General features: G+C 42.5%; 93 protein-coding genes, 12 tRNA genes and 1 riboswitch (2 of these 106 only partly in view). Of the genes, 50 read left to right on the plus strand and 55 right to left on the minus strand.

Features of this window, described 5'->3' with window-relative positions:
* From recB to FM038_RS10705, 4 genes are all read right to left on the minus strand, one after another.
* Positions 1–601 carry the 5' end (the start) of an exodeoxyribonuclease V subunit beta gene (gene recB, locus FM038_RS10690; RefSeq protein ID WP_142870870.1) on the minus strand. Its footprint begins 3,107 nt before the window's first position, so the window shows 601 of its 3,708 coding nt (coding positions 1–601); its start codon is at positions 599–601; the stop codon falls past the left edge of the window.
* Between the two features lie 50 nt (positions 602–651).
* The gene (gene recC / locus FM038_RS10695; protein WP_142870689.1) at positions 652–4,224 is read right to left on the minus strand and encodes an exodeoxyribonuclease V subunit gamma; all 3,573 of its coding nucleotides are present in this window, start codon (positions 4,222–4,224) and stop codon (positions 652–654) included.
* Between the two features lie 375 nt (positions 4,225–4,599).
* Complete coding sequence (locus FM038_RS10700) at positions 4,600–5,007, minus strand: bactofilin family protein (protein WP_077755565.1); 408 nt, start codon at positions 5,005–5,007, stop codon at positions 4,600–4,602.
* Positions 4,917–5,861, minus strand: coding sequence for a M23 family metallopeptidase (locus tag FM038_RS10705; protein WP_142870688.1), 945 nt, complete (start codon positions 5,859–5,861; stop codon positions 4,917–4,919). The genes FM038_RS10700 and FM038_RS10705 overlap by 91 nt, the downstream gene beginning before the upstream one ends.
* 351 nt (positions 5,862–6,212) lie before the next feature.
* Here FM038_RS10705 and FM038_RS10710 point away from each other — a divergent pair, with 351 nt between their 5' ends.
* The 6 genes from FM038_RS10710 to FM038_RS10735 all read left to right on the plus strand — a co-directional run bounded on the left by FM038_RS10710 (position 6,213) and on the right by FM038_RS10735 (position 11,293).
* Positions 6,213–6,680, plus strand: a complete 468-nt coding sequence (locus tag FM038_RS10710) for a hypothetical protein (RefSeq protein ID WP_142870687.1) — start codon at positions 6,213–6,215, stop codon at positions 6,678–6,680.
* A gap of 207 nt (positions 6,681–6,887) precedes the next feature.
* A complete protein-coding gene (locus tag FM038_RS10715) occupies positions 6,888–8,801 on the plus strand; it encodes a copper resistance system multicopper oxidase (protein ID WP_223293049.1) in 1,914 nt (637 codons plus the stop codon).
* 62 nt (positions 8,802–8,863) lie between these two features.
* Positions 8,864–9,592 (plus strand): copper resistance protein B, encoded by a 729-nt coding sequence (locus FM038_RS10720; RefSeq protein ID WP_223293050.1) that lies wholly within the window; start codon positions 8,864–8,866, stop codon positions 9,590–9,592.
* 126 nt (positions 9,593–9,718) lie between these two features.
* On the plus strand, positions 9,719–10,117 hold the full coding sequence (locus FM038_RS10725; protein WP_142870685.1) for a copper resistance CopC family protein: 399 nt from the start codon (positions 9,719–9,721) through the stop codon (positions 10,115–10,117).
* Positions 10,089–11,087, plus strand: coding sequence for a copper resistance D family protein (locus tag FM038_RS10730; RefSeq protein ID WP_195873250.1), 999 nt, complete (start codon positions 10,089–10,091; stop codon positions 11,085–11,087). The genes FM038_RS10725 and FM038_RS10730 overlap by 29 nt, the downstream gene beginning before the upstream one ends.
* 47 nt (positions 11,088–11,134) lie before the next feature.
* Positions 11,135–11,293 (plus strand): hypothetical protein, encoded by a 159-nt coding sequence (locus FM038_RS10735; RefSeq protein ID WP_185965672.1) that lies wholly within the window; start codon positions 11,135–11,137, stop codon positions 11,291–11,293.
* A 253-nt stretch (positions 11,294–11,546) separates the two neighbouring features.
* On the opposite strand, the gene FM038_RS10740 is transcribed toward FM038_RS10735, so the two are convergent.
* The 6 genes from FM038_RS10740 to rmuC form a co-directional block, all read right to left on the minus strand.
* The gene (locus FM038_RS10740) at positions 11,547–13,556 is read right to left on the minus strand and encodes a transglutaminase TgpA family protein (RefSeq protein WP_185965671.1); all 2,010 of its coding nucleotides are present in this window, start codon (positions 13,554–13,556) and stop codon (positions 11,547–11,549) included.
* Between the two features lie 2 nt (positions 13,557–13,558).
* Positions 13,559–14,545, minus strand: coding sequence for a DUF58 domain-containing protein (locus FM038_RS10745; protein ID WP_185965670.1), 987 nt, complete (start codon positions 14,543–14,545; stop codon positions 13,559–13,561).
* 9 nt (positions 14,546–14,554) lie between these two features.
* Positions 14,555–15,466, minus strand: coding sequence for an AAA family ATPase (locus FM038_RS10750; protein ID WP_142870682.1), 912 nt, complete (start codon positions 15,464–15,466; stop codon positions 14,555–14,557).
* An 82-nt stretch (positions 15,467–15,548) separates the two neighbouring features.
* Positions 15,549–16,316 carry an EAL domain-containing protein gene (locus FM038_RS10755; protein ID WP_142870681.1) on the minus strand — a complete coding sequence of 256 codons (768 nt, stop codon included), beginning with the start codon at positions 16,314–16,316 and terminating at the stop codon, positions 15,549–15,551.
* Positions 16,317–16,482: 166 nt separating this feature from the next.
* Entirely contained in the window at positions 16,483–18,501 is a 2,019-nt protein-coding gene (locus FM038_RS10760) for a transglycosylase SLT domain-containing protein (protein WP_142870680.1), read from the minus strand.
* 50 nt (positions 18,502–18,551) lie between these two features.
* Positions 18,552–20,048, minus strand: coding sequence for a DNA recombination protein RmuC (rmuC, locus tag FM038_RS10765; protein ID WP_142870679.1), 1,497 nt, complete (start codon positions 20,046–20,048; stop codon positions 18,552–18,554).
* A gap of 280 nt (positions 20,049–20,328) precedes the next feature.
* Between rmuC and msrP the strand changes: the two genes are divergently transcribed.
* The 6 genes from msrP to FM038_RS10795 all read left to right on the plus strand — a co-directional run bounded on the left by msrP (position 20,329) and on the right by FM038_RS10795 (position 27,039).
* Positions 20,329–21,354, plus strand: a complete 1,026-nt coding sequence (gene msrP / locus FM038_RS10770; protein ID WP_142870678.1) for a protein-methionine-sulfoxide reductase catalytic subunit MsrP — start codon at positions 20,329–20,331, stop codon at positions 21,352–21,354.
* Positions 21,355–21,418: 64 nt separating this feature from the next.
* Positions 21,419–22,051, plus strand: a complete 633-nt coding sequence (gene msrQ, locus FM038_RS10775) for a protein-methionine-sulfoxide reductase heme-binding subunit MsrQ (protein ID WP_419555627.1) — start codon at positions 21,419–21,421, stop codon at positions 22,049–22,051.
* A gap of 194 nt (positions 22,052–22,245) precedes the next feature.
* Positions 22,246–23,892 (plus strand): methyl-accepting chemotaxis protein, encoded by a 1,647-nt coding sequence (locus FM038_RS10780; RefSeq protein WP_142870676.1) that lies wholly within the window; start codon positions 22,246–22,248, stop codon positions 23,890–23,892.
* A 212-nt stretch (positions 23,893–24,104) separates the two neighbouring features.
* Complete coding sequence (locus FM038_RS10785; protein WP_142870675.1) at positions 24,105–24,599, plus strand: putative 4-hydroxy-4-methyl-2-oxoglutarate aldolase; 495 nt, start codon at positions 24,105–24,107, stop codon at positions 24,597–24,599.
* A gap of 29 nt (positions 24,600–24,628) precedes the next feature.
* Entirely contained in the window at positions 24,629–26,458 is a 1,830-nt protein-coding gene (locus tag FM038_RS10790; protein WP_223293051.1) for an AsmA family protein, read from the plus strand.
* Positions 26,458–27,039 carry a BsuPI-related putative proteinase inhibitor gene (locus tag FM038_RS10795; RefSeq protein WP_142870673.1) on the plus strand — a complete coding sequence of 194 codons (582 nt, stop codon included), beginning with the start codon at positions 26,458–26,460 and terminating at the stop codon, positions 27,037–27,039. The genes FM038_RS10790 and FM038_RS10795 overlap by 1 nt, the downstream gene beginning before the upstream one ends.
* Positions 27,040–27,142: 103 nt before the next feature.
* Here the strand turns inward: FM038_RS10795 and FM038_RS10800 are convergent, their stop codons facing one another.
* From FM038_RS10800 to gloB, 3 genes are all read right to left on the minus strand, one after another.
* Complete coding sequence (locus FM038_RS10800; RefSeq protein ID WP_142870672.1) at positions 27,143–28,705, minus strand: methyl-accepting chemotaxis protein; 1,563 nt, start codon at positions 28,703–28,705, stop codon at positions 27,143–27,145.
* Positions 28,706–28,939: 234 nt separating this feature from the next.
* Positions 28,940–30,493, minus strand: coding sequence for a LysM peptidoglycan-binding domain-containing protein (locus FM038_RS10805; RefSeq protein ID WP_142870671.1), 1,554 nt, complete (start codon positions 30,491–30,493; stop codon positions 28,940–28,942).
* A gap of 83 nt (positions 30,494–30,576) precedes the next feature.
* Positions 30,577–31,374 (minus strand): hydroxyacylglutathione hydrolase, encoded by a 798-nt coding sequence (gene gloB / locus FM038_RS10810; protein ID WP_142870670.1) that lies wholly within the window; start codon positions 31,372–31,374, stop codon positions 30,577–30,579.
* 554 nt (positions 31,375–31,928) lie between these two features.
* On the opposite strand from gloB, the gene FM038_RS10815 reads away from it, so the two are divergent.
* Both FM038_RS10815 and FM038_RS10820 read left to right on the plus strand, forming a co-directional pair.
* On the plus strand, positions 31,929–32,621 hold the full coding sequence (locus FM038_RS10815) for a class I SAM-dependent methyltransferase (protein WP_142870868.1): 693 nt from the start codon (positions 31,929–31,931) through the stop codon (positions 32,619–32,621).
* 3 nt (positions 32,622–32,624) lie between these two features.
* Positions 32,625–33,521 (plus strand): LysR substrate-binding domain-containing protein, encoded by an 897-nt coding sequence (locus FM038_RS10820; RefSeq protein WP_142870669.1) that lies wholly within the window; start codon positions 32,625–32,627, stop codon positions 33,519–33,521.
* Positions 33,522–33,582: 61 nt separating this feature from the next.
* On the opposite strand, the gene rnhA is transcribed toward FM038_RS10820, so the two are convergent.
* Positions 33,583–34,047, minus strand: a complete 465-nt coding sequence (rnhA, locus tag FM038_RS10825; protein ID WP_142870668.1) for a ribonuclease HI — start codon at positions 34,045–34,047, stop codon at positions 33,583–33,585.
* 67 nt (positions 34,048–34,114) lie between these two features.
* On the opposite strand from rnhA, the gene dnaQ reads away from it, so the two are divergent.
* The 5 genes from dnaQ (at position 34,115) to FM038_RS10850 (ending at position 39,309) form a co-directional block, all read left to right on the plus strand.
* The gene (gene dnaQ / locus FM038_RS10830; RefSeq protein ID WP_142870667.1) at positions 34,115–34,840 is read left to right on the plus strand and encodes a DNA polymerase III subunit epsilon; all 726 of its coding nucleotides are present in this window, start codon (positions 34,115–34,117) and stop codon (positions 34,838–34,840) included.
* 116 nt (positions 34,841–34,956) lie between these two features.
* A complete protein-coding gene (locus tag FM038_RS10835; RefSeq protein WP_142870666.1) occupies positions 34,957–36,306 on the plus strand; it encodes a TIGR03503 family protein in 1,350 nt (449 codons plus the stop codon).
* A 126-nt stretch (positions 36,307–36,432) separates the two neighbouring features.
* Positions 36,433–36,509, plus strand: a tRNA-Asp gene (locus tag FM038_RS10840).
* A gap of 68 nt (positions 36,510–36,577) precedes the next feature.
* Positions 36,578–36,654 (plus strand) — tRNA-Asp (locus tag FM038_RS10845).
* Positions 36,655–37,467: 813 nt separating this feature from the next.
* The gene (locus FM038_RS10850; RefSeq protein ID WP_142870665.1) at positions 37,468–39,309 is read left to right on the plus strand and encodes a cation:proton antiporter; all 1,842 of its coding nucleotides are present in this window, start codon (positions 37,468–37,470) and stop codon (positions 39,307–39,309) included.
* A gap of 79 nt (positions 39,310–39,388) precedes the next feature.
* Here the strand turns inward: FM038_RS10850 and fadE are convergent, their stop codons facing one another.
* Positions 39,389–41,836: an acyl-CoA dehydrogenase FadE gene (fadE, locus tag FM038_RS10855; protein WP_142870664.1), complete on the minus strand. Its 2,448-nt coding sequence runs from the start codon at positions 41,834–41,836 to the stop codon at positions 39,389–39,391.
* Positions 41,837–42,081: 245 nt separating this feature from the next.
* Here fadE and FM038_RS10860 point away from each other — a divergent pair, with 245 nt between their 5' ends.
* The gene (locus FM038_RS10860; RefSeq protein WP_142870663.1) at positions 42,082–42,867 is read left to right on the plus strand and encodes a class II glutamine amidotransferase; all 786 of its coding nucleotides are present in this window, start codon (positions 42,082–42,084) and stop codon (positions 42,865–42,867) included.
* Between the two features lie 70 nt (positions 42,868–42,937).
* Here the strand turns inward: FM038_RS10860 and FM038_RS10865 are convergent, their stop codons facing one another.
* Both FM038_RS10865 and FM038_RS10870 read right to left on the minus strand, forming a co-directional pair.
* Positions 42,938–43,705 carry a DUF3108 domain-containing protein gene (locus FM038_RS10865; protein ID WP_142870662.1) on the minus strand — a complete coding sequence of 256 codons (768 nt, stop codon included), beginning with the start codon at positions 43,703–43,705 and terminating at the stop codon, positions 42,938–42,940.
* A 227-nt stretch (positions 43,706–43,932) separates the two neighbouring features.
* The gene (locus FM038_RS10870) at positions 43,933–44,337 is read right to left on the minus strand and encodes an MGMT family protein (RefSeq protein WP_142870661.1); all 405 of its coding nucleotides are present in this window, start codon (positions 44,335–44,337) and stop codon (positions 43,933–43,935) included.
* Positions 44,338–44,554: 217 nt separating this feature from the next.
* Between FM038_RS10870 and FM038_RS10875 the strand changes: the two genes are divergently transcribed.
* Positions 44,555–45,265 carry a hypothetical protein gene (locus FM038_RS10875; RefSeq protein ID WP_142870660.1) on the plus strand — a complete coding sequence of 237 codons (711 nt, stop codon included), beginning with the start codon at positions 44,555–44,557 and terminating at the stop codon, positions 45,263–45,265.
* Between the two features lie 137 nt (positions 45,266–45,402).
* Here the strand turns inward: FM038_RS10875 and FM038_RS10880 are convergent, their stop codons facing one another.
* On the minus strand, positions 45,403–47,124 hold the full coding sequence (locus tag FM038_RS10880) for an MFS transporter (RefSeq protein WP_195873251.1): 1,722 nt from the start codon (positions 47,122–47,124) through the stop codon (positions 45,403–45,405).
* 183 nt (positions 47,125–47,307) lie between these two features.
* Here FM038_RS10880 and def point away from each other — a divergent pair, with 183 nt between their 5' ends.
* Positions 47,308–47,799, plus strand: a complete 492-nt coding sequence (gene def / locus FM038_RS10885; RefSeq protein WP_142870659.1) for a peptide deformylase — start codon at positions 47,308–47,310, stop codon at positions 47,797–47,799.
* 16 nt (positions 47,800–47,815) lie between these two features.
* Here def and FM038_RS10890 read toward each other — a convergent pair whose 3' ends face one another.
* The gene (locus tag FM038_RS10890) at positions 47,816–49,243 is read right to left on the minus strand and encodes a sensor histidine kinase (protein ID WP_195873252.1); all 1,428 of its coding nucleotides are present in this window, start codon (positions 49,241–49,243) and stop codon (positions 47,816–47,818) included.
* Positions 49,244–49,514: 271 nt separating this feature from the next.
* Here FM038_RS10890 and FM038_RS10895 point away from each other — a divergent pair, with 271 nt between their 5' ends.
* Positions 49,515–50,033 carry a tRNA-uridine aminocarboxypropyltransferase gene (locus tag FM038_RS10895; RefSeq protein ID WP_336512798.1) on the plus strand — a complete coding sequence of 173 codons (519 nt, stop codon included), beginning with the start codon at positions 49,515–49,517 and terminating at the stop codon, positions 50,031–50,033.
* Between the two features lie 14 nt (positions 50,034–50,047).
* Here FM038_RS10895 and trhA read toward each other — a convergent pair whose 3' ends face one another.
* Positions 50,048–50,728, minus strand: a complete 681-nt coding sequence (trhA, locus tag FM038_RS10900) for a PAQR family membrane homeostasis protein TrhA (protein WP_142870657.1) — start codon at positions 50,726–50,728, stop codon at positions 50,048–50,050.
* Between the two features lie 359 nt (positions 50,729–51,087).
* Here trhA and FM038_RS10905 point away from each other — a divergent pair, with 359 nt between their 5' ends.
* From FM038_RS10905 to FM038_RS10945, 9 genes are all read left to right on the plus strand, one after another.
* Complete coding sequence (locus tag FM038_RS10905) at positions 51,088–52,053, plus strand: hypothetical protein (RefSeq protein WP_142870656.1); 966 nt, start codon at positions 51,088–51,090, stop codon at positions 52,051–52,053.
* Positions 52,054–52,229: 176 nt separating this feature from the next.
* Positions 52,230–52,328: riboswitch (TPP riboswitch) on the plus strand.
* Between the two features lie 235 nt (positions 52,329–52,563).
* Positions 52,564–54,516, plus strand: coding sequence for a phosphomethylpyrimidine synthase ThiC (gene thiC / locus FM038_RS10910; RefSeq protein WP_223293052.1), 1,953 nt, complete (start codon positions 52,564–52,566; stop codon positions 54,514–54,516).
* 3 nt (positions 54,517–54,519) lie between these two features.
* Entirely contained in the window at positions 54,520–56,094 is a 1,575-nt protein-coding gene (gene thiE / locus FM038_RS10915) for a thiamine phosphate synthase (RefSeq protein ID WP_142870655.1), read from the plus strand.
* Positions 56,084–56,860, plus strand: coding sequence for a HesA/MoeB/ThiF family protein (locus FM038_RS10920; RefSeq protein ID WP_142870654.1), 777 nt, complete (start codon positions 56,084–56,086; stop codon positions 56,858–56,860). Before thiE ends, FM038_RS10920 begins: the two co-directional genes overlap by 11 nt.
* 14 nt (positions 56,861–56,874) lie before the next feature.
* Positions 56,875–57,114 (plus strand): sulfur carrier protein ThiS, encoded by a 240-nt coding sequence (gene thiS / locus FM038_RS10925; RefSeq protein ID WP_142870653.1) that lies wholly within the window; start codon positions 56,875–56,877, stop codon positions 57,112–57,114.
* Position 57,115: 1 nt separating this feature from the next.
* Positions 57,116–57,880, plus strand: a complete 765-nt coding sequence (locus FM038_RS10930; RefSeq protein ID WP_142870652.1) for a thiazole synthase — start codon at positions 57,116–57,118, stop codon at positions 57,878–57,880.
* A gap of 18 nt (positions 57,881–57,898) precedes the next feature.
* The gene (gene thiH / locus FM038_RS10935) at positions 57,899–59,014 is read left to right on the plus strand and encodes a 2-iminoacetate synthase ThiH (RefSeq protein WP_142870651.1); all 1,116 of its coding nucleotides are present in this window, start codon (positions 57,899–57,901) and stop codon (positions 59,012–59,014) included.
* Positions 59,015–59,174: 160 nt separating this feature from the next.
* Positions 59,175–59,432: a chemotaxis protein gene (locus tag FM038_RS10940; RefSeq protein ID WP_142870650.1), complete on the plus strand. Its 258-nt coding sequence runs from the start codon at positions 59,175–59,177 to the stop codon at positions 59,430–59,432.
* Positions 59,433–59,437: 5 nt separating this feature from the next.
* The gene (locus tag FM038_RS10945) at positions 59,438–60,652 is read left to right on the plus strand and encodes a putative metalloprotease CJM1_0395 family protein (RefSeq protein WP_142870649.1); all 1,215 of its coding nucleotides are present in this window, start codon (positions 59,438–59,440) and stop codon (positions 60,650–60,652) included.
* A 21-nt stretch (positions 60,653–60,673) separates the two neighbouring features.
* Here FM038_RS10945 and FM038_RS10950 read toward each other — a convergent pair whose 3' ends face one another.
* The 8 genes from FM038_RS10950 to cmoA all read right to left on the minus strand — a co-directional run bounded on the left by FM038_RS10950 (position 60,674) and on the right by cmoA (position 69,504).
* Positions 60,674–61,561: a LysR family transcriptional regulator gene (locus FM038_RS10950; protein ID WP_142870648.1), complete on the minus strand. Its 888-nt coding sequence runs from the start codon at positions 61,559–61,561 to the stop codon at positions 60,674–60,676.
* 73 nt (positions 61,562–61,634) lie between these two features.
* The gene (locus FM038_RS10955) at positions 61,635–62,732 is read right to left on the minus strand and encodes a DUF3541 domain-containing protein (RefSeq protein ID WP_142870647.1); all 1,098 of its coding nucleotides are present in this window, start codon (positions 62,730–62,732) and stop codon (positions 61,635–61,637) included.
* Positions 62,671–64,476, minus strand: a complete 1,806-nt coding sequence (locus tag FM038_RS10960; RefSeq protein WP_223293053.1) for a M3 family metallopeptidase — start codon at positions 64,474–64,476, stop codon at positions 62,671–62,673. The genes FM038_RS10955 and FM038_RS10960 overlap by 62 nt, the downstream gene beginning before the upstream one ends.
* Positions 64,424–65,386 (minus strand): alpha-L-glutamate ligase-like protein, encoded by a 963-nt coding sequence (locus tag FM038_RS10965; protein WP_142870646.1) that lies wholly within the window; start codon positions 65,384–65,386, stop codon positions 64,424–64,426. The genes FM038_RS10960 and FM038_RS10965 overlap by 53 nt, the downstream gene beginning before the upstream one ends.
* A 2-nt stretch (positions 65,387–65,388) precedes the next feature.
* Positions 65,389–66,894, minus strand: a complete 1,506-nt coding sequence (locus tag FM038_RS10970) for an inactive transglutaminase family protein (RefSeq protein ID WP_142870645.1) — start codon at positions 66,892–66,894, stop codon at positions 65,389–65,391.
* Positions 66,895–66,905: 11 nt separating this feature from the next.
* Positions 66,906–67,652, minus strand: a complete 747-nt coding sequence (locus FM038_RS10975; protein ID WP_142870644.1) for an ATP-dependent zinc protease family protein — start codon at positions 67,650–67,652, stop codon at positions 66,906–66,908.
* 78 nt (positions 67,653–67,730) lie between these two features.
* Positions 67,731–68,723: a tRNA 5-methoxyuridine(34)/uridine 5-oxyacetic acid(34) synthase CmoB gene (cmoB, locus tag FM038_RS10980; RefSeq protein ID WP_142870643.1), complete on the minus strand. Its 993-nt coding sequence runs from the start codon at positions 68,721–68,723 to the stop codon at positions 67,731–67,733.
* A 49-nt stretch (positions 68,724–68,772) separates the two neighbouring features.
* Positions 68,773–69,504 carry a carboxy-S-adenosyl-L-methionine synthase CmoA gene (gene cmoA, locus FM038_RS10985; RefSeq protein ID WP_142870642.1) on the minus strand — a complete coding sequence of 244 codons (732 nt, stop codon included), beginning with the start codon at positions 69,502–69,504 and terminating at the stop codon, positions 68,773–68,775.
* A gap of 149 nt (positions 69,505–69,653) precedes the next feature.
* On the opposite strand from cmoA, the gene FM038_RS10990 reads away from it, so the two are divergent.
* From FM038_RS10990 to ruvB, 6 genes are all read left to right on the plus strand, one after another.
* Positions 69,654–72,452: a transporter substrate-binding domain-containing protein gene (locus FM038_RS10990; protein ID WP_223293054.1), complete on the plus strand. Its 2,799-nt coding sequence runs from the start codon at positions 69,654–69,656 to the stop codon at positions 72,450–72,452.
* Between the two features lie 170 nt (positions 72,453–72,622).
* Positions 72,623–74,404 (plus strand): aspartate--tRNA ligase, encoded by a 1,782-nt coding sequence (gene aspS / locus FM038_RS10995; RefSeq protein ID WP_142870641.1) that lies wholly within the window; start codon positions 72,623–72,625, stop codon positions 74,402–74,404.
* Between the two features lie 129 nt (positions 74,405–74,533).
* A complete protein-coding gene (locus FM038_RS11000; RefSeq protein WP_142870640.1) occupies positions 74,534–75,280 on the plus strand; it encodes a YebC/PmpR family DNA-binding transcriptional regulator in 747 nt (248 codons plus the stop codon).
* A 3-nt stretch (positions 75,281–75,283) separates the two neighbouring features.
* Positions 75,284–75,805, plus strand: coding sequence for a crossover junction endodeoxyribonuclease RuvC (gene ruvC, locus FM038_RS11005; RefSeq protein WP_142870639.1), 522 nt, complete (start codon positions 75,284–75,286; stop codon positions 75,803–75,805).
* Complete coding sequence (ruvA, locus tag FM038_RS11010; RefSeq protein WP_142870638.1) at positions 75,802–76,419, plus strand: Holliday junction branch migration protein RuvA; 618 nt, start codon at positions 75,802–75,804, stop codon at positions 76,417–76,419. Before ruvC ends, ruvA begins: the two co-directional genes overlap by 4 nt.
* 36 nt (positions 76,420–76,455) lie before the next feature.
* A complete protein-coding gene (gene ruvB, locus FM038_RS11015) occupies positions 76,456–77,472 on the plus strand; it encodes a Holliday junction branch migration DNA helicase RuvB (protein WP_142870637.1) in 1,017 nt (338 codons plus the stop codon).
* 40 nt (positions 77,473–77,512) lie between these two features.
* Here the strand turns inward: ruvB and FM038_RS11020 are convergent, their stop codons facing one another.
* Entirely contained in the window at positions 77,513–77,863 is a 351-nt protein-coding gene (locus FM038_RS11020) for a hypothetical protein (protein WP_142870636.1), read from the minus strand.
* A 572-nt stretch (positions 77,864–78,435) separates the two neighbouring features.
* Here FM038_RS11020 and FM038_RS11025 point away from each other — a divergent pair.
* From FM038_RS11025 to FM038_RS11045, 5 genes are all read left to right on the plus strand, one after another.
* Positions 78,436–78,903, plus strand: a complete 468-nt coding sequence (locus tag FM038_RS11025; RefSeq protein ID WP_142870635.1) for a DUF4402 domain-containing protein — start codon at positions 78,436–78,438, stop codon at positions 78,901–78,903.
* Between the two features lie 144 nt (positions 78,904–79,047).
* On the plus strand, positions 79,048–79,848 hold the full coding sequence (locus FM038_RS11030) for a fimbrial biogenesis chaperone (RefSeq protein WP_142870634.1): 801 nt from the start codon (positions 79,048–79,050) through the stop codon (positions 79,846–79,848).
* Positions 79,849–79,870: 22 nt separating this feature from the next.
* Positions 79,871–82,942 (plus strand): carboxypeptidase regulatory-like domain-containing protein, encoded by a 3,072-nt coding sequence (locus FM038_RS11035; RefSeq protein ID WP_195873253.1) that lies wholly within the window; start codon positions 79,871–79,873, stop codon positions 82,940–82,942.
* Between the two features lie 107 nt (positions 82,943–83,049).
* Entirely contained in the window at positions 83,050–83,469 is a 420-nt protein-coding gene (locus FM038_RS11040) for a hypothetical protein (RefSeq protein ID WP_142871218.1), read from the plus strand.
* Positions 83,470–84,141: 672 nt separating this feature from the next.
* Positions 84,142–86,673: a TonB-dependent receptor gene (locus tag FM038_RS11045; protein WP_195873254.1), complete on the plus strand. Its 2,532-nt coding sequence runs from the start codon at positions 84,142–84,144 to the stop codon at positions 86,671–86,673.
* Positions 86,674–86,747: 74 nt separating this feature from the next.
* Here FM038_RS11045 and gloA read toward each other — a convergent pair whose 3' ends face one another.
* From gloA to FM038_RS11120, 15 genes are all read right to left on the minus strand, one after another.
* Positions 86,748–87,158, minus strand: coding sequence for a lactoylglutathione lyase (gloA, locus tag FM038_RS11050; RefSeq protein ID WP_142871217.1), 411 nt, complete (start codon positions 87,156–87,158; stop codon positions 86,748–86,750).
* A 425-nt stretch (positions 87,159–87,583) separates the two neighbouring features.
* On the minus strand, positions 87,584–88,225 hold the full coding sequence (nth, locus tag FM038_RS11055) for an endonuclease III (protein ID WP_142871216.1): 642 nt from the start codon (positions 88,223–88,225) through the stop codon (positions 87,584–87,586).
* Positions 88,226–88,296: 71 nt separating this feature from the next.
* Entirely contained in the window at positions 88,297–88,995 is a 699-nt protein-coding gene (locus FM038_RS11060) for an electron transport complex subunit E (RefSeq protein WP_142871227.1), read from the minus strand.
* Positions 88,996–89,051: 56 nt separating this feature from the next.
* Positions 89,052–89,690 (minus strand): electron transport complex subunit RsxG, encoded by a 639-nt coding sequence (gene rsxG, locus FM038_RS11065; protein WP_142871215.1) that lies wholly within the window; start codon positions 89,688–89,690, stop codon positions 89,052–89,054.
* 15 nt (positions 89,691–89,705) lie between these two features.
* The gene (gene rsxD, locus FM038_RS11070) at positions 89,706–90,758 is read right to left on the minus strand and encodes an electron transport complex subunit RsxD (RefSeq protein ID WP_142871214.1); all 1,053 of its coding nucleotides are present in this window, start codon (positions 90,756–90,758) and stop codon (positions 89,706–89,708) included.
* Positions 90,759–90,761: 3 nt separating this feature from the next.
* Complete coding sequence (gene rsxC, locus FM038_RS11075) at positions 90,762–93,299, minus strand: electron transport complex subunit RsxC (protein ID WP_142871213.1); 2,538 nt, start codon at positions 93,297–93,299, stop codon at positions 90,762–90,764.
* A complete protein-coding gene (rsxB, locus tag FM038_RS11080) occupies positions 93,293–93,862 on the minus strand; it encodes an electron transport complex subunit RsxB (protein ID WP_142871212.1) in 570 nt (189 codons plus the stop codon). The genes rsxC and rsxB overlap by 7 nt, the downstream gene beginning before the upstream one ends.
* A gap of 2 nt (positions 93,863–93,864) precedes the next feature.
* The gene (rsxA, locus tag FM038_RS11085) at positions 93,865–94,443 is read right to left on the minus strand and encodes an electron transport complex subunit RsxA (protein ID WP_142871211.1); all 579 of its coding nucleotides are present in this window, start codon (positions 94,441–94,443) and stop codon (positions 93,865–93,867) included.
* Positions 94,444–94,554: 111 nt separating this feature from the next.
* Positions 94,555–96,459: an EAL domain-containing protein gene (locus tag FM038_RS11090; RefSeq protein ID WP_142871210.1), complete on the minus strand. Its 1,905-nt coding sequence runs from the start codon at positions 96,457–96,459 to the stop codon at positions 94,555–94,557.
* Between the two features lie 115 nt (positions 96,460–96,574).
* A tRNA-Asn gene (locus tag FM038_RS11095) sits at positions 96,575–96,650 on the minus strand.
* Positions 96,651–96,679: 29 nt separating this feature from the next.
* Positions 96,680–96,755: transfer RNA gene (locus FM038_RS11100), tRNA-Asn, on the minus strand.
* Positions 96,756–96,791: 36 nt separating this feature from the next.
* Positions 96,792–96,867: transfer RNA gene (locus tag FM038_RS11105), tRNA-Asn, on the minus strand.
* Positions 96,868–96,892: 25 nt separating this feature from the next.
* A tRNA-Asn gene (locus FM038_RS11110) sits at positions 96,893–96,968 on the minus strand.
* Positions 96,969–97,000: 32 nt separating this feature from the next.
* Positions 97,001–97,076: transfer RNA gene (locus FM038_RS11115), tRNA-Asn, on the minus strand.
* A 50-nt stretch (positions 97,077–97,126) separates the two neighbouring features.
* Positions 97,127–97,202, minus strand: a tRNA-Asn gene (locus FM038_RS11120).
* Between the two features lie 1,042 nt (positions 97,203–98,244).
* Here FM038_RS11120 and uvrB point away from each other — a divergent pair.
* Positions 98,245–100,260, plus strand: coding sequence for an excinuclease ABC subunit UvrB (uvrB, locus tag FM038_RS11125; RefSeq protein ID WP_195873255.1), 2,016 nt, complete (start codon positions 98,245–98,247; stop codon positions 100,258–100,260).
* 54 nt (positions 100,261–100,314) lie between these two features.
* Here the strand turns inward: uvrB and rrtA are convergent, their stop codons facing one another.
* Together rrtA and queC are read right to left on the minus strand one after the other, a co-directional pair.
* Entirely contained in the window at positions 100,315–100,926 is a 612-nt protein-coding gene (gene rrtA, locus FM038_RS11130; protein ID WP_142871209.1) for a rhombosortase, read from the minus strand.
* Positions 100,923–101,618: a 7-cyano-7-deazaguanine synthase QueC gene (gene queC, locus FM038_RS11135; protein WP_142871208.1), complete on the minus strand. Its 696-nt coding sequence runs from the start codon at positions 101,616–101,618 to the stop codon at positions 100,923–100,925. Before queC ends, rrtA begins: the two co-directional genes overlap by 4 nt.
* A gap of 169 nt (positions 101,619–101,787) precedes the next feature.
* Between queC and queE the strand changes: the two genes are divergently transcribed.
* A complete protein-coding gene (gene queE / locus FM038_RS11140; protein ID WP_142871207.1) occupies positions 101,788–102,456 on the plus strand; it encodes a 7-carboxy-7-deazaguanine synthase QueE in 669 nt (222 codons plus the stop codon).
* Positions 102,457–102,514: 58 nt separating this feature from the next.
* On the opposite strand, the gene FM038_RS11145 is transcribed toward queE, so the two are convergent.
* From FM038_RS11145 to FM038_RS11165, 5 genes are all read right to left on the minus strand, one after another.
* A complete protein-coding gene (locus FM038_RS11145; protein ID WP_142871206.1) occupies positions 102,515–103,579 on the minus strand; it encodes a PLP-dependent cysteine synthase family protein in 1,065 nt (354 codons plus the stop codon).
* Between the two features lie 197 nt (positions 103,580–103,776).
* Positions 103,777–103,861 (minus strand) — tRNA-Tyr (locus tag FM038_RS11150).
* Between the two features lie 85 nt (positions 103,862–103,946).
* Positions 103,947–104,031: transfer RNA gene (locus tag FM038_RS11155), tRNA-Tyr, on the minus strand.
* 148 nt (positions 104,032–104,179) lie between these two features.
* A tRNA-Tyr gene (locus FM038_RS11160) sits at positions 104,180–104,264 on the minus strand.
* A gap of 83 nt (positions 104,265–104,347) precedes the next feature.
* Positions 104,348–104,432: transfer RNA gene (locus FM038_RS11165), tRNA-Tyr, on the minus strand.
* Positions 104,433–104,556: 124 nt separating this feature from the next.
* Between FM038_RS11165 and FM038_RS11170 the strand changes: the two genes are divergently transcribed.
* The 3 genes from FM038_RS11170 to FM038_RS11180 all read left to right on the plus strand — a co-directional run bounded on the left by FM038_RS11170 (position 104,557) and on the right by FM038_RS11180 (position 107,896).
* The gene (locus tag FM038_RS11170) at positions 104,557–105,075 is read left to right on the plus strand and encodes a VC2046/SO_2500 family protein (protein WP_142871205.1); all 519 of its coding nucleotides are present in this window, start codon (positions 104,557–104,559) and stop codon (positions 105,073–105,075) included.
* A 171-nt stretch (positions 105,076–105,246) separates the two neighbouring features.
* Positions 105,247–105,534, plus strand: a complete 288-nt coding sequence (locus FM038_RS11175; RefSeq protein WP_142871204.1) for a DUF406 family protein — start codon at positions 105,247–105,249, stop codon at positions 105,532–105,534.
* A gap of 193 nt (positions 105,535–105,727) precedes the next feature.
* Positions 105,728–107,896: a sensor domain-containing phosphodiesterase gene (locus FM038_RS11180; protein WP_142871203.1), complete on the plus strand. Its 2,169-nt coding sequence runs from the start codon at positions 105,728–105,730 to the stop codon at positions 107,894–107,896.
* A 14-nt stretch (positions 107,897–107,910) separates the two neighbouring features.
* Here the strand turns inward: FM038_RS11180 and FM038_RS11185 are convergent, their stop codons facing one another.
* From FM038_RS11185 to FM038_RS11195, 3 genes are all read right to left on the minus strand, one after another.
* Positions 107,911–108,396, minus strand: coding sequence for a YchJ family protein (locus FM038_RS11185; RefSeq protein WP_142871202.1), 486 nt, complete (start codon positions 108,394–108,396; stop codon positions 107,911–107,913).
* Positions 108,386–108,955, minus strand: a complete 570-nt coding sequence (locus FM038_RS11190) for a YybH family protein (RefSeq protein WP_142871201.1) — start codon at positions 108,953–108,955, stop codon at positions 108,386–108,388. The genes FM038_RS11185 and FM038_RS11190 overlap by 11 nt, the downstream gene beginning before the upstream one ends.
* 240 nt (positions 108,956–109,195) lie before the next feature.
* On the minus strand, positions 109,196–111,034 hold the full coding sequence (locus FM038_RS11195) for a M2 family metallopeptidase (RefSeq protein ID WP_142871200.1): 1,839 nt from the start codon (positions 111,032–111,034) through the stop codon (positions 109,196–109,198).
* Positions 111,035–111,230: 196 nt separating this feature from the next.
* Here FM038_RS11195 and psrA point away from each other — a divergent pair, with 196 nt between their 5' ends.
* Both psrA and FM038_RS11205 read left to right on the plus strand, forming a co-directional pair.
* Positions 111,231–111,869 carry a TetR family transcriptional repressor PsrA gene (gene psrA, locus FM038_RS11200; protein ID WP_142871199.1) on the plus strand — a complete coding sequence of 213 codons (639 nt, stop codon included), beginning with the start codon at positions 111,231–111,233 and terminating at the stop codon, positions 111,867–111,869.
* A gap of 45 nt (positions 111,870–111,914) precedes the next feature.
* Entirely contained in the window at positions 111,915–114,191 is a 2,277-nt protein-coding gene (locus FM038_RS11205; protein ID WP_195873256.1) for an acyl-CoA dehydrogenase, read from the plus strand.
* 280 nt (positions 114,192–114,471) lie between these two features.
* On the opposite strand, the gene pyk is transcribed toward FM038_RS11205, so the two are convergent.
* Positions 114,472–115,343, minus strand: the 3' portion of a protein-coding gene (gene pyk / locus FM038_RS11210; RefSeq protein WP_142871198.1) for a pyruvate kinase. Its footprint extends 568 nt past the window's final position; 872 of the gene's 1,440 nt are visible here — the last part of the coding sequence; its start codon lies beyond the right edge, outside the window; the stop codon is at positions 114,472–114,474.

Consider the following 115,343-nt stretch of genomic DNA (forward strand, 5'->3'; position numbering starts at 1 on the left):
CAAGAAGAGGTCTAAGTTGTTTAGACAGGGCGTCGGGATCGGTAAACTTTTTCTGAATGATCTCTGCAAGGCACTCAGGCAGTGGATAACAGTGTTCACGCCAAAAATCGCGCACTGCATGGTGCAGAAACTCGCTGTCATCTAGCGTAAATTCTGATTCGAACAGCAGAGATGACTCAAAAGCCATGTCGGCCAATATTCGCTGACAAAATCCATGAATAGTAAAAATGGAGGCTTCATCCAGAGACTTAAGTGCCAAGTCCAGACGTTTAAGGGCCAAGGGTCGCATCGACTCTGGCGTGGCGCTGTGCAGAGACGCGAGCAGTTCATCACCGGTATCTATGCCAACAAAGTGGCGGTAAGCCAGTTGGATCTTGTTGCGAATACGATCCCTGAGCTCGCCGGTGGCCGCATTGGTGAAGGTCACGACCAATATCTGCTGACACGTGAGGGGTTTGTCGATGCCGTGACCGAGCAATAGGCGCACATACAGGCCGGCTATGGTGTAGGTTTTGCCTGTGCCCGCACTGGCTTCGATAAGGCGACTGCCCCCGAAAGGTAAGGTGAGGGTATCTAAGGGCTGAGACTGTTTATTTTTCATCGTCGTGACAGCTGGGATAGTCGGACTGCTTGTTGAAGGCGTTGATGGCATTACTTCTCTCCTTGGCTTGAGTTGATCCCGCCTTCGACAAAGCTGGCTAGCTCACCAAGTTTATCTTTGTGATATAGGCTAAGCATGGGACTAAGTAGCGTCATGGCAATGTGTCCGAATTCTTCTTCTGTAAAATCATCAGGGAAACTAAACAAGCGTTGATAGTGAGGCTCCATGGCTTCACCTAACTGACTCTGCTCATCGAGCCACTGACTCTGAGCTTCGAGTAATTTGTCTTGATGATCGCCTTCGGCTTCAACATAGGCGAGTGCGGTTCTCGGCATAAACATCAAGGGGTGAACCTGTCCCGACTGGAAGTAAGCTAACCACAGGCTAAGTTGAGCCTTAGCTTGCTCATGTGCCACGGGATGAAAAGCATGGAAATGACCGATGTCTAACAGGTAGCTAATGTGTGGCAGCTTGTTAGTCGCCTTATTTGAGCCCATGGCGCAAATACACAGATGTCTGATGTAGAGGCGGATAAGGTCTCGTCCATTGGCGGTGCCAGGCCGATAGTTCACCAGACCTTTTGCACAGAGATCATCGATGCGTCCGACTAAGTTCATCGGCTCACTTAAGCCATCGGCTTGGGTGAAGTTAAGTGCTATATCCATGGAGCGCTGGTTATCCCCCTGAAGATAGACGGCGCGGCCAATTAAAGGCTGAATGTCATGTAGATATTGATTGAGCAAGAGATCATCGAAGGGCTGAAGCGGCAACTCGCCGCTGGCCTTTAATCGCTGCAGTAGCACCTCATCCGGGGCCTCTAGTTTCTGAGATATGGCGTTGTCCAGTAAACTTGCCTGAAGCTTGTAGCGCTCAAGAGGATTGAGGCTAAATGGCTCATCGTTATCGTCGGCCTGAATATTCAGGCTTAAATCGACCTTGAGGGTTCGATTGAAGAAGTACTGTGCCGGGTTTCTGAAGAAACGGATAAGGGCCGAGACTTCAAGCTCATTATCATCTAAGACATCGGTTAGCTGACTGACATCTATGGCTTGGGTTATCTTGAGCCCGGCATCGATAAAGCGCTTTGCCTGCTTAACCCCATCATCTTCCGTTTGACTTGGACACCACTGCGCCGAGTAACTCTGCTTTAGTCGATGATCTGCAGTGTCTTCTCGCGCTTGGCTGAGATAGAGACGCTCATCGAAAGGTTGCAGGGGTTGCTCGGTCAACAATTGCTGGTGGATGGCCTTCTCAATGGCGGGGATATCTGGTTCATCAGCAGATCCTTGATTGAGCGAATCTGGCCCAAAGCCTTCTGGCAGATAACAGAGCTGACAGTATTCGACTAACTCAGACACTAGCATAGAGGGAATGCGTTCAGAATTGTCTCGTTCGCTGTGGCCGATATAACTGATGTAGAGCTGCTCTCTGGCCGAGAGAATCGCCTCGAGAAACAGGTATCTGTCATCCAGGCGGCGGGAGCGATCGCCTTTTCGTGGTCCAAACTGAGCCACAAGGTCGAAGCCTACCGGGTGCTGAACTCTAGGGTAGACGCCATCATTCATGCCGACCAGACACACCACTTTAAAAGGAATGGAACGCATGGGCATCAGGGTGCAGAAATTGACGCTACCGGCCAAGTATCTTTGGCCGACGCGGGATTCACTCAAGGTGCTATTAAACCAATTCTGCAGCACTTGGGTATTGAGCGGCGTCACCTGTCCGGCTTCGATGAGCTCAGTTTTTAATTTGTTTATCGCTTCGCGTATGGCTTGTAATTGAGGTAACTCCTCATCATCGACCTCATAAAAATCATCAACAAGCTGGGCGAGTTGCCCCATGCGATCTTCTATTGAGCAGGTTTGTCCGAGTATCTCTTGATAGTCATCTAAGGTCTCAATAAAGTTGAGTAACTTCCCCAGGGCCTGGGCAGATTGGCCCTCGATCCCCTTTACCAATAAGGTGTCTTGGTAGAGTGGGGCATCATCACTGAAGGCGTAGCCCAAGATGAGACGCTTGATGCCAAAAGCCCAAGAGTTTTTATCGAATGCCGGCAGAGACTGAGCGGCACGGCTGGTTTCATCACGCCCCCAACGCACTCCGGCTTGCTCGAGCCAGTGACGAATTAAGGTCAGTGCCTCGTCATCTAAGTCGAAACGCCTGAGCACGGCCGGAACTTCTAAAATGCCTAAGATGTCGGTTAAACCAAAGCGGCTCTGGTTGATGGACAAAATATGTAAAAAACTGTTGATCAGCGGTGATTCCTGGGCCGCACCTCTATCTGCAATGGCGTAAGGGATAAAATGCGCGCCATGTTTCGCCGAAAAAACGGCGTCAATATAGGGGGCATAAGCCGCGACATCGGGCAACATGATAACGATATCTCTGGCAAGCAATGGCTCATCGGGATCATCAGGTGCTCGGGAGAGCATGTCGAGCAGATGATCATGCAAGGTCTCTATTTCCCGTAGCGGGCTGTGGCAGCTGCGAAGGGTTAAGGAGTCGTCGGTTTTAGCCAGAATGCGCCGTCCATCGAGCGTCAGATACAAGGAGGCATCGGGGCCTAAGCTTCTATCTCGGGTACTGAGTTCGAGAATGTCATGTTGAATGCCGCTCAGTAGATTATCGACACCTGGGTCTTGGTAACACTCGAAGTTAAAGTTGGCGTGTTCTTCAGGAAGCTCGAGGATCAGATCCAGTAGCTCGCGGCCCATCTTGCCATTATTGGCCAGCAAGGGATTACCCACCTCGAGTTTATCTTCCCAGTCTTGCTCAAGTTTTTGTTTATCGGCATATTCCAGCGCCATGCGGGCACGCAGCCGCGGATCGACAATATCGCCCCAGTAATGCTGACAGGGACTCAAGTTCAGCATGATCACATCGATGCGTTTGGCCAGGTGATAGAGTACATCCAATGTTTGCGGCGCCATGGAAGATATTCCGAACACGAATAAACGTCTTGGCAGCCCTTCGAGTGAGGTGTCGGGGTTGTCTAGGGCATCGAACAAGGATTGATGCAGGTTTGCCCTGTGGTATTGGCTCTTGCCAAGATCTTGGTTATTAAACTTAATCAGGGCCCGCCATAATATCGGCTGCCAGGCCTGAGCCTGGGATAATTTATCACCCTTTGGCGGGAGTGTGGGTTCATTGGCCTCCCAGGCTGCAATCCAATCCGGACGGTACACTAGGTATTGATCGAAGATATCGGCTATCTGGCCGCATAGCTGAAACAGTTTCAGTGGATTGTCTTGTTCTGGCTGGTCTTGCCCTGAGGTAAGGTAGTTATTTAGTGGGGCGAACTCTTGAATCGCCAATAGACCTGGCAGCAGCTCCATCAATTTCCAAGTCATGGCAGGTTTCGTGAAGGCATTTTCCTTAGGCACGTCGGGCAATAATATGTGGCAGAGTTGCCAGATGAAGCTCGAAGGCAGGGGAAACTCCAACGCCGCGGCTATCTTGTTCTTCTTGGCAACTTCCAGTCTAAGCCAGGTAGACATTCCTGGGCTTTGAACTAGCACATGCTCAGGCATTAATACTGGCATGCCGACAATGGGGTTTTGTAACTCTTCGGCTAGTTGCGCCGAGAGTGCTTCCATTCGATTAGACTGAACAAGATAGAGCATGAAAATTCCTAAAGAAGAGTTTGAATAAGCTATATAAAATAGAAGACTAGAGTTTATATAGCTCTAGAAATCAGCAGCAATGAAGCGGATTCAAATAGGTGAAACCATTTTATGTTATTGAATTTAGATGTCCAATGAAAGCCATGATTAAAACGGCTGATTGATGCTTTTTCATTAGTATCAAGCGGTATAACTGTGAGGTTACTGTTGAAAGTGGGGAAGAGTTGAAACAGTGTTTGATGTGGTTTACAAGGATCTCTGTTTAAAGCTGGCAGAGTTAGCCATTTCACCTATAGGTATTACCCATAATAAGTTAAGGAAATGGCCAACATTTTGTCTATGTTTACTGTTACTTTCCAGTGAAATGGCGAGATGTTAAGCGGTTTTTAAGGTTTCGATATTTGTTTCGTCATGCTCAATAACCCGATCTGTAATACTTAATTGGGTTTCTCCAAGGAAACATCCCCCAAGCTCTATACTCAAGTTATCACTGTAAATCTTTCCGTTGATTTTACCATTAGCCAAAATTTGTATGGTGTCAGCATAGCAATTGCCTTCCACTAGACCACTGACAATGAGCTTGTCTGCCCATAGCTCGCCTTTCACTCTACCTTCATTACTGACTATGATGGTTTGCTGCGTATTCATTTTTCCTTCGATAAATCCGTCAATTTGAATATGGCCGGATAATCTCAGCTCGCCGGCAATATGGCAACCTTTTGCGATGACAGTTGTAGTTGTGAGCTCACCCGTTGCTCGACTGTTTTTACCAAGTAATCCCATCGTATACCTTTTTGTTTTTCAAAGAGAGAATCAAAGTTTTCCAGATCCCATTCAACAAAGTTTCTTGGGTTTTTTGGCCGTCCAACAAAGCGCACTTCATAGTGTAAATGTGGCCCGGAAGACATGCCGGTATTTCCTGAATACGCAATTAAATCACCTTTTTTAATAAAGGCACCCGCTGCGACATTAAATTTTTGTAAGTGTGAATAAGAGCTGCTTATCCCAAATGAGTGTTGTAAACGAAGGAAGTTGCCCGATCCAGTATTACTCGGACGTACCACTTCTACAACACCATCTGCGGTCGCGTAGACCGGCGTTCCGATATTAACCGCATAATCAATTCCATTGTGACTGCGCTTCTTACCGGTAATTGGGTGAGTACGCGTGCCAAAGTTAGAAGAGATCCTGGCATTTTTAACCGGGGTGCCATTGGGTAATTCTTGCAGTAACGTTATCCTCACTGCTGATGTAATAGCGGCAGTATCTAGCCGACTCTGTAATCCGGGCTCATCTTTTATTGTGACACCTAACATTTGTTCCAGATCGCCGAGCCGATTAGAGACTTGTAGCAGATGAGATTCTCGCATCGTCAACTCTTGCTTTAGTTGCCCTTTCAACTTCATCAAAACATCCAGATCCTCTGATAACTCTAGAGATTGAATTTGCAAAGAGGCTTGTTTAGTCTTGGCATCAATAGCGGTTTCAGACAGGTAAACCAAGGACATCAGGATAAATATACTGACGAAAATAAAGCATAAGAAAGCCCAACGTATCCCTATCTGGGATCGTTTATCTAGCCTGAAATGTCTTGAGCCATTAATTGTTGAGAACGAAACTGTAACTAGATTTTTCAATTGTGATTCTTCAATAAAGCGTTGGCTGCCCAGAGGTCAGCAATATATTCTTAAAAAACGACAATTATATCGCGTTAATGTGATTATTTCACTGAAATTCAGTTGATTAACAAGTGTTACTCCTGTGGTAAGTGGACTGATTGACTTGTAGACAAACCTGAGGGAGTCGCTGTGTTTACACTTGAATTTAAATACATCTCACCTGGAAATAGATCGAAAAGTTGATGAAAATATCAGACTAAAAATATGCATATCGAGCATAGTCAATACTGGCATCATTTAAAATAGGGTTTAAAAATGACACGCCCTAGGTTATGCTAAAAATGTTAATCGTTTTCATTTGAGGTTATTTTGAATAGAGGTAAAGGGATCATCTTGATGTTGATGCTACTGACATTTGTCGGTCAGGCATACGCGTCTGTGATCATGCCATATTCAATGTCCATGGGCATGCCTCAAAGTACTACTATTCAAAATACTATGCTTCAGAGTCAGATGTCTCATAGCAATATGTCTGAAGAGGTTATCTTGACCTCTACATCGAGTAAAACTAGGGTGATGAGCCTGGACTCGGTGGCAGATAATAACTCGGCTCAGTCAAGCTTATCCCAGACTATGATAAGTGATGGTCATGAGCATCAAGACTGCTGTAAGAGCGTGTGTAATTGTGCTATGGGCTCTTGTTCTTCAGTGGCTTTAACCATGGCTCTGCCTGTTTTTGATACGACAACACATCCTTTACTTAAAATGAGTGTGTTTACCGTGTCGACGCTAAATCCATTTCCTTCTTCGCTTTACCGTCCTCCAATATTCGCCTGATAAGGCATAGATCCGTTTAAAATTCACGGTCTTAATCCTTTTGCTGTTAATTACGTCATATGGTGAATTCTAACAAGAATCTCAGAACCGTCCGACGTTAACTCAGTTATAAGCCTGAAATCTGATTGAACCCTTAGATTAACTTTTAGTCTTTCGGGGAATCAATCTACTTAGTTATTTTTCAGGCTGCGTATATTCGGAGGCCCTATGGCTTCAAAAAGCGTACATTCAAATATTCAAAAATTAGTATATAAGCCTCAATCAAGTCTCTCTCGTCGCCGGTTTGTCATGGGCGCGGCGAGTGCCATGATGCTGGCTAGCCTACCTTTCACTCAGAGCGTGTTAGCCGCGTCACTGCGTAAAGGCTTAACGACACTCAGTGGAAGAATGTTCGATCTCAGTATCGATTATCAGACGGTTAATTTTACTGGCACAGATGTTCGCGCCACTGTTATAAATCAAAGTATTCCCGGGCCTCTGCTTCGTTGGAAAGAGGGTGAAACGGTAACCCTAAGGGTCAAAAATAACCTGGATATATCCAGTTCTATTCATTGGCACGGCATTATCCTACCGGCAAGTATGGATGGTGTTCCCGGGATCAGTTTTGAGGGCATAGAGCCCGGAGACACATTCGAATATAACTTCACTCTGGGTCAGAGCGGAACGTATTGGTACCACAGTCATTCAGGCTTTCAGGAACAAACTGGCATGTACGGCGCTATCGTTATTGATCCTAAGGATGCCGATCCCGTGGCATACGATCGGGAATACGTGGTGATGCTGTCGGATTGGTCAGACGAAGAGCCTGAGTCCATCTATGCCAAGCTCAAGAAACAATCCGATTATTATAACTTTCGTGAGCGTACCTTAGTCGATCTCTTCGATGACATCTCAGCTAATGGTTTAGTTAACACCTGGAATGCGCGTTCTATGTGGAATAAAGGGCGAATGAGTGACAGGGATATTTCGGATGTGACCGGGTATACCTATACCTATTTGATGAATGGCAATACTCCGGAGAAGGGCTGGCAGGGGCTGTTTCGCAAGGGTGAAAGAGTGAGGCTTAGATTCATTAACAGCGCGGCTATGACCATTTTCGATGTACGCATCCCGGGTCTGAAGATGACTGTGGTGGCCAGTGATGGTCAGAATGTTCAGCCTGTCAGCGTCGATGAGTTCCGTATCGGGGTCGCCGAAACTTACGATGTGATTGTCGAGCCCGAAGTTGACAATGCTTATTGTATCTTCGCTCAAAGCATAGACCGCACCGGTTTCACCTATGGCAGTTTGACTTCAGATCAGGCTCTTAAGCCCCTTATTCCACCCATGGATCCCGTCGCCGTGTTAGCACACAGAGACATGGGCATGAATATGGAAGGCATGGATCATGGCTCGATGGATATAGCTGGGAATGGTGACAAAACCATGAACATGAACGACATGGATCATAGTGCCATGCAGATGGATATGGCCGGAAACGGTGATAAAACCATGGACATGAAGGGTATGGATCATAGTGCTATGCAGATGGACATGAATAAGGTTAGTTCGACGGGGCTGGGGTTAGCCGGATATGGCAGTAACAATGAAATTAAGCATATTTCCAGTGAATTTGGTCCTCAGGTCGATATGCGGGCGGCGAGCCCCCGCAGTGGCTTGACCGATCCAGGAATAGGACTCAGGGACCATCAAAGCTTGTACCAGCGAAAAGTACTCACCTATGCAGATATCAAGGGGCTCACTCCAACACTGGATAAAAGGCAGCCTAGCCGGGAGATCCAGCTGCATCTCACCGGCAACATGAGCCGTTATATGTGGTCGGTAAACGGCATCAAGTTTGCCGATGCTGCTCCACTTGAACTTGAATTTGGTGAGCGAGTACGTATCACCTTAGTCAACGACACCATGATGACCCATCCCATGCATTTACACGGAATGTGGAGTGAATTGGAAACGGGCGATCCAGATTTTATTCCCCGCAAACACACAGTGATAGTGCAACCGGGCTCGAGCATCAGTTATCTGGTGACGGCGGATGCGTTAGGTGGCTGGGCTTACCATTGTCATTTGCTATTCCATATGCCTGGCATGTTCAGAAAAGTCCAAGTTAAGAACGCATAACTATAAGCTCAAGTAAAAGCTTAAGTAATAGATCAAAGAAGGGAATAAATATGGAGTCGCAAATGAATACTAATCCGATAAATCGCTATCCCTTTATCGCCATCGCTCTGGTCACACTGGTAAGTTTGGCCAGTGTCGACATGGCCTATGGCGCAGAAACCGACGACCCCTTGTTGACCAAGGTGATGATCGATGAATTTGAGAACGATCTCAGTAGTAACAGTACCACCAGCTGGGGAGCACAGGCCTGGCTTGGCTATGACCTGAATAAACTTTGGATTAAAACTGAGGGGGAATACTCGGGTGGAGATGTTATCGACGCCCAAGTTCAGGCCCTGTATAGCCGAGCTATCGCCCCCTATTGGGATCTGCAGATGGGGCTGAGACGGGACTTGAAACCGTCTCCTTCCCGTGATTGGGCTGTGCTGGGAATTCAGGGGCTCGCACCCTATTTCTTTGAAATAGATGCGGCGCTTTATGTGGGAAAGGAGGGGAGAACGGCGGTGAGTTTAAGTACTGAGTATGAACTCTTGATCACCCAACAGCTCATCTTAACCCCTGAGATTGAGATGAACTTCTACGGACAAAATGATCCCGATGTCGGTATTGGATCCGGTTTGTCGGATTTTGGCGCAGGGTTGAGATTACGCTATGAAATAGTCAGGGAGTTTGCGCCTTATATCGGGGTTAACTGGAGTAAGAAGTTTGGTAACACGGCGGATTATGCGAGGGAGGAGGGAGAGGAAGATAGCGAGACTCAATTCGTTGTCGGTTTCAGAGCTTGGTTTTAAGACGAGCTTTTACCGAATGGTAAAGAAATAAAATAGTTAATAATCAAAGTGTTACGAACTTGTGCATGAACAAACGCTTTAAATAAAAAGCAATCATAGTTTTTAACAGAAATTGAAGGGGACAAAATGAAATTTATTAAGACAATTGTTATCTCAGCCACCATGATATTTAGCTTTGCCGCGTTTGCCCATTCTGGGCTAGTTAAATCGAGTCCAGCGAAGAATGAGATGCTGCAAGGCTCTCCCCAAGTGCTGGCGTTGACCTTCAGCAGTCCGGTGCGCCTGGTTAAATTGACCCTGAAAGATGGTGGGGGTAATGACATCAAATTTGGTTTCAAGCCTAAGATGCAAAGCTCAAATCAATTCTCTCTGGATTTGCCTCAATTGACCCCCTCAAGTTACTCGGTTAGCTGGATGATAATGGGAGAAGATGCCCATAAGATGAAAGGACAATTTAATTTCATGGTCCATAAAGCGATGGCCAAGGCGACTGAGCATGATCATGCCAGCCATTCTCATGACTGATGTATTTTATGGGCTAAGCCTGTTTGATATACTAGGCATCATGACGAAATGGCTCATCTATATTGGTGTGACGACGAGTCTAGGCGGCTTCTTGATGACGTTAATGAATGCCAGGTCGATAACTAGGAAACGGCAAATAGACACAAGCACAAGATCTGCTGTTGATGACTTATCCGGCTACATGAGGAAGGGGGCCATGATCGGCATCTTGGCCGTTGTCATGAACTTCTTCATTCAGGTTGGTTCGTTTGCCGAGACCGGTCTTGCTGGAATGTGGGATCCTCTGATGACCGAAATCTTATGGCAGAGTTCTGTTGGGGGATCCATATCATGGCGTATTGCTGGTTTTGTGCTGGTTTTACTTGCCACATTAATGCCGGTTAAAAGAACGGGATTCGTTAAAAAGAGTGCATTGGGTCTGCTCCTGATGGCTACGCTGTGTTTGGCATATTCATTCACCTTGATAGGTCACAGTGCCGATATGGATGACTTAGGTAAGTGTCTGGTGGCTATTCATGTAGTCGCTATTGGTGCCTGGATTGGCTCACTGATCCCCCTGTGGATCATGTGTGGTCGCTTAGAAGCGCAATCACTCAAGGGGGGCATGGACTTGTTTGGCAAGCAGGCCATATTTATCGTCGCTGTGGTGGTTATTACGGGACTGATATTGCTAAGCCTGTTGTTTAACAGCCCTAGCGAGTTTATCGATACGGGTTATGGCAGAGCCATTTTGACTAAGCTCTTCATCATTTCGATGATTTTGGCGATAGCCGCACTGCACAAGTTTCATTTGGTGCCTAAGCTTGATGGTAAAGCGCAGGAGTCAGGCTCATTAGCGGTGACAGGAGATGAGGCGAACTCCGCAGGCATATTGAAGCGTTCGATTGGGGTTGAGATCCTCATCGCGGCATTGATTTTAACCACGACAGCTGTGCTGTCCAGTGTGTTGGGACCACAAAACTTAGCGTAAACATGAAAATTGATTAAAGCTGGGCTTTTTATTGATAGGGAGTACCTGTGGCTAAGGTAGTGGGGAATTTCATAGCGAGCGGATATGACTTATCTCAAGGGCTTAACTGTCATCATACTCGAGCAGCAGGTACAGGTCCCTTGTTCAAAGTAGAAGTGCAATACGGCAATCTCAATGTCGGTGACGAAATCTTCAGATCTGTATAAGGGGAAATCCATAGATAGTCAGGGGATGGAAACCTTAGTACTGAATAAGGAAATTGGTGGAGAGTGGCAAATCGTTCACATCCATAGGTCGAACTAATCTCTTAGGCTCAACTTTTGTTTAACTCTACTCGTTTTGATCTACTCATTTAATCTGCGGGGCTGGACGCCCCGCTTTTCCAGCAGATTAACGCCTGAATTTTCGCACTATCAGATTCAATGAATATTTTTTCTCATCTATAATTTACAGTTTTTGTCATAGCTTGATTAACTTCAGCTTTATCTGTCGGGATAATCGTATAAACAGCTTAGTGGTACTTTTTCTGCCGTTAGGTGTTAATGTTCGGTATTTGAGGGCGATGTAATACTGAGTTAATTGAGAAAACTCTTTAGCAATCGAAGGTAGTTGGCTTTCCACTGTATGGCAAAAATCTACAGGCCCTTGATCTAGACTCCTTGAGACACCTTTTCTATCTAATAACTTACAGACTCTCAAATAAGCCGATGATATTTTGTCTTTATTTCTGCTGAAATGCAGCAATCCAGCACTGTATGCAATCAATAATATGATACAGGCCAGGCTTGAGAGCATAAAAACAGCGAGTTTTTCTCTGGTGATCTTACCCATTAACTTCTGTAATACTTGTTCTTGCTTGTTAGAGTCGAACCCTAGCACCCAAACACTCCAATAGTAGTCGATGCTTGCTAATGAGAGTCTGAGTTCATTTAATAGCGGGTAATCCTTGAGTCTTAAGGCGCTGAATGGGCTGTCTAGCAGGTAACTATCTTGCCCTTGAAAGTAGGCATCGAAACCTTCGATGACACGTTCTGGTGCGATCATTGCGGTAGGATCTAAGCGCACCCAACCTTTGCCCTCTAACCAGACTTCAGTCCAAGCATGGGCCATATATTGATAAATGCTCAAGTAGTTCGCGTTCTTATTCCACTCTCCGCCCTGATAACCCGTAACCATTCTCGCGGGTATCCCAGTGGCTCGTGCCATAAAGACTAGAGCGCTGGCATAGTGAACACAAAAACCGGCTTTGTTTTCCAATAGAAAGTCATCGATTTGATTGGGGCCGACCGAAGGCGGGGTTAAGGTGTAAAAGTAGGCCTGCTGTGAGAATGAACTCATGATGGCACTGAGTCTGTCCTCGGGCTTCGGAAATTGTCTTAGATAGCTTTTAGCCAGTGCCAAGGTTTGTGGATTTTTATTTTGTGGTAACTCAAGATTAATCTTTTTAATATCATGATCTAACTCAATATCCATTAGTGTACTTGGGTACGATTTGACCTTGTATTGAAACTTTTGGGTGAGAATTTTAGATGAATACAGCCGATAGTCTGGTAGCTGCATAATATTTTCTGTATCACTGGTTGCCACATCTAAACCAAATAACCAATTTTGGTAACTTTTCTCTGCAATCACAGTGTAATTTACTGACAATCCCTTACTCGAGGCTTGAGATACAGATTGTTTTTTTAGTTCAAGTAACTTTATGCTGTCATTTTGAGTCCATTTGTTGCCGTCATAGTCTTCTAATACTAATGCACGCCAATAGAGTTTGTTATTTGCTGGTGGCGCTCCTTCAAAATTGACACGAAAGGCCAATGCCGCTGACCGGGTTAGTCTTTGTATTTCACCAAAGCTGACTTCGTCAGAGATCCCTGTTTGGTCCGTTTTAAGTTGTGGCATCAACCAGAGTGGTGGCAGTCTAGGGAACACTAAGAAAAGTAAAAGAGCCAAGGGCAAGCTTTGCAAGATCAGTAAAAATCCAATCTTGGCGGTTTCGTTGATCTTGACATCTTCTCGATACAAACTGACCAATACACAGGTGTTAATGGCTACTATGATGGTGAGTAATAGCGAGTAATAGATAGACTGTTGACCGATAAGCGTCATCGCAATAAGAAAGTAACCGACTAATACAACGATTCTTACATCGCGTCTGTCTTTCATCTCTATATATTTGAGTGCGTAGCCTAAAATCAATAAGTTCATCAGGCCGTTAAGTAGACCAATTTGCGAAGTGACTAAGGCTAATGTTAAGGCCGAAGCTAAAGCCAAAATGGTGACAAGCAGTCTTGGTGGTTTAGCTACCTTTCCTATAAAAATGCCATAACGCCACACTAAACAGATCGCGCATATCGCCATGGTCCAGGGGGTAAATTTGTCATAAAGGGGCAAGAGTACAGAAATATTAATGATGAGCAGCCACATTAAGCTGTGACGAGAGATTATCTCTTGCTGATTAGGAGTCGTCATTATTAATCTGTTCTCCTACTGGGAATTAATGCCAGAGTTTGCAAGCAATGCACCCTATGTTGCTCCCCCTGAGAAGGTGTGATTTTATGTTGCCCAATCGCTAACCCAAATATTTGCCCACGCTCACTGAGCCTATCGACCGACCAGGTTAACTTACTTATTCTCTCCTCAATATCCTTAGCCGTTAAGTTATCGAGAGTGAGCCATATAGGTTGGCCTTGAGGTTGCTGAAATTCCTTACTTAACATGCCTCTGCCTTGGGCGAGTTGCTTCCAGGCGACTTGTCTCAATGACTCACCAAAGATGTGCTGCCTTAATCCTTTAAATTCATCTACGCCTGGTACATGAGAACCTCTATCAGATGGATTAGTGATATCGTCCGATTCAAGTGAAGATAATTCAGAATGAGATTCAATGGGATGTGCAAAGACGATCATCTGGTTATCTAAATCAATATGTGACCATGTTCGACACAAGCCTAACGGATAGCGTGACTCAACCTTTATTCTTGCTGGAGATATTCGACCCCTATGCTGGTTTTTATAAGAAACCAATGAGGTTTTAGGCTCTTTTTCAATGGTATTGATAACATTGGTCTGATTATTTGGATATGAGAGCAAGACTTCATATTGTACATGCCTTGAAGATAATGCAATTGGGAAAACTAAGGTTTCTCCAGCATAGGCCTGCGGGGGAGGGATTGAGCTCATGGTTAAGCCTGCTAAATTCTTATAGCTGTAGATGATGCAGGTATTAAATAAACTTATTAGCAGAAAAGAGAGGCCAATAACCAGATTGTTTTGGTAGTTGGTTCCCAATAAAAACAATAACAAACACAGCCCAATCCATAATAAGCCGAAGCCGGTTGGAAGGATAAAAATACTCTTATGTGCCAAGGTCACCGTTTGAGAAGGCGGGAGTCTGCGTGCTAACCAACGACTCCACCATAGAGTGATCTTATTTTTAGTCGAGTGAGAAGGCCTGCTCATCTTAGTACACTATAAAATTGGATTAACATTACTAAGGATCTTTTGCGATAGGGCAATTCCCTGCTGCTGGCTGCTGCTGCGTATTCTATGCTCGGCGACAGCAGAGAAAACAGCTTGTACATCTTCTGGGACTAAATAGTTACGGCCACTGATAAATGCCCAAGACTTAGATGCTTGTAGTAGAGACTTGCTGGCTCTTGGTGAAAGACCGAATCCTTCTTTTTGTGTTCTAGAAGCTTCAATGAGTGCTAAAAGATAATTAAGTAGTGCATCTGAAGCTGTGACTTTCTCAACCTCCTGCTGTAATTGCACCAGTTCAAGTTGGGTAATACATTGAGGGAGCACGATTATTTGAGATGATTTGTCATGGTTTTTTAACATAGCAAGCTCAGCGTCTGCACTTGGGTAACCAATAGACAGTCGCATCATAAACCTATCCAGTTGGGATTCTGGCAGTGGAAATGTGCCTGATTGTTCGCTTGGGTTTTGGGTCGCGATAACAAAGAAAGGACTAGGTAATGGGTGGGTGATCCCGTCAACCGTTATTTGGTTTTCTGCCATAGCTTCGAGTAAAGCACTTTGTGTCTTAGGACTTGCTCGGTTAATTTCATCGGCTAACACCATTTGTTTAAAAATAGGACCTGGATGGAATATGAATTGTGCCTGTTCCTTATCGAATATAGAGACCCCTAGAATATCTGCAGGAAGCATATCACTGGTGAACTGAACTCGCTGATAGGATAGACCTAGGCTCTGCGCTATGCCATGGGATAAGCTGGTCTTACCCATTCCAGGCAGATCTTCAATAAGTAGGTGTCCTTTTGCCAAAATACAGGTGAGAGCAAGTTTGATTTGATGAGGCTTACCTAAGAGAATTCGCTCAAGTTGGGTTATGACCTTAGAAATAGTTTGCTTTGACATAAAAATCCCTTTACGACCAAGATGTTCCTACTATGCGACAAAATGGAATCACGATCCAGTCGGTTACATTCTGTTTATAAGCTTAGGCTAATTCAGTTTGCTTGTTGCAAGGAATATCATCACGTTTACTCTGGCGTACACATGGATTTATCTCAGTGATAAGAGGGGCCACAATAGGTGTTTTAATAAACTGGGAACTAAATAAGAAACCTTGCACCAAATCAATGCCTAACTCTTGTGCAAGAGCAAATTGCTGTGTGGTTTCAACACCCTCCAAAACAGTCTGTTTATTGCAATCTTTTGCGAACTGTATCAGCGCTTTCATCAAGTGCTGCTGCTCAACATTATTGCTTTGGTTAAGCCAATCAATATCAAATTTTAGCGTGTCTACTTGGCTTAACAAGCCTAACGACAGCATTGAGTGAGGTGCGCCGATATCATCTAATGCGACTTTTATTCCTTTAGATTTTAGGAGAGAAATTAAGATCTCTGACAGTTTTGCATCATTAATACAGGTGTTTTCAATTATCTCTACATGAAGCTGTGGTCGTTGTGATAGTAATGACAGCATTTTTTGACTGTGTTGGCCAATCGCATGTGGATCCAAATTAATAAAAAGTGGCATCTGTAAAATAGAATGGGACAGTTGAAATAGTTTGGCTTGTATTTCAACTTGTTCGAGCAAAGGGGCTTGATGATGAAGTTGGTCAAAGACGAGATTGGGAGGAATATTATCTCCATTTCGATCTGAAAACCTTGATAATGCCTCATAGCCGAAAATTGATGAGTCTATGGTTGAGATTAAAGGTTGATATTCAGCACCTAAATAGAGCTTATCCAACGAGATCATAATATATATTCACCATTATAAGTTAATGATAATTATTCATATCTTCTGCGCAGTGTCTAAACTCTTTACACTTGGTTCTTGCTGATTGTTTTAATTTTCATCATTTAATTGAAAGCTAACAATTAACAAGTCTGTTTGATTGTTATCTGTTCACTTGTCCACGGCTTTAATATTTAAAATTCAGCTCTTTTGTAGAAAATAGTTCAGGCTCTTTACCTTGTCTAATTTGATAAATCACGCGATAGCTGAGCACCGCTTGCACATATTCCCGTGTTTCTGTGTAGGGAATTGATTCGATAAAAGCAATGACATCGAGTTTTCCTTCAGTGTTTTTTAACCAACGCTTCACTCTGTGAGGTCCTGCGTTATATGCGGCTGTCGCTAATACTCTATTGTTATTAAACTGCTTCATTAAAGAGGCGTAATAGGCACTGCCGAGTTTTATATTCGTGTCATTATCATAAAGGCTTCGCCGGCCTTGGTATTTAAGACCCACTTTTCTAGCGGTTTCTTTTGCCGTTGCAGGCATGAGTTGCATCAAGCCTCTCGCTCCCACACCTGAAGTTGCATAAGGATAAAAGGCACTTTCTCGTCTGGCTATAGCCCTGAGTTCATCGATATTGACCTTCTGTTTTTTACTCGCAGTCACAAAGGCTTGTTCTGCTGCGTAGGGAAAACGTAACGTCATGTCGTTCCACAGCTTGCCTTGTATGCTGGCTTGAACGCCGAGATCATGCCAATTTTTTTCCAATGCAAATGTTGCATATTCTTTCTGCATCGCTCGGTTGTGACGGCCCAGCATAAGGACCCATTCTGATCTGGCATCAATGGTTTTATCGATTGCCAATAATTCAACGACTCTGGCTAAGCCCTTATCATCGGCAATTGTCTCTCTTAATTTGTCATCACTGATTGAGTCGGCATGCTGGAGTTGATAATCGATACCCAGTTCATTAGCAGCGGAAAAACCATAAAAGTTTCTCAGTTGGCTAAGGGCTGTCAGGCGCGTTGAATGAGTACTATTTATTGGGTCGGACTCAAAATGAGGGTGCGTTTCTGTTGAAGCAAGCAGACTCTTGTCGGGTAAATGAGCGTCAACCCTTGATTGCCAATATTGCCATCTAGGTTTGGCCTTACTTTGCTCACTCAATTGTGGAAGGTAAGCAATAACAGAATCAAAATCAGCTTCCCGTATGGCCCATCTGAGTCTTAACTTGATTAAATCATCACTGTCCAACAAAGGTAACATGGTATCGACAAAGGATTTTAGCTTAACTTCTTGCTTAATAATGGCGCGTTTAATGAAATATCGACTGAGCTTTCTGCCTTGATAGTCGCTAAATCGGTCTAATTTCTGGTAAGAGACATAGAGCTTAACTGCATAATTAAGATCTTTTCTTGCCAGCTTTTTTAGCCCAGCAGCAACGATATCTCCATTAATGCTTGCTTGCCCTTTGAATTTTTTCTTATTTCTTAAACTTCTGGGATCTTTATAAACAGAGAGTAGGAGTTTAGCTTCATGCTTGTGGCTGGTCACTTTTCGCGAAAGGTAAGTCAGCAGTCCATGTTGGCCTGCATTAAAGCTGAGCAACATTCTTGACCAAATCATTTCTTGAGTACGTAAGTCTGCTTTTTCCCACACCTTAAACAGTGGGTCACACTCTTCGGGCCTGGATTTACCATATAGCCAAAGTGACTGAGCTCCCTTATAAGCAAGGAGTTTGTCACCACTGACAAATTGTGCACGGTAGTAGAAGCATTGTAGTTTTATGTTATTGGGTGACTGTGGACTAACGGCTAAAAAATCATTCCAGCGCTTTTGATCCCCTGCATTCATTAAATAGCGATATCTGGCAGTATTAAATAGCGGGGTATCTTTAAATTGAGAGATCTCAGATAACGCTTGCTGACCTTCATGTTTCAATATTTGGTTAATGTTGAAATGAAAGTCTAAATATACCGTGAGGGGATAATCATCGAGTTGCTGACGTAATGAGTGATAGGTTTTTATCTTTTTACTTTTTAATGCTTTACGTGCATCTAAATAATTCTGCTGATCAAAATTGTAGTTTGTGGCATTGGCAAGTTGAAACATTGAATTGGCAAAAAACAGTGACACTAAGATCGCAAACGATAAGGTTTTTGATAAAAAACGCTTGAAAGTACCACTGTACTGCTTTTGCATTTCTACTTCCTTCAATATCCATATTTAGTTTGCGATCATCTTATCTCTGACTAATTGAGCTTTGAACTCTCTGAGTAATAGTCAGACGTAGCACTTTCTATTAGCTGTGGATCCAGTTTTTTACTGGTATCGACACCGAGTTGTTGCATTTGATGAGCTTGTCGGATTAAGTTTCCTTTGCCATTGCTAAGTTTACTCATGGCATTTGTATAGCTTTTTTCCGCGCCTTCGATAGCTCTACCAAGTTTATCCATATCTTCGATAAAGCCACAAAGTTTATCGTATATCTTTCCTGCTTGTTTGGCGATATGCTGCGCGTTTTGATTCTGATACTCGTAGCGCCAAATATTATTGATGGTTCTTAATGCAACCAAAAGATTGGTGGGACTCACTAACATGATATTGAGTTCTAACGCATAGTTTACCAGGCTAGGATCATGTTCTAATGCCAATAAAAATGCAGGTTCTAAGGGAATAAACATGAGCACATAATCCAGACTCGTCAGGCCATGTAGCTTTTGATAATCTTTTTGGCTAAGCCCTTTAATATGTCCGCGGACAGAGAGGATATGGTCTTTGAGTGCTTGTATCTTAACGGCTTCATCATCACTGTTAAAGTAGCGTTCGTAGGCGACTAAAGACATTTTTGCATCTATCACAACATCTTTATTTTCAGGCAAGTGGACGATGACATCGGGCTTAAATCGTTTACCGTCATCATTTTTTAGATCGGTTTGGGTGTCATATTCATGCCCCTCACGCAATCCACTCTCTTGAAGCACACGTTCTAAGATGACTTCTCCCCAATTTCCTTGCTGCTTATTATCCCCTTTTAGTGCTTTTGTAAGGTTTACTGCATCTTGGCTCATCTGTAAATTGAGCGCTTTGAGTGACTCTAACTGGTGTTTGAATGCACTACGTTCAGACTGCTCAGTAGTGTAGGATTCCTGAACCTGTTTTCTGAATCCTTCAAGCTGTTGTTTGAATGGCGCGAGTACTGCGTCTAGATGTTGTGTACTTTGATTTTGTAGTTTTTCGCTACGCTCTTCGAAAATTTTGTTAGCCAAGTTTTCAAATTGAGTATTAAGGCGAACTTCCGCCACTTCAAGTACAGAGATCTTATCTTCAAGGGCTTGTTGCTGTGTACTGTATTTAACCGCTAAGGTTTGTTGCATGGCATTAGATTTTGAAAGTGCTAATTGCGCTTCCATCACTTTTCTTTGTGACTCTTGAAGTTGTGCATCAAGTTGAGCGACCCTATTGGCATCGGCCTGAGCATGACCTAGCGCCCCCATATTTTGCTCTAATTTAGCGTAGAGGTGCTCTAGTTGTGCTTCTTTATCTGTTAAGACTGAGTCTTTGTTGCCCATTTGAATTTGGATATCTTCAATCTGTTGAAGATGTTGCTCAGTAAGCTGACTTTTGACTGTCTGCCATTTTTGGCGGGTTAAACGCTGATTTAACAGCGCACCGATAAGAAGGGATAGAAACGCAACGGCACTTAACACAATGATTTCAGGCACAGAAAGAGATAAATTAACCGGCATAATAATAGGGCCTCGGAGAATGAAGATATTAGACTCGCATGCAAGTTGATTATCTTCAAGTGACAATGAGGAACAAAAGGTTAAATGTGTAAGACTTGAGCGATTGTTGCTTCCTTGTAGGGAAAGTGCAGCTTGTTTGTTGAGCTGGTCATAACTAATCGAATCGGATGTCAGGTTGTTTGATGAAATATTATTTTTGTTAAATGGAAAGTTTTTCTCTTGGACGCCTGTCTAATACTTGTGTGTGACATTTAGTGAATATTAAAAGAGGTATTGATTGATGAAGTTTACCAAAGGGTTATTGCAAAGAGCGTCCTGGGATATAAAAGATGCTGAAGTGACTCCAGAAGCCGTATTCAACGACCGTCGGCGTATCGTCAAGGCCATGGGACTTGGCGCATTAGGGGCAAGTATTCCTGGACATGTCCAAGCTGGGATCTTTGATCTATTTGGTGAAAACAAAACGCAATCTCCATTTATTACCTCATCGCTGAGCTTTACGACTAATCAAGCATTTGCTGGCCAAGGGATTGCTACGCCTTTTAATAAAGTAACAAGTCATAATAATTTTTATGAATTTGGCACCAGTAAGCAGGACCCTTCTGAAAATGCTCAAGGCTTTAAAATCGATCCATGGAAGCTAGTGATCGAAGGGGAGGTCGAGCAAACATTAACACTCGATCTAGACGACCTGACCAAGCTGATGGTCCTAGAAGAGCGAACTTATCGACTTCGCTGTGTTGAAGCATGGTCTATGGTCATTCCTTGGGTAGGTTTTCCATTGGCGACCCTACTTAAGAAAGCAGGAGTTAAGAGTAATGCTACTCATGTCGCTTTTGAAACCTTATTTGACCCAGAGCAGATGCCTGGTCAAAAGAGTCGATTGATGGGGGGCGGGATCCACTACCCCTATGTTGAAGGTCTCACGATTAATGAAGCCATGAATGATCTGTCTTTCTTGGCCGTTGGCCTTTATGGCAAGACGTTACCCCCGCAAAATGGCGCGCCGATAAGGCTAGTCGTTCCATGGAAATATGGGTTTAAGAGTATTAAGTCCATCGTCAGAATTAGAGTCATGGACAAGCAACCCCCTACGAGTTGGAACCAATTGGCGTCCCATGAATATGGCTTTTATGCCAATGTTAATCCTGATGTTGATCACCCGCGTTGGTCACAAGCGACAGAGAGACGGATAGGTGAGGGCGGCCTATTTTCTGCTAAGCGAATTAACACGCAAATGTTTAATGGTTATGGGGAGCAAGTGGCAGACTTATATCAGGGATTAGATTTAAAAAGCCATTTTTAGTCATAAATTGAAATGTGTTTGAGATCCTAGTGGATATAGGCTCAGTGATACAGTTGGAGGAATAATGCGGTTAACTTCAAAACATCTTTTTTGGTTGAAAGTCATCATACATCTGGTTGCCCTATGGCCAATCGGTTATTTGGTTATCTCAGTGATGGCTGGTGATGCTGGGGGGGACCCTGTGCAGTACATTATTCATTATACTGGCGTCGGTGCGCTAAATACCTTAGTGATTCTACTGATGATATCTCCCTTGGCACGTCGCTTAAAACAAGGGATATTGATACAGACTCGCCGTCTAATCGGCCTCTATGTGTTTGCTTATGCAAGCTTACATATTTTGGCCTTTATCAGCTTAGATCTCTTGTTCGAATGGTCACTCCTATTTCAGGAAATCCTTAAGCGTCCCTACATCTTAGTTGGGGCTGTGGCGTATCTGATCCTCATCGCCTTGTCTATTACCTCACTTAAAGTCATCAGAAAGAAAATGGGCAGGCGTTGGCAGCAATTACATAACTGGGTTTATCTGGTGGCCGCTTTAGTGCCTATTCACTTCTACTGGTCGGTGAAGTCTGAAATCATCGAGCCCAGTATTTATATTTTAATCGTCATTGGTTTATTGAGTTTACGACTCTCCATAAGTAAGAAGTTGTCCCAGACAATGTCGCGTTTAAGACTAAAGTTGAGCAGTCAGTAAACTCGATATGATGTAGCTTTAATGACACTGTAATTCTAATACTTGTCTATGCATACAGAATGCTGGGTACGCGAAGATGGAAGGTGTGGATAATGACCTTAATAATAAATCCCAACGATCTTTGACAAACAGCAAAATATCTCCAAAAGTTATATAGGTAAATCAGCTTTGCGCAAATTGCTTAAGGATTGTTAATGGACACGATTATTAGCTTGTTTAGGAAGATAAAAATATCGAGCCGCCTGTTTATCATGTTGGGTTTATCCATACTGGCTACCATATTCATGTTCATGTTTGCGCTTATGAGTATCGATGATATGTTGATTGGCGAGAAAGAGGCCAAGATATCTTCTCTGGCCGATGTGGGAGAAAAAGTCATTGCCGGTTACTACCAGAGGTCTAAGCAGGGGGGGATGACCGAAGATGAGGCGAAAGCTGGGGCCATTTTGGCGCTAGACACATTACGATATGCAGGCAAAGAGTACTTTTTTACAATAACTACACAAGGTGTCATGGTTCAACATGCCTTTGCTAAAAAACTCGTAGGCACCAACGTGCTGGGAATGAAAGATCCTAATGGTGTTCGCTTATTCGAGGAGATGGTCAGGGGGACCGAGCGCCAGGATTCTGCAAAAATCGAGTATATGTGGAATCGACCAAATACAACGGCACCAAGTCCAAAGATGAGTGTTGTTAAACGATTCAAACCTTGGGGCTGGATTGTCGGTACAGGTATGTATGTCGATGATATTAATGCGCAGAAATCAGATTTTGCTTGGATGTATCTATTGGTGGTTGCGCTCGTCTGGTTTCCAGTGATCTTTATTTTATTTATCATCATTCATAGTATATCTAGGCCGATGAGCGAGACTATTTTGGCATTAGAAAATATTGCCAAGGGAGAAGGTGATCTGACTCTTAGGTTGGAAGAAGCTGGGAATGATGAGTTAAAAGAAGTTGCGAGTAATTTCAATATTTTTGTTGTTAAAATTCAAACTCTGGTGAAGTCAGTTTTGATTTCAGTTAATCACAGCCGGGATTTAGCTAGCGGTCTTGCCACAATTTCAACTGAAGCGAATGAAATTACTGGCAACATGCAAACCGAAACGGAAAGTGTTGCTACGGCGATTAATGAGATGTCCATGGCGGCCTCAGAAGTTGCATCGAATGCTCAACTCGCGGCTGACAGCGCGGGAAGTGCTGATGATGAAGCGGATAGAACGACGAAAGTAGTGGATAGCGCTGTTAATAAAATAAACGAGTTATCCCAGGAGTTAGCAAAAACTTCAGAAGTCGCTCAAGGCCTAAAGGTCAGCTCAGGTAAAATTGGACAAATTTTAGATGTCATTGTGGGAATAGCGGAACAAACAAACTTATTGGCCCTTAATGCCGCCATTGAAGCCGCACGAGCAGGCGAAGCGGGAAGAGGCTTTGCTGTAGTGGCTGATGAAGTTAGGACCTTAGCGAGTAGAACGCAAGAATCGACCCAAGAGATTAATGGCATTATTGATGCTATTCGAGGTTCGATTGAGAACGTCAACGATTCTGTTGAACGAGCCAGAAGCCAGTCTAGTCAAACTGTAGAGGAAACCATTCAGGTGGTCGACGCATTAGATACGATTAAATCATCTATTCGTCAGATATCAGATATGAATATTCAGATAGCTGCTGCAACTGAAGAGCAAAGCGCGGTGATTGCTGAATTAAACATGAATGTGACCCGTATCAATGATATTTCAGTTGAAAACCAACAGAAAAGTGTTCAAATAGGTGAAACTAGTGAACAAATTCAGCAAGGTTCTACTGAATTAGATGGCTTAGTGTCTAGCTTTAAAGTGTAATTAATTTGAGCCATATAAGCTAAATTACAATTTTGTAAAAAACCAGGTGGGCCAGTGTCACCTGGTTATTTCATACTGTTTACCCCTCTAAACTCACCCTTTAATTTTTAGTTAATAATCCATAGTAATAAAGTTCGTATGCTATTTGTCGGTTAAGCTTGTTGAAATAACGGCTAGCGAGTAACCTGAACTTTTATATATTGGAGTTCAAGATGATAGACCTATTACCCGATCTCTTCGATGATTATAGTGATGAGCTTTCATTGTTTGAGACGCAATATTATCAATATGGCGGTAAGAGAATATTCTGGGGTGAAATCAATACCGTTAAATGTTTCGAAGATAATTCCAAAGTCAGAGATATTCTAGGAACCGATGGTAAAGGTAAAGTATTGGTCGTCGATGGTGGAGGCTCGATGAATAGAGCTTTATTGGGTGACTTGATTGCGATGAATGCTGTTGAAAATGGATGGGAGGGGATCGTGATATACGGATGTGTACGCGATGCTGGTGTGCTTGAAACGATGAATATTGGTGTTAAGGCTCTGGGTGCTAACCCCATAAAAACGAAAAAGAAAGGAGTGGGTGAAGTCAATAGTATACTTTCTCTGGATAACATTATTATTGAGCCAGGGATGATGCTATATTCTGACAGAAATGGTATTGCGATTGCTAAAACAAAGCTGAATCTACCCTCCTTGCTTTAAATAGATAAACTAATCAGATGGAACCTGTGATGAAAATTTTGAAATGGTTTTTTATTGTCTTTTTCCTTGTGTTCGCGAGTCTCGCGGCCTACTTGACCCTGATCTTCGATCCAAATGATTTTAAGCCTGAAATAGTCAATGTGGTCAAGAAGCAAACTGGGCGCGAGCTCATCATCACAAAAGATCTCACATGGACCTTCTTTCCAAGCATAGGTATCGAGCTTGGAGATATTACATTATCTAATCCTAAGGGATTCGATAATGTCTCTATGTTAAAGGTAAACAAGATAGTTGCGGAAGTAGAGCTTTTGCCTTTGTTTAGCAAACAAGTAGAGATTGCTAAATTAAATCTCGATGGCTTGGTCGTTAATCTAGAAACTCGTAAAGATGGGCGCACGAGTTTCGATGGTTTACAGGGTTCAAGCGTCGAAAATAAACCCTCTCAAGTTGACGATACTACAACTTCAACTGGTTCTATATCGGGTCTGGACATTGGTGGCATCTCGATCACCAATACACAAATTCGTGTTTCAGATAAACAAGCGGGAACCGAACAAGTATTTACACTGGATAATTTGTCCCTTGGAAAATTCTCTCTCGGGGAGTTTGCCAGTCTCGAGTATAGCTTCAGTGCCGAAATGCCTGATATGACACTGATGAGTCAGGGGAAGGGCTCAATCAGAGTCGCCCAAGACATGACTCAGATCCAGGTTAAAGATTTTAAGATAACTAATGTTATTGCCGGTGAGGCTATACCTAACAAGAAGTTAGATATTACATTATTAACCCAGCTAGAAGTCTTGCTAGAGACCAAGCAAGTTCACCTTATCTTGAATGAATTAAATGCAGACGACATCCAGGCCGAAGGTAAATTGGATATCGCTTATGGCCATAAGATACCTAAAATCATCGCTACGTTGAATTTGGGTGATGTAGATCTTGATAAATTGTTGCCGCAAACAGATAACGCAGAGCAGGCCGAGGGGAAGAGTCAGCCTGAAACTGCCCTGACGACTGAGCCGGATCTAAGTGCCATGAAGTCTCTGGACCTCACCTTAGCGCTGACAGCCAAATCCATTAAAGCATCAAATATGCTGACCAGCAATTGGGTTATGGATCTAACCTTAAAAAATGGCATTCTCAATCTGAAGAAACTCAATGCCGATCTCTATGATGGAAAGCTTGCGGTTACTGCCAGCCTAGATGGTCGTCAGGCCGTACCGAGCTACAGTTTTGAAAAGTCGGTTAAAGGTGTTCAAGTGAGACAGCTTTTGAAGGATGCTGCGGATATTGATCTGCTGGCAGGAACGGCAAACTTCAGTGTTAAAGGCAAAGGCAGAAGTTTACTCCCCGATAATATTAAGAAGAATATTGCTGCTAAGGGTCAATTTGAAATTGCAGACGGTGCCTTATACGGTGTGAATATTCCGCAAATGATCAGAGAGGCTCAAGCAACACTGAGCGGTGGTTCATCATCAGCGACTTCAGAGGAAAAGAAAACCGACTTCACTTCATTGACGGGCTCATTTTCTGTGGTCAAGGGTGTTGTCTCTAACCCTGATCTGCTGATGGCGTCTCCCTTGATCAGGCTCTCGGGTGCAGGAACCGCCAACATCATTTCTGAGGCGTTGGATTATCAATTAACCACTGCAGTGGTGGGCTCCCTCGAGGGACAGGGGGGAGGAGAAAAAGAGCTACTCTATGGTATTGAAATTCCTTTCCTAATCACAGGTACCATGTCTGAACCTAAATTTGCACTGGATACTGCTGGTTTGTTTGATGCTAAATTAAAACAAGAGGCTGAGAAGGTGCAAGATAAGCTTAAAGATAGTATTTTAAAGAAATTAGGCGGTTTTTAATGAATAAATTGTTATGTGTTTCTCTTGGGCTTATCGCTTTATCTGGCTGCTCTCAAGAAGTATCACCATCAGGTGAAGCTACTCAGGTCAAGTTGCAACCAGTGGTCCAGGCAGAGGCTGCTAAAATCGATGAATCTTCATTAACGTCTTCAGAGTCCTATAAACTGGCCAAGGAAGCTGAAATAAAGGATGGTAAGATGGATAAAGGCTTGTTATCCGGACAGTTACAAGTCTCTTTGACATCAGGTTTTACTGTGTCACTTCTTATCACTAATCATCAAAGTTATGGCGTACCGATCCAGTATCGCTCGGGAATGACGGCAGATCTTCATGTACTGGACCCTCAAGGAAATAAAATCTGGGCCTGGTCCGATACCATGATGTTTACTCAGGCGATACGTGATGTGGTGATCCCTGCAGGAAAAGTGATCCCAGTGACATTTACTTTGCCTAAAGATGTAATCGCTCAGGTTAAGGGGAAAGGTTATAGCTTAGTGGGAGTTCACGTAGGACATGCAACTGAGTCAAACCAGCAAGCAATGCCAGATACACGCTTGTCTCTTGACGCATATCTCAATTAATTTATGTATAGGTTGACGCAAGATTAAGGTCATCGCCTTAATCGATTATAGTATTGACGCCAAGGTGTTTACTTAAATATCTTGGCGTCATTTTAATCTCTATTCAATTTTGCCTATCAAATTGATTGACTAAGTCTAATTGTCTACTGCATTGCATTTTGATTTTTTGACTGCTCAGTGCCGTACTTTCACAGCTATCATTTAATCTAGCAGTACCGGCGGCTAACTCTTGAGCATTGCCATATATCTGGTTGATAACCGTTGCCTGTTCCTCTGAAGCGACAGCAATTTGCTCACCATTTTCGGCAATATTCATAAGAGAGCTACTGACCGATTGTAAACTATGACCCAGCATTTGATCTGATTCGATACTTTTTTCAGTTAAAAGGTGACTCAGTTTCATTTTTGATACCGCTTGGGATGTTGTTTTACCTAAGTTCTCTATGATTATTTGTATCTCTTTTGCCGATGTTTGGGAGCGATTTGCTAGACTTCTGACCTCATCGGCTACAACGGCAAAGCCTCGTCCTGCTTCTCCAGCACGAGCCGCTTCAATCGCTGCATTGAGTGCCAGTAAATTAGTTTGCTCGGCAAGAGCTTCAATAACCTCGAGAACGGAGTTAACTTCATTGCATTGCACTTCTAAGGCTGAAATAGATGTTTGTGAATCATCTAATAGCTGCGTTATTTCAGAAGTGGCCTCCTGGCTCCTTGTTAAGGCATTCTTTGTTAATTCTATTTGTTTGACGAGTACCGAAACCTCATCAGTAGAGCGTGTTGTGTTGCGAGCGATATCTGTGACAGCACAGTTCATTTGACCTATGGCAACCACGATTTGATCGACATTTTCCGATTGCTCTACTAGTAGGTTTTGATTGTTAATATTTTCTTGGCTGTTTTCGTCCATCTGTATATTTAATGCTTCTGATGAGTCTTTAACTCGTCCTATGATGGATAAGCTCTCAGCCGTTTTCATTCTCAAACTCATCTCAATATGTGATAGCTCATCGACATAGCCTGTGTAAATTATTTGGCTTAATTCGTTATCTTGAATCTTCTTACTCATAGTTAAAATACAGTTAAGCCTTCTGTGTAGTTTAAGTAATGGATATAGAAAACAGAATAATGCGAGTAATATCAATAAACTTGAAGATAAGGTCTCAAATTGACTTGCGATGAGTACTAAGCTAATACTCATGAGCCAGCCAAGTAATAATGAGGTCACAATACTCAATATATTTTTAGCTTTTGGCATTTTTCCCGAGTTGATTGCTTTATAGCAATCACTTGCTCTTTCCTTTAAAAATGGATCTGGTTTTGTTCTGACTGATTGGTATTCAACGATTTTTCCATTGACTTTGATTGGGCTTACAAATGCATTGACCCAATAGTAGCTCCCATTTTTACACCTGTTTTTTACTAGCCCCATCCAGTTGTTGCCATCTTGAATTGATTGCCACATGTCTTTAAATGCAGCCTTGGGCATTTCAGGATGTCTGATCACATTATGCGGTTTTCCGATGAGCTCTTGCTCTTCGTAGCCAGAGACCTTGCTGAAATCATCATTGATATGGGTAATTGAACTATCTAGGTTTGTAGTCGATAGTATTTTATACCCATCAGGGTAGATCACTTCTTTTTCGTGAGTGTACTGGCTGCTATCCATAATGTCCTTTAGCCGATTAAGTTACTTAACCGAAGGATTATTATATTTTAAGCTATTTAAAACAGTGATAACCAGCAGATTATAAGGTGCATGTTATATGTTTATTACCTAGTTGTGACCGAGATCTAATTTAATTTTTATAAAAGATCACAATTGAAATAAGTGAGGAGGCTAAGCAAGATAGCGACAGTGATGAAGCTATCTTGCTTGGGTGTATAGATGCATAGAAAAGTTTTAGACTCTGCTGTTAGTAACATCAACATAGAGCTTTAGCTTTTGGCCTGGCTGAATATATTTTGTTTTTTCTAATGCATTCCAACGAACTAGGTCATTGATGCTGACTTTAAACTTTGAAGCTATGCGCGCTAATGAGTCTCCGCTGCGCACCGTGTAATTCACCTTTCGGGTAACGGAAGAATTACTCTTACTGCCTGTCCAAATTGCTAATTTCTGGCCAATTTTAAGGGTGTCTTTTGGCGCCATATTGTTCCAACGGGCGAGTTGTGCTGTCTTAATCTTATGGGCATTGGCAATTTTCCAAAATGAGTCGCCGGATTTAACGGTATAGTCAATTTTTTCGCTACCACGGCTAATATTTTGTTTTGATTTGACTCTTTGTTCTAGGGTGTGAGCATATTGCTCTGGGTCGTTTGCTGCGACGGGGATGAGTAGATGACGCCCTGCGATGATAGTGTTTCCTTTAATATCATTGACTGCACGAAGTGCTGATGGCGTAGTGCGGTAGCGTTGAGCGATGAGGCCCAAACTATCACCTGATTTAATTTGGTAGCGCTCCCAATTTAGTCTATCTTCCACGTCAATATCTGCCATCGCGACTTTAAATTCAGCAACGCGTTCAACTGGTAATACCAAGTTGTGGGGGCCTTTTGGCGCCGTTGCCCAGCGGTTATAGCCAGGGTTGAGCTTATGTAAGTCTGAGGTTGTCATACCCGCAAAACCAGCTGCGAGTGCAAGGTCTATTTGGCTACCGACATCGATGACTTCAATATTCGGCTTATTTGCAATAGGGAAAAGCTTGGTACCATATTTATCTGAATTTTTAATCACATCAGCAAGTGCGATGAGTTGCGGGACATAACGCCTTGTCTCTGTCGGTAAACTTAATGACCAAAAGTCTGTGGGTTTGCCATTGCGTTTATTACGTTTTACAGCATTTATGACGCGACCTTCACCTGTGTTATAGGCAGCAATGGCATAGAGCCAATTACCATCTGTTTTCTTATATAAATATTCCATCATATCAAGCGCAGCAATGGTTGCAGCAGGGACATCTCTTCGACCGTCATACCACCAATTCATCTCTAGTCCAAAATGCCTGGCCATAGGGGAAGTGAATTGCCAGAGACCTGAGGCGGCACCATGGGAGTATGCAAACGGGTCGAATGCACTTTCGACAATGGGGAGTAGAGCCAACTCGATGGGCAGTCCGCGCTTTTCAATTTCTTCAACGATGAGATAAAGAAATGGGGCCGCACGTTCTGAAACTCTTTCTAGGTGTTGGGGGTGTTTAATATACCAATCGCGATATTGATTGACTAACTTTTGATCTGGAACATCAAAGGTTATTCCTAAGCGGATCCTCTGCCAGACGTCAGTGACCTCAACGACGTCAATCTTTACCGTTGGCGTGACAGGAGACGATTTCATATCAGTCGCAACTGTCGGCTCGAGTGAAGGTTCTTGTTTGTCAGTGACAGATGTATCGAAAGACTGGCAGCCAGAAAGCAGAGCGATAGCCCCTGCAATTACAATTATATTTTTGCGCATCTAAAAAGAATTCCTTAATTCTGTCCCTCTATTTTGAAAGTTCGAAAAGGGGACTTATCTAGCGCAGCATTGTAATCTGTTTTTTAGAAATTGTCTTTCCATTGCCTAAGAAGGGCAAAAATGTCGACTGGATTTTCGGTTTTAGATTTAAATTGTTGGCTTACTGAGGCTTTAATCGTGTCAGTATTGCAACGAAGAAAGGGATTGATGTTGCGCTCTATCGCTATGCTTGAAGGAATTGTAGCTAAGTGATTTTTACGTTGCTGCTGACAATGATGGTGATACTGGATAAGTTTTTGGTTAGTAGGATCAACTTCAAGCGCGAACGTTAAATTGGCTAACGTGTACTCGTGAGCACAATATACCCGAGTGTCAGCAGGCAACAGAGATAATAAAGATAATGAGTGGTACATTTGTTGAGCTGTGCCTTCGAATAATCTGCCACATCCTCCGCTAAATAAGGTGTCACCACAAAATAACTCACCCGCCATCAAATAGCCTATGTGCCCAGAAGTGTGACCAGGCAGCTGGATAACTTCGACAACTTGACCCAATTTGTCTAATGTAATTTCAGTTTGTTTCTCTATTGGATTAAGTAAATCATTGATGTTTTCACTGGCTGGGCCGTAGATTTCGAGTCGGTGTTTGCTGTGGGCCAGTAAAGCAGGGATCCCGCCAGTATGATCTGGATGATGGTGAGTGACTAAGATACCTGCCAACTCGAGTTGATGAGATACAAGATAATCAATAACGACTTTGCTATCACCCGGGTCAACAACATAAATCGAACGAGAATTTTCTTGCGAGATAGCCCAAATATAGTTGTCATTGAAAGCTGGGATCGCTGTGATAGTTAGCTTTTTAGTCTCATTGGCAGTCATATATCTCTCTACAAGTATAATGGGTTATATTATTAGCAAAAACAACAGGGTGTGAGTAATACCAATCAGTATAAAGATGTGATCGCTCAGCGAGAGTTTAGCGCTTCAAGGGCAAGGTCATAAATTGCTCCTGCATTAATGACATTCAGAACATCCATGTTCTTTGCAACGAGTGAAGAACATAGTTATTCTACGTTTTAGCTCGTTAACACAGCATCTGATGCGCTAAAACTCGCCTTTCAGGAGTTTTTTTGGCTGCCTACTTCTTCGTTGAATAGTTTCACAAGGGACCACCATTGCATCACCTATTCACCTTGAATTAGTTTGCCAAAATTAACTCTGAGTAGATCACTTTCTTATACTGATTGGTATAAACTCAGCAAGTTTATTGCACCTGTGCGCGTTTAGCTATTTATTAGTATGAACTAATCGCTCTATAATTATACCACTGCTGTTTCGTCTCAGTATATCGACATCTTAATAGGGAGTGCTGTTTGATTGAAAACACAAGTTTAACTGCGCCTCAACGCTGGTCTGATTTGCCCAATGGCGAAATGATTAAAATTCAAGTTGAAAAAGAATTGGCACCCTGGTGGCCTAAAGTGTTTGGCTACCATATGTTAAGCTTGGGGCCACTCAGTGCAGACTTATCCATGCCAGGGTTACTCATTGGACGACAATTCTCTGTTTTCGACGATCATGATGCTTCCCTTAGAGCCCAATATAATGCGTTGCCGGTGCAAAATGGTGTCATCGATGCTGTTGTGATGAATATGCTACTCGAGTTTGAACCAGACCCTTACAAGTTACTCCGTGAAACAGATCGGGTTCTGATCTCTGGTGGCTACCTGTTTATTATAGGTTTCAATCCGTTAAGTCCTGCATTTATCGGTAAGGTCTTGCCTAGCTTTCAAGAAAAACTGCCATGGAGTGGTCGTTTTTTTATGCCATCGAGAGTGAAAGATTGGCTTGGTTTACTGGGCTACCAAGTGGTTGCCGATGAAAGAGTGATACATCATCATCTGTTAAGTGAAATAGCTCAAGAGAGTATTTGGCAACATGCATTAAAAGCCTGGTTACCTGGCACAGGCAGCGTATATCTGATAGTGGCTAGAAAGCTAGAAACACCTTTAACACCAATTCATGAGAAACAAAAAGTACGTCAACCCAATTGGACTACTGCGCCGACAGCCGGCAGGACCTCGATAAATAAAAGTCAAAATCAACATTACAAGAGCTTGAAATAACTCATGCGAATAACATTAAAACAACTTGCTGTATTTGAAGCCGTGGCCCGTAGTGGCCAGGTTGCCAGGGCTGCTGAGATGATGAACCTATCAGCTCCAGCCACATCTATGGCTCTCTCAGAATTAGAAAAGCAACTCGATGCAAGATTATTTGAACGTATTGGCAACCGGCTCAGACTGAACTCTCAAGGCAGTTTACTCTTGCCATTAGCTACCGAGGCATTACAGAAGGTGAACCAAATTGAGCATCTTTTTTGCTCACCGGATGCAGAGCTCAGTGGCACGCTCAACGTGAGTGCAAGCACGACGATTGGTAATTATCTTATGGCTAAAAGTGCTGTCGCATTTTGCCAGCAGCACACGAGTGCACTGGTTGATCTCGATATTGATAATACTCAATCTGTTATTAAGTCCGTATTAGAGTTCAGAAGTGAAGTGGGTTTTATCGAAGGCCAATGTCTTGATAGTCGAATCAAAGTAGAAGCGTGGCACAAGGATAAATTACTTGTTTTTTGTCATCCAGCCCATCCTCTAGCAGGGAAAAAAGTAATGCCCGATGCATTACGCGGACAGTTTTGGGTCATGCGAGAAGAAGGGTCGGGTACCAGAGATTATTTTATTAGTGCAGCGAACGCTCTCGATATGCAACCCGTTGAAAAGTTCAGTTTCAGTACACCTGATGCGATAAAACAAGCCGTTAAGCAAGGAGCCGGTCTTGCTGTATTATCTGAGTTAACCTTAGAGAAAGAGATTAGTCGCAAGGAGTTAGCAGTCATTGAAGTGGAAGGCCTTACGCTATCGAGGCAGTTTTATCGAATACATCACAAGAGCCGAAACTTTACACCTCTTTGTGAAGCCTATATTCATTTTTGCGAAAAGTTCCATAATTTAACGGCATAGAGCTCCTGATGCGCCAGCCCTATGCGAAATAAATCAGCCTGTCATCGCAAGAAGATAAAGCTTAAGCAGGGTAACCTTTATCTTCTTGTACTGGCCTTGCTTCTGCAGCTTTTCTAGCTAATACATCACAACGCTCATTCTCGATATGTCCAGCGTGTCCTTTGACCCATTTCCATTCTATTTCATGTGTGCCAGTGGCAGCATCCAGACGTTTCCATAAGTCGACATTTTTGACGGGCTCTTTATTCGAGGTGAGCCAGCCTCTTTTCTTCCAGCCATGGATCCATTGGGTGATCCCTTGACGCATATACTGGCTATCACTGGTTAACACTATTTTGCAAGGTACCTTAAGTGCTTCTAATGCAATGATCGGTGCGAGTAACTCCATTCTGTTATTGGTGGTTAGTGCGAAGCCATCAGAAATTTCTTTAACCTGTGACTTATATTTCATCACCACGCCATAGCCGCCAGGACCTGGATTACCTAAACAGGAGCCATCGGTAAATATTGAGAGCGGTTTCAGCATCAAGTTGTTACCATAGTCATATTGTCGGGCGAGTATACCCAAAATCTACATAAGTGTTATAAATTTTATGAACCTAATTTCTAGTGCAAAACGCCAAGTAATTCTTGATACAGAAACCACTGGTATGAACCAGGCTGCCGGTGCAATTTATCTCGGTCATAGAATTATTGAAATTGGTTGTGTTGAGGTGATTAACCGTAAGTTGACGGGGCGACATTATCACGAATATATCAACCCGCAACAGATCATTGATGAAGAAGCTATTGAAGTACACGGTATTACCAATGAATATGTCGCTAACAAACCAAAATTTGCTGAGATATCTTCTAGCTTCTTAAAGTTCATTGAGGGTGCTGAAGTCGTTGCGCACAACGCGCCGTTCGATATTAGTTTTATGGATCATGAGTTTTCTCTACTGCAGCCTAAGGGCCCAAAAACTGCCGATATCTGTTCAATTTTAGATACCTTAGATATTGCTAAACATATTCATCCGGGTCAGAAGAATAACCTTGATGCTTTATGTAAGCGCTATGGCATAGATAACTCTCGCCGTACCCTTCACGGTGCATTGTTAGATGCTGAAATTTTAGCCGACGTTTACCTGATGATGACGGGTGGACAAACTAAATTTAATTTATCCGGCGAAGGCAGTGACTCTGCAGGCGGGATCAAACGCTTACTTTCTTCTCGTACTAAACTTAAAGTGATTGCAGCATCGGCCGATGAACTAGCTAAGCATGAAGAAAGATTAGATTTAGTAGCAAAAGGTGGCCAGTGTGTTTGGCGCGGTTAATTAATTGTATTAGCTCTTTTAACACGCATAGGGGCTGCTTATTGTCTTGCCCCTGATTTATGCTAGATAGGATCATTCCATTTTAATTTTTGCTGACGAGGATAGTCCCCACGTTTATGAGCTTTAAATCTCTGTTGCCGACCAAACTTGCTTTCGTCGCTCTAGTCTTTGGCTTGAGTGTTAGTTTCTGCACTCTTTTTTCCGCGGTTGTTCATGCCAATACTGTGGCTTCAAGTGAGGCAAGTGTTTTAAAAAATCGCTTTAGAATCGATCACATGGTCGACAGTCTAACGCTATTTGTTCAACGTCAATACGGTAGTGCGCCTGTGGTTATCGTATTACCTGATGGGAGTAAGTGGTACGCCAATCGACATCCCGAAGAGGTGCAATGGGTTGATGGCATAAGTGGTGATATCATTACGATACAGAATCCTTTACCCGGTCCTTGGCAGTTAATCGGCCGAGTCGTTGAAGGTTCAAAGATTCAAAAAATCTCCAAACTAGGGATCGAGGTAGAGCTATTCCCACAACCTTTGTTCCAAGGAGAGCGCCTTAAAGTGACTGCGCAACTGCTTGGTGATGAGCAGCGTTTAAGAATGCCAGGACTCGATTACCTGGTGGAATGGACGGCAAGATTTGTCAGTGAACATCTACCAGGTGATGAAAACTTTGCAGCTGGGACCTTGGTGGTTGGTTCATATAAAGATTACGGCGAAGATCTAGATGAACGCCCTGATGATGGTATTTTCACTGGGAAAATAAATTTAAACCAACCTTGGGGTCATTACAATCTCGAAGTTAAAGTTCAAAATAGTGTTTTTACCCGTGAGAGTTCACAAAAGTTTTTTCTTTCAGCCCCTCCCATTGAGATTGACATCATTGAACCGGAAGACCCGTTAAAAGATCGTTGGAAGCTTTTTGTTAATGTGAATAGTGATGCGGTCAAGCTTTCAGAAACCCATTTAGATCTTGAGCTAGTAGGCCCAGCAGGACTACAACTGCCGGTTACTTTGAGTGGATTTGAAACCACTCAAAGTGAAATATTACTTCCTGAAGTGTCTGATTTCGGCAGCTATCGAATTAAAGGAATGGCCGCAACAACAAGCCATAACGGACGAGAAATAGTATTAAGTTTACCGGAGCGCTTCTTTAATTTGATTGAACCTCCCAAGCCCCCACCCACAGCAGAAGAGTTAGCGGCTCGCGCTGCAAAAAAAGCGGCTATTGCCGAGGAAAAAGCGAAAGATGATGCTATTTTTTGGATCATCACCGTGAATTTGACCCTGTTGATTTTAGGCTCTTTAGCGCTGCTTATTTGGCGTAAGAGGCGTAATCTTAAGGAAGCATTAGCAGCGACACAGCAAAGACTTGATGAACAGAAAAAAGCAAAAGAGTTGGGACCAGCACTAGATGAAATCGATTTGACTATGCCTGAAGATATTCTTGAAGATGAAAAGGCAGGTTGATTGTTATCTAGACGATTAAGTCATAAATCAGGCTCAATTGCTGTTTTTTTAACTGATTGGAATATCAGTTTAAAATAACTATTGACGCGGCATGCGAGCATACGTATTATCACCGCAACTTGATGTGGAGCGGTAGTTCAGTTGGTTAGAATACCGGCCTGTCACGCCGGGGGTCGCGGGTTCGAGTCCCGTCCGCTCCGCCAATCAAGTTACTAAATTTAGTTTAATTGTTAGTGACATAACAGTTAAATGCCGTAAGGCAATAAGTTTAGGAGCGGTAGTTCAGTTGGTTAGAATACCGGCCTGTCACGCCGGGGGTCGCGGGTTCGAGTCCCGTCCGCTCCGCCAAACAACGAAGCCCTTGTCGAAAGACGAGGGCTTTTTTGTGTCTAAAACTAAATGAAAGAATAAGTAGAAAGCGGCCTGTCACGCCGTGGGTCGCGGGTTCGTCTCCTGATAAGAGCCAGTCCGCTCCGCCAAACAATGAAGCCCTTGTCGAAAGACGAGGGCTTTTTTGTGTCTAAAGCTAAATGAAAGAATAAGTAGAAAGCGGCCTGTCACGCCGTGGGTCGCGGGTTCGTCTCCTGATAAGAGCCAGTCCGCTCCGCCAAACAACGAAGCCCTCGTCGAAAGACGAGGGCTTTTTTGTGTCTAAAGCTAAATGAAAGAATAAGTAGAAAGCGGCTGTAACGCCGTGGGTCGCGGGTTCGTCTCCTGATAAGAGCCAGTCCGCTCTGCCAAACAACGAAGCCCTTGTCGAAAGACGAGGGCTTTTTTGTGTCTAAAGCTAAATGAAAGAATAAGTAGAAAGTGGCTGTTTATTTCACGTAAGGATTCTTGTTATCTATACTGATAACACTATTTAATACCATTCCGAGTAAGTATCTGATCATTCAGCGGGAGTTCAAAGCTCTGTAGGCAAGGCGGATGTTTGAAGCTAATAGTTATTCTATATCGAGAACATTCAACGTAGCATAAAGGGCTTTGCTCATTTCTTTAAACATCAGCCGCACTGCGTGAGGCTCTCAGTGTTTCCACTTCTGTGTTGCATTGACTTAAAAGGGAATAACCATTTCCTCATCAATGCGCCTTGAATTGAAAACACTGAGAGTCTCTGAACTGACCAGATACTTATATGGAATGGTATAAGGATGATTATTTATGGTTGAACAGATCACGGCCATGTTAGGTTTGTTAGGTGTACTCTCACTCTTTTGTCAGTGGCTTGGATGGAAATTACGCTTACCCGCTATCTTACCCTTACTACTTTGTGGATTACTGCTAGGCCCTGGCCTCAATATACTTAATCCGGATGCTCTTTTCGGCGATCTACTATTTCCTATCATCTCACTGGGTGTTGCGGTGATCTTGTTTGAAGGTGCGCTGACGCTGAACTTTAAGGAGATAAAAGATCACGGTCGCATGGTCACTCATTTGGTTACGATTGGGACACTCATTACTTGGACATGTATTGCCGTTGCGACTCATTTTTTAATGGGTTTCGCATGGGAAATAGCAATGTTATTTGGCGCTTTGGTGGTGGTGACTGGTCCAACCGTGATTATACCTATGCTCAGAACTGTTAAACCTAAGTCTGAGCTTGCACGGATTTTGCGTTGGGAAGGCATAGTGATAGACCCCATTGGTGCCTTACTTGCTGTACTGGTATTTGAATATATCGCAGTCGCAGCCGATCCTACTAGCCATGTGTTACTTGCATTAGGCTATATGCTCGGAGTTGGCTTAGGTTTTGGAACCATGACTGGCTTTATCGTGGGAGTGATCATAAAGAGACATTTATTACCCCATTATCTTAAAAATGCGGGTGTGTTGACTATTATGCTGGGGGTATTTGTCGGCTCAAATTTGCTACAAGAGGAGTCAGGTTTGCTGACTGTCACTGTGATGGGGGTTGTTCTTGCTAATATGCGAGGTGTCGATATAGCCGATATCATTGAGTTTAAAGAAACATTAACGGTCTTACTTATTTCTGCGCTATTTATTCTCTTGGCTGCACGGTTAGACTCTCAAGCCATGCTGAATCTTGGCTGGGAAGGCTTAGCGCTGTTAGCTGTGGTGATGTTGATAGCCAGACCTTTGAGTGTTTGGACTTGTGGGATCGGTACGACACTGAGACGAAATGACAAATGGTTTCTGAGTTGGGTAGCCCCTCGGGGGATTGTGGCGGCCGCTGTGTCTTCTTTATTTGCGATTAAACTTGAGACGCTTGGTGTCGCAGGAGCCAATCTTATTGTTCCTTTGGTATTTCTCATCATCATTGGGACTGTCGTCGTGCAGAGCTTGACTGCAGGGCCTTGGGCTAAATACTTAGGCGTGAGTGCCGGCTCTTCTCAGGGATTATTGATTTTTGGTGCTTCACTATTTTCTCGAGAACTGGCAAAAGTCCTTAAATCTAAAAATGTAACTGTCACACTGGCAGATAATAACTGGGATAATATTCGGCTAGCTAGAATGGATAACCTACCGGTGTATTTTGGCAATCCAACCTCGGAGCATGCGAGTAACTTTCTTGATCTGACCGGAATAGGCCGCCTATTAGTCATGTCACCGTATCGTCAATTGAACCCATTAGTGAGCTTTCATTATCAAGATCTGCTAGGTTTTAAAAAAGTGTATGGTTTGAATAATAATGATGGGAATAGTGCAAGACATCAGCTCTCTGAGGTGTATTTAGAGCGTTTATGCTTATTTGGAGAGTCAGTATCCTATGCCAAGTTAGCCAGCTTAATGTCAAAAGGGGCACTGATAAAAAGCACGAGTATTACTGACAATTTTACATTCACCGATTTCATGACTCGCTACGGTGAATGTGCGATACCTTTGATCTATCTTCAAGCGGGTAAGGTCAATATTATCACAGGTGCTAGTGACAGTTTAGTGAGTGGCATTGAACTGATCAGCCTAATCCCCATAGAAGCTCAGTTACTTGCAAAAGAGCTTGATGAGGCATTAGTGACACAAGCGGCTGAAAAACTCCCGTGAGTAGTGTAAGTGAAAAAAATGGAGGCGTTAGCCTCCATTTTTATCTTTAATACTTAGGTATTGAGCCAGCTTTATCGATTTATGCCGCTTGCTCATGACTGTGTTTATTGGCTGTCATGGCGCGCAATTCATCGGGGTCAAAATCATCAACATTGATAGATTTAAGTCGTCCAACTTCAGTACGCTCAAGCAGTGCAACTTCCTCTTCTGTTAATACGCCTAATGACTTGCCTTGGGCTGCTAACTTGTCAAGCCAGATGAAAGGTAGCTTTTTGCCCGCAGCTTTACATATTTTGTCATGTAAAGGCTCACAAGCAAGAATATCCTTAAACGTCTGCTCTTGAACACCCACAGGGTTATGTTCACATGCGGTAAAGAATTGTCCTTTTCCAAGACGTTCGCGGCTGGCACAAGGCGTTTGCATTATTTTAGCCACTTTATGATCGAGCACGTCACTTGGGCGTTTAATTGGGCGTCCGAAGGGAAATAATACTGCTCTTAAGGCAATACCTAGTCCCATTGGGAAGTTATTAAGCAGATCATCAAGAGAGTCTTGAAGTTTATAGAGTGAGTCTTCAACTGCCCATTGTACAAGTGCTAAGTCTTCGGTTTGACGCCCTTCATCCTGGTAGCGTTTAAGCGTGGCAGATGTTAGGTAAAGCTGACTGAGTAGATCACCTAAACGAGCAGATATACGCTCTTTACGTTTAAGCTCACCCCCTAATGTCGCCATGGCTAAATCGGAAAGTAAAGCTAGATTCGCGCTGAAGCGATTCATGTGCTGATAGTAACGTTTGGTCTTGTCTGAATAGGGAGCATTTGAGAATCGGCTCGAAGTGAGGCCTAACCAAAAGCTACGCACCAAGTTACTGGTAGCGAAACCGATATGGCCAAATATGGCTGAATCAAAGTTACTCAGACCGCGATCCAAATCCGTATCAAAAGCCGACTCCATTTCAGCTATCACATAAGGATGACAACGAATTGCACCTTGGCCGTAAATGATCATAGAACGAGTAAGAATGTTAGCGCCTTCAACGGTAATCGCTATTGGGGCCGCTTGATAACCACGACCTAAATAGTTATTCGGGCCTAAACAAACACCTTTACCGCCGTGGATATCCATGGCATCGATAACACATTTTTGCATTCTATCGGTGAGGTGAAATTTAACGATTGCCGAGATAACCGATGGTTTTTCACCCAGATCAATCCCTGTCGTGGTTAAACTGGTAACCGCATCCATTAGGTAAGCATTACCACCGATACGCGCCATTGGTTCTTCGATACCCTCAAGCTTACCAATAGGCAGTTTAAATTGGCGGCGAATTCGTGCGTAAGCACCAGTGGCTATCGCCGCAGTTTTAATACCGCCAGCAGAGTTAGACGGTAAGGTGATACCTCGACCAACGGATAAACATTCAACCAGCATGCGCCAGCCTTGGCCAGCCATCTCAGGGCCACCTATGATAAAGCTTAATGGAACGAATACTTCGTTGCCTTTAGTGGGACCATTTTGAAACATACAGTTAAGTGGAAAATGGCGACGACCTGTTTCAACACCTTCAATGTCGGTTGGAATGAGGGCACAAGTGATCCCAAATTCTTTTTTATCGCCCAAAAGTTGATCGGGATCTTTAAGCTTAAATGCCAGTCCAAGTACAGTGGCGACAGGAGCCAAAGTTATATAACGTTTGTTCCAGGTGAGTTTCATTCCCAAAATTTCTTCACCTTCCCATTGGCCTTTACACACAATACCAAAGTCAGGAATCGCGCCAGCATCACTGCCAGCCTCTGGACTCGTTAATGCAAAGCAAGGCACTTCTAATCCCTTGGCGAGCCTAGGTAGATAATGATCTTGCTGAGCAGGAGTACCGTAGTGTTGCAGTAATTCACCAGGGCCTAGTGAGTTTGGCACGCCGACAGTCGAAGCCAGTTCACTGCTCAAGCCTGCTAATTTTTGCAAGACGCGTGATTGGGCATAGGCTGAGTATTCAAGACCACCGTATTTCTTCTTGATGATCATGGCAAAGAAGCCATGGTCTTTTAAGTATTGCCAAATTTCAGCTGGTAGATCACCAAGCTGGTGAGAAACCTGATGTTGATTTAACATTTTACAGACTTCTTCGACAGGCCCATCTAAGAAGGCCTGCTCATCGGCACTTAATCTGGCAACGGGGTAGTTGTGCAATTTTTTCCAATCAGGGTTTCCTGCAAATAGGTCGGCTTCCCACCATGTTGTACCCGCTTCAATGGCTTCTTTCTCTGTGGAAGACATCTCAGGCATGATCCCACGGTAGAGCTTGAGTAATGGCTTAGTGAGCACATTTTTACGGAATGAATTAATATTCAGAGGTAGAGCAATAGCTAAGAAGATAATCCATACAAGGGCACTGACTACCTCGGTTGCTGAACCAATAGCCATAACGACAGCGGTGATGATGCTTGATGTGAGCAACGAAACTCTTAGGTAGGCTAGGGTGCCTAACACAAAAAGAAACGCGATGATCCATAGTATTATTGTCACTATTATTCTCCTTAAAATGCGACCTGAATGTTATTTGGTCAGAAATGTTCTGATCGTTATCACAATTATAGGTTGTGGTCTGACCTGTGTCGCATAAAATTTAAACCTATGTGAAATTTAATACAAGTTTTTTTTAAACATACGTTTAAAAAAATTGTAGAAGACGAGATTCCACTTTGTGCTTCAAATAGTTAGAATATACTTACAATAGAAATCAAAGTCAGATGTATCAAAGGGACGAATTAATGTGTGAACTCCTTGCTATGAGCGCGAATGTGCCGACGGATATCGTGTTTAGTTTTACCGGCCTAGCTCAAAGAGGTGGTGTCACTGGCCCCCACGTAGATGGTTGGGGGATAACCTTTTACGAAGGGAAAGGCAGCCGAACATTTAAAGATGCGCGGCCAAGTAGTGAGTCGCATATTGCCGAACTCATTCAAAGCTATCCTATTAAGAGTGAAGTGGTTGTCAGCCATATTCGTCAGGCTAATCGAGGCTGCGTTTCTCTGGAAAATACCCATCCTTTCACGCGAGAACTATGGGGGCGGTATTGGACTTATGCCCACAATGGTCAATTGAGTGATTATCAAGACAAGTTTAGAGTATCTAAATTTCAACCTGTTGGTGATACAGATAGCGAGCTGGCATTTTGTTGGTTGTTAGAAAAAGTTGTACAAAAATTTGGTGAGCAAGAACCTGCTGATATTATTGCCGTATATCAGTACATTTCAACTTTAGCAGATGAGATAAGAGCATTAGGTGTATTTAATATGATCTTATCTGATGGCGAAAATTTGATGAGTTATTGCAGTAATAACTTGTGTTATATCACCCGTAAAGCCCCTTTTGGCAAGGCAAAGCTGATTGATACTGATGTGGTCATAGACTTTAAGAAAGAGACGACACCGGATGATGTGGTAACAGTGATTGCAACTCGGCCTCTCACGAAAGATGAAGAGTGGCATATCTTAGCCGCAGGGGATTGGAAACTGTTTCGAAAAGGCCAATTGATACTCGACCAGACTGCTTAAAGCTTGCTTACACTAAGCGAGCGTTCAGAGCCGAGAAGGCGGGTAAATTGAATCCTGGCAAAACGACTGTTTAAGGTTGAACACTCGTTTTTATATTTTCACTTTCAGCCTTTACCGTTTGTGGTTCTGGGGTAAAGTGGTAGTTAAGTAACTTGATGTCCAGCTGTTTACTGCCTTTTTCAAAATGGGTTAACCGTACGGGTAAATAGGCTAGGTCAGGCGCCATCCAGAAAAATGTTTGGCGTTTTTTACTGTCTCTAACGACTTCAATCTTGATGGTCTCATAGCTACCACTTTCAATATTCATCCGTTCTTTACCTATGATCTTGAAATCATATTCATCGACTTCTCCTTCTTTGACCATGGCATAATGTAACTCTTTCTTACCGTGTGCTAAGTCTAGTCTGAACTGAAGTTGCACCATCAGCGGATCATAGAGTGTATCGATATAATCAAGTTTAGATCTTTCATCTTTATAACGACTATGTACCACCTCCTGCTCTCTTGCGAAGGCAGCTTGTTCCTGAAAGCTAGGGCCTGTTCCTTTTCTATTGTGGGTGTAGCGCATAGGACTTAGTTGGTTATTTTCTAAGGTAAAGTCGCTACGTACATTTCGTCTGTCAGATAGCACCAGTAGACTTACAGCACTGTCGAAGCGGTAATGGTATAAGTTTCCTTCTGCTTGAGGGAGCTGATAACGGGCCTTTCCTAATTCAATACTGCCATAATTGACTTGATATTCAGCTGTATGTGGCGTTAAAGGAGTCGGTGAGGCGGCCACTGAGAGGCTGATCAGAAAGAGGTTTGAAACTAATAATAGACGTTTGCCAATTGACAATGAAATCTCCTTAACAGGGTGTAATTGACATGAAGTTGAGTCACATCTTAATGAATATAATGCATGAATATTGATGTTAATGTGCAACGAGTTAAACTTTTCTCGGTTCAACATGTCATTCTAATTCAGACTAGAGTGACAATACATCTGACACTCGCTTGTCGTTTTGGTTCAACGGCTAATACTGACTCACGGTTTCTTGAAACCATGATAAATAGAGAGTCGCTTTAAAAGGGCAGTTGTAAGACTAATGTCGCCATATCGGGCCGCCATTCAAATTTTGCCATCTGGATCTTACCTTTGTGCACTTCAATACCTTCGACTCTGAGTCGTTCAAGCTGATCACGAAACTGAGTCGTATCTGGCTTAAATGAAATCTTTCCTTGGCTATTGATGACTCTATGCCAAGGCAATTGCAAGCTGTCAGGTGCCATTTTCAACGCTTTAGAGACATATCTTGCCCGTCCAGGTAGACCCGCTAAATCGGCAATTTTTCCATAGGCGCTCACTTGGCCGCTTGGGATCATTGCCACAATAAACCAGATTTTTTCACTCGCAGATAAGCTGTTAGCGACAGGCTGATGCTCTGGGTGATAAAAATTTGGCTGAGTGCTACCCATGTTGTTGATCATCTAATGATATCCAGCATCCAGATGTATGAAGTCACTTCATCATATCTTTTTCACTGTAAACTCGCCAGTTAGAAGCTATTTTCGTGTAACCTTTTGGTACGCCTGTTGGTTTTTGCTCTCTTTTGGGTTCGGCTTGTTTGTTAGGTGTAATTTTTTGTAAGAATGCTTGCGTATCAGTTGCTTACTCGTAATAATCCTCTCTTTTGCGGTGTGACTTATGTTGTATATCTCTTTATCTTCCCGATATGTAGGCGTTCTAGTCTGTTCTTTTCCTCTATTATTTTTGTCCGTGAGTCAGGCTCAAGAAGGACGTCATATCGCAGATCCGTTAAACATAAGTAACGCATATGGCTTCGGATTTGATGCTGATACATTAAAAGTTGGCGGGAGATTGGGTGGTGAGAATCAAAGTCTAGCCATTAATAGCAATTTTGCCGGGGACAAATGGGCATTGTCTTATCTGTATGTTTCACAGCCATCTGCTGTCACAGTGTCAGATTCTTGGAATGTTAGTGCTTCGATTGATCACGGTAAAACGAAAACAGATGAAGGAAGTTTTAGTCACTATCAATATCAGTTAGGCATGATCAAAGAATATAAAGGTTGGCTCAACACGTCGGTATACAGTGAATTGGCCGCAAACTTTCTGGATGTAGACAGTATTAGTAACAATGACAGTCTCGCCGTTAAATGGCGTTTATCAGTCCTAAAACCTTGGGATCCACGTTGGTACAACCAATTTGCAACAGAGATAACCGCCTCTATCGATGGCAGTGAGCGTTATGGAGGGCTGGCAAATATCGCTGTCGGCTATCGATTAACTCATCAATGGTCTTGGGAGCTAGGCTATCAATATCAAGTTGTCAGGTTTAACGGATTGACTAGAGAAGACACTCAATGGTTATTAGGCATGAAGTCCCAATTTTAGAGGCTAAGGTAAAGCATAAATTGATCCGCTAATTTCTATCTATGAGTTGTTTCAACATTGAGTAGTGGCGTTAACACCACTACTCGTTTGGTTTTACCAAGATAAAGATGGTTAAATCGGGTCTAGTTTTCCATGGGTTATACCGCTTCAGTATTCTGCTTCAAACTTGGATCCTCATAGGTTTTCATGACGCCAAACTTATGAAATAGCACTAAACCAATGGCCGTTATTAGTCCGAAAAACCCGATGATATACCACATCAGATCGGGCCTTTGTGCTTGCTTGGCCACTTCTGAATATAGATAACCAGAAAGTGGGCCCGCCAGAAGAAAGCCGATTGCAGAAGAGACAAAGTAATAACCCATAAACATGGCCTTTTTATCATGGGGTGCAAAGCTAGCCACGTACTCCTGACTCTTAGGTGAGGCCACCATCTCTCCAATCGAAAACACCAGAATAGACGTCAATACCATGACTCCTCCCATAATTGCACCGTGTGCAACGCCGCCGAGTGCTGTGCCAATGGCAATAATTACAGTACCTGCGACCAACACTGGTAAAGCTTGGAATTTTTCTGCAATACGGCTAACAACTAACTGCAGCACCACGATAGAAAGAAAGTTAAGACCAATCATATATTCAGGGTTTATTTGCCGATATTGTGCTGACCAAGATTCAGCATAGTGTTGTGCTTGAGAGGGGTCCGTTGCTATTGCTGCTAATCCACTGTTTATCTCGGCTACAGGTACCATGACTTTATAATGCACAAGATCGAAATAAGCGGATTGGGCCGTGAGCTCTTGATTTACCATTGCAGCTGATAGTCGTGTCAGTTCAGTTTGCAAGCTGCTTAGGTCGACTGGCGCTAAAAAGCTTAACAGGTTGGGGTAGGAAGAGAGCATGGCAATTAAATCTGATGTGTCGACAAAGTCACGTATGTAAATGGGTAGGGTGATAAATATTTGCTGATAAACCATCCAGAAACCAGACAAGATTAATAAGTAGATCACAAACGGCTTATTGCCGATGGTAATTTTCTGTTTGTACCAGGCTAAGTTGAGATCATTTTTAGCTTGCAAGTTCCATACGTAATGTCCAACAAACCAGGCAAGATAGATAATGAGTGTTGTTTGCCCCGAAATCCATTTCGCGCCAAATGACATTAAAATGATCAAGCTGCCAAAAAATAGGATGGCGAATCTTATATTTCCCAAGACTTCCTGGATATCAGAGAAAACGGCCTTTAAGGGCTTACCTTTTTGCGCTTCTTGATCTGTGGGTTCCTTGTAGAAAAGCAGAGCTGGAATGAAGTTTACGGCTATCCAAAATGAAGACATGATAAACACCCAATCCCAACTGATAGCACGTACATAACCCGCGATAAACGGGCCTAGGAAGCCGCCAATGTTGACCATCATGTAGAAAATGCCGAAACCCAGTCCTCGGTTTGTTTTATCTGTGGTCCTTGCAACAGTGCCTGTTACAACGGGCTTAAAGCAGGCTGCACCGAGAGCGACTCCCATAAACGCAATAAAGAAGCCGGCAAACGTATCGACTTGTCCCAAAATGAAGTAACTAGGACACATGATCACATAGGAAATTAAAAACATTCTCCGATAGCCATAACGATCAGCAAGCGCCCCGGTCACGACGGGAAATAGATACAGGAAGAAGGGGATCATCCCTTGCAGTAACCCTCTTTCTTGTTCACTAAAGCCTAATCCTCCTTGATGAGAGGGAGAGGTCATGTAAAGAGACGATAGTGTAAAGAATCCATACCAGGCAAGGCGTTCAAATATCTCCATGGTATTGGCAACGAAGAAGGTTTTAGGCAAGGGCGTTCGAGTCACTTGGGTCATGCTACTTCCTGTATATTTTATACAATTTAACCTATGCTAACGAGATATAGCATGGATATCAAGCAATGTGACATATTCGTTAACATTCACAGCAATTACTCAGATAAGATCGGTGCTAGACAGTTGCCTTTAGCTGTTATTCGGTCATAATGACGCCAAATTTTCTCATTATGTGATCTGTAAATGGCTGTGCTCGATATTTTAACAATTCCTGATGAACGCCTTAAGCGTAAAGCCCGCCCAGTTGAAAATATTGATGATGTACAAGCATTCATCGATGACTTACTTGAAACCATGTACGATACGGAAGATGGTATTGGCTTAGCTGCCACGCAAGTGGGTAGTCAACATGCCATATTAGTTATCGATCTATCTGAAGACAGAGATCAACCTCAGGTACTGATTAATCCTGAAATCGTATCGTCAGATGGTGATTTTGTCGGGGAAGAGGGATGTTTATCTATTCCTGGTTATCGCGCTAAAGTATCAAGAAGTGAAAAAGTCACTGTGAAGGCATTAGATCGTACCGGACAAGCGTTTGAAATAGAAACGGATACGTTTTTAGCTATCGTGCTGCAACATGAGATGGATCATTTAAATGGGATTGTGTTTACCGATCATCTTTCAAAGTTAAAACAACAAATCGCACTTAAAAAAGTAAAGAAGAATCGATAAATACTGCCAGTTATTATCAACAAACAGAGCTAGACAGTTTTCTAGTTCTCACCTGAGTTTTACCGCTATGCTTTGGTTTAAGCGGTAAGCTTAGGCTGATACAAAATCCCCCCTGTTCAACATTCCTAGCGTGAACTTCTCCGCCCAGTAGCTTTATGCTTTGCTTGACGATAGCGAGTCCTAGCCCATAGCCACCTTGACTAGAATGTCTTGCCTCATCCATTCGGGTAAATGGGTTAAAAATATTATCCAATTCAGATTCTGAGATCCCAAGCCCATCATCCTCGATATCGATGATGCACGTCTCCTCATCTATACGTGTACTTATGATCACAGTACAGTTATTACCTGCGTATTTTAATGCGTTTCTCAGTATGTTATCGATAGCTCTAATGAGAAAATTTATGTCGGTAATGATATTGACTTCAACAGCCGCTAAATTCCAACTTATGGTTTGAGTGTCTTTGGCTTCAAATTGAATATCCTTGAGTACTTTGGTTCTGATGGTGTTTAGTGGAACTGATGACAGTGTTAATTTAACATAAGCATTATTCAATCTACTGTAATCAAGAATACTGTTAATTAATGAGGCCATCTGTTGATTTTCATGCTCCAAACGGGAGAGGTTTTTTTGTTGTTGCTCATTGGCTTGCTTCGACAGTAGGTGGAGTGCTAACTCCTGACGTGCAAGTGGGGTTCTTAACTCATGAGAGACATCTCTTAATAACCGCTTTTGGTTTTGCATCGCGTTTTGCAGTTGTTCAGCCATATAATCAAATTCGGTAGCGAGATGGTAAAACTCGGTTTCTTTTACAGAGAAATGTTGTGAGATCCTAGTATCAAGCTGCCCACCGGCTAGTGCCTGGGTGCCTTTTTTAAGGTGTGTCAAAGGGGTAATTAAATAGCGAGTTAATATAGAGGTAAATACCAATAAAACGGATATTCCTACCAGTAATCTAATTAACCATAAGCTCTGAGTGAGCTTTTGCGCCGGATGCAGCTCAGGAATCAATTGTACGACGAGTGTTAATGGGGATGCTGAGTTTATGGCATTAACAAGAGGGATCCCGATGAGGGGCTTCCTGACACTGTCTCCCATAGGCAAGTGAAGTTGCCTCATATATTGCAATTTAAAAATAAAATGCGGGTGCATCTCAGCTTGGGTGATTGAGCGAAGATTTTCGTCCAACACATATACCCTAAAACTTTGATTTTTTTCCCAAGTTGCAAGGCTCAATAAATCTTTAGCGTTAATTAATTCTGTGGCTTGATTAGCAAGTTGAGTCAGCTCTGCTTGAGTCGAGCCAGGCAGCGTTAGCAAACGATTGATCACAACTCTTTCAATCCCAGTTGCTATCAGTAAAATAGCCAATAAAGATAAGGCGAAATAGCTAAAAATCTTGACTTGAAGTCGCGAAAATAAGCCTGATAAAGGAATGAACATAGGGCTATACTGCACTCTTTAGAAAAGGTAACTTGATTTGTTAATGATAATTGTTCGTATCGATATTATCTTAGAATGAATCGATTACCTAGATAATTAGGCAAAAAATGAGAGATATGTTTGGCTTGTAAGCTTTTAATTTATCGAATCAGTTTAGCCTGAAATTTTACCCGTCTTAAGTTAATGCTAACTTGCTCAGGGCATGATATTTAGAGAGTAAAATTGTACTTAGATAATAAAAATTGTATTTAGAGAATAAAAATTGAATATTGTGTTATTAACCCACGAACGTGAACTGTTACGACCTACAAATACTGGTCGTCTTGCTCTAGATGCATTCCCACATTTTTGTTCACGCTTGATCTGGTCACGCGTTGCCCCTGATAAACGTTTGGTTTCTTTACTTTCACAACAAAGCGCGGCGGTACTCTTTCCTGATGAAAAGGGTGCAAGTGAATCACCAAATGGTGTGGATACGTTAAACGCTAAAAGTGAGAGTCTCTTAACAAAAGATATTTATCTTGAATGCTTACCTCAGACGTTAGTGATCATTGATGCCACCTGGCAAGAGGCCAGGAAGATGTTGAGGCAGAGTCCATACCTTAAACAGGCAGCTAAGTTTGCCTTGTCTGGAAACCATGATTCTAGTTTCACATTGAGACGAAACCAGGTCGATGGTGGTTTATGTACCATAGAGTGCATAATTGAGGTGTGTAAGATTCAAGGGCTAACTCAGGAAGCAGAACAGCTCAACACTGTGTTTGAGCTGTTTCAACAGAAGTCGCGCTAATCAATTTATCAATGTTAGATAAGAGTCAGGTAAACGCAGAAAAAATGGCTCACGGCGCCAGCTAAGACAAAAAGGTGCCAGATTGCATGATTGTAGGGAATACGTTTACCCACATAGAAAATCACACCAAAGCTGTAGAATATGCCGCCCCATAGCAGTAATTGAAAACCTAATGTGCTCATAGATTGCGTGAGTTCACTCATCACAGTGGCACATAACCAACCCATTACTAGGTAAAGCACGACACTGAATTTCTTAAAGCGATTGATAAAGAGTGTTTTAAATAGGACGCCACCGAAGGCAAGGCTCCAAATAGAGATCAAGATGACATTTGCTTTGAAACCACTTAACGCGATAAGCATTAGTGGGGTGTATGTGCCTGCGATTAAAAAATATATTGCACAATGATCGGCAATTTTTAATTTATGTTTCCATTCTGGTGACGATACCCAATGGTACAACGTCGAGCAGGTAAATAATAAAATGATACTGCTACAGTAGATAATAACGCCAAACAACTGCACGGAATTTAATGAATCTTGTCCTTTTATGAAGGAAAAGATTAAGGCTAGAATCCCAGCAATCACACCTAAACCATGGCTGATACTGTTCGCCCATTCTTCTTTTTCGGTATAACCACTCGCGTTAACTGGAGATGAACCTTCTTGCTGAGCGAGGGACTCTTCTACTGCCATATATAACTACTCGATGATATTTTTAAGGAGTTTATCAGCAATACAGAGATAAAACCATAGTTAAGCGTACACGTGTAAGCTTAAATTGTTTGTCAGTGAGCATTCATCAAGCATAACTTTATCTTTTGCCACTGGAGTAAGTTCATTGGGTAATGTTCGACATTTTATATTACTTGAAATGAACTTTATCGACAGTTAACAATCTGAAAAGGTGCATGGGGAATTTAACATTAGCGAAGGAAGATGCTCACTTTCTGGTTTTGCAGGGCAGAGCTGTAATGCTAGTTTGTCTACTCGCTAATACTCCCAAGCGACATCTAGATACCACTTAGCCTATTTTCAAGGGATGAATCTTAGCTGTGCGTTTTGATATAAATAATAAGATATCTACTAACGCTGAATCGAGCCTAATTTGGTTTAATGAGCGTGATAGTGAGATCAATAGTGAGCTTGAGTTTGCGCTCACATCCAGTGATATCGCTACTCTTGTGCTAGCTGAAAGCTATACACACAAATACCTTAATTCTGCTTTGACAGTTGTACTCGTCATCCTTGTTCATCTAACGCTGCTTTTGGCACTCGATTCTGTATGGGAACCGACGGATTTATCTGTGCCGACCACAACGCCTTCTAAGTTAAACGCCTATATCTACTACGAGCTAAAAGAGACAGTAAAAGCGGTACCATTGAGTGGTAAACAGTCAGATAACAAGAGGCCTGTTGAGAGCGAAGATACTGACGAAAAGAAAACGGTAGAAATTGAAAATATTCTCACTCGAGAGAGTTTGCTGACACAGGTGATTCATGTTGATGAGACTAACAATGACGCTGCTGATATGGAGCAGGTAAATATGATAGAAACCGAGCAGCCAGCATGGCTTAATAAAGACAAGGAGAGTGTCCAAGCCCAAGCGTATTTCTCTTCTGATATTATCACTCCGTCGACGGTGTCTATTTCTAGTCTAAATGCTTTGACTCAAGAATATTTTAGCCGAGAAAGAGACGCTCTATTAGGTAAGCTTTCCGTAAATGCAGCAGCTCAGTACACTCAAGTAAAAACATTGAGTGAAATGGACGGTGAGATGATCGAATTAGAATTACCTGTTGAAGATGAATGGCTGACAGCAAAAACACTCGACCATAAGCTGGATCCTAATCGAATCGTCAGGCAAGGAAATACCTGCTACAGAGTGGTCAAAACACCAAACCCGATTAATCCCCATGCGGAAAACTTGGGTTATCCATTTCGCTGTGATGGTGACTCTGTTGCGGCGGCATTAAAACGTGCTATAGCAAAAAGAGTATATAAAAGACCGATAAATTAGTGATCTTAAAGATGAAATAAAATCATCGCAAAATTCATATGTTATATATCTTAGCAATCTACTTATTTTAATTAATATTAATACAAATACTTATAATTGTATTTTGACATGATTTATTTAGACTGGATATATTTACAAATAACTTGTTAATAAGCATATTTTGAGATTATACTGCTGGCATCTTGTCGGAGTGCCTATTGGCTGAGACCGTTTATTCGGGACCCGTTGAACCTGATCAGGTTAAAACCTGCGAAGGAAACAAGCGTGATAATTACTAATGAATGATGTGAATTTCTAAAGCCGTTTAGTCTATTTTTTTTGATGTATAAATGAATATATCGAGTCTGATAGTTAACTTTTGTTAGCTCTGATGCCTCAATGAAAATGATCATCGGCTTAATTAATTTCCTTATAATATTGTGGTTATCTTAGACATTAAGAAGGTTTTCTTGTGTCTGCTATTCAACTCTCCAGGCAAGCAACTTCATTTCAATTAAAGTGAGATTGCTTATGTCAAATCGTCGTGAAACCCGAGCTCAAGCTCAAAAATTTATTGATACTCTAAAGCCGCTGCAGCACCCTAATTCTGAGAAAGTCTATCTTACCGGTAGCCGTGAAGATCTTCGTGTAGGCATGCGTCAAATACTCCAAACAGACACCATGGTCGGTGGTACGGAGTCGGATCCGATTCTGGAGCCCAATGCGCCGCTAAAAGTCTATGACTGTGCGGGACCTTATTCCGATCCTAGTGCCAATATTAACGTCCGAAGCGGATTAGATAAGCTGAGGAATAACTGGATTTTGGAGCGAAACGATACCGAACAGTTAACGGGAGTCAGCTCTGGATTTACTCAACAGAGACTGGCTGACGATGGTCTCGATCATCTTAGATTCGACTCTCTACTTCCTCCTAGAAAAGCCAAACCCGGTCAATGTGTGACTCAGCTTCACTATGCGCGCAAAGGTATCATTACCCCAGAGATGGAATACATTGCGATACGTGAAAATATGGATTTATCCAAGATCACTGACGAAGTGTTGAAGAGAAAAGCGCCGGGTGAAAGTTTTGGGGCATCGATATCTGAGCCCATTACACCTGAGTTTGTTCGCAGTGAAATTGCCAGAGGCCGGGCAATCATTCCTCTCAATATTAACCATCCTGAAGCTGAGCCGATGATCATTGGCCGTAACTTTTTAGTCAAAGTTAATGCCAATATTGGTAATTCAGCTGTGACGTCATCCATCGAAGAGGAAGTTGAAAAACTGGTATGGTCGACTCGATGGGGCGCAGATACCGTGATGGACCTCTCTACGGGGAGATATATCCATGAAACACGCGAATGGATCATTCGAAACTCTCCGGTACCTATTGGTACAGTTCCGATTTATCAGGCCTTGGAGAAGGTGAATGGCGTTGCTGAAGATCTCAACTGGGATGTGTTTAAAGATACTCTGATTGAGCAAGCTGAGCAGGGGGTGGATTACTTCACCATTCATGCCGGTGTTCTGTTGCGCTATGTACCTATGACGGCAAAGCGTCTCACGGGTATTGTTTCACGTGGCGGCTCCATTATGGCTAAGTGGTGTTTATCCCACCATCAAGAGAACTTTTTGTATGAACACTTTAGAGACATATGTCAGCTATGTGCAGAATATGATGTGTCGTTATCTCTTGGTGATGGGATGCGACCAGGATCCATTGCCGATGCAAACGATGAAGCACAATTTGCCGAGCTGGAAACCTTAGGAGAGCTGGTTAAAATCGCATGGGAATATGATGTGCAAACCATCATAGAAGGCCCGGGCCATATTCCAATGAACCTGATTAAAGAGAACATGGATAAGCAGTTGGAAGTGTGTGATGAGGCACCATTTTATACTTTAGGCCCACAAACAACGGATATCGCTCCTGGTTATGACCATTTCACTTCAGGGATCGGCGCGGCGATGATCGCCTGGTATGGTTGCGCAATGCTTTGTTATGTAACCCCTAAAGAGCATCTGGGCCTACCGAACAAAGAAGATGTTAAACAAGGCTTGATTGCTTATAAAATTGCAGCCCACGCTGGTGATGTCGCTAAAGGTCATCCTACTGCACAGATCCGCGACAATGCGCTTTCTAAGGCGCGGTTCGAGTTTCGTTGGGAAGACCAATACAACCTAGGTCTTGACCCTGAAACTGCAAAAGCCTATCACGACGAATCATTACCACAAGAATCTGCAAAAGTTGCACACTTTTGTTCAATGTGTGGTCCGAAATTTTGTTCGATGAAAATCAGTCAAGAAGTGCGTGAATACGCTGCAGCCCTAAAAGTTGAAGTTCAATCTGACCATGATTTTAAAGTTAAAACGGCTACCGATATTGAGACTGGCATGGCAAAAATGTCGGCTGAGTTTAATGCTAAGGGAGCGGCTTTGTACCACGAAGCCAACACTGGTATCGTCGACGAAGTAGAGGGCTAACTCATGACTCATTTAGAGCTGACATCGTCAGCTTTAAAGCCTGTTGTTTGGTCGATAGCAGGCTCTGACAGTGGTGGCGGTGCAGGTATACAGGCAGACCTTGCGACCATGCAAGATCTGCAATGCCATGGCTGCAGTGTGATCTCAACTGTGACGGCACAAAGTTCAGTGGTAGTGAGCTTAGTCGAGGCGGTATCAGATGAGATGTTATTAGCTCAGCTAGACACTCTACTGCAGGATATTCCACCTAAGGCGATAAAAATTGGCTTACTGGCCAATCAAGGCCAAATTAACTTATTAGCCAATTGGCTTGCACTCGACCTTCACGATTACATCAAGAGAGCGGATCTTGATGTGCCGGTTATCTTGGATCCTGTGATGGTTGCAAGCTGTGGAGATAGGTTAGATAGCCAAGATAACGCACTGGATTTTTCTCCATTAAAAGGCTTAATAACACTTATTACCCCAAACGCTGCAGAACTGTCGGCGTTAGTCGGTCAGCCTTTATTTGATAGAGAGCAATACTTATTAGCGGCAAAATCGCTATCACTAAAGCTCAATACCAACGTATTGGCTAAAGGCGGAGACAAAAGTGCAGCTTGGCAGGGCAGGCATGCTCAGGACATATTTGTCTGCATCGATGTTGTTGGTTGTTCTACATTGCATCAAAATCGAGTATTTTCGCTGACAAGTCCAAGAATTGAATCTACGAATAATCACGGTACCGGATGCACCTTGAGTTCTGCGATTGCCAGTGTAATGGCATGGGGGTTTGTATTACATGATGCAATTACTGTAGCTAAAGCTTATGTGAATGCTGGTATCAAGCAAAGCTATGGTATTGGTGCGGGTCCTGGGCCATTAGCCAGGACATCTTGGCCAAAAGAGTTAAGTGAATTTCCAAGAATCGAAAGTTTAGATATAGGTCCATCACTCCCCTCTGATATTAGCTTTAATTCAATTGATGAGCCAATAGGGCTTTACCCTGTGGTGGCTGAAATACCTATGTTAGCCGAGTTATTGCAAGCTGGAGCTAGGACTATCCAGTTGAGGATAAAAGAAGCTAACGACCCTGAGTTAGAGCACAAAATTATCCAAGCCATCGCCTTGAGTCGTGATTATCAAGCAAAATTGTTTATCAACGATCATTGGAAATTGGCTGTTAAGCATGGTGCATATGGGGTGCATTTAGGTCAGGAGGATCTTTATCTCGCCGATCTTAATCAAATATCTGTTGCTGGTCTTGCATTAGGGATCTCGAGTCACAGTTATTTTGAGCTTATTTTAGCGGCGCAAATCCAGCCTTCGTATATCGCTCTTGGGCATATCTTCGAGACGACCACTAAAGTGATGCCATCAGCTCCCCAAGGGATCATTAAGCTCCAACATTATGTGGCACTGTTCAAAGGATACTTTCCATTGGTGGCAATAGGCGGAATTGATGCGGGTAAAATCTCTACAGTGAAGCAAACCGGTGTCGATGATATTGCTGTCGTTAGAGCTATCACAGAAGCGGCTGAACCCGGTGTGGCTTTTAATGAACTCAAGGGTTTGTGGGAGGCAAGTAATGTCAGTTAATGATAATGATTTTATTCGTTTCTCAAGACAAATACTCTTACCCGAAGTGGGTGAAGCTGGCCAGGTGAAATTGCATTTAGCTAAGGTTGTCATCATAGGAGTGGGTGGCCTGGGAACCTTAGTGGCTGAATATCTTGCGGCTGCGGGTATTGGAAAAATCACTTTAGTCGATCATGACAGGGTTGAGTTATCCAATTTACCGAGACAGCTGCTGTTTTCAGAAGATGATATTAACCAGAATAAAGCTCAAGTAACTGGTCTAAAATTGGCAAACCGAGACAAAAGCTGCGAACTCTTAGCGATAACGGACAAGTTCTCAGTCGATAACGGTGAAGACATCCTGGCAGGTTGCGATCTTGTATTTGATTGCACGGATGATTTTAACACTCGTCAAGCCATTAACTTAGCGTGTCTTAACCATGCGATCCCGCTGATATCAGCCTCTGTTGCCAATTTTTCAGGTCAATTGCTGGTGGTTGATCAAGTGTCATCCCCAGATTCTGGCTGCTACGCCTGTTTATTTCCAAGTGAGTTAATTGTCTCACAGTCTTGTCAGACAGTGGGGATTCTCGGGCCTATGGTTGGCGTGATGGCTTCGATGCAGGCATTAAATGGGATGAATTTTTTACTTGGCGTCAATGGTCCCTTGGGCAAGTTACTGAGATTTGATGGCCGAGAGATGAAATGGCGTGAGGCGCAGCTTAATCGAGATCATAATTGTCCATCCTGTGGGCAAACTTCAGCTCAGTCACAAGCGAATTTATAGGGGAGGATCCTGTGATGGATACTAGTAATAAAAATGAACCAGTGAGCAAAATCATCCGTGTAACTATTAATGACGAAGTGATGAATGTGCCCAGTGCAATGAACATTCAAGGCTTGATTGACCTGCAGGAGCTTGCTGTTAACTCGGTAGCTTTAGTCTGTAATGGACAAGTCGTCCCTAAGTCGCAATGGCAGGCTAGGTTATGCAATAAAGACGACAGGTTTGAGATTTTTTCTGTTGTAGCAGGAGGGTAAGATGTTAAAAATAGCGGATCATCAATTTCATTCTCGTTTGTTTACTGGTACAGGTAAGTTTTCTACTGCAGATACCATGTTAGCGGCGATCAAGGCGTCAGAATCTCAATTGGTGACATTAGCCATGAAAAGACTCGATCTTAAAACGGGTAACGACGACATATTACAACCCTTATTAGAGAGCGGGGTTAAATTGCTGCCTAATACCTCAGGGGCTAGAAATGCTGATGAAGCGGTTTTTGCCGCTGAGCTTGCGCGTGAAGTGCTCGGGACAGACTGGGTCAAATTAGAAATTCATCCGGATCCTAAGTATTTGATGCCAGATCCAATTGAAACCTTAGAAGCCGCTAAGCGCCTCTGTGATAAAGGCTTCATTGTTTTGCCATATATTCATGCCGATCCAGTGCTTTGTCGACGACTTGAAGAAGTGGGCTGTGCGGCAGTGATGCCTCTAGGCAGCCCAATCGGTTCTAATCAAGGTTTAGCGACAGAAACCTTTTTGAAAATTATTATCGAACAGGCGCGGGTGCCAGTCATCATAGATGCGGGGATCGGTGCACCCTCACAGGCCACTTTTGCGATGGAGCTGGGGGCTGATGCTGTGCTGGTGAATACTGCTATTGCCAGTAGTAATGACCCCGAAGCGATGGGGAGATGCTTTGCTCAAGCGGTGCAAACGGGTCGTGATGCCTATCTAGCAGGCTTAGGGCATGTATCCACTAAGGCGAATGAAACGAGTCCATTAACGGGGTTTCTTAATGATTAATCAATGGGCTAAATCCTCATGAGCTTTCAATCTTATTTACAGACTCTGTCGCGAGAAAAACTCAAGTTGGCACTTTATTCAACCACTGAAAAAGACGTTGAAAGGGCATTAAATTCACCTTGTGGCGATCTTAACAGTTTACTGGCGTTATTATCCCCAGCAGCTGAACCCTATATTGAACAGATGGCACAGCGCTCATCTCAGCTAACTCGGCAGAGATTTGGCGCCAATATAGGTATGTATTTACCTTTATACCTGTCAAACCTTTGTGCTAATGAATGTGATTATTGTGGTTTTAGCATGAGTAACCGACTCAAACGTAAAACCTTAGATTCAGTAGAGCTAGATGCTGAAATGAAAGTCGTTAAGTCTCTCGGTTATGATTCAATTTTATTAGTCTCTGGTGAGCACGAAACTAAGGTAGGTATAGACTATTTTAAACGAGTTTTACCGCAAGTGAAAAAGCAGTTCAGTTATGTTGCGATGGAAGTACAGCCTCTAGAGGAGCAAGACTATCGAGACTTAGCTGGGATTGGACTCGATGCTGTTATGATTTATCAAGAAACCTATAATCCGCAAACCTATGCGCAACATCATACTAGGGGGAAAAAAAGCGATTATTCATATCGGTTAGAGACCCCAGAGAGAGTCGCTAAAGCCGGTGTTGATAAAATTGGGCTCGGCGTTCTCTTAGGTCTTGATGATTGGCGGCTAGATGCACTCTTGTTAGGCCATCATCTCGATTACCTTGAGAAAAAGTATTGGCGGACACGTTACAGTGTCTCTCTGCCTAGGTTAAGACCTTGCACTGGTGGGATCACGCCGAAAGTTGAGTTAACAGATAAAGGGCTAGTTCAATTAATATGTGCTTTTAGGCTGTTTAATCAGCAATTAGACATCAGTTTATCAACCAGAGAGTCACCAGCATTACGTGATAACCTCTTTGCACTAGGCATTACGCACATCAGTGCAGGCAGCTCGACTCAGCCAGGAGGATATGTCAATCCTGATAGCCAACTTGATCAGTTTGAGATTAGTGATGAGCGCACACCAGCGCAAGTCAGTGATGCAATGAGACGCAAAGGATTGAATCCGGTTTGGAAAGATTGGGAAGCCGCGTGGATAGCACAATAATGTAAGCCTCATATTCTTACTAGGCTTTGGTTATAATACCAATCAGTATAAACGCGAGTAAGAGGCAATGTTTATAACTTCAAAGCCTAAAGGGGGCTGTACTTTTAACTCGCTCTGATTAATAATTAAACTAACCCTATAAATTGTTGGAGCTATAGTTATGCAAATTCCATCAAGCCAGGCATCGGGTCTAGCCGGATTACAAAGTGCCCAATCTGGATTAACTCAAGCCACGATAGATGTAGCAAAGCCGGCCAATACCGATTTAAACGCAGACACTACAAGGCCTGTTGAAGAAGTGGATCAAACTGAAGCGCTTGTTTCTGCAATAGAAGCTGAGCAACAAGGTGAAGCTGCAGTTGAGGTTTTGGAAACATCATCGGAAACACTAGGCACTATCATCAATCTTGAGGTGTAGGTCTTATGTTAGGCGTTATACCTTCGCCTGAAATCGCGGTTAGCCAACGACGCACGTCTGTGGCTCCGTCAGTGAGCCCTGTGGTGGGGGCAAGCATTGATGTTGTTCAACTCAATTCATCTATTAGTCAATCATCAAGCTCGACTAAAATACCTGCCAGTACAACAAGTCGATCAAGTCCAAAGGTGGCAAACTTATCTGATCAAGTTGTCGTTAATCAAAATCCTGTTGATATCAGTCGTGCCTCACCTCAAGCTTCCTTCAGTTTAAACCTCGGTCCTTTGACCATTACTGGGGTTAAAAGTCCTATTACTATGCCAAATGAAGCAGTTTCAGATCCCGAACAGGCTATCAATAATACTCAAGGTTCATCCGGCATACAGTCAAATTTAGCCAATGAAGCACCCACTTCTGAAGAGGATGCCAAACAACAAATTTTCAACCCATTTTCTGATATCAGTAATAGCCAAGACATAAGAAGTGAAGCTTATTCCGATGCCTTGGAAAAGAGTGAAGCTGCCGAGGCATTATCACAGGCGGAGCAGCAATTGCTTGCACAATTATCAAGTCGAGATGCTGAGGTTAAGGCTCATGAACAAGCCCATTCGACCGTTGGCGGTTATCTCGCCCAAAGTCCGCAATTTAGTTATGAACAGGGCAGTGATGGTCGTCGTTACGCCGTTGATGGCGAAGTACAAATTGATATCGCTGTTGTACCAGGTGATCCACAGGCGACAGTCAATAAAATGCAAAAAGTCTATGCAGCGGCTATGGCGCCAACAAACCCTTCTATGGCAGATATACGCGTCGCCTCTGAAGCCTTGAAACAGCTCAATGAAGCTAAAGCCGAATTAGTCAATCTGCGGCAGAGTCAAGCCTTGAGCATTGATGAAATGGAACCATTGATTGAAGCTGATGATGCGATTAAAGGCGTTATCTTTCCAACACCTCATAAGCCACAAGTTTCTGGGGATGTGGATGAGGAGGGGGCCATTTCGTCATCAATGGTCGATTCACCCTCATCAATTGATGATAAAGACGTTATTTCACCTGTGATAGAACACATTAATCAGCAGCTATCAGGTTCCGCTAGCGTAAATGCCGTTGCGCTAGAGACTCTCACATATGGCGTTGAGCAAATCTCAGAGCGCTATGCTGCGAATGATACTGGAGGGCAATTACCGAGCAGTGAAACTCCGAGTTTCTATGCGTTAGTGTGAGATAACATAATAGATTTAGTTTTACCTATGGCTCATGATAATCATCTTCTCTAACAGCTCAGATGCAGGGCCTTGCAGATCGCGGTTTGGGATCACTAGGCTCATCATGACTTTTCTGTGACTGTTCCCTTTCAAATTTAATTGGCATAACTTGCCATCATTTATCAAAGGTTCAACCAAATACTTAGGCACCCAGCAAAAACCTAAACTGCGGTTTAGAATGACTAGGGCCTCATGAAAATTTGATACCGTCCATCTCTGCTCAGCTTTTAGCCAGCCCATATCAATGTGGGTTGCTTGACCTGTATCCTTAATCACGATTTGTAGGTGCTGAGCTAAGGTTTGATCATCACAAATATTTGGATCTATCGCGAGATCATGATCTGGATGACATACTAATAAAAAATCGAGTTCACACAAAGGCTCAGAAATATGTCCTTTGGGCGGCACACCACCACAAATCGCGATATCTACGGCTTGTTGCTTAATGAGATCGTGAGTACCGCTGATCACAGAATCAATGATAGTGATCCTTGTTCCTCGGCTCTCTGGCTGAAATTTAGCAAGCGAATCGACAAGCATATCCATTGGATAGATTATCTCTCTGGCAATGGTGAGTGTTGGCTCCCAGCCATTTTCCAGGTTGTTCGCGAGTAATTCTAGTTCAGAAACAGACTGTGTGATGTGACGTGAACGCCTTAAAAGTACAGTTCCTTGTTCAGTTAAATAGGCTTTTCTCCCTTTAACTTCAAGAAGTTGAATTCCAAGCTGTGTTTGTAGTTTAGCGACAGCATGGTTCAATGATGATTGGCTTTTATTCAGTGCTTGCGCTGCTTGGGAGTAACCACCGAAATCCACAACGGCTTGTAAAATACGCCATTGTTCGAGAGTTGATTTTGCTCTATCCATGATAAATCTGGCCTAAGGTTTCGGTGCGTTAATGTATTAAGTTAAAAGGCCTGACAAGCAGGCCATATTTGAGTTACTTTTTTACTGAAATTTGTTTCGGCAAGTATTTCTTTGTTGCCTTGAGCTCATGGAAATAGGGTCCCTTATGAAGATTCTCTGGCCATTTTAGTAGCATCATGGCCAAAACATTTCTATGCTCACCAAGCGCAAGCGCCGGATTACCCATAGGCGATGGAATATACTGGATCTTTTCATCAAAGGCTTTGACGATATGGGCTTGTGTTTTTCCAACTACAGGGTGGTTAGATAAGCCTGCAAGGTGAAAGCTAATGCCGACTTCAGCGATAATATCATCAGTGGCGTCTTTCAATATCCGGTCTATATTGGCTTCAAAATAATCTAAAATCCAAGCGAATTCCTTAGCATCGACATTATGCTGGTAATATTCACTCGCAGCAAAAATGAAATGAGTGAGGCCGTATAGCTTGTTTCTGTATTCTTTCTTATCTAGTTCACTGTCTTTACTATTGGGGTAGACAGAAATAAATGCCTGTTTATATTCTTGAATATGATCACCGACACCTATTTGTTTGGCCCAATAAGCATAATTGATAAGCTGTGCAGCCCATGATTTAATCATGGCTTTGTCAGTTAAGCCTGTAACTAAATCGGCTTTTTTAAATGCACTAATTAGCTTATCGTTACAGGGGCCAGAGAGACCGAACTCATCAATTCTACTTGAGAATCTAAGTAACACATCGGTATAAAATAAAAACTCAGGAAAGGGTTCCAATGCCTTTTTACGGGCCTTTGCTCTTGGGCCTTTGCCTAATACAGAGATGGCTTTTTCGGCTTCAGATTTTATAAACCCCGGCGTATCGAGTGAACAGGCATAGAAGGCCTGAGACTCAGTTACCGCATAGAGATCCACAAGCGCGGCATTGACATACTTTTCATCACCGGTCATGCGATAAAGTCGGATACCATAATGCCCCTGAACACGAGGGGGTAATTGATATAAATGCTGCTCAAGATTTATCTTGATCCCTTCGTAGACCGTATCTTTTTGAGATTGAGAGATCTCTTGTGCCGCAGCTGTAGCACTAAGGCTAAATAGTGCAAGTGAGATCGTACTGATCTTGATAAACGATTTCTGAGAAAGAAAAGCCATCTTTTATCCTTTTAATGAGCGATAGTGGATCGACTGGATCGCCAATCAAAGCACTAAGTCTTAGTTCGAAAGGTTTAAAACCTTCATTAACCAACAATGATTTGTATACATCGTGTTGATTTTTACAATGTTTAGTCGCCAAGTAAATATACTCAGCTAATGATTCTTGCCACATTTGCTGGTAATAGAGTGGCCCGCTAGTGACGATGGCATAAAAGTTATAAGGATAATCTTCACTCTTGTCCCATAAAAGTGAAAATGAGTGAGTAAACTCATCTTCTAAACTAACATAGGCTTGCTTGTTAGTAGCTGAATAAAAGTTCAATGCGACTTTAGATCTAAATATCTTTAATTGTTTAGAAAACAAGCTCATGGTGCTTTCGCGACTATTAATTTCTACAGGAGAAATAATACCTTCACTGAGGTACATGTTAAGCCAAAGCTGTCCAATAGCACTGGTATCTTGTGTTTCACTTAACGTGTTTAAAAGGTAGTAATGGCTACTTGAGGAGAGCGATGATAACGCTGAAGCATACTCAGAGATAAACCGAGTTTTATCTGAGATATTTTTGTAATTTGCTTTTACTAAAAATTGTATCTGACCATATTGACGGCCTAAAACAGGTACTCTGAGCGTATGCGTTTTAGTTCGTGTTGCACTACTGACAAAAATATCACCTAATAATCGTTCTCTATACCAGACCCGGTGAATATCATCAGTAATGATTTCGAATCTAAAGCCTAATGTTTCAGCTCTACCTTGGATATGGCTTAAGAGTGACGCTGAACTGAGTATGTCTGTTACTGATCTCTTTGACTGAGCTAGTTTATTGCCCAATTGCCAGGGGGGAGTTGGAGCCAAGCTTGTTTGTGAGTCTAAAAATGTTTTCACTAATTCTGGGGTCGACAAATACTGCTTATTTAGCACTAAGTGGGTGTGATCTTGAAATTGTGCTAAGCGGGCTTGATTATGTCTTAGTTGATAGATCCGGTTCAGTGCATGCTCATTTTTCTTCTTAGCACGGCCTTGATATGCTTGCCAAACTAGCTTTTGACATCCTGGATCTTTCTGCCTTATCAGATAAGTAGCGATACTCTGATTAAAAGTCTTGTTGGGGTGAGTCTTAGCATTATCGCTATTTACTGGCTGCTGCCTAGTTTCAATGGGTAACTGACAATCAGCTTCGGTAAACTGTAAGGTTAACTCTTGTGTGCGTAAACCTTGTTTAACCGTGGCTTGAGCCGTATGAAGTTTAGATTTGTCAGTCAGGTTTAATTGCTCAGCTTTCAATGTCACTAGCCTAGCCGTTAGCTGTATGAGCTCAGGTTCAAGCTTGGCTTGCTGTTGTTTAAGGGAGTCTATAAATCGAGTGACCCAAGGTGAGTTGAGCGTGTCTGACATAAGATCTGCAAGATGAAGCTGGCATTGCAGGACACTCTCTTGATAAAAATGCGGTAGAGAAAAGCTTTTGTAATAGTTTAGCCTATCTTTAATATTGAAAAGGCTTAATAAGGATGTCTCGAGGGCAAAAGCATCATTAATGAGCTGGGTATTATTGTCAATATTCTCATCTGCAGCGATCAGTTTATGACCTTGAATATTTTCAATTGGGGCGCGCAACTGTAGGCATTGTTCAACAAGTAAAGGAAGAGGTGATACGGCAGCGTTCGCCGCCGTACTGAGTGTAAGACTAAAGCTTAGCGCTATGAGAAAAATGCTTTTTAGCATATTCAACACGTTCATCCACACTCATATTATGATTACCAAGATTGTCTACATGGTCAAGGTAAGGCAAAATTCCACGCCCATTGGCTATTTGAATTGCAAGCCCTGGTCGAGCATTGAGCTCAAGCAGCAAAGGCCCTCTAACCCTATCGAGTACCATATCCGTGCCAAGGTAGCCCATCTCACTCATTTCGTATGCTTTAGAAGCCGTATGCAGCAAGAAATCCCAGTGAGGAACTTGAATATCCGTAAGCACTTTATTGGTATCTGGATGCACATCGACAGGCAAGTCGAATTGCACGGCATGTAAACCTTTACCGGTTCCAATATCGACCCCGACACCGACAGCGCCTTGGTGCAAATTGGCTTTACCGTCAGAGGCCGCTGTTGAAAGCCTCAACATCCCCATGACAGGGAAGCCCTTATAGACAATGAGGCGGATATCTGGCACTCCCTCATAGGAGTATCCATCAAAAACCGGGTCAAATTGGATTAAGCCTTCAACAATCGCAACATCAGGGCTACCCCCTAATGAGAATAGACCACTGAGTACGTTGGATACATGACGATAAACTTCTGAAGGTGTCACTTCCTGGCCATTAGGCTTGTAGTAACGACCTGCATCGACTTTAGTTATCACTAAAATCCCTTTACCACCTGAGCCTTTCGATGGCTTGATGACAAAACCATCTTCATTCGCCACCATGGCTGGGATGTCTTCAATCTCATGCTGCTCACGCACCACGCCAATCAAATCAGGTACAGCAATGTCATTAGCTAGGGCCAGTTGCTTAGTCGTGAGTTTATCATCGACTCGTTTATAGAATTTACGCGGATTACAGCGACCGATGTAATCAATATTGCGTTTATTCATGCAAAGCACGCCATTTTTACGCAATGCTGATGGTTTCGCGAATGAAAACCTCATCACTATTCTCCTGACAATGGCTTGAAGCGTCTCAATTCGAGTAGACGGTAACCTGTATATTGGCCCATCAATAAAACGATAGCCAAAATAACTAAGTGAATACCTAAGAAATTAAATACCCAATGCTGAACCCAGCTAGCACTCATTGCAAGGTAGGCCAAAGTGGCAACAAACAAGCTACCGCCGCCTTGCAAAACAACTTCCTTAGGACCTTCCTCCTCCCAAAGAATAGACATTCTTTCGATGGTCCAGGCAAGGATGATCATAGGGAAGAAAGTGATGGTGAGCCCTTCACTGAGACCAAATTTGTACGAAAGTAATGTGAACAGGCCAATAATTCCGATCACGACGATGATCACTGCCGATATCCTGGAGATCAGCAGTAGATTGAGTTCAGAAAGGTAAGAGCGGATCATCAGACCACAGGCAACAATCAAGATAAATCCGACAAGGCCAGTGAGTAATGTGGTCTGTATAAATGCCAGTGCAATCAAGACCGGCATAAATGTTCCAGATGTTTTTAGGCCTACAATCACTCGCAGGAACACCACCATTAACACCCCAATAGGGATTAATAATATGCCTTTAAATAGCGATTGCTCTTCGAGTGGAAGCTGATAGAGAGAGAAATCTAATGCGCCTTGATTATTCATTACATCTAGCGATGTTGCGAGTGCTGAACGGGTGTCTTGCAACATAGAAAAATTGACTTGGGAGTTTATCCCACCGATGACATCCAATGTTGATTTTCCTGAACGGTCCCACAAAAGGACATTATCTGGGCGTCCTTGGGTTCCATTCATGGGATCAAATAGGTGCCATTCGCCATCATTGTAAACTTCAACAAAACTTGTTAATTGCTGGCGGCGACGTTGATCTTCAAGGTGAAGGGCACTGACCTCTTGTGCCGGTATTCCTCTATTGTTCAACATATTAACGAATAATTTACTGGCAGAGTTACTGCTCAATAATAGCTCTATGTTCTGGCTTCTTTCAGAGGCATTCAATGCTTTGTTGAGTTGTTGAGCGAAAGAGAGGTTAGTTGCACTCTTAGCCCAAACGTCTTCAGAAGCCTGTTCTGCGGCGACTTTCTCCGCTGCTGGCCAGATATGGGGAGAAACTGCTCTTGGGGCTTCTTCGGCCTGAATGCTTGTGATACCTGTTGGGATCAGTGTGACCTTATAGTAGAGATCTTGCTGGCCCTTTGCTGAACGAATAGACCAAATAGCTCGCCTGTTTTGTGGTTCATCACTGATCGAAAGACCATAACCCGGTGATGTCGCATTTTCTACCAATACTTCAAAGGCAGGATCATTAGGTAACGCAAAAGATATCTCAGCTGGCTCACCTGTTCCTTGAAATTTAATTTTTGCATCAACTGCCCAGCTTTGAACTTGCTTACCGGGCAAGAAAGGCACGTTGTTTTCAACGCCACGATAAATACTTGAAGCGATACCAGCTATAAAGAGCAGGGCAACCAGGATGTAGAAAGGTTTTTTAGAATGCATTAACTCTGTTCCTATTTATTGACAACGGCAGGCGTTGTCATTTTTCCATGGATAAAGGTCTGACCGACATCGACGATTGCAATATCTTGCATAAACTTACGGCCCAATAACAGTGGAAACTCAAGGTGACTACGATCGACTAAATTGAGATCCGTTTCGGCCTTATATTTACCTATTTTAAGATGAGCATGAATGACTGGGCGGCGATCACTCTTTTCATCTGCTTCTTGTTTTATTCGGACAAAACGCTCTACTCTAGATTCAAAGGTGTCAGCTGGGGCATCGCTGCCTTGGGTGAGTACATCGAAACGTACCCATTGTTTACCATCACGCTCGAATAAAATAATATTTCTGGCATCGAGTGATGATGACTCCGCACCAGTATCAATTCGGGTTTTGAAGCTGGTTTTTATTTCATCTACATAAACAGATTCAGCTGCACCAAGAATGAACTTACCGCTGAGTGGAGATGCTGGACACTCTAGTTCTATAGGAATAATGTTTTCTTCTTCAGGCTTAACGTTAAGCTGGGCCAGTTGCTTCTCAAGACCTTCTAACTGAGCAGACAACTCACTATAACTGGCTGTTTGCGCCTGCTGATTATTGTCAATGACAGCAATTAGTGCGGCTTGTTGCTTAGCTTGGCTAGTTTCTAATGCTTCAGCATCAATTGGTTGCGGTAGACTCTCAGTGTTCGTGGTCGATGCGCAACCAATCAAACTTGTGATTGCAGCAATACAGATGATCTGCTTTAACATAGTGCTTCCCATTACTATTTTTCATTTGTGTCGAATACCTTCAAGGCTAAAGTTGAAGGTATTTAGCCGTATTCAGTGTTAAATTAAATCTTTATTTGGCTGGTTTTTCGTTGCGATAAACGTGACACGTTTTGGCGCAGGATAACCTTCTACGGTCAAATCAATATTTGCCGGATCAAGATAATCAACCAATGACTCATTAGGCATCCAGTCAGTACTTCTTTGTTCAGCTAAAGAGGTGACATCGATATCGACGCACTTTACATCAATGAAATCAGCTTTCTTTAACCATTTTTCAAGTGCGGCGGCTGAAGGGAGAAACCATACATTATTCATCTTGCCATATCTATCATCGGGTACAAGAACTGTATTTTCATCACCATCAATGACTAATGTTTCTAAAACTAATTCACCACCTGTTCTCAATTGATCTCTTAGTTGTAACAAGTGATCAATAGGTGAACGCCTGTGATAAAGAACCCCCATAGAGAAAACGGTGTCGAAAGCATCCAGCGGAGGTAACTCTTCGATACCTAATGGCAATAGATGAATAGGGTGATGAGAGCCTGCTAACCTTTTTGTTGCTTCAAACTGACATAAGAATAGGGTGGCTGGATCGATGCCAACAACGTGTTTAGCGCCTTCTCCTAACATTCGCCACATGTGATAGCCACTGCCGCAGCCTACATCAAGAACGGTACGATTATTTAATGATGACAGGTGAGGAAGGATACGTTCCCATTTCCAGTCAGAACGCCACTCAGTGTCAATCTCAATACCGTGAATAGAGAATGGACCTTTACGCCAAGGCATAAAAATACGTAATAAATTCTCTAATTTTTCTTTTTCACCCGATGAGAGCTGTGAGCCTGAACCTATGGTGACACTATTTTTTAAATCAATGCTATCAGGCTCAGGGTAGTGCAGCTTATTGAGCACTTTTTCCCATTTTGGTAAAGTGCCATGTTTATGCTCACGCTGCCATTGGCCAAGGGTAGCCGGTAAAGTCTCTAACCAATGTTGTAGGCTAGAATCTGCAATCTGTTTGTAAAATGAGCTGAAACTAATCACTTTCGTATTACCTATGATTATGAAATTGGGATAATAAGTTCATTGTTTATTATTTTATGGCGACCATAGAGGAAAAGTTGAAACATTGAAACCAAATATTGAAATGCATAAATCCATGTTTTCTGAGCCTTTGCTCGTGTTGTAGCAAGGTATCAGGCTTCATCACATTTTCAAGTGAGCTTCGTTTCTGACTTATTTCAAGTTCGCTATATCCATTTGCCCTTTTAAAGTCTAGGTGAAGGTCATATAAGAGTGCTTGAATCTCTTCATCTTCAAAGTTTAACTTTTCAGATAAGACTAAAATGCCACCAGGATTTAATCCTTGGTATATTTTCTTTACTAATTCATCACGATCCGAGGGAGCCAAAAACTGCATCGTAAAGTTTAAGATCACCATGGAGGCGTTCTCAATATTAATATCTCGGATATCGCCACAGACCAGATCTACAGGTGTATCACTCACATACGCCGATAGATTCTCGTTACAGCGCTCAATCATTGATTGGCTATTATCTACTGCAATAATACGACAGTTTCGATTTTCTACATGGCGTCTAATCGTTAAGGTCGCAGCCCCAAGCGAGCAGCCTAAATCGTAAATGTGGCTATCTGGGCTGGCATACTTCTGAGCAAAGGCTCCTAGAGTATTAATGATTTGGCTATAGCCTGGCACCGAACGCTTAATCATATCATTGAACACACCGGCTACTTTCTCATCAAATTGAAAGTCAGCGATGTTTTCACAAGCATGGGCAAAAATATTGTCTTGGGATGATTTCATGAGATTTAAATGTGTCAATTCAACGTTGCATTCTAACGAAACTTGTCCATAGGCGGCAAGTCTAGTACTGGATATTTATCGTAAAGTTTTGTCTAATAGCGAGTATATAACAAGATTTTTACACCTGTTTATCTTTTTGGATATTGAACGTGAAATTTTTGACTCATTTATTTATTGCGATTTTTTTTTGTTTATACCCTATGACCACATTGGCCGATGAGGCTGAACCGCTTGTTTTGGTGATGGGGGAGGACAGCTACCCTTACCAGTTTGTTGATGAACGTGGTGAGGCTCAAGGGATCTTGGTGGATCTCTGGCTGGAGTGGGCAAGACAAACAGATAAACCCATTATGTTTGTTTCACGTCATTGGACCGATGCATTAGACCAATTGTCAGATGGTAATGCTGATATCCATATCGGTATGGCAGCCACACCAGCGAGAAAAACGTTATTTGCATTTTCTGAGGCGATTTCTCATGTCAGTACCTACTTGTATTTACACCATGAAATTCCAGCGGGGGTTGATGTTTCAATGCTCGAGCCCTATCAGGTCGGCATTGTCGCAGGTTCATCTCATGAAGCAGACTTGTTAGCGCTTAGCCCGAGAATTATCTTTAAGCGTTATAAGAATAGACACGACCTTCTTCAAGCGGTATTAAACAGCGAAGTGAAAGTATTTGCAGGTATGGATGGTTACTTAAGAGATAAACAAGTGAATAAACAGATCGTGGGTCTTTTCCCACTATCAAACCGAATTTTAATTAAAAAGATCCCTCTTCGACCCGCAGTGAATCATGGTAATCAATCTTTGCTTGTCGAGATTAATCTAGGCTTTGCTTCGATTGATAAAGCACGTTTAGACGCTATTGAGGAACGTTGGTTAGGTATTAACCGGCAACAAACAGGGATTAAAATTGCCACGGCGATAAATCTAGAGCCCTTTATCTCGGTGGGTGGAGACAAGCACCTCCATGGATTATATGTTGATTTGTGGAATTTATGGTCTGATAAAACGGGGATACCTATTTCATTTGTTACAGGCGATATGAACCAGTCACTCGACATGGTTAAAAGCGGTCAAGCTGATGTACATATCGGTTATCCTGAAAGTGAAAAATTTAAAACCGGTTTACTCAGAAGCCAACTGCTCTACCAAGTCAAAAGTCGATTACACAGTTATGGAGAGCCGATAGCAGACTTGAACTCTCTTGCTGGAAAGCGAGTCGGTGCTGTCCCCACTGCGCCATACCTTGCTGAGTTAAAGCAGGCTATGCCAAATGTTCAACTTAAACTTTATGACTCGGTCACTGCGATGATAGAAGCTGCAAAAGATGGTCATATTGGCAGTTTCGTGGCTTCAGCATCGTGGACACATCATTACTTAGTTCTCAATGATGTATGGTCACAATTTTATGCCTACCCTGATTTGGAATTTGTGACTGATATATATGTATTGACGAATCATACTAGTCCAGGTTTATCTAAGCGGATAAAAGCAGGTTTCGAATTAATTGATTTTCAAGAGTTTAAAGAGATCGAGCGTAAATGGATTTTAAATGCGAGAGACCGCATATTCGACGCTCAGATGAACTCACTGTCATTTTCTCAAGAACAAGAAGCTTATTTACAGTCATTGTCTAGTCTGAGAATTGGCTACTTAAAAGCTTGGAAACCGATGGAGTTTACCAATGATAAGGGGGCGTTCTCAGGGATTAATAGTGATGTCGCTAGGGTCATCACAACTCAATTAGGCTTAAAAATGGAGGCCATTGAATTTGATGAATGGCAAAGCTTGATTGACGCACTCATTAATGGCGATGTCGATATTGCGGGCAGTGTGGCAGAAACTGCAGAACGAAGAAAACAATTACTTTTCAGTGAGCCATATTGGCCATCACCTTGGGCCTTAGCAACGCCAATAAACACATCGGTTATTTTTAATTTACAAGAACTCTCGGGTCAAAGGTTAGCCATTGTTGAAGGGTATGAGTTAGTCAGAAAATTAATGGGAGCTGACTATGGTATTGAGCTTGTTTTAGTGGCCGATCCACGTGCTGGATTAAAAGCAGTGATGAACGGAAAAGCTGACGCTTTTGTTGATAAAACGATTAATATGGCTGCAGAGTTAAAGTTAGGGGAATATGAACACGTCAAAATGTCTGTATTAGCCGATTTTTCTGATCAGCATAGCCACTTCGGTGTCCATCCGAGTCGCGCGGAGTTGATACCACTCATGAATATGGCTATCGACACGATAAATCAAGGCAGTCGTGAAGTGATTTATCAAAATTGGATTGAGACTTTGCCACCTTTAAATCAAGATTCTCAAGTTTTCAAATGGTGTATTGCAGTCATTATAATTTTACTGCTCTTAATTGGCGGTTTGTTCCTCTTTAGGTTTGCCATGTCTAAGGAGCGACGTAAACGAAAACAGCTAGAAAACAAATTAAATGAGTTAACCCATTTTGACCCGTTAACCGGTTTCCCTAATCGAAGTTTACTCGATGACAGACTCGAGCAGTCCGTTCTCCTGCATTGCCGTGAGCAAGCAACATTTAGTGTCCTTTTTATCGATGTTTCAGGCTTCAAGAAAGTGAATAAAGAGTTGGGGCATAAAGCTGGGGATGATTTACTGAAAATAGTGGCCGTTGAGCTCAAATCATGTTTTCGTCGTTCTGATACCTTAGCAAGATTTGGTAGTAATGAATTTGTGGCCATTTTAAATAAAACCAAAGATCTTGATCTTGTTTGTCAGGTTGCCGATACGATTCTCAGTCATTTGTCGCAAACTTTTGAGCATAAGGGCATAAAATTAACGGTTAGTGCCAGTATTGGCATTGCAATGTACCCTGCAGATGGTGACAATGTGGTGGAGTTACTCAAGTCCGCCGATAAATTAATGTATAGAGCGAAACAAAGTGGTGGAAATTGCTACAAATCATCATGAGAATGTTAGCTTTAGCTAGAAAATCAGTAGATTTAGAAAAAATATGATTGATCCTTGGCCGTCTGATGGCTAAGTAGTTTTGTAATCGGCAATATTTTACTATAATGCCGCTTTTGTGTTGATTAGAATATTCCTCAGCCATAGGTTTGCGGATTAAAGGAAAGAGTTAGATGCGCAGTCAATATTGTGGAGACGTTAACAAGTCTCACGTTGGACAAGAAGTAACCCTAGTGGGTTGGGTAAATCGTAGCCGTGACCTTGGTGGTGTGGTTTTTCTCGACTTAAGAGACAGAGAAGGGCTCGTACAGGTTGTTTATGATCCAGATTTACCTGAAGTGTTCGACGTTGCCAGTAGCCTGCGCAGTGAGTTTTGTGTCCAGATCACGGGTTTGGTTCGTGCTCGTCCCGATAGCCAGATCAATGATCAGATGCGTACCGGTGAGATTGAGATCTTAGGCAAAGGCTTAACTATCTTAAACAGCTCAGCGCCTCTGCCAATTAACATGGACAAGAATCAACATAATACAGAAGAACAAAGACTCAAGTATCGTTACTTGGATCTGCGCCGCCCAGAAATGGCTGAGCGTATTATATTTCGTTCGAAAGTGACCAGTGCCGTGCGACGCTTCCTAGATGGAAATGGTTTCCTCGACATTGAAACACCTATTTTGACTAAGGCTACACCGGAAGGCGCTCGTGACTACTTAGTCCCTAGCCGTACTTACAAAGGCCAGTTTTTTGCATTACCTCAGTCACCCCAGTTGTTTAAGCAACTGTTGATGATGTCTGGCTTCGATCGTTATTACCAAATTGTTAAGTGTTTCCGCGATGAAGATTTGCGTGCGGATCGCCAACCAGAATTCACACAGATAGATATTGAAACTTCGTTCATGACCTCAGCACAGGTGATGGCGAAAACAGAATTAATGGTTCGTGGCCTGTTCCAAGATCTTTTAAATGTTGATCTGGGTGAATTTCCAAAGATGACATTTGCTGAAGCGATGCGTCGTTTCGGATCTGATAAGCCTGACTTGCGTAACCCGCTTGAATTAATTGATGTTGCAGATATCGTTAAAGATGTTGAATTTGCGGTTTTCAATGGTCCAGCTAACGATCCAAATGGGCGTGTTGCCGTTCTTTGTGTTCCAGGCGGTGCAAAACTGTCACGTAAACAATTGGATAATTATGCTAAATACGTCACCATCTACGGCGCTAAAGGTTTAGCCTGGATGAAGGTGAACGATCTTGATAAAGGTCTCGAGGGCATTCAATCTCCAGTACTTAAGTTCCTTACGGAAGATGTTGTTAAGGGATTGCTTGAGCGCACAAATGCTAAGTCCGGTGATCTGATTTTATTTGGCGCAGATAAGGCAAACATCGTTGCTGAAGCGATGGGCGCACTGCGCTTAAAAGCGGGTGAAGACTTTGACCTGCTTGAAGGTGACTGGAAACCATTGTGGGTCGTCGACTTCCCTATGTTTGAGCCTACTTCTGATGGTGGACTGCATGCCATGCACCATCCATTTACCGCACCGAGTGGCATGACGCCGGAGCAACTTGAAGCCGACCCAACAGCGGCTATCTCAGATGCATATGATATGGTGTTAAATGGCTGTGAACTCGGCGGTGGTTCTGTGCGTATTCATAATACTGAAATGCAATCCTCTGTGTTCCGTATCTTAGGTATCGAAGAAGAAGAAGCTAACGAGAAGTTTGGCTTCCTTTTAGAAGCATTGCGTTACGGTACTCCACCTCATGCCGGTTTAGCTTTTGGTTTAGACAGAATAATCATGCTGATGACAGGTACAAGTTCAATTCGTGATGTCATGGCATTCCCGAAAACGACCACAGCTGCGTGTCCTTTGACTAACGCTCCTGGGCTTGCTAATCCTGAACAACTCGTCGAGTTAGGTATTAGCGTCATCAAAAAAGAAGAAGAAACTCAAGAGTAATAAATAATAAGCCGGGGAAACTCGGCTTTTTATTGCCAGTCAGATCCAAGTCTCATTTAGCATTGATTTCTTTAACTTTTAACTTCTTCATCCGGTAATCTATCCTCTTCGATATCAAGGAGCATTCATATGGCAGGTCACAGTAAATGGGACAACATCAAGCATCGTAAAGCGGCGCAGGATGCCAAGCGAGGTAAGCTTTTTACTAAGTTCATTCGTGAATTAACCGTCGCTGCCCGTGAAGGTGGCTCAGATGTTGATTCTAACCCCAGGTTACGTGCAGCGATTGACAAGTCACTGTCTAATAATATGACACGCGACACCGTTGAACGTGCAATTAAACGTGGGGCTGGAGAGCTTGATGGTCAGGTATTAGAGACCATTATGTATGAAGGTTATGGACCCGGTGGCACCGCTGTCATGGTCGAAACCATGACAGACAATAAGAATCGTACGGTATCGGGGGTGCGTAATGCATTCAGTAAATCCGGCGGTAACTTAGGCACAGACGGCTCGGTCTCATATCTGTTCGAAAAGAAAGGCATCATCTCTTTCGCTGAAGGAACGGATGAAGATAATGTTATGGATGCGGCTTTAGAAGCGGGGGCCGATGATGTGGTCAGCCATGAAGATAGCGCCATCGATGTCTTTACTAGCCCAGAAAGTTTTGGTGCAGTCAAGGATGCTTTGGATGCTGCGGGTCTTGAATCTGTTAACGCCGAAGTGACCATGGTGCCATCGACTAAAGCCTCCCTCGACGCCAGTACAGCAGCTAAATTCATTCGTTTAATAGATAATCTTGAAGATCATGATGATGTTCAAGAGGTGTATCATAATGCTGAGATCTCTGATGAAGTGATGGAGTTACTAGATTAATCTATGTCAATAATACTCGGTATCGATCCTGGTTCAAGGATCACAGGTTATGGGGTGATCAAACGAAATGGTCGGCACCCCGTATACTTGGGAAGTGGCTGTATTCGTACGAGTTCAGAAGATTTCCCCTATCGACTTAAACAAATTTTCGATGGGATCTCCGAAATAATACGCCAGTACCAGCCCACTGAATTTGCCATCGAGCGTGTTTTTATGGCTAAAAATGCCGATTCAGCGCTTAAATTAGGCCAAGCCAGAGGCGCAGCTATCGTTGCTGCAACCAATGCCGATCTTCCCGTTGGCGAATATTCGGCGACACAGATAAAAAGTGCCGTAGTCGGCACGGGCAAGGCGCAGAAGTCTCAAGTTCAGCACATGGTACAGCAAATTCTTAAATTGTCGGCTTGCCCACAAGCGGATGCCGCTGATGCATTAGGTGTCGCAATTTGCCATTTTCATACCAGTCAAAGCTTATTAGCGTTAGGCGGAATGGCAAACAAAAGAACATATGGACGATATAGATGATAGGTCGATTACGAGGCTTGCTCATCGAGAAGCAAGCTCCCGAGATTTTGATAGAAGTGAGTGGCCTCGGATACGAAGTCCAGATGCCCCTCACCAGTTTTTTTGAACTACCCGAACTCAATCAAGAAGCGATAGTTTACACCCACTTTGTGGTACGTGAAGATGCTCAGCTGCTCTATGGATTTATAACCAAGCAGGAACGGGCTTTGTTCCGTTTGTTGATTAAAACCAATGGTGTTGGACCTAAGCTGGCATTAACTATCTTGTCTGGTATGACATCGGCGGAGTTTGTCGCCTGTGTCGAGCGTGACGATATTGCCACCTTAGTTAAGTTACCTGGCGTAGGTAAGAAGACTGCTGAGCGCCTACTAGTAGAGATGCGTGATAAGCTCAAAAGTTTGATGGAAGCATCGGCGGGATCTGAGCGGGAATTTATGCTCAAGAGCAACTATACGCCGTCAAAGGTAGTCAACACTGCCGAAGAGGATGCAATTGCTGCTCTGTTGGCCTTGGGCTATAAGCCTGCACAGGCCAGTAAGTCAGTATCAGCGGTCTACCAGGACGGAATGAGTTCTCAGGAACTGATCAAGTCATCACTCAAGTCGATGCTGTAGCACACTTGTTTGATAGTGCAATTTAAAGAGAGATAAATGATAGAAGCCGATCGTATTATTCATGCAGAGCCTCAAGGTGTTGAGGAGTATGAAGAGCAGATAGACAGAGCCATGCGTCCTAAATTACTCGACGAGTACACAGGACAGGACGCGACTCGTGCTCAACTTAAGGTATTTATTCAAGCGGCTCAGAATCGTGGTGAAGCATTGGATCATATGCTCATCTATGGTCCGCCAGGTTTGGGGAAAACGACCTTGGCCCTTATCGTGGCTAATGAGATGGGAGTTAATATTAAATCAACCTCGGGCCCGGTACTTGAGAAAGCGGGCGATCTAGCTGCTTTATTGACTAATCTAGAGCCTGGCGATGTGTTATTTATTGATGAAATTCATCGACTAAGCCCAGTTGTGGAAGAGATCCTTTATCCCGCTATGGAGGATTATCAGCTCGATATCATGATTGGAGAGGGGCCTGCGGCTCGCTCAATTAAGTTAGATCTACCGCCGTTTACACTGATTGGTGCAACAACAAGAGCGGGGTCGTTAACTTCCCCTCTGCGAGCACGTTTTGGGATCCCCCTAAGGCTCGAGTTTTACAATGTCAAAGATCTCAGTACCATAGTGACTCGCTCTGCCAAAGTCCTCGACCTGCCTATCGATGATGAAGGGTCGTTGGAAGTGGCAAGACGCTCTCGTGGTACACCGCGTATTGCTAACCGATTATTGAGACGTGTGAGAGATTACGCCGAGGTTATGCATGACGGTGAAATTAATAAACACGTTGCTGATCTAGCGCTCGATATGCTTGATGTAGACAGTGAAGGTTTCGATTTTATGGATAGAAAACTTTTACTCGCTATCATTGATAAGTTTATGGGGGGGCCTGTAGGGCTTGATAACCTCGCAGCGGCAATCGGTGAAGAGAGAGAAACCATCGAGGATGTACTCGAACCTTACTTGATACAGCAAGGCTTTATACAGCGAACACCCCGTGGACGCATAGCCACTGAACGTGCTTACAAACACTTTAATTTAATCCAACCTGAAAAATAGGTCTCTAACTGAAATTGATTATTTGAAGGGCTGTGCTTGTTCATTGCTCTTCAATAATTAACATATACTGAGGGAACTTCTCTCCTGCTGTCGAATTTTTCTTTGCAACAACCTTTGCACCAATTTCAACATACTCCCCAGTAATACCAGGGCTGTCTAGACCAAAAATGGGAAAGTTTTTGTAGGTTTTGTTTTTATATCTCAGCCTTAGCGTTTTTAGATTAACCTTAGCTTCATTAGCCAGCTGACTAAAATTAACCGTGATCGGCAAGTTAGTGTCTGAAGTGATCAAGTACCTGCCTTGGTGGAAATCATTATCGAGCAAGGTGGCGTTTGTTGCACCACCTAACGCGCCTTTCCAATTTACATTGACAATGGTACTAGTGGTCAAGTTTTTTAACACTTTTGGATACTTAATCGGCTGGATTTCTGTAATAAATATTTGTGAGTTTACTGGCGAACTTAAACTTACGATTAGTATTAAGGCTATGAATAAACACAATTTATTTATTTTGTAATCTTTGGGTTTAAGATTTAATAATCTTAGCTTATGCATATAGACTCTCTACTTCTTATTCATTGTTGATCACCGTAAGCGCATTCACAGAAAGAACATTTTCTTGTTAACACTTCTATTTTACATTCCCACAACCTATCAATTGATTACTCAAATACGCCATTTGTAACAAAACCTCATTAAACCACACTTTTACTGCGTGAATATAATCACTATATTCAGTCGCTTACAATTTCACTATACCATATGTTGTTAAGGTGTGTTTAATTTGTTATAAAGTGTTGCTAAATATTTCATCTTTGATAATGTAAATAGCAGGTACGGTGCTAAGTACCTTTTAAACAGCGACTTATGTGTATCAGGGAAGACATAAATGACGTATAGAACATAACGGACGTTCAATTGCATAAGGTAATAAAAACAAGAAATATTCTCTGGAACACATTATGAAAAAAAAACTGCTTCTGTCGACTCTACTCGCATCAACATTTTTACTTTCTAGCCAAGCTGGTGCAACTCAGCAAACTGGGACAGCGAATTTTAACTTGGTATATCCCATCACAGTGACTCAAAATACCCCTATGGAGTTCGGAGATATTGACGTTTCTGTAGATGGAACCTGTAGCCTAGATTATGCAGATACTACCGCTGGTCCGAGCTGTATAGCGGGTGGTGCAACCGCAGCTTCTGGTGATTTCACGATTTCCTCTGCCGATGGAAGTGTCACTATTGGGCTTTCAGCCCCAGATACTACGGTACCCGGTGTAACATTTACACCGACCGTTGCTAGCTCCACTGTAACCGTCGCTTCAAACACTGCTAATTTGAAAATAGGTGGAACCGTTACGGTTGCCGCAGCAACCGCGACCGCGGGTGCACATTCATTAACCTATACGGTTGATGTCACTTATTAAGCCATTATGGTCCTTATAAAATTCAGCTATCATTTTTGATGCAATTTTGTGGAATAAGGGCCTTATTTTGCTCGTAGTAAGCTAACCAATAATAAGCTTGAAACACTCAATATGAGATTTCATAGAATTTAGCTGGGCGATATCATGAAACTATTTCTAATAGGCTGTGCTTTAGCCTTTTTTATACCTTTCAGTGTCAATGCAAATTTGCTTGTATCCCCGACTCGGGCTGAGTTAGATGATACAACACATAAAAGCGCTATTTTCTCTCTTGTTAATAAGGGGACTAGCACAGCTCGTTACAACATCTATTTTGAAGATAAGGTTCAGTTAGCCGAAGGCGGTTATCGAGTTATTGAAGGCGGTAAGCCTGCTTTATCTCAATTTGTTCGTTACTCACCAAGAAGAGTGACTCTTGAAAGCGAGCAAGGAACCCGCGTTCGTATGGCCGCTAGAGTACCTAAAGGCTTGCCAGCAGCTGAATACCGAAGTTACATCGTTTTTCACCAAATACCGTTAGCGCCAAGGGTGTCAAATCAAGCCAATGATGACTATGCAGAGACATTTAGTTTGTCTGTGACAGCCTTCGTCCGGATCTCAGTTCCAGTTATATTACGTATTGGCGAACTTGAAGGTGATGTGACTATTGGTGCTGTGACTGACGCAGAGCAGCAAACTAGTCTTGGTGTCACAATTAAACGCCATGGGTTGCGAAGCACGTATGGGGATATCGAAGTCTTTGTAGAAAAGAACATTGGCGGTGTCACTGAACTGGAAAATATTGCGAGTGTTAAAAACGTCGCAATTTACACTGAGCTGGATAGCAGAGATTTCTCTGTTAACTTAACTCGGCAGCTTATTAAGGGAGCAGAAGTTATTGTTCGTTATTCCGAAAGCAAAAACCTTAATGATGCTCAAATTATTGAAACACGCATGACCCTTTAGTGGTTTAAATTTGCGTGTCCATATGAAATCATCGTATCCCAACAAACATAATGAACAGAAGCAGGGGCTATTACTGCCCGTGCTTTTTCTGATTTCACTCCTATCACTTGTATTTTATTTACTCATCGTTCTTCTTCCTGAGTTCTTACTTAATGGCCCCGTTACTCAAGGTAAATCTTTCAAGGATATGAATGTCATCAAGGGGGGGAGCGCACCGACTCCACTCACTTTAAAACATAGAGAGCCAAGCCATAGAATACTTTTAGAGCATAAACCTAACGCGTTAAATGCCATTAAAGACACTCACACAGGGATATTTAAGCAGCTAAGAACTGCCAATACTCAGGTAACACGTACAGATGAAGAGACTAGCGATCAGTTTGAGCTAACCCGGATTCAAAAACGTTTTACTAAACCCGCGATGCAGGTTAACCCTAAAGAATTTAAGCAACACAGACGTATAATTCAGGGCGAAGTGATAACTGCAAATACGAGCCTTCATGATGCTTCATCATTAGCCCAAGTTGATGAGGTAAATTCAGGCATTAAGGATAACTTTGATCCATTGGCACTGAGAATCGCTCCTAAAGTGTTAGAGAGTCCTGATACTTGTAAGCGGTTAATCACAATACCTTATCAGACACTCCCGGTCTCTCAAGAACTCTTTCTTATTAGCCAGCTCAAATACGGTAACTTGGTCATTAGCAATGAGCTGTTTGCATATCAGCAAGAAGGAAAGCTATATCTTCCTATTCAGTTACTTGCCGAGCTTTTAATGCTCCCTGTTAAGCTCAATATTGACACCTTGTCTTTAAGTGGTTGGTATCTAACTCCTGATAGAAACATTGATATTAGTAGTCATTTAATGATGTTTTGGGGCAACAGTGACCACTGTAGTGTTCAAGAGAGCAATATCTATTTTGATGACTGGGATATCTATATTGAACTTACAATCATAGAACAAATGTTTGGTTTGAATATCAATTTTGAACCATCAAGGCAGCGTTTCAACATTAAAGAGTCGAGTTTTATCCCACTTTCACAGATACAAGATAGGAGGAGGCGATATGATCTGTTCAGTGCCCAAAAGGGTCAAAATGATCAATTGACTGTTCGAGAGATAAAGCGAGAAGACGCTATGCTTGGTGATCTTGCTATGAGCGTTGATCTTGGAATTACCTCTCAAAAAAAAGAACATATCGAAGAGACTAGCGTCGAAGGGTTTATTCAAGCTAGAACAGATTTTGCTGGTCATAATGTCTATGCAAGCTACTCATGGTCTGAAACAGATGAAGTGATTAACGCCTATATTGAGAAAACACTATCAGATTCTTGGCTAAAGCATTATCGCATAGGCAGCATTGAATCCCATTCTTTACCATTAATTTCTGAGTCTAGTGAAGGCAAGGGCATTAGATTGACAGCAGGAGATGGATTCACTCAAGACTTTCGGCATATCACAATAGAGGGAGAAATTGAGCCTGATTGGGATGTCGAACTCTATAGAAATAATAGCCTAATCGATATACAAAGGGCGGGCTCTGATGCACGTTATCGTTTTGTACAGGTGCCATTTTTTATCGGTCTTAATCAATATCAATTGAGGTTTTATGGACCCAGTGGCGAAACACGTACAGAAACGTTCAGTAAAATGTTGGATAACTCAGTCTTAGAGCAAGGTCAGTTAGGTTTTAGCTTCGGCTCGCTGCAAAGGGAACAAGATGAGTTACAACTTCATTATGTTAACGCTAATTGGGCCGTGACAGAGAGTCTCACTACAAACTTATCATTGGTTCAGCAAGAAGTTGCTGATAATGATTGGTTAACCATTCCCAAGCTTGGTATCAATTTCATAGGTGGTGAACATCTCATCCAAATTAACTACGCCAGTACTTCTAAAGGTTATGCTACAGGTGTCGCAGTGCAAGGCAGCAAGAAACACATCGATTGGTTAGCGGATTGGGAGTATTTTGATAACTTTAATTCGTGGGAGAACCCTAATGAAACACTGGAACAGCAAGCGAGTTTAAATGTGAATGGTAGCATCGACGACTCTGGTATGAGCTGGGCACTTTCTGGCAGCTGGAAAGACTATTCCATGTCCACTGATCTATTGCAGTTTAATGCCGCATTAATGGGCCGATTTAATCTACTTTCATACAGTAATGAATTGAGGTGGCAGTCAGCGATAGGTAAAGACAGAGTGTATAATCGTATGGCGGCCTCAGGCAGATTAGGTGAGTGGTACCTTAGGTCATATGTTGACTTGTCTATTTCACCTGAGCTTGAGGTTAATCAGTGGGTCGTCAATGCGAACTCATCAATCAATGACCGTATAAATTACCAAGTGGAGATCAATTACCAGCCTCAAGCTATTGATGCTTTTAGGGTTAGAAACTCTATTGCCTATCTTTTCGACCACAGTTCGTTACGGTTAGTACTTGATAATGATTCCGATGGTGATTGGTACGCTCAACTGAAATGGAATAGCTCTTTGCTGTGGCAGCCTGAATCTAATTTATGGCTACTGGATCGTGTGAGCCACCTAAATACTGGCGCCGTAAAGATTGTGGCTTTTCAGGATGATAATGCCAATAGCCTGTTTGATACAGATGAGCTAGCAATAAGTGGTTTAAGTTTTTCAGGGCACAGTCAAACATCTGCCAGTACCAATCAAGATGGTGAGTTACTGATAACTCATTTGCAAACGACACGTCCTCAGCGCCTTCTACTTAAAGAGTCAAGTTTGCCCGATCCCTTCCTCATCCCATTAATGATGGCTGTAACTGTTAACCCCCATCCTGGTCATGTACAAAAGGTGCTCTATCCGGTGTTATACACAGCAGAGCTTGAAGGAAGCGCCATGCTACTAGATGGTAAAAAACAGCTGCCTGCCAAAGGTATGCTGGTTACATTAGTAAGCACAGATGATAATCGAAAATACAAAACGAGGGTTGAATATGATGGAGTCTATATATTTGATCGCGTTCTACCTGGCCGTTATCAGCTTTCAATAGAAGACAAGTTCACACAACAAATTAATGTGAAGCCTGGTGAGTACATGGTACTAGAGTCAGTGAGTATCCTAAACTAGCTCTGTGGGAGCACTATTGGAGATGAGATGAGTCAATCTTAGAAGTTTTTAGCAAGTTGTTAGCTACACACTATACTCGTTGAGTGTCTCTCTATTTAGAAATTATCATGTTAAATGCCTTTGTTTTAGCATCTGTTATGGGCCAAGCTAGCATTAATCTAGTGCAACCAATTCTAATCATAGAGAAAAGCACGATTAACTTTGGAGATGTACAAAACTACCCTAATTCCACTTGCACCCTTAGTCTCTTCGAGCGTCAAGGTAGCGGATGCTTAGCATCTGAATGGCGCAGTGGCACTTTTCATTTAAGTGGGCTAGCTAATAAGCGTGTCACTATTGAGTTAGTTGCATTGAAACACGAGAAGTACAGTTTCACTCCATTTCTATCAAATGGCTTGCAATCTCAGACCTATGATCTCAAAACGGGTGAATTAGATATCGACATTGGGGCTGAACTCACATTGAACACTTTATTAGAGTCTGGGATATATAACATAAATTATTTAATTGAAGTTGTTTATGAATAGGCGGTTTTTAAATGACTTCTAAATATGTCTGCAGTTGGTAAATCGCTTGATTCTTTATCTGCAACCTATAAAAAGTCACAATTGAGTACCTCTTGATAATTATTTAAATGAATGGTTAACGATGGATTAGTTTATTTAAAATAAGTTACATAATGTATCGGCTTGGCAATTGTTAATACTTTATATTAAAACTAACGAGGCGTATAAAAAGTCTGAACCTATACTGAACCCTACAAAAAACAAAACTACCAATGCTTGACTTCAATCAATTAAAGCCCGAGGAATGGCATATTTTATAAATGGATAAGCTCAAAGTGTGACGCGGGTCACACTTCTCGTTTTTGTGCAGGTTGATAAACTGTTAAGGCGTGTGCAGGTTTAATCTCTATCTTTATTAACGTTATATAGTTTTTTGTTCTGTTATTAACATGTTTGACCCCTTTCAGTTTGATAATTAGTTTCATTAGCTACCAAAGTCACACCTATTATTAACCTTTCATTATCAGAGGTTAATTAAAATAGGCATTGACTGAATTATGGTGAAACTACAGTATCAATTCAACGCCTACAATTTCGTTTGATTAACCTATATAGGGTGACGATTAAATAAATAAGATTGGCGCAAAATAACAACAAAATAAGTAAGTAATAATAGTTAGGGAGTAAATCTTAATGATAAGAACATCACTGCATAAGAGTAATAAATTATCTCAAGCGATTAAGCTTGGGTTAATCGCATCAGTTTCAACAGCAGCTTTTACAGTTTCTAGTACTGCAGTCGCTCAAGAAGAAACTGCCAATGTGGAACGCATTGCAGTAACTGGCTCCCGCATTCAGCGTCAAGATATGGAAACGGCCTCACCGGTTACCATTATCGATGCTGCAACAATTAAAGCAGAAGGTTTCACTTCTGTAGACCAAATGCTACAAGCACAGACATCAATGGCAGGTGCAGCTGTTGGTTCAAGCACTAACAACGGTGCAGACGGTGTTGCTCAGGTTGACCTGCGTGGTATGGGCTCACAACGTACTTTAGTATTGCTAAATGGTCGCCGTATGGTTAACTCAGGTTCTGGTGCAGACAGCGCTGTGGATCTTAACTCTATTCCAGTAGCAATGATTGCACGTGTAGAAATTCTAAAAGATGGTGCTTCAGCTGTATATGGCTCAGATGCCATCGCTGGTGTAGTTAACATCATCACTAAGAAAGATTTTGAAGGCTTCCAGATTGATGTTACTGGCGGTATGACTGATAAGAGCGACGGTGAAAACGGCGAAATCAGTGCACTTTACGGCTTTAATACAGATACAGGTAACTACACATTTGGTGCTGCTTACTCTGAGCGTCGCGGCGTTATTCAGTCTGACCGTGACTGGACAGATCCAGGTGCGAGCTCATTTATTCCAAATGGCTCTCTTGGCGGTATGGTTAAAGATGAAAACGGTAACTGGGTAGATCGTGAAGAAGGGTACGATTATACACAAGACAGTTTTTACCAGACGCCTAGTAAGCGCTACAGCTTGTTCGCCAACATGACTCAAGAGCTTGGCGGTGACCTAGTGTTAACCGGTGATATCCTTTACACCAAGCGTAAGTCAAACCAGCAGATGGCCCCTCAGCCTGCTAACCTCGACTTAGACGTTTGTGAAGCGGGTGACGATCCTCTTACCTGTATAGAACTTGACCAAGACATGATCGATGCAGGCATCACGCCAAACGACAAAGGACAAGTTAACTACAGAAAACGTATGACTGATGTAGGTCCACGTATCTATACTCAGGACACAGATACATTGCGTGTTTCTGCAGCTCTAGCAGGCTCTCTCGATATTAATACCGGTATGGATTGGGATATTTCCTACACTTACGGTAAGAACAAAGCTGATACTGCGGTAGAAAACTCGATCAATGCATCAATCATGACGAATGCAATCTATGCAGATCAAGATGCTTGGTTTACCGGTCAGCCGATGACAGACCAAGATTTGCTAGATAGTGTTGCTTACACTGAACAAGCTGATGGTGGTAATGAGCAACATGTTATCTCTGCAGGACTAACTGGTGAGTTATTTGACCTTGATGCAGGTGCAGTTGCATATGCTATCGGTGCAGAATATCGTTATGAAAGTGGATATTACAATCCAGACCCAATTGTTGTAGCGGGTGAAAGTACTGCTGCTCAGCAAGATCCTACTGATGGTAACTACAACGTAATTTCTGTGTTCCAGGAAGTAAGCGTTCCATTTACTGAAAAGCTAACTGGTGAGTTCGCACTACGATTTGACGAATACTCGACATTCGGTAACGCATCTACATGGAAAATAGGTCTAACATACGCAGCGACAGATGACTTGATGCTTCGTGGTGTTGCAGCAACAGGCTTCCGTGCTCCTAGCGTCAGCGAGCTATACGGCGGAAACTCTGGTTCATTCGATTACCTAGTTGATCCTTGGAAAAATGAGCAAGACCCACAGATCTTAGTTATTCGTACGTCAGATGAAGATCTTAAACCAGAAGAGTCAGAGTCTTACACAGCAGGTTTAGTATATTCGCCTAGCTATGTTGATGGCCTGTCACTGACTGTCGATTACTGGCGCTTTAAAGTAACCAATGCGATTGCGCGTATGGATACTCAAAATGGTCTAAACAACTGTTATGCAGGTGACCAAGCAGCATGTGAAGCGTTCAATATTGGACCAGATGGTGATTTAGATAACCTAACAAACTCACTAACTAACGTCGGTTACCAAGACACTAGCGGTATCGATTTTAACTTAGCCTATAACTTTGAAGTGTTAAACCTAGATTGGACCATTAGCAATGACACGACTTACTTGTTGAACTTTGAGCAAGATGGCGTTGATTACACTAATACCATCGATGGCAACTTCGGTGCATATGCTCAAGTACGTAACAACTTCAGCATCAAAGCTGGCCAAGACGACTGGAGTGTAATGTACTTCAACCGTTATATCGGTGAGATGGATGATTTAGGTGCAGGTACTAAAGTTGATTCAGTTCTTTATCATAATGTTTCAGCAAGTTACTTCATCAATGATGCTTGGATGGTAAGTGCTGGTGTTAAGAACTTGACTGACGAAGAGCCATCAACGGTTTCTAACGGCAGTGACGGTGGAACGGTACCAGAAGTCTATGACACCATTGGTCGTCAGTACTATGCTGGTGTGACTGTTAAGTTCTAAGCTTAGTTGATTACAGATTTAAATAAAAAGCGCCGAAAGGCGCTTTTTTTATGCTTATAAATAGGTGGAAATATTTAACCTAAGCCTTTCGATGCAGAGCTCATCTGAATAAGCTCGATTTTGTATCCATCAGGATCTTCCACAAATGCTATCTCTGTACTGCCGCCAGCAACGGGGCCTGGTGCACGTATGACTTTACCTCCAGCAGCTTTAATGGCTTTACAGCGTGCATAAATATCCTCTTCGCCTATGGCTAAATGTCCGAAGGCATTTCCCATATCATAGCGGTCAGCATCCCAGTTATGGGTAAGCTCGATGACAGCACTGCCACTGGATTCATCACCAAAGCCCACGAACGCTAAAGTGTACCTATATTCACTATTTTCTGATTTTCTAAGGAGATCCATACCCATTACTTCAGTGTAAAAATGGATGCTTTTGTCTAAATTGATGACACGGATCATGGTATGAAGAAGCTGCGACATTGAAACCTCGATGGCTGTATTTTGGCTCTGTTTTGTTAAATTCAGATATTATGACATTCTGCTCATGCAGTGATGCGAGTATAACCTATTGATCTAGTCCATTACCTTGCTTTTAGACCACTTTCTTTAAGATTAAACACTGATTAAGATCACAAATTAGCGAGGTTTTGATGTGAATTAGTGCCATTTATTAAGATAATTATGATTAGAACATTACTGACATTGACTGGAAATAATTAATGAATATTGAATTAAAAATGGCATTTGGTTTGAGTGCAGTTATCGGCACATGCTTATCTATCTTCTTTTGGAGTATGTTTTAATATTTCAATAAATATTAAAACTGATGGGTATAAAATAAGTATTTCCCCATAAAAAAAGCCGCATTGCGGCTTTTTTTATGGGGGGGATTTGCAAGATTATTGTCATTCGTCAGGGTAGATTTTGTCTTTGAACTCACAAAGTTCTTCGATCAAACAACTACCACAACGAGGCTTTCTGGCGAGGCAGGTATACCGACCTTGCAGAATAAACCAGTGGTGGACGTCAACCTTAAACTCCGCAGGCACAACTTTAAGCATCTTGTCTTCAACTTGGTCGACATTCTTGCCCATGGCGAATTTTGTTCGATTAGCGACTCTAAAAATATGAGTATCTACGGCTATAGTGGGCCAACCAAACGCCGTATTGAGTACGACATTGGCGGTTTTTCTTCCTACGCCAGGTAAAGATTCAAGTGCTTCTCGATTTTCCGGCACTTCACCGTTATATTTATCGAGTAAAATAGCGCAGGCTTTATTAACGTTAATTGCTTTATTATTATATAAGCCAATGGTTTTGATATAGTCTTTGAGCCCATCGACACCTAAGTCATAGATAGATTGAGCGGTATTCGCCACCACAAAGAGTTTATCTGTGGCCTTATTGACACTGACATCAGTCGCTTGGGCTGACAAGGTGACGGCAACTAATAACTCAAACGGGCTGGAGAAGTTAAGCTCTGTCTCCGGATGAGGGTTGTTGTCTCTTAAAATTTCTAATATTCGCTGTCGTTTATCTTTATTCATTGCTCGATCAACATTCTTATTATTTTAATGGTTGCTAGCAGGAGGCTAGGTGTCTTGATTAGCACCTAGCATTAACCTACTTTGGTTATTCTTGCTCTCGTCACTGCTACTGGGTTAGTAACATTAGGTTGCCTGTCTGCAATCTTCTTATCAATAACATTCTTAAGTGCGATTAAAAAGCCCATACCGATAAATGCACCAGGTGGCAGCATAGCAAGAAGAAAGCTAGTTTCAAATTGCCACAACTGAATCGTTAACCCTGCAGCCCAGTCACCTAACAAAAGTTCTGCTCCGTCAAATAACGTGCCTTGACCTAAAATTTCTCTTCCGGCACCTAAAATGGCAAGAACGATTAAGAAACCTAACCCCATCATAAGGCCATCAAAGGCAGACTTGGCCAGTGAATTACGGGAAGCGAATGCTTCTGCGCGACCAATGATGACACAGTTAGTGACAATCAAGGGTAAGAAAATCCCTAAAGATAAGTACAGGCCGTAGGCATAGGCATTAATGAGCAATTGGACACTGGTGACGAGTGCGGCGATGATCATCACAAATACTGGGATACGGATCTCTTTAGGCACATAATCTTTTACCAGTGAAACTAAAATATTTGAGCCAATCAACACAAGCATTGTGGCTAAGCCTAATCCTAAGGCATTGGTTAACGTTGCTGTCACCGCTAATAATGGACAAAGACCTAATAGCTGTACAAGACCTGGATTATTTTTCCATAAACCTTGATAGGCAATCTCTTTGTACTCACTCAATACTGGAGTTTTTTCCTTGCTAGCGGTTTCATCTAGCGTATCTAGACCTGATTCACTCATTGGTAGTCGACCTCACAATTAGCTGGACGCTGAAGCAACATTTCATGGTTTTCATTAAAGTAAAGCAGCACATTTTTAACTGCGTTAACGTAAGCTCTTGGTGTGATGGTAGCCCCGGTAAACTGGTCAAAGTCACCACCGTCTTTTTTTACTCTCCAGCGTTTGCTATCTTCTGAATTAAGTGATTTCTGGTTAAAACTGAGGACCCAATCAGATTTTCTAAGATCGATTTTATCACCGAGTCCAGGTGTTTCTGCGTGTGTTAGGGTTCTGACGCCTAATACAGTCCCTTGGCTATCAATACCAATGATCAACTTGATATTGCCGTTATATCCATCTGGTGCGACGGCCTCTATGGCAATTGCTACAGGGATTGATTGATAGCTTGCGATGTAAGCGGGTAGAGGTTCATCAATACCTAATGCCTCTTCATTGTGTATCAGAATACAGTGCTGAGTCAGCTCATTATCATAAATGCTACTGGGTATGAGTTGATGCAGGGTACGTCGCAACTCAATTTGTTGTTGCTCGATAATCTTATCTGCCGTCTGCTGATTGACGATAGCGACAAAAGCAGTACATAACAGAGCAAATAAACCCAATAAAAAGCCATTTCTTATCATAGAGTTTTTCATATGAAATTCCTCATGTTAGCTTCTAGCTCTGTGGCCATAGGCCCTGGGCTTGATATAGTGATCAATAAAAGGTGCACATAAATTTGCTAATAATATGGCAAAAGCATAAGCATCTGGATAACCCCCATAGGTTCTGATCACGTAGACCAAAAGGCCAATTAACCCACCAAAAATCAGTCTACCACGCACACTGGTCGCAGCCGTGACTGGGTCGGTGGCGATAAAAAATGCAGCAAGCATGGTTGCGCCAGAAAACCAATGGAATAGGGGACCTGCGTGTGTGTCTGGGTTTAGCATGAATCCCACACTTGCACAGATGAATAATGCCCCTAAAAGACCAACACTGATATGCCAGCGGATCAGTTTGAGTTTAATCATCAGCAAACCGCCGGCGAGGTAGGCCATATTTACCCAAAACCAGCCAATACCAAAACCGTCACTAAAGATTGATTTTGTCAGGCTCTCTGTGCTGGTTAATCCCATCGATAAATCAGTTTTGAGGGTATCAAGTGGCGTTGCCATAGCGATGCCATCGAAACCTAGCTTATAAGCCGCAATATCGACTTGGCTTCCACCTAAAAAGATAAGCAGCAAACTGGCTAACAGGTCGGGCTGATAACTGGCAAGTGTACTTGGGGCGACCCAACTAGTCATTTGAACCGGAAATGAAATAAGTAACATGACATACGCTGCCATCGCAGGATTGAAGATGTTGTGTCCAAGCCCGCCATAGAGGTGTTTAACAATTATAATAGCAAACATCGCACCAAGGAGTGTTAGCCACCAAGGCGCCAAGGGAGGTACTGCAATGCCAATAAATAGCGCCGTGAGTAATGCACTGTTGTCTTTGAGTGTATTAATTATTGGTCGCTTCCTAAGGGCTAATACACCAGCTTCACACAGTAAGGCTACAGATATGGCTATTGCGAGTTGGATTAGTGTTCCCCAACCAAAAAAGAAGCACTGTACTGCTACACCGGGTAAAGCGCAAAGTAGCACTCTTTGCATTAATGTGCTGGTTTGAAAACGACGACTCAGATGAGGCGAAGAGGCTATCTTAAACGCCATCAATTATTCCTTTTCATGTTCAATTTTAGAGCTGTGGGCTTGTGCAGCTTTTTTGGCTTTGGCCTTAGCGACAGCCGCGGCGATTCTCACTTTTTTGTCATCAACTGGCGTCGGTTCATCTGCTGAGATTACGCCATCGGGTTGAGTCGTTAGGTTCGTGTCAGAGCCTGTTTTTTCAGAGCCTGGCTTTTCAGACTCTGCTTTTAAGGCAGCTTTCTTAGCTTTGGCCCTAGCGACGGCTGCGGCAATTCTGGCTTTTTTGTCATCAACGGGCGCCAATTCATCTGCTGAGGTCACGTCATCGGGTTGAGTAGCTAGGTTCGTGTCAGAGCCTGTTTTTTCAGACTTTGCTTTCAAGGCCGCTTTCTTAGCTTTTGCCCTGGCGACGGCTGCGGCAATTTTGGCTTTTTTGTCATCAATTGGCGTCGATGCGTCTGCTGAGGTTACCTCATCAGATTGAGTGGCTAGATCCGTATCAGTCTCTGCTTTCAAGGTCGCTTTCTTAGCTTTGGCCCTGGCGACCGCTGCGGCAATTTTGGCTTTTTTGTCATCAATTGGCGTCGATGCGTCTGCTGAGGTTACCTCATCAGATTGAGTAGCTAGATCCGTATCAGTCTCTGCTTTCAAGGCAGCTTTCTTAGCTTTGGCCCTGGCGACAGCCGCGGCAATTTTGGCTTTTTTGTCATCAATTGGCGTCGATGCGTCTGCTGAGGTTACCTCATCAGATTGAGTGGCTAGATCCGTATCAGTCTCTGCTTTCAAGGCAGCTTTCTTAGCTTTGGCCCTGGCGACGGCTGCGGCAATTTTGGCTTTTTTGTCATCAATTGGCGTCGATGCGTCTGTTGAGGTTACCTTATCAGATTGAGTGGCTAGATCCGTATCAGTCTCTGCTTTAAAAGCGGCTTTCTTGGCCTTCGCTCTTGCTACTGCAGCCGAAATGTCACTGCGTTTTGAATCTGATTGACTCGCTCCTTGTGGAGCTGAGCTAACAGCTTCTTTCTTCGCTTTAATTCTCGCCATTGCCAGCGCAACAGCATCCTTATCGGAAGAGGTCATGTTTGCTTTACGTCTCTGAGCCGCGGCTTTTTGCTTAGCTTCCCGCGCCAACTTCTCATCGTCGAGGCGCTGAGTTCTTAGTTCGAATCGCTGTTTGGCCAGTTCTGCTTGCTTCTTCTCTTCTGCTTCATTTCTAATCGCAGATTTAGCAATTCGATAGTATTCGACTAATGGGATCTCACTAGGGCACACATAGGTGCAGCAACCACATTCAATACAATCTGCTAAATGAAAATTGGCGGCTTTATCGTATTCTTCAGCTTTCGAGTGCCAAAATAACTGTTGTGGAAGCAATTGTGCAGGACAAACATGGGCACACTCACCACAACGTACACAAGGTAACTCTTTCTGCTCAGGCGCTAACTCATTACTACTGGGGAGCAAGATACAATTAGAGCCCTTTAAACTTGGCGCATTATCGTTATAAAGAGCGTAACCCATCATAGGGCCACCAATAATGACTTTATCGTTCTCAGTGCCCTTAAAACCAGTCTGTGTGAGTAAATGTGATATTGGTGTGCCTATTGGAACCCAGTAATTGCCTGGTTCTTGGGTATTTTCACCTGTTATTGTGATAACACGCTCAATAAGCGGCTGGTTTTTTAATACGGCTTCGTTGATAGCATATGCGGTTGCAACATTTTGAACCAAAATACCGAGCTGAGCGGGTATTGCACCTGAAGGCACTTCCTGGCCAGTTAAAATCTGCACCAACTGTTTCTCACCACCTGAAGGGTAGAGTGTTGGCACTGTGGTTATCCTGACTCCATGTTTAGGTAGTGCGCTTCGATTCAATGCGTGTTGCATCTTCTCAATGGCCTCAGGCTTATTATCTTCGATAGCAATAATGAGTCGTTTGGGGCTTAAAAGGCGATGTATTATCGCGATACCATTTAAAATATCGTCACTTTTTTCTCTCATGATCATGTCATCTGATGTGATATAGGGCTCACATTCAATGGCATTGATGATGACCAGTTCGATATCGCTAGCTGGGTTTAGTTTAATATGGGTTGGAAATGCCGCACCTCCAAGCCCAGCAATGCCAGCACTTTGGATTTTAGTGAGAATTTGTTGGTTCGATAGATTATCAAGCTCTTCGGCATTAAGGGGAGTATGCAAGGTATCTATCTGAGTATCTAAACCGTCTGGTATTATCACACAGCTTAAAATGTCTAAACCCGATGCATGGTTACTCGGCCTAGGTTCTATTTTTGAAATGTGCCCAGACGTGGGGGCATGAACAGCAAGATGGCCAAAATGACTACCTTGGGTCAGAGCCGTACCTTTAGCGACATAGTCACCGGGCTTTACGACTAAAACCGCCGATTCGCCAACCTGAGGTAAAGGAATGATATATTCCGCTGCCAGAGGTAAGGTTTTAATTGGCGTATGGTTAGAGATAGACTTACGCTCAGGTGGGTGTATACCACCGATTGAGTGCCAAAGTGTCCCTTTATCAATTTGTTCAAATAAAGTTAGCACTTCAAATCCTCATCTAACGTTTTAACGGGAATAGCATGTAATTTCCAATCCCAAGTTTTCATATTTTGTGCGACAGGTAACATGTCTATACAGTCAACGGGGCACGGCTCTACACATAAATCACACCCTGTGCAGTAATCGGTGATGACGGTGTGCATGAGCTTGCCGGTACCTAAAATGGCATCCACTGGACAAGCTTGTATGCATTTTGTGCAGCCTATGCACTCATCCTCACGGATATAGGCCACTTTCTTGACTTGTACCTCTTCAGTCGCTGAAAGCGGCTCAGGATCGACGCCAGCCATATCTGCAAGCTTTTCCATGGTGGCAGTGCCGCCTGGGGGACACTTATTTATTTTCTCGCCGTTCGCTATTGCCTCGGCATAGGGACGACAACCAGGGTAACCACACTGTCCACATTGAGTTTGAGGTAATAGGGCTTCGAGTTGTTCGACCAAAGGGTCGCCATCTACTTTAAATTTTTCAGCTGCAAATCCCAATAAAACACCAAAAAATAGTGCCAAAATGGTCAGCAAGATTATAGCGATAAAAATTCCAGACATGTTTACTTAACTAACCCCGTGAAGCCCATAAATGCGAGAGACATTAAGCCTGCAGTGATCATGGCAATAGCCCCTCCTTTAAAAGGCAAAGGTACATCTGCAGCTGCCAGTCGTTCACGCATTGCAGAGAATAAAATCAATACTAATGAGAAACCGATTGCTGCGCCGAAACCATAAACCGCCGATTGGATGAAAGTATGTTTTTCATTGATGTTAAGTAAAGCAACGCCGAGCACTGCACAGTTGGTTGTAATGAGGGGTAAATAGATCCCCAATGCCCGGTACAATGACGCGCTCGTCTTTTGAACTAGCATTTCAGTAAATTGCACAACGACAGCAATAACCAAGATGAAACTCATGGTTCTCAGATAGTTGAGGTCGAAAGGAAGTAATAAGTATTGGTTGACCAGATAGCTTAAAACTGATGCTAACGTCAGCACAAAGGTGGTCGCCATAGACATACCTATGGCAGATTCTAGTTTGCTAGATACCCCCATAAAAGGGCAAAGACCAAGGAATTTTACTAATACAAAATTATTGACCAGAACTGTGCTGATCAATAATAGGAGATACTCACTCATCTCTATTCATTTTTGAGAATAATTATTAACGCTATTATCGACTTTTCCTGAGTCAGAAACAACACATAGAATACAAGGTTTTAAATTATTAGCGTCAAAATTGAAAATTGATTAATTAGTCTCCATCACCTGAATTACTTGTGGTTGTGCGATGTAGTATCCTTGTAGTCCATCAATCAACATTTTTTCAAGTGCTAGTTTCTCTTCTTGTCTCTCGACACTCGTGGCAATGACACGAATGCCTAACCGACGAGATATATCTATTATCATCTTGATAAAAAACATATTGTTGGTGTCTTTTTCAATCGAATCGGTATAACTACCATCTAGTTTTATGAAGTCTGGACGTACCTCGCGGAAAAACTTAAAGGATGTGAATCCCATTCCGAAATGCTCAACGGATACACGCGCTCCTACACTGTGCATGACTTTCACAAATGCATAGCTGGAGGCCATATTCGATTGCATACCCGCTTCATTCGTTTCAAAAACTAGCCTAGCAGCGATATGGCGCCTTTTAACGAGCTGGTCTTTAAGCCAAGCAACAAATGACTCCTGCATGATAGAGCTGGAACTAATATTGATGCCATAAGATCCCTCTAGTGACGGGGTATCTATTAAAATCTTTAATGTGTTCATTACGATAAGCTTATCGAGTTCGACGATCATGCCATGACGTTCTGCCATTGCTATAACAGTGGCAGTTGGAAGGAATTTACCTTCACTATTATAGAATCGTGAAAATAGCTCCTTGTAAACTTTTACTTCTGTACGGCAAGGCTGGATAGGTTGCTGGTAGAATTTAATGGCACGCCGTCTAATGAGGTCTTCAATAGCGAGCTTCCAGCGTGTGTCACCATAGACTTCGTCGCCATTAAGCTTATCTTGCATATGAAAACAATTAGGTCCCAGAGTCTGTGCAATACTCACGGCCGTATCACTTAAAGTTAATAAATTGACTGGGTCGCTGTCATTTGTGTAGGGGACGAGGCCGATATGGGCAATCGAGTCCGTCTTTAATGTTTGCTGATATTCATCGAATAATGACTTTAGTGACTCGAGAAAAGGCACACCATCTTTGAAAACTAGGTCTGGTATGAAAACTGCGAAATCAGCTGTTGAGATCCTGTAGCATTCTGAGTTGGGATATTTTGTGATGGCTTTGCGGATGCAGTTTGCGATTTTAGCTAAATAATCGTCTCCAGCGGAGCGACCGTGGCTTTGGTTAATTTGTCCAAGCTCTGTTGCTTTTACCATTGCCAATAGGCCAATCTGTTCTTTACTTAGTGCAGAAAAGGTTTCAAGTTTTTGGGTGAAACGAAGCCGTGTATCAAAACCTGTAATAGGGTCTTGATAAGCTGCACGTTGTAACTTTTCATTCTCTTTCGTCGATTCATCAAAATTAAATTTTAATTCGACCTTACATTTCTCAAGTGCTCGGCCAATAGGCATTAATTCAGCGCAAAATTTAGAAGAGGCCAATGCGTCATAGGAATGACTCGATAATGAGTCAACATAAGCAGCGGCATAGTTAACTGAACGTTTAAATTTTAACATCATCAGTGTGAAAAAAGCCGCAATCAAAAAGTAAACACACCAGATGATTATCCCTGCTTGGGTAAAACGACTGACCGCTTCAGCCTGAATGTCACGGGTCAATAGTTTTACCTGAAGTCGACCATGAGCGAGTTGCCTTGTATCAGGAAGATCGATTTGAAATATTTTGTAGATTAATTGACCCGAGTCACCAAACAAATCACCTTTGGTGAGATTGAAGTTACTATCTTCATTATGAATGTATTGAAAAAACTGGAATGAGGCATGCTTTTCAAGCTGGGATAACAAAATCGTGCCATCTTCAGCATCTAGGGCCAGCACAGAGAAAACGGATTGATAATTTTTATGCAACAGATCAGCTTGCTGTTGAAGTTGGGTCTTATTATCGAGATAGGAAAGGGAAGTAATACCTGCAAAAAGGAACAGTAAAAATGTATGAAAGAGTTTAGTTAAGCTCATATAAAATCCATTCGCAGAGTTAGAATATATTTATTATTCTAGTAAATACTGGAAGTTATTTTAAACTTAAATGAATATAAATAGAAAGGATTAGATTAAAGCGAGGTGTATAAATTGGCTCCCCAGACTGGACTCGAACCAGTGACATACGGATTAACAGTCCGCCGTTCTACCAACTGAACTACAGGGGAATCGCTATTTATTACATTTTTATGTTATTTGGCTCCCCAGACTGGACTCGAACCAGTGACATACGGATTAACAGTCCGCCGTTCTACCAACTGAACTACAGGGGAATTGAAATAACATATTTACTTAATTTAATACTTAATTGGCTCCCCGGACTGGACTCGAACCAGTGACATACGGATTAACAGTCCGCCGTTCTACCAACTGAACTACAGGGGAATCGAATTAAATATTTTGAATGAAATGGCTCCCCGGACTGGACTCGAACCAGTGACATACGGATTAACAGTCCGCCGTTCTACCAACTGAACTACAGGGGAATCGTTTTCATTCTATCAGATATCATTAAAAGTGGCTCCCCAGACTGGACTCGAACCAGTGACATACGGATTAACAGTCCGCCGTTCTACCAACTGAACTACAGGGGAATACTTTTAATCAAAATAACATTCTGATTTGTCTCAACAAATAATAACTTTGGCTCCCCGGACTGGACTCGAACCAGTGACATACGGATTAACAGTCCGCCGTTCTACCAACTGAACTACAGGGGAAACGTTAAAGCTACTCGTCGTTGAAGACGGAGCGCATATTAAATCGCTCTTGCCTATGAGTCAACTCGAGTTGGACAAAAAAGTGCAATTATGCGGTTAAGTGCTCATCTAATGTTCGTCCTGATGTAGAATTACACATTTTGGCGTAACTATGACCACTTGCTGTCAGTGCTTTCTCATAAAAGTGTTTTGTTATTAGTTAACTAATTACCTATTAGTATTAAAAAGAGCTGGCTTAGCGACATCTAAGTGCTTCAGCTCTGGGATTTCAGTGACTCATCCGTGACATCTTCTTAAGTCGTCTAGTTAAGTCGTATGTATAAGTCGTCCATTTAACTTGTTTATCCATGCATTATTGCTTTCGTTATTAATGTGATTGGATGAAAATTAAAATCGTTGTGTGGATTGAAGGTAGGAATAAACGTTGAAAGATTGGATTTTCAGTTTTCTAAACGGGTGTTTGTATCTTAAGTTCTATTTTACTAAACGGTCAGATGTAACAAAATTACATCCTAAGACATTTTTTACTGCTTCTGGCTTATCATGGTAAAAGCCCCGTATGATAAGGGCTAGCCTGAGTTATCCACTAAATCTGTGGATAAACCTGTGGGTTAACATAGAAAATGTGTGTCTAAGCCTTATAAACTGGGCATTGGACTTAAAATCGTCATATTTTTAGAGATTAAATTTAAGTCTTTAAAAACAACAAGATGATAAAATCAAGGGTTAAATTATTTACATGTATGCTCTGTTGTCAAAATGTAACAGAGTCTCAACACTAACTTGTGCATTAATCCTGTATTTCTGGTGCATTTGCGGCTGTTTGTTGACCTTTTAGCTTGTATTTAAATCATGTAGTAAAATTTCATAAAATTAATTTTGTATTTGTTTCATTTTGAACTAAAGAAATGACCCCTTTGGGTTTAATTTGAGCCTTAAGAGAGCCTGTTTTTATGAGAGAGATAATTTTTCATCAAGCTTATTCCCTCAAAAGCTGAAATTAGTTTAAAATATTCTGCTGTGCATAAAAGGAACCGACTAAGTGACAGAATCCAGTTTTCGACTCGAATCACAATATTCTCCAGCGGGTGATCAGCCAAAAGCCATAGCTCAATTAGTCGACGGCATAAAGTCAGGGCTTGCGTGCCAGACGTTGTTGGGAGTGACGGGCTCAGGTAAGACTTTCACGATTGCGAATGTCATTAAGCAGATGGCACGTCCTACAATTATCATGGCACCTAATAAGACATTAGCGGCTCAGCTATACGGTGAGATGAAAGAGTTTTTCCCTCATAATGCGGTTGAATACTTTGTTTCTTATTATGATTATTATCAACCTGAAGCTTATGTCCCCTCTACCAATACATTTATAGAGAAAGATGCATCTGTTAATGCGCATATTGAGCAGATGAGATTATCTGCAACTAAGGCATTACTAGAAAGAACAGATGTGGTGTTAATCGCATCTGTTTCGGCGATTTATGGATTAGGCGATCCTGAGTCCTATATGAAGATGCTGCTTCATTTGAGGCAAGGTGACTTTATGGGGCAAAGAGATATCCTGCTTAGGCTCAGTGAATTGCAGTATAAACGTAATGACATCGCTTTAGATCGGGGCACGTTTAGGGTTAGAGGAGAGGTGATTGATATTTTTCCTGCTGACTCAGATAGAAATGCTATACGTGTTGAACTGTTCGATGATGAAATAGAGCGCTTGAGTCTGTTTGATCCATTAACAGGCCATATCATTAAGCGTATAGCCAGAATAACTGTTTATCCCAAGAGTCACTATGTTACGCCTCGCGAAAAAATCCTTGCTGCAACAGAGGAGATAAAAGAGGAACTAAGAGAGCGTAAACAACAATTATTAGATAACAATAAGCTCATTGAGGCGCAGCGTATCTCTGAGCGGGTACAATACGACTTAGAGATGATGGTAGAACTAGGTTATTGTTCTGGCATCGAAAATTACTCACGTTATCTTTCAGGAAGAGCGACAGGTGAGGGGCCTCCGACATTGCTCGATTACCTTCCAGATGATGGACTGCTTATTATTGATGAGTCTCATGTCACTGTGCCTCAAATCGGTGCTATGTACAAAGGTGATCGTTCTAGGAAATCAAACTTAGTTGAATACGGTTTCAGGCTACCTTCTGCACTCGATAATCGCCCGCTTAAGTTTGAAGAGTTCGAAAACTTAATGCCGCAAACCATCTACGTGTCAGCGACGCCGAGTCAATATGAGATTGAAAAATGTGATGGTGAGATTGCTGAGCAAGTGGTTAGGCCTACGGGATTACTCGATCCTGAAGTTGAAGTCAGGCCTGTGGGGATACAGGTCGATGATCTGCTTTCTGAAATAGGTAAAAGAATTAAGGTCAATGAGCGGGTGTTGGTCACGACGCTAACGAAACGCATGTCGGAAGATTTAAGTGAATATTTAGACGAGCATGGGATCAAGGTAAGGTATCTGCATTCAGATATCGATACGGTTGAAAGAGTAGAGATTATTCGTGATCTTCGTTTGGGAGTCTTCGATGTTTTGGTCGGTATTAACCTACTGCGTGAAGGCTTGGATATGCCTGAAGTATCACTGGTGTGTATTCTGGATGCGGATAAAGAGGGCTTCTTACGTTCCGAGCGTTCCTTAATTCAGACTATGGGCCGTGCAGCCCGAAATATCAATGGCAAGGTGATACTGTATGCTGACCGCATCACTAAATCTATGGCGGCAGCCATGGGGGAAACAGAGCGACGGCGTAAAATGCAACATCAATTCAATCTCGATAATGGTATTACTCCTACAGGTGTGGTGAAGAAGATCACCGATGTGATGGATGTTGGAGAGCGAGATAAGGGGATCTTAGGTGATTATCGCAGTCTAAACGTTGCAGAAAACAAGGCCAAATATGTCGTTCAGGACGTGGCAAGCTTGAGTCATCAAATTGATGCTTTAGAGAAACAGATGCATGAACATGCAAAAAACCTTGAATTTGAACAGGCTGCGGCAGTGCGTGATCAGGCTTCTCTACTTAGAGAAGCAATGATAAAGGCCTAATTCATTTAATACTTGACCTATATTTATCAAATAACATGCGGAGAGTTCCGCATGTTATTTTACTTTTGACAGAAACACTTTATTAAAACAATAGATGCTTATAAAAATAAGCATCCCACTGATGACTCCGACTAAGTGGGCTTCGGTTGCGACTCTAGCACCGATCATTTCAGTGACTTGTTCACCAGCACCATAAACTCGCTCGTAACTCACTTTAATGACCACTCCTAACAGTAAAAGGTAGCCAGACTTTAACCCAATAGTGATATCTTTTAGTGCCCCATAGGTAAATAAGCCATGCAACATACCGCTTAAACCAACATAGCCAATTAAACTAGGAAAGAAAAAATAAAGACCAAGTCCCTGTGCAATACAGCAAAGAATAAAAATGACACTGAAATGCATCTGCTTATAATGGTTCTGATGCAGTAAAGCGATGACCCATAAGCCAGCGAGATTCATTGCTAAATGCCAAGCATTTGTATGGAGCAGGTTACCGGTCAATAAACGCCAATAATCGCCTTGAGCAATTTCATCTCTTCTAAAAGCCAAAACGTTATCCACTCCTGCAAAATAAAGCAGTGAACAAGCTAAAGTGACCATAAAAATAATGCTGTAAATGGAGCCTAGCCAACGTTGAAGATGGCTAGTTGTTGTTTCCGTCATGAATGTTTGCTTGATTTAGCACTTAGTGCTAACTGTACCTGCTTTTTATCGCTTAGATAATCATCTAGGCCTCGTTGCCTGAGTAAACATGCTGGGCAAGTTTTACAACCGGTACCTATGATCCCGTTATAGCAAGTTAAGGTTTCATCGCGGATAAGCTCGAGGCTGTTATATTTGTCCGCTAGGGCCCATGTCTCCGCTTTGTTCAACCACATTAAAGGTGTGAGCAGTTCAAGAGGACGATCCATACCTTGTACTAATGCTGAAGCCATCGCTTCTACAAAGTCATTGCGGCAATCAGGGTAACCTGAAAAATCAGTTTCACACACACCGGTGATCACTGCTTCTGCACCCAGTTGATAGGCAAAAATACCCGCTAAGGTTAAAAATAAGATATTACGACCAGGAACAAAAGTATTCGGTAAACCATTGTCCATCAGCTCGTTTGAAACTTGAATAGAATCTCGGGTCAGTGCAGAAATAGCAAGTTCATTCAGCATAGTGACATCGAGGACCTTATGGCTGCTAAGACCTAACTGAGTCCCAAGCTGTTTGGCTACTTCGATCTCTTGGCGATGACGTTGGCCGTAATCGAAAGTGATCCCATGTACCTCATCATAATGTTCTAAGGCTTGAATTAGACAGGTTGTAGAATCTTGCCCACCACTAAATACGACGACTGCTTTTGACATATTAACCACTAAAATAATTGAATTACCGCTATTTTAACTGACACAAACCCGCTTGTATAATATGACGTAAATAAGGCTTAGGTAGTTGCCACTTTTTTAGGCTAGATACAAAGCTTGCTTGTCATTAAAAAATACACTATAAATGCCGACCACAGTTTTGAGGAAGCCCATGAAATATCCAGTTAACGAAGTTTTTGAAACCATTCAAGGGGAGGGCGTCTACACAGGTGTTCCCGCAATTTTTGTCAGACTTCAAGGCTGCCCCGTAGGCTGTTCATGGTGTGATACCAAACATACATGGGATTTACTTGAAGAAAATCGCGTCTCACCTGAGCTGGTGATACAGGTTGACGGAGTACAAGGTCGATGGTCGCAGTTAACTGCTATCGAATTAATTGGATTCTTTAAGAGCAAAGGGTTTAACGCCAAACATGTAGTGATCACCGGCGGCGAGCCATGTATTCATAACCTCATTGAACTTACTGAGTCGTTAAATGATGCCGGCTTTGACACGCAAATTGAAACCAGTGGTACTTTTGAAGTGCATTGTTCTGAGCGTACTTGGGTGACGGTTTCTCCTAAAGTAAATATGAAAGCTGGAATGTCAGTGCTGACTCAAGCACTGATAAGAGCCAACGAGATAAAGCATCCCGTAGCTACCGAACGACATATTGAAGACTTAGATGAGTTGTTGATAGGCATCGCAGTAGAGAATAAAACCATCTGCTTACAGCCAATTAGTCAAAAGGCGAGAGCGACTGAGCTTGCCATGCAAACCTGTATTGAACGCAACTGGCGTTTATCGATACAGACTCATAAATACCTTAATATCGATTAATGCATGTTTGCAGGATATGTTTAGCCAAAAAACTAAACATATCCTGCAAGAATTATCTTTACACTTTCAAATGGCCTGATTGGCTGAACTCATTTAATTGCTGTTCATATTCTGAGTAATCACCAATATTCTCCGCAATCCATTTCGGATCATAATACGTATCCAAGTAACGATCGCCAGAGTCACATAAAAGAGTGACCAGTGAGCCCGTTTCACCGTTTTTATGCATCCGTTCTGCAATTTGCAGCACACCGTATAAGTTCGTACCAGTAGATGCGCCTGCTTTACGACCAATCAGTTTTTCTAGCCAATAAATAGTCGCTACTGACGCGCAATCGGGGATCTGTTCCATATGGTCAATCACACCAGGGATAAATGACGGCTCCGCTCGGGGACGACCTATGCCCTCAATTTTACTACCATGTGGTGAAGTAATCGTGTTGTCGCCACTAGTGTAATAGTCGTAAAAAACGGAATGCTCTGGATCGACCACACAGAGTTGAGTGTCTAGTTGCTGATATCGAATATAGCGACCGATCGTTGCGGATGTCCCACCAGTCCCAGGACTCATTACAATCCATTTAGGGATAGGGTGAGCTTCTCTACTCATCTGCTCAAAAATCGAGTTGGCAATATTATTATTGCCTCGCCAATCTGTAGCACGTTCAGCATAAGTGAATTGGTCCATATAATGACCGTCCAATTGAGCTGCTAACCGTTCAGAACCTGCATAGATCTCGCTTGAGTGGTCAACAAAGTGGCATCGTCCGCCATAAAACTCTATTTGCTGTACTTTCTTCTTTGCCGTCGTACGCGGCATAACAGCGATAAAGGGTAATCCTAATAAACGGGCAAAATAAGCTTCAGAAACAGCTGTGCTCCCTGAAGAGGACTCAATGACCGTCGTTCCCTCCTTGATCCAACCGTTGCAAAGTGCGTAAAGGAATAGCGAACGGGCTAATCGATGTTTCAGGCTACCTGTTGGGTGGGTACTTTCATCTTTCAAATAGATATCAATGCCCGAAAGAGATGGAATGTCTAATTTAATGAGATGAGTATCTGCACTTCGCTGATAATCTGCTTCGATTTTAGCAATAGCTTGATTTACCCAGGAATTTTTCATGATGCCTCTAGGATGTATATCTAATTGAAGTAGATAATAACGAAATTGATTTAGTCGTGGAAGCGAGAGAGGTAAATATCTTGAGCTAGAGAGTCTATCTAGAGAGGAATTAATTACTTGTAGTAACTTGTAACTGCAAATAGTGTATTTGAGAGCGCCTGGATAGGCTAGAAAACGAAGGTTTATCTGAAAGAAAGTGGTGGAGGGAGAAGGATTCGAACCTTCGAAGGCTGAGCCGTCAGATTTACAGTCTGATCCCTTTGGCCACTCGGGAACCCCTCCACATTTTCTCTTTATACGCATACTCCATCATTAAGGTGAAGTATGATTTTACAAAACTTAAAACTTAAAACTTAAAACTTAAAGATGGTGGAGGGAGAAGGATTCGAACCTTCGAAGGCTGAGCCGTCAGATTTACAGTCTGATCCCTTTGGCCACTCGGGAACCCCTCCACATTTTCTCTTTATACGCATACTTCATCATTAAGATGGGGTACGATTTTACAAAACTTAAAACTTAAAACTTAAAACTTAAAACTTAAAACTTAAAACTTAAAACTTAAAACTTAAAACTTAAAACTTAAAACTTAAAACTTAAAGATGGTGGAGGGAGAAGGATTCGAACCTTCGAAGGCTGAGCCGTCAGATTTACAGTCTGATCCCTTTGGCCACTCGGGAACCCCTCCGGATATCTTTAATCTACTACTTCTATCATTTACTGCTTTCTTTCTTTTACTACTAACTTTACCAATATCTCTATCAGTGCAAATGGTGGAGGGAGAAGGATTCGAACCTTCGAAGGCTGAGCCGTCAGATTTACAGTCTGATCCCTTTGGCCACTCGGGAACCCCTCCTCAATTGCGGCGGCAATAGTAGTCAGAATTTCTTTCAGTGTAAAGACCAATTTGAAAAAATATCTAAAGTTCCTGTTCAAGCGGTCGATTAACTATCAACGAGTTGATTTACTGATGTTTTTTTATGCGATCTAGTTCTGTTTTAATAAATGAGTCACAATTAGGCACTCGGCTTAATCACGCGATTGAATATGAGCGTCGCGGTGAATTTGCGCTTTTGTTAGCGCTATTGTCGACTGACGCGCGTGATATGGCGCAATTTTATACAGACTCAGAAGACTCGGATATTAACGAACGTTTAAGAGCTAAGTTTGACTTACCTCAGGCAGAATGTTTGCTCTCTGATTTATCCAGTGAAACATCACCAATAGATAACAGCTCTAATTTCCATAAAGGTGGAATGAGTGCATTCTATTTGGCGCAAGCTATGCAGCCAGAAGCCATTGTCATCAGAGGTGATCAGCCGAGTTCAATGCAGAAAGTACTGACAAATTGCGATCTCGTCACTCGTCAAAAGTTCTATGATGAAAAGGTACTTGATAAGCGGGTGCCACACTCGGTTAAATTACATACTGAGCAACTTCATTTTGTTGACCAGCTTTCTCAGCAAAGACAGATGAGCCGATTATTAGAAGCCTGCTGAGTAGCAAGAGAGTAGAAGCCTGGTGAGGAGTAAGAGATAGCTTATTACTTAATAGCCATAAACCTGTATGTTTATTTGAGCTTATGGATCGTAAAAACATGACGAAAGTATCAATGTCTTAATCTTGTTAGCGTATAATTACTCAAAGGTATTTTTTGAGATTTAAACAGTATGAAAAACATTCAAGATGCGCAATCTAATTTAGTCAACGATTCATGTAACGATTGTGGTAGTTATGCTGACATTGGCGCTGTGATTGATGAGCACGACAGGTTATTAGTTATCAACCTTTTTGGTGAGCAAGCAGATGAAAAATCAAAGAAACTGTCTGATTTAGCGTGTGCTAGGTTTGAAGACGTAAAGTGTCATGTTCAGCGTACAGGATCAGGCATTGATTTAACCATTGAGTTTGCTTTTAGTGCTGAAAAAATGATTTTTCAACTTGAAAATACCATTTGAACACTCAAATTGAACACTCAAATTAGAAATAATGCGAGTTGTGACGCATATTGCCGAAACAGAACAAAATGTGTAGGCTAAAGGTTTTAAATATAATAACAATTTCAATAGATGTTTCTAACAATTAGCACAGCGTTGAAGGTGTTAAGAAGCATTGAGCAAGCATTTTATGCTTCCTATTTCAGGGACCGTCGTGAATAAAAGTAAGTATCAGTACTTATTAGAGACAATCGTTAACTCTAAAGATAAACAAGATGGCAATTTTAAGAATACCTCGGAACTGGCGACAGAGCTTCTCTGTCAACATTTAGAGGTTAACTATGTTGGTGTTTGTATTATCTCATGTGAAGATCGTGATATGTCTCTGGTGGCTGATGCTGGCTTATTAACCTCCCTAAAATTGCGCCGTCCTATTCCTTCCGACTGTCCTAATTATATAACTGAACTAAGAAACAAACGTCTTATTGATGTCACTTGTGTTGAAAAAGATGCAAGAGTGAGTGAACTGACTTCTGTTTACTTTAATCCTAAAGGCGTTAAATCAACGCTTGATATTGCAATCAGGATAAACGGTCATTTAGAAGGGGTGCTGTATTTAGAGCGGGACTGTGTTTGGCCTTGGTCCGAGAGTGAAATACATGTAGCAACCCATGTTGCCGATCAACTTGCACTGACTTTAGCGACACGTAATGCCGACGAAAAAGATGAACGGCTGATGCTCTTGTTGAGTGCTGATGAACAATCAGATCAGGTCAGTATCTTGATTAACCTTAAAACTGATCAAGTTGAGTATATCAATCAAGCTCATGAGTTTATTTCAGGAACACCAAAGCATGAGGTCATTGGCCAGTCTTATAAAAGGCTTGATTTTATTAAGCAAAATCCTGAAGAAGCCGATGCCGTTTTAGCTAAGATAGCTGGCGGTGTACAGGTAAAAGGCGAAAGTAAGATAACGCGGCTTGATGGTAAAACTTACTGGTTAAGATATTCAGTTAAGCAATTTATCACAGATAGAGGCAATCATTATGCTTTGGTTAAAGCTGATGATATTTCTGATGAAAAGCAGTATCAGGTAAATTTAGAGCGCTTAGCTTGGCGTTGCAGTTTAACTGGACTATATAATCGTGGCTATTTCAATAAAGAATTAGACAAGACTCAATCTGGCCAGTTGATTTTAATCGACTTATGCGGCTTTAAACGTTTCAATGATACCTACGGCCATGAGAGTGGTGATGAACTATTGGTTGAAGTTGCGAGGCGATTGAAACATTTTGCCGATGTAAATAAAACTAAGCAACTTGCGCGAGTGGGAAGTGATGAATTTGCTGTGATCATACACTTGAATGATCGAGTGGAAATTGATTATCTCATTAGCAGACTTTATACCCAATTGACCCAAACAATCATTATCGGCAGGGAGCACATTCAGCCAAAACCAGCACTTGCCATTGTTGATATTGCATCAGTTGAGGAGCAATTTGTTCCTTTAGCCTGTGCGGATATAGCGATACAGTATGCCAAGAAAAAACAGGGTGATACGATTCAAGTGTTTAACAACGCTCTGCTCAATGCTTTCAAAGAAGATACGCAAATTGAAAGAGACTTACAAACCGCATTGAGAGGCCGTGAATTTGAGCTCTATTACCAACCATTAAAAGATCTGAAGAAGAAGTCCTATATTGGTGCTGAAGCACTCATTCGCTGGCATCATCCTAAAAAAGGCATCCTATATCCTGGGGCATTTATTGATATAGCCGAGCAAACTGGGATGATAAATGCAATTGGCACTTGGGTGTTAGAAGCTGCATGCAAACAATTAAACTTATGGCAGCATCACCATATCGATATTTCCATGCATGTTAATGTTTCTGCTCGTCAATTCTTCAGCGGTAATCTTTTTGATCAAGTATGGAATTTGATGTCTCGTTATCGCCTTAAACCGGGTAGCTTGATCCTCGAGATCACAGAAACTGAGCTGATGGAAGATATCAAGTATGCCACTCGCTTGTGTACCGAGCTATCTGAGCTCGGTGTCGGCTTGGCCATTGATGATTTTGGGACTGGTTATAGTTCTATGCGATATTTAAAGCAATTTCCAATCAGTAAGCTAAAAATTGACCGTTCATTTATTTCTGATCTTACAGTGAGCCGTGAAAGCCGTGAAATTGTGAGTGCGATAATCGCAATGGCAACAGCCTTAAATATCTCGCTCACAGCAGAAGGGGTTGAAACCAAAGAACAGGAAAAATTTCTATCGGATCACCTTTGTCACCAAGCTCAGGGCTTTCTTTATAGCCCAGCCCTCAGAGAGGCTGACTTCTATCAATTTATACGTAATGCCAGCCCCGAACTATTGCACTAAGTCGGTTTGAAACACTACTTTAAACAACATTGTTTGAATTTTTTAGCGCTACCACACACACATTTATCATTTCGTTTTGGGTACAGGGGACTAAACTGTTGACCTTGTGTGTATAGCCAAGTGTTATTGAAAAACTCAAAGTCAGATCGTTCATGAATTGCATCTAATCCATTATCATCTTTATACCAAGCTTGAAATTCGACTTGACCATTTTTGCCCGAGGTTGATGAAGAGATGACATTCAAAGATAACCAATGATTGTGTGGAGGCCCAGACAAGTCAATGACAGTGAGGCCATTTAAAAATCCAGGATGATGAGTTGCAATTAAATAGTCATACTCTTGCATGACAAATGCACTGTAACGGCTACGCATCAGTTGCTCTGGTGTGCTGGCTTGCTTGTTTTTTAGGTGAAGTAGACCGCAACACATAGGATATAAAACAGGTGTTTCAGCCTCTTTTGCACCACATGGGCAGGGAATATTGGTATTAGTCGTCATGACTCTCTGTGGGTAATGGAGAAAATTGACGGCCATAATACAGGTTTGGCGAGGGCTTTGCATTGTAGTAAAAAGGCGTTTCTGAGCGATTATTGGTATCTACGGTCAAATACCATTTTCCGTCAGCTTTCTTTTTTGAGACATTGACAAATTTTCCAGCAAACTCACTAATCGGCTCTTCTGCTTCTGCAGCTGGATGGAACCGGATAAGGTAGTAACCTATATCAGTGGCGTTATCAATGGACATTTGGCGTTCAATCACTCTAAAGTCAACCTCAATACGGGCTTCCTTATGCTTAATTTTTCCGAAAAACTTCTTGTATAGCGCGATGATGTTTTCACGGCCCATAGTAATTTCTTTACTTTGGTTTTCAGGAATATAGCATGCATCCTCTGCGTAGATCGTTTTGACTATATCGGCATCTAGCTCATTAAATGCTTGAGAAAACTGTGTATACAATTGATTAATTGCAATATTTTCTTCATTTTGTGCAATTGCTGGCTGCAATGCAGTCAGCAAGGTGACGAAAATGATTAGAATAGCTTTTATAAATGACATTAAATATTTCAAGTCCACCAATACTAAAGTCACTATAATAGATGACGTTGATTATCTAAAGTTTTAGTTCTTAACAAAGTGTGTCTTACTAAGATCCTGCAGTGACCGTTAATGATCTTTTATCCTTAAGCAACGAAATGAAAGTCAAAAACCGTAAGTTCGTTAGTGAGCCTGCGAGTAGTAGTCGACAACAAAGCGCTATTTAACATAGCGCTTTGTTGATTCGCTAATTATAGGTATTTACCATCCACACTGACGGTTAGCCTGAGTATTTTGCTCATTTAACCAAACTTGCAATGGTGCAAAGTAATCTAAAACTGCACTAGCGTCCATTTCTGGACTGCCTGTGACTACCTTCAGCGCCTCTGGCCATGGACGACTTTGACCCATCTCAAGCATAGTATTAAGCTTACTTCCAGCGTCTTTATTACCATAGATACTGCATCTATGAACCGGACCTTTATCTCCTGCAATATCGCACAAGGATTGATGGAACTGGAATTGTAAAATGTGCGCCAAGAAATAGCGAGTATAAGGCACATTTCCCGGTACATGATACTTAGCGCCTGGATCGAAATAGTCTTCGCTTCTTTCAATAGGGGCTTTAACACCTTGATACTTTTCTCTGAGATCCCACCAGGCTTGGTTGTATTGCTCAGGTGTTATCTCACCACTAAATACCTTCCAGCGCCACTGGTCAATCATCAAGCCAAACGGCATAAAGGCAACTTTATCGAGTGCTTGCTTTAACAATAGGCCGATATCTTTAGAAGCATCAGGGACTTCATCTAGCAGACCAATTTGTTTCAAATAGCTAGGAGTGATGGAGAGGGCGATGGTGTCGCCTATCGCTTCATGGAAACCATCATTAGCACTATTTTTAAAAATAAATGGTTGGCCTTTATAGGCTCTTTGATAATAGTTGTGACCTAATTCGTGATGGATCACACTAAAATCTTCTGCAGTCTTCTGAATACACATCTTGATACGAATATCATCTAAGTTATCTAGATCCCAGGCAGATGCGTGACAAACGACATCACGATCTTTAGGTTGCACAAACAGAGAACGCTCCCAAAAAGTGTCAGGTAACTCATCAAAACCCAGTGAGCTAAAGAAACTTTCAGCCTGCTTAACCATTTTAATTTCATCATAGTTATGCTTTGCAAGTAACTCGGTAACGTCATAACCAGGATCTGCATCTTGCGGAGCAACTTTATCATAGATATTGCCCCAACTTTGAGCCCACATATTCCCTAACAGATGAGCTGGAATGGGTCCGTTTGCTGAAACGACGTCTTCACCATACTCTTCATTTAGCTCACCGCGAACATAACAGTGTAGTGAGTCATAAAGGGGTTTGACTTGACCCCAAAGCCTATCTAATTCTGTAGAAAATTCATCGGGCTTCATATCATACTGACTACGCCATAATTCTGATAAGTTGGCATAGCCAAGATCTATAGCGCCTTCATTAGCGAGTTCTACCTCGCGTTCAAATAAAGGACGCATAGGTGTGGCAATATCTCGCCAGCCTTTCCATACTTCGAGTAATAAAGCTGGATCGCTCGATTCACCCATAATTGCAGAGAGTTCTGGTTGAGTTAAACAGCGGCCATCTTCAAAACAATATTTTCCCTTGCCATATAGACCGTTTAATTCAGAGCTAATACTGGCAAGTTCTGCATTTTTTACAGGATCCAGTGGTGCGGGCAACACCAATGAGCTACGCAATATGTTTAGCTTTCTTAAACTGGCGTCATCTAGTGGCAGATCGGTATATTTTGCAGCTTGGGTAGCGAGTTTGACTGACGTCGCGGTTTGCTTCTCGCCGACAGAGGCTGAAAGCGCAGCAGTATCTGCAGTGATAAAGTTACTATAAATCCATTCTGAACGATTTATCTCAATGGAGAGATCACTTAAACTCTGTTCGGCTTGTTCAATAAACTGCTGTGCTTCTTCTGTTTTAGACTGCGTCGAAGTTTGGCTGTTGTCTTGTGCAGAATTACAGCCTGAAACACCGATTGAAATGGCAATAAGCAGTGAAAGCCGTTTAAGCTTTGGTTGAAAAAGTTTCATCTTGTCAGTTCCCTTGTTGTTATTGTGTTGAGTATTCTATCTAAAAATTCATTTTTTAAAAGTGGAACAAAACAAAACAACGGCTTTGGAGCTAAAATCTAGACATGCTCTACCATAGAGGGATAATTTTGTTTGACAAAATGTGAACCAGTGTTTAATTTAAACGTGTGTTTAAAATAGAGTTAAAGGTCACGGAATGGCAAATCGATCCGATACAAAAACAAGAATACTGGATGCTGCAGAAAAACTATTTGCAGAAAGAGGCTTTTCTGAAACCTCATTACGTCTAATTACCAGTAAGGCGGAAGTTAACTTAGCTTCAGTCAATTACCACTTTGGTTCAAAAAAAGAACTGATCCGAGCAGTACTTGCTCGCTATCTAGATGTGTTCATGCCCGCAGCATCGTCAGAAATCGCTAAGTTACAGGGAGCCGAACAAAACGCTTCACTTAATGAAATTTTTTCGACGTTAGTAAAGCCATTGCTAGACTTAAATCTACTCAGATCCGAAGGCACTCGTACCTTTTTACAGCTGTTAGGTCGAGGATATATAGAAAGTCAGGGTCATCTTCGCTGGTTTATTACGACTCACTATGGCGAACATTTAAAACAATTTGTTAAAGCCGTAGCCGACAGTGCACCACATATTCCTCCTGCAGAGATGTTTTGGCGCTTACACTTTACCTTAGGTACCGTGGTCTTCACTATGGCTTCGGCAGATGCGCTAACAGAGATTGCAGCTGCAGATTTTGATGAGCATAATGATATCGAAGCGGTTATACGCAAAGTCATCCCCTATTTATCCGCAGGTGTCGCTGTTCCGGTAACTGCGTAATTCCTGCTGAGCAAGCCCAGGTTATATTGAATATAAGGTAATGCCATGACTCTTTTTATCCTCGCACTGTTAATTATTATAGTGTTATTTGGTGTCAAAAATATCCGGATGCAGTTTATTACGCGTCCGGTTTTCTCGTTTTTTAAGAAAGTGCTCCCTCCGCTATCCGATACTGAAAAGGAAGCGATGGAGGCTGGAGATGTCTGGTGGGAAGGTGAGTTATTTAGAGGCAAGCCGAATTGGGAAACATTGCACAGCTATGGCAAGCCGAAACTGACCGCTGAAGAGCAAGACTTTCTTGATAATCAAGTGATGACGGCACTCACAATGATTGACGACTATGACATAGTGCACAATCGAAAGGATCTTCCACCCGAACTTTGGCAATATTTTAAAGATGAAGGCTTTTTTGCGCTTATCATTCCTAAACAGTATGGCGGCAAGGCGTTCTCTGCTTATGCAAACTCAACCATCGTGAGTAAACTCGCTAGCCGAAGTGTCAGTGCAGCTGTGACGGTGATGGTACCGAACTCTTTAGGGCCTGGAGAATTACTGACTCATTATGGTACTCAAGAGCAAAGGGAGCATTGGCTACCCAAATTAGCCACGGGTGAAGCGGTCCCTTGTTTTGCATTAACTGGCCCAGAAGCCGGATCCGATGCAGGGGCCATTCCTGACGAAGGCATTGTCTGTAGGCAAGAGTTTGAAGGTGAAGAAGTTCTCGGCCTGAAACTCAATTGGGATAAGCGGTATATAACACTCGCACCTGTTGCAACAGTACTGGGTCTTGCATTTCAAATGCGTGATCCTGAAGGACTGTTAGGTGGAAAAGAAGCTTTGGGGATCACCTGTGCACTCATTCCAACCGATCTTAGTGGGGTTAAAATAGGCCAAAGGCATAACCCGTTGAACATGGCCTTTATGAATGGTACCACTCAAGGTGAAGATGTGTTTATTCCCCTCGATTGGATTATTGGTGGTCCACAGTATGCCGGACGTGGGTGGCGAATGCTGGTTGAGTGCTTATCTGCTGGACGTGGGATCTCATTGCCTGCACTGGCGACAGCCTCAGGACATACCACGACTAAAACAACCACAGCTTATAGCTATGTCAGACATCAGTTTGGCTTGTCCATCGGTAATTTTGAAGGGGTTCAAGAAGCGCTTGCACGTATTATTGCCAACACCTATCAATTAGAAGCTGCCAGACGCTTGACCACAACGGGCATCGATCTAAAGGTAAAGCCTTCTGTGGTCACTGCCATTGCTAAGTATCATATGACGGAAATGAGCCGAGATGTGCTCAATGATGCTATGGATATTCAATCGGGCAAGGGGATCCAGCTTGGACCAAAAAATTATCTAGGCCATCCGTACATGGCTAACCCCATTTCAATTACCGTTGAAGGTGCAAATATATTAACCCGCAGTTTAATGATATTTGGTCAAGGGGCCACTCGTTGTCATCCCTATGTGTTGGCGGAAATGGAAACGGCAGCGATGGAAGATAAATGTGCAGCTCTAGAGAGGTTTGACGCTTTATTGCTAGGACATATCGGCTACGCGACACGCAATGCCTTCAGCTCAGTCTTTAGTGCGTTAACAGGAAGTCGATTTAATCAAGCGCCTGTCAGTGGTGAAACACAGCAATATTATAAAGACATGTCGCGGATGTCTTCAGCACTTGCCTTTATGACGGATCTGTCAATGTTGATCATGGGCGGTGATTTAAAACGTAAAGAGATGTTGTCAGCGAGAATGGGCGATGTACTCAGTGAGCTCTATCTTGGTTCGTCGACCTTAAAGATGTTCGAAGATAACGGTCGTCAGCATGATGATTTACCAGCTGTACGTCATGTGATGGCAACCCGTTTACAAAATGCGGCAAAAGCCTTAGAGGGTGCATTGCGTAACTTCCCCAATCGACCCGTTGCTTGGATAATGAGAGCGGTAATTTTTCCTTTGGGAAATCACTTCAACGGGCCTACAGATAAGATGAGTATTGATCTTGTCAAAGGTATGTCGAAGCCGGGCCCTGCTCGAGACCGTATCACTTTCTTATGTCCTGATTTTGCTGGGGATAAAGGCGGTATCGCAGAGGTAGAAAATGCATTTGTGGCTCAATATAACTGTAGAAATCTGCATAAGAAAATTAAATCAGCCCAGCGCAATGGTACATTACCGAGAAAAATACCTAACTCAAGATTGTTTGCACTCGCGCTTGATGCAAAAGTTATAGATGCCAGTGAGCTAGAGCTCCTGCTAAAAGCCGACAAACTCAGGTTAGCAGCAATTAATGTTGATGACTTTAGTGAGCTTTAATTAAGGTTTAAATTTTAGTTATCTTTAAATTATAGCTATCATAGTTGAAAGGGCGCTTAGGCGTCCTTTTTCTTGTGCTTGCGAGGATGAATGCCTAGGTGATATCAGGAGTACCCCTACTCCGGTACATCAGTGACGACAATAGTAAATTATGTTAGCCATCTTTTGCCCCCTTTATTTGCTGCTTCAGTGTCCTTCGCCTCCACAAAATTGATAACACTATATTTTTTCCAAAAAAAAGGACACGCTAAAGCGTGTCCTTTTAAAGATGAAAATAGAACTATGCGACGATTAATACTTTACAAGTATTCGTGCCACCAATAGTTTCCATTGAATCACCCTTAGTCATTAGCACCATGTCACCACTTTTAAGGTAACCTGCTGCAGTCAGAGATTCTAATGCTTTACGAGCAACATCTTCTGCATTGACACCGGTCGAATCAAAATGAACAGCTTGTACGCCACGGTATACTGCCATTTTTGCAAGTGTTGTCTCATGACGAGACAATGCAAAAATAGGTAAAGAAGAGCTGATCCGAGACATTAGCTGAGGGGTCGCACCCGACTCAGTTAGTGCCACAATAGCTTTGATGCCTTTAAGGTGGTTTGCAGCATACATAGTTGAAAGTGCAATCGTTTCTTCAACAGAATCGAAACTTTCATCCAGTCTATGCTTAGACACTTGTACACTTGGGTGTAACTCGGCACCAAGACATACTTCAGACATGGCTTTAACTGTTTCTTCAGGGAAGTCACCAGCAGCAGTTTCAGCAGAAAGCATGACAGCATCGGTACCATCAAGAACAGCGTTAGCCACATCCATGACTTCAGCACGAGTTGGCATAGGGCTGGTTATCATTGACTCCATCATCTGAGTCGCTGTGATAACACTCTTGTTAAGCTGACGAGCTCGGCTGATCAATTTTTTCTGAACAGCAACTAGCGCTGGGTCGCCAATTTCAACACCTAAGTCACCACGAGCGACCATAACGACATCAGATGCTCTAATCACATCATCCATCGCTTCGTCGGTTGCAACAGCTTCGGCACGTTCAACTTTAGAGACGATTAACGCATTGCTACCGGCTTTAACCGCGAGTTCACGTGCATAATCTAAGTCTGCACCTGTACGCGGGAAAGAAACGGCTAGGT

Source organism: Shewanella eurypsychrophilus (assembly GCF_007004545.3).
GTDB lineage: Bacteria > Pseudomonadota > Gammaproteobacteria > Enterobacterales > Shewanellaceae > Shewanella > Shewanella eurypsychrophilus.

Bases quoted from the DNA above. Each gene is read 5' to 3' on its own strand.
- recC (WP_142870689.1), bottom strand. From the start codon at position 4,224: ATGCTCTATCTTGTTCAGTCTAATCGAATGGAAGCACTCTCGGCGCAA.
- FM038_RS10700 (WP_077755565.1), bottom strand. From the start codon at position 5,007: ATGGGATTACTTGGTAAAAACAGTCGAGCAACGGGTGAGCTCACAACT.
- FM038_RS10715 (WP_223293049.1), top strand. From the start codon at position 6,888: ATGGCTTCAAAAAGCGTACATTCAAATATTCAAAAATTAGTATATAAG.
- FM038_RS10720 (WP_223293050.1), top strand. From the start codon at position 8,864: ATGAATACTAATCCGATAAATCGCTATCCCTTTATCGCCATCGCTCTG.
- FM038_RS10725 (WP_142870685.1), top strand. From the start codon at position 9,719: ATGAAATTTATTAAGACAATTGTTATCTCAGCCACCATGATATTTAGC.
- FM038_RS10730 (WP_195873250.1), top strand. From the start codon at position 10,089: ATGATCATGCCAGCCATTCTCATGACTGATGTATTTTATGGGCTAAGC.
- FM038_RS10740 (WP_185965671.1), bottom strand. From the start codon at position 13,556: ATGACGACTCCTAATCAGCAAGAGATAATCTCTCGTCACAGCTTAATG.
- FM038_RS10745 (WP_185965670.1), bottom strand. From the start codon at position 14,545: ATGAGCAGGCCTTCTCACTCGACTAAAAATAAGATCACTCTATGGTGG.
- FM038_RS10750 (WP_142870682.1), bottom strand. From the start codon at position 15,466: ATGTCAAAGCAAACTATTTCTAAGGTCATAACCCAACTTGAGCGAATT.
- FM038_RS10755 (WP_142870681.1), bottom strand. From the start codon at position 16,316: ATGATCTCGTTGGATAAGCTCTATTTAGGTGCTGAATATCAACCTTTA.
- FM038_RS10760 (WP_142870680.1), bottom strand. From the start codon at position 18,501: ATGCAAAAGCAGTACAGTGGTACTTTCAAGCGTTTTTTATCAAAAACC.
- rmuC (WP_142870679.1), bottom strand. From the start codon at position 20,048: ATGCCGGTTAATTTATCTCTTTCTGTGCCTGAAATCATTGTGTTAAGT.
- msrP (WP_142870678.1), top strand. From the start codon at position 20,329: ATGAAGTTTACCAAAGGGTTATTGCAAAGAGCGTCCTGGGATATAAAA.
- msrQ (WP_419555627.1), top strand. From the start codon at position 21,419: ATGCGGTTAACTTCAAAACATCTTTTTTGGTTGAAAGTCATCATACAT.
- FM038_RS10780 (WP_142870676.1), top strand. From the start codon at position 22,246: ATGGACACGATTATTAGCTTGTTTAGGAAGATAAAAATATCGAGCCGC.
- FM038_RS10785 (WP_142870675.1), top strand. From the start codon at position 24,105: ATGATAGACCTATTACCCGATCTCTTCGATGATTATAGTGATGAGCTT.
- FM038_RS10790 (WP_223293051.1), top strand. From the start codon at position 24,629: ATGAAAATTTTGAAATGGTTTTTTATTGTCTTTTTCCTTGTGTTCGCG.
- FM038_RS10795 (WP_142870673.1), top strand. From the start codon at position 26,458: ATGAATAAATTGTTATGTGTTTCTCTTGGGCTTATCGCTTTATCTGGC.
- FM038_RS10800 (WP_142870672.1), bottom strand. From the start codon at position 28,705: ATGGATAGCAGCCAGTACACTCACGAAAAAGAAGTGATCTACCCTGAT.
- FM038_RS10805 (WP_142870671.1), bottom strand. From the start codon at position 30,493: ATGCGCAAAAATATAATTGTAATTGCAGGGGCTATCGCTCTGCTTTCT.
- gloB (WP_142870670.1), bottom strand. From the start codon at position 31,374: ATGACTGCCAATGAGACTAAAAAGCTAACTATCACAGCGATCCCAGCT.
- FM038_RS10815 (WP_142870868.1), top strand. From the start codon at position 31,929: ATGATTAAAATTCAAGTTGAAAAAGAATTGGCACCCTGGTGGCCTAAA.
- FM038_RS10820 (WP_142870669.1), top strand. From the start codon at position 32,625: ATGCGAATAACATTAAAACAACTTGCTGTATTTGAAGCCGTGGCCCGT.
- rnhA (WP_142870668.1), bottom strand. From the start codon at position 34,047: ATGCTGAAACCGCTCTCAATATTTACCGATGGCTCCTGTTTAGGTAAT.
- dnaQ (WP_142870667.1), top strand. From the start codon at position 34,115: ATGAACCTAATTTCTAGTGCAAAACGCCAAGTAATTCTTGATACAGAA.
- FM038_RS10835 (WP_142870666.1), top strand. From the start codon at position 34,957: ATGAGCTTTAAATCTCTGTTGCCGACCAAACTTGCTTTCGTCGCTCTA.
- FM038_RS10850 (WP_142870665.1), top strand. From the start codon at position 37,468: ATGGTTGAACAGATCACGGCCATGTTAGGTTTGTTAGGTGTACTCTCA.
- FM038_RS10860 (WP_142870663.1), top strand. From the start codon at position 42,082: ATGTGTGAACTCCTTGCTATGAGCGCGAATGTGCCGACGGATATCGTG.
- FM038_RS10870 (WP_142870661.1), bottom strand. From the start codon at position 44,337: ATGATCAACAACATGGGTAGCACTCAGCCAAATTTTTATCACCCAGAG.
- FM038_RS10875 (WP_142870660.1), top strand. From the start codon at position 44,555: ATGTTGTATATCTCTTTATCTTCCCGATATGTAGGCGTTCTAGTCTGT.
- FM038_RS10880 (WP_195873251.1), bottom strand. From the start codon at position 47,124: ATGACCCAAGTGACTCGAACGCCCTTGCCTAAAACCTTCTTCGTTGCC.
- def (WP_142870659.1), top strand. From the start codon at position 47,308: ATGGCTGTGCTCGATATTTTAACAATTCCTGATGAACGCCTTAAGCGT.
- FM038_RS10890 (WP_195873252.1), bottom strand. From the start codon at position 49,243: ATGTTCATTCCTTTATCAGGCTTATTTTCGCGACTTCAAGTCAAGATT.
- trhA (WP_142870657.1), bottom strand. From the start codon at position 50,728: ATGGCAGTAGAAGAGTCCCTCGCTCAGCAAGAAGGTTCATCTCCAGTT.
- thiC (WP_223293052.1), top strand. From the start codon at position 52,564: ATGTCAAATCGTCGTGAAACCCGAGCTCAAGCTCAAAAATTTATTGAT.
- thiE (WP_142870655.1), top strand. From the start codon at position 54,520: ATGACTCATTTAGAGCTGACATCGTCAGCTTTAAAGCCTGTTGTTTGG.
- FM038_RS10920 (WP_142870654.1), top strand. From the start codon at position 56,084: ATGTCAGTTAATGATAATGATTTTATTCGTTTCTCAAGACAAATACTC.
- thiS (WP_142870653.1), top strand. From the start codon at position 56,875: ATGGATACTAGTAATAAAAATGAACCAGTGAGCAAAATCATCCGTGTA.
- FM038_RS10930 (WP_142870652.1), top strand. From the start codon at position 57,116: ATGTTAAAAATAGCGGATCATCAATTTCATTCTCGTTTGTTTACTGGT.
- thiH (WP_142870651.1), top strand. From the start codon at position 57,899: ATGAGCTTTCAATCTTATTTACAGACTCTGTCGCGAGAAAAACTCAAG.
- FM038_RS10940 (WP_142870650.1), top strand. From the start codon at position 59,175: ATGCAAATTCCATCAAGCCAGGCATCGGGTCTAGCCGGATTACAAAGT.
- FM038_RS10945 (WP_142870649.1), top strand. From the start codon at position 59,438: ATGTTAGGCGTTATACCTTCGCCTGAAATCGCGGTTAGCCAACGACGC.
- FM038_RS10950 (WP_142870648.1), bottom strand. From the start codon at position 61,561: ATGGATAGAGCAAAATCAACTCTCGAACAATGGCGTATTTTACAAGCC.
- FM038_RS10955 (WP_142870647.1), bottom strand. From the start codon at position 62,732: ATGGCTTTTCTTTCTCAGAAATCGTTTATCAAGATCAGTACGATCTCA.
- FM038_RS10960 (WP_223293053.1), bottom strand. From the start codon at position 64,476: ATGAACGTGTTGAATATGCTAAAAAGCATTTTTCTCATAGCGCTAAGC.
- FM038_RS10965 (WP_142870646.1), bottom strand. From the start codon at position 65,386: ATGAGGTTTTCATTCGCGAAACCATCAGCATTGCGTAAAAATGGCGTG.
- FM038_RS10970 (WP_142870645.1), bottom strand. From the start codon at position 66,894: ATGCATTCTAAAAAACCTTTCTACATCCTGGTTGCCCTGCTCTTTATA.
- FM038_RS10975 (WP_142870644.1), bottom strand. From the start codon at position 67,652: ATGTTAAAGCAGATCATCTGTATTGCTGCAATCACAAGTTTGATTGGT.
- cmoA (WP_142870642.1), bottom strand. From the start codon at position 69,504: ATGAAATCATCCCAAGACAATATTTTTGCCCATGCTTGTGAAAACATC.
- aspS (WP_142870641.1), top strand. From the start codon at position 72,623: ATGCGCAGTCAATATTGTGGAGACGTTAACAAGTCTCACGTTGGACAA.
- FM038_RS11000 (WP_142870640.1), top strand. From the start codon at position 74,534: ATGGCAGGTCACAGTAAATGGGACAACATCAAGCATCGTAAAGCGGCG.
- ruvC (WP_142870639.1), top strand. From the start codon at position 75,284: ATGTCAATAATACTCGGTATCGATCCTGGTTCAAGGATCACAGGTTAT.
- ruvA (WP_142870638.1), top strand. From the start codon at position 75,802: ATGATAGGTCGATTACGAGGCTTGCTCATCGAGAAGCAAGCTCCCGAG.
- ruvB (WP_142870637.1), top strand. From the start codon at position 76,456: ATGATAGAAGCCGATCGTATTATTCATGCAGAGCCTCAAGGTGTTGAG.
- FM038_RS11025 (WP_142870635.1), top strand. From the start codon at position 78,436: ATGAAAAAAAAACTGCTTCTGTCGACTCTACTCGCATCAACATTTTTA.
- FM038_RS11030 (WP_142870634.1), top strand. From the start codon at position 79,048: ATGAAACTATTTCTAATAGGCTGTGCTTTAGCCTTTTTTATACCTTTC.
- FM038_RS11035 (WP_195873253.1), top strand. From the start codon at position 79,871: ATGAAATCATCGTATCCCAACAAACATAATGAACAGAAGCAGGGGCTA.
- FM038_RS11040 (WP_142871218.1), top strand. From the start codon at position 83,050: ATGTTAAATGCCTTTGTTTTAGCATCTGTTATGGGCCAAGCTAGCATT.
- FM038_RS11045 (WP_195873254.1), top strand. From the start codon at position 84,142: ATGATAAGAACATCACTGCATAAGAGTAATAAATTATCTCAAGCGATT.
- gloA (WP_142871217.1), bottom strand. From the start codon at position 87,158: ATGTCGCAGCTTCTTCATACCATGATCCGTGTCATCAATTTAGACAAA.
- nth (WP_142871216.1), bottom strand. From the start codon at position 88,225: ATGAATAAAGATAAACGACAGCGAATATTAGAAATTTTAAGAGACAAC.
- rsxG (WP_142871215.1), bottom strand. From the start codon at position 89,690: ATGAAAAACTCTATGATAAGAAATGGCTTTTTATTGGGTTTATTTGCT.
- rsxD (WP_142871214.1), bottom strand. From the start codon at position 90,758: ATGGCGTTTAAGATAGCCTCTTCGCCTCATCTGAGTCGTCGTTTTCAA.
- rsxB (WP_142871212.1), bottom strand. From the start codon at position 93,862: ATGTCTGGAATTTTTATCGCTATAATCTTGCTGACCATTTTGGCACTA.
- rsxA (WP_142871211.1), bottom strand. From the start codon at position 94,443: ATGAGTGAGTATCTCCTATTATTGATCAGCACAGTTCTGGTCAATAAT.
- FM038_RS11090 (WP_142871210.1), bottom strand. From the start codon at position 96,459: ATGAGCTTAACTAAACTCTTTCATACATTTTTACTGTTCCTTTTTGCA.
- rrtA (WP_142871209.1), bottom strand. From the start codon at position 100,926: ATGACGGAAACAACAACTAGCCATCTTCAACGTTGGCTAGGCTCCATT.
- queC (WP_142871208.1), bottom strand. From the start codon at position 101,618: ATGTCAAAAGCAGTCGTCGTATTTAGTGGTGGGCAAGATTCTACAACC.
- queE (WP_142871207.1), top strand. From the start codon at position 101,788: ATGAAATATCCAGTTAACGAAGTTTTTGAAACCATTCAAGGGGAGGGC.
- FM038_RS11145 (WP_142871206.1), bottom strand. From the start codon at position 103,579: ATGAAAAATTCCTGGGTAAATCAAGCTATTGCTAAAATCGAAGCAGAT.
- FM038_RS11170 (WP_142871205.1), top strand. From the start codon at position 104,557: ATGCGATCTAGTTCTGTTTTAATAAATGAGTCACAATTAGGCACTCGG.
- FM038_RS11175 (WP_142871204.1), top strand. From the start codon at position 105,247: ATGAAAAACATTCAAGATGCGCAATCTAATTTAGTCAACGATTCATGT.
- FM038_RS11185 (WP_142871202.1), bottom strand. From the start codon at position 108,396: ATGACGACTAATACCAATATTCCCTGCCCATGTGGTGCAAAAGAGGCT.
- FM038_RS11190 (WP_142871201.1), bottom strand. From the start codon at position 108,955: ATGTCATTTATAAAAGCTATTCTAATCATTTTCGTCACCTTGCTGACT.
- FM038_RS11195 (WP_142871200.1), bottom strand. From the start codon at position 111,034: ATGAAACTTTTTCAACCAAAGCTTAAACGGCTTTCACTGCTTATTGCC.
- psrA (WP_142871199.1), top strand. From the start codon at position 111,231: ATGGCAAATCGATCCGATACAAAAACAAGAATACTGGATGCTGCAGAA.
- FM038_RS11205 (WP_195873256.1), top strand. From the start codon at position 111,915: ATGACTCTTTTTATCCTCGCACTGTTAATTATTATAGTGTTATTTGGT.